The organism is Buchnera aphidicola (Macrosiphoniella sanborni) (genome assembly GCF_005080885.1).
GTDB classification, from domain to species: Bacteria; Pseudomonadota; Gammaproteobacteria; order Enterobacterales; family Enterobacteriaceae; genus Buchnera; species Buchnera aphidicola_AU.
The window spans coordinates 1-115,343 of sequence record NZ_CP034864.1; the positions used below are offsets into that span (position 1 = coordinate 1).

100 protein-coding genes, 9 tRNA genes and 1 other RNA gene (1 of these 110 running past the window's edge) are annotated in these 115,343 nt (G+C 24.8%); 63 read left to right on the forward strand and 47 right to left on the reverse strand.

Translation table 11 applies throughout. From position 1 onward, the window contains the following. Positions 1-207 precede the first annotated feature (207 nt). The 9 genes from mnmG (at position 208) to atpC (ending at position 8,909) form a co-directional block, all read left to right on the forward strand. Positions 208-2,088, forward strand: a complete 1,881-nt coding sequence (gene mnmG / locus D9V74_RS00005; RefSeq protein WP_158362101.1) for a tRNA uridine-5-carboxymethylaminomethyl(34) synthesis enzyme MnmG — start codon at positions 208-210, stop codon at positions 2,086-2,088. Between the two features lie 200 nt (positions 2,089-2,288). Continuing rightward, positions 2,289-3,113: a F0F1 ATP synthase subunit A gene (gene atpB, locus D9V74_RS00010; protein WP_158362103.1), complete on the forward strand. Its 825-nt coding sequence runs from the start codon at positions 2,289-2,291 to the stop codon at positions 3,111-3,113. A gap of 42 nt (positions 3,114-3,155) precedes the next feature. Then, entirely contained in the window at positions 3,156-3,395 is a 240-nt protein-coding gene (gene atpE, locus D9V74_RS00015) for a F0F1 ATP synthase subunit C (protein WP_158363100.1), read from the forward strand. 176 nt (positions 3,396-3,571) lie between these two features. Then, entirely contained in the window at positions 3,572-4,057 is a 486-nt protein-coding gene (locus tag D9V74_RS00020) for a F0F1 ATP synthase subunit B (RefSeq protein ID WP_158362105.1), read from the forward strand. Next, positions 4,057-4,590: a F0F1 ATP synthase subunit delta gene (locus D9V74_RS00025; protein ID WP_158362106.1), complete on the forward strand. Its 534-nt coding sequence runs from the start codon at positions 4,057-4,059 to the stop codon at positions 4,588-4,590. The genes D9V74_RS00020 and D9V74_RS00025 overlap by 1 nt, the downstream gene beginning before the upstream one ends. 11 nt (positions 4,591-4,601) lie before the next feature. Beyond that, entirely contained in the window at positions 4,602-6,143 is a 1,542-nt protein-coding gene (atpA, locus tag D9V74_RS00030) for a F0F1 ATP synthase subunit alpha (protein WP_158362107.1), read from the forward strand. A gap of 23 nt (positions 6,144-6,166) precedes the next feature. Beyond that, the gene (gene atpG / locus D9V74_RS00035; RefSeq protein ID WP_158362108.1) at positions 6,167-7,045 is read left to right on the forward strand and encodes a F0F1 ATP synthase subunit gamma; all 879 of its coding nucleotides are present in this window, start codon (positions 6,167-6,169) and stop codon (positions 7,043-7,045) included. Between the two features lie 24 nt (positions 7,046-7,069). Continuing rightward, positions 7,070-8,467 (forward strand): F0F1 ATP synthase subunit beta, encoded by a 1,398-nt coding sequence (gene atpD / locus D9V74_RS00040; protein ID WP_158362109.1) that lies wholly within the window; start codon positions 7,070-7,072, stop codon positions 8,465-8,467. Between the two features lie 19 nt (positions 8,468-8,486). Continuing rightward, positions 8,487-8,909, forward strand: a complete 423-nt coding sequence (atpC, locus tag D9V74_RS00045; RefSeq protein ID WP_187308549.1) for an ATP synthase F1 subunit epsilon — start codon at positions 8,487-8,489, stop codon at positions 8,907-8,909. Between the two features lie 49 nt (positions 8,910-8,958). Here the strand turns inward: atpC and gyrB are convergent, their stop codons facing one another. From gyrB to dnaA, 3 genes are all read right to left on the reverse strand, one after another. After that, positions 8,959-11,370 (reverse strand): DNA topoisomerase (ATP-hydrolyzing) subunit B, encoded by a 2,412-nt coding sequence (gene gyrB / locus D9V74_RS00050; protein ID WP_158362113.1) that lies wholly within the window; start codon positions 11,368-11,370, stop codon positions 8,959-8,961. Between the two features lie 81 nt (positions 11,371-11,451). Beyond that, positions 11,452-12,555 (reverse strand): DNA polymerase III subunit beta, encoded by a 1,104-nt coding sequence (dnaN, locus tag D9V74_RS00055; RefSeq protein WP_158362116.1) that lies wholly within the window; start codon positions 12,553-12,555, stop codon positions 11,452-11,454. 4 nt (positions 12,556-12,559) lie between these two features. Beyond that, entirely contained in the window at positions 12,560-13,924 is a 1,365-nt protein-coding gene (gene dnaA / locus D9V74_RS00060) for a chromosomal replication initiator protein DnaA (protein ID WP_158362118.1), read from the reverse strand. A gap of 464 nt (positions 13,925-14,388) precedes the next feature. Between dnaA and rpmH the strand changes: the two genes are divergently transcribed. The 4 genes from rpmH (at position 14,389) to mnmE (ending at position 18,109) form a co-directional block, all read left to right on the forward strand. Then, positions 14,389-14,532: a 50S ribosomal protein L34 gene (gene rpmH, locus D9V74_RS00065; protein ID WP_158362120.1), complete on the forward strand. Its 144-nt coding sequence runs from the start codon at positions 14,389-14,391 to the stop codon at positions 14,530-14,532. A 12-nt stretch (positions 14,533-14,544) separates the two neighbouring features. Next, complete coding sequence (gene rnpA, locus D9V74_RS00070; protein ID WP_158362122.1) at positions 14,545-14,892, forward strand: ribonuclease P protein component; 348 nt, start codon at positions 14,545-14,547, stop codon at positions 14,890-14,892. A 177-nt stretch (positions 14,893-15,069) separates the two neighbouring features. Then, a complete protein-coding gene (yidC, locus tag D9V74_RS00075; RefSeq protein WP_158362124.1) occupies positions 15,070-16,665 on the forward strand; it encodes a membrane protein insertase YidC in 1,596 nt (531 codons plus the stop codon). Positions 16,666-16,744: 79 nt separating this feature from the next. Continuing rightward, on the forward strand, positions 16,745-18,109 hold the full coding sequence (gene mnmE, locus D9V74_RS00080) for a tRNA uridine-5-carboxymethylaminomethyl(34) synthesis GTPase MnmE (protein ID WP_158362126.1): 1,365 nt from the start codon (positions 16,745-16,747) through the stop codon (positions 18,107-18,109). Positions 18,110-18,152: 43 nt separating this feature from the next. On the opposite strand, the gene D9V74_RS00085 is transcribed toward mnmE, so the two are convergent. Next, positions 18,153-18,225, reverse strand: a tRNA-Phe gene (locus tag D9V74_RS00085). Positions 18,226-18,482: 257 nt separating this feature from the next. On the opposite strand from D9V74_RS00085, the gene D9V74_RS00090 reads away from it, so the two are divergent. From D9V74_RS00090 to efp, 3 genes are all read left to right on the forward strand, one after another. Continuing rightward, entirely contained in the window at positions 18,483-18,776 is a 294-nt protein-coding gene (locus D9V74_RS00090; protein WP_158362128.1) for a co-chaperone GroES, read from the forward strand. Between the two features lie 53 nt (positions 18,777-18,829). Then, complete coding sequence (gene groL / locus D9V74_RS00095; protein WP_158362131.1) at positions 18,830-20,476, forward strand: chaperonin GroEL; 1,647 nt, start codon at positions 18,830-18,832, stop codon at positions 20,474-20,476. 154 nt (positions 20,477-20,630) lie between these two features. Beyond that, a complete protein-coding gene (efp, locus tag D9V74_RS00100; protein WP_158362133.1) occupies positions 20,631-21,197 on the forward strand; it encodes an elongation factor P in 567 nt (188 codons plus the stop codon). An 11-nt stretch (positions 21,198-21,208) separates the two neighbouring features. Here efp and dnaC read toward each other — a convergent pair whose 3' ends face one another. The 3 genes from dnaC to rsmD all read right to left on the reverse strand — a co-directional run bounded on the left by dnaC (position 21,209) and on the right by rsmD (position 23,109). After that, positions 21,209-21,949 carry a DNA replication protein DnaC gene (gene dnaC / locus D9V74_RS00105; protein WP_158362135.1) on the reverse strand — a complete coding sequence of 247 codons (741 nt, stop codon included), beginning with the start codon at positions 21,947-21,949 and terminating at the stop codon, positions 21,209-21,211. Beyond that, on the reverse strand, positions 21,949-22,446 hold the full coding sequence (gene dnaT / locus D9V74_RS00110) for a primosomal protein DnaT (RefSeq protein WP_158362137.1): 498 nt from the start codon (positions 22,444-22,446) through the stop codon (positions 21,949-21,951). The genes dnaC and dnaT overlap by 1 nt, the downstream gene beginning before the upstream one ends. 90 nt (positions 22,447-22,536) lie before the next feature. Further along, complete coding sequence (gene rsmD / locus D9V74_RS00115; RefSeq protein ID WP_158362139.1) at positions 22,537-23,109, reverse strand: 16S rRNA (guanine(966)-N(2))-methyltransferase RsmD; 573 nt, start codon at positions 23,107-23,109, stop codon at positions 22,537-22,539. A 134-nt stretch (positions 23,110-23,243) separates the two neighbouring features. Here rsmD and ftsY point away from each other — a divergent pair, with 134 nt between their 5' ends. Together ftsY and rpoH are read left to right on the forward strand one after the other, a co-directional pair. Then, entirely contained in the window at positions 23,244-24,422 is a 1,179-nt protein-coding gene (gene ftsY, locus D9V74_RS00120) for a signal recognition particle-docking protein FtsY (protein ID WP_158362141.1), read from the forward strand. Positions 24,423-24,554: 132 nt separating this feature from the next. Further along, on the forward strand, positions 24,555-25,409 hold the full coding sequence (gene rpoH / locus D9V74_RS00125; RefSeq protein WP_158362144.1) for an RNA polymerase sigma factor RpoH: 855 nt from the start codon (positions 24,555-24,557) through the stop codon (positions 25,407-25,409). Positions 25,410-25,549: 140 nt separating this feature from the next. On the opposite strand, the gene glmS is transcribed toward rpoH, so the two are convergent. Beyond that, entirely contained in the window at positions 25,550-27,379 is a 1,830-nt protein-coding gene (glmS, locus tag D9V74_RS00130) for a glutamine--fructose-6-phosphate transaminase (isomerizing) (RefSeq protein WP_158362146.1), read from the reverse strand. 73 nt (positions 27,380-27,452) lie between these two features. Then, positions 27,453-28,826 (reverse strand): bifunctional UDP-N-acetylglucosamine diphosphorylase/glucosamine-1-phosphate N-acetyltransferase GlmU, encoded by a 1,374-nt coding sequence (glmU, locus tag D9V74_RS00135; protein ID WP_158362149.1) that lies wholly within the window; start codon positions 28,824-28,826, stop codon positions 27,453-27,455. A 195-nt stretch (positions 28,827-29,021) separates the two neighbouring features. On the opposite strand from glmU, the gene D9V74_RS00140 reads away from it, so the two are divergent. Both D9V74_RS00140 and metE read left to right on the forward strand, forming a co-directional pair. After that, positions 29,022-29,822 carry a Cof-type HAD-IIB family hydrolase gene (locus tag D9V74_RS00140; protein WP_158362151.1) on the forward strand — a complete coding sequence of 267 codons (801 nt, stop codon included), beginning with the start codon at positions 29,022-29,024 and terminating at the stop codon, positions 29,820-29,822. A 933-nt stretch (positions 29,823-30,755) separates the two neighbouring features. After that, positions 30,756-33,047 carry a 5-methyltetrahydropteroyltriglutamate--homocysteine S-methyltransferase gene (gene metE, locus D9V74_RS00145; RefSeq protein WP_158362154.1) on the forward strand — a complete coding sequence of 764 codons (2,292 nt, stop codon included), beginning with the start codon at positions 30,756-30,758 and terminating at the stop codon, positions 33,045-33,047. Between the two features lie 175 nt (positions 33,048-33,222). On the opposite strand, the gene purH is transcribed toward metE, so the two are convergent. From purH to murB, 15 genes are all read right to left on the reverse strand, one after another. Then, a complete protein-coding gene (gene purH / locus D9V74_RS00150) occupies positions 33,223-34,791 on the reverse strand; it encodes a bifunctional phosphoribosylaminoimidazolecarboxamide formyltransferase/IMP cyclohydrolase (protein ID WP_158362156.1) in 1,569 nt (522 codons plus the stop codon). 186 nt (positions 34,792-34,977) lie between these two features. After that, the gene (locus D9V74_RS00155; protein WP_261979378.1) at positions 34,978-35,268 is read right to left on the reverse strand and encodes an HU family DNA-binding protein; all 291 of its coding nucleotides are present in this window, start codon (positions 35,266-35,268) and stop codon (positions 34,978-34,980) included. Positions 35,269-35,824: 556 nt separating this feature from the next. Continuing rightward, complete coding sequence (gene rpoC, locus D9V74_RS00160; RefSeq protein ID WP_158362161.1) at positions 35,825-40,048, reverse strand: DNA-directed RNA polymerase subunit beta'; 4,224 nt, start codon at positions 40,046-40,048, stop codon at positions 35,825-35,827. Positions 40,049-40,128: 80 nt separating this feature from the next. Beyond that, positions 40,129-44,157: a DNA-directed RNA polymerase subunit beta gene (rpoB, locus tag D9V74_RS00165; RefSeq protein ID WP_158362163.1), complete on the reverse strand. Its 4,029-nt coding sequence runs from the start codon at positions 44,155-44,157 to the stop codon at positions 40,129-40,131. A 196-nt stretch (positions 44,158-44,353) separates the two neighbouring features. Continuing rightward, positions 44,354-44,722, reverse strand: a complete 369-nt coding sequence (gene rplL, locus D9V74_RS00170) for a 50S ribosomal protein L7/L12 (RefSeq protein WP_158362165.1) — start codon at positions 44,720-44,722, stop codon at positions 44,354-44,356. Between the two features lie 65 nt (positions 44,723-44,787). Next, positions 44,788-45,285 (reverse strand): 50S ribosomal protein L10, encoded by a 498-nt coding sequence (gene rplJ, locus D9V74_RS00175; RefSeq protein ID WP_158362168.1) that lies wholly within the window; start codon positions 45,283-45,285, stop codon positions 44,788-44,790. Positions 45,286-45,491: 206 nt separating this feature from the next. Further along, positions 45,492-46,187: a 50S ribosomal protein L1 gene (gene rplA, locus D9V74_RS00180; RefSeq protein WP_158362170.1), complete on the reverse strand. Its 696-nt coding sequence runs from the start codon at positions 46,185-46,187 to the stop codon at positions 45,492-45,494. Beyond that, positions 46,187-46,618: a 50S ribosomal protein L11 gene (gene rplK / locus D9V74_RS00185; protein ID WP_158362172.1), complete on the reverse strand. Its 432-nt coding sequence runs from the start codon at positions 46,616-46,618 to the stop codon at positions 46,187-46,189. Before rplK ends, rplA begins: the two co-directional genes overlap by 1 nt. 23 nt (positions 46,619-46,641) lie before the next feature. Then, the gene (gene nusG / locus D9V74_RS00190) at positions 46,642-47,187 is read right to left on the reverse strand and encodes a transcription termination/antitermination protein NusG (protein ID WP_158362175.1); all 546 of its coding nucleotides are present in this window, start codon (positions 47,185-47,187) and stop codon (positions 46,642-46,644) included. A gap of 2 nt (positions 47,188-47,189) precedes the next feature. After that, positions 47,190-47,573 (reverse strand): preprotein translocase subunit SecE, encoded by a 384-nt coding sequence (secE, locus tag D9V74_RS00195; RefSeq protein ID WP_158362177.1) that lies wholly within the window; start codon positions 47,571-47,573, stop codon positions 47,190-47,192. A gap of 231 nt (positions 47,574-47,804) precedes the next feature. After that, positions 47,805-47,877, reverse strand: a tRNA-Thr gene (locus D9V74_RS00200). Between the two features lie 41 nt (positions 47,878-47,918). Further along, positions 47,919-47,990 (reverse strand) — tRNA-Gly (locus D9V74_RS00205). 23 nt (positions 47,991-48,013) lie between these two features. Beyond that, positions 48,014-48,095: transfer RNA gene (locus D9V74_RS00210), tRNA-Tyr, on the reverse strand. A gap of 27 nt (positions 48,096-48,122) precedes the next feature. Then, positions 48,123-48,195, reverse strand: a tRNA-Thr gene (locus tag D9V74_RS00215). Between the two features lie 119 nt (positions 48,196-48,314). Next, a complete protein-coding gene (gene murB, locus D9V74_RS00220) occupies positions 48,315-49,373 on the reverse strand; it encodes a UDP-N-acetylmuramate dehydrogenase (protein WP_158362179.1) in 1,059 nt (352 codons plus the stop codon). 98 nt (positions 49,374-49,471) lie between these two features. On the opposite strand from murB, the gene metF reads away from it, so the two are divergent. The 7 genes from metF (at position 49,472) to cysE (ending at position 56,943) form a co-directional block, all read left to right on the forward strand. Next, on the forward strand, positions 49,472-50,374 hold the full coding sequence (metF, locus tag D9V74_RS00225) for a methylenetetrahydrofolate reductase (RefSeq protein ID WP_158362181.1): 903 nt from the start codon (positions 49,472-49,474) through the stop codon (positions 50,372-50,374). A gap of 1,505 nt (positions 50,375-51,879) precedes the next feature. Further along, a complete protein-coding gene (locus tag D9V74_RS02955) occupies positions 51,880-52,023 on the forward strand; it encodes a hypothetical protein (RefSeq protein ID WP_187308545.1) in 144 nt (47 codons plus the stop codon). Positions 52,024-52,248: 225 nt separating this feature from the next. After that, complete coding sequence (locus D9V74_RS00230; RefSeq protein WP_158362183.1) at positions 52,249-53,475, forward strand: argininosuccinate synthase; 1,227 nt, start codon at positions 52,249-52,251, stop codon at positions 53,473-53,475. 69 nt (positions 53,476-53,544) lie between these two features. Continuing rightward, positions 53,545-54,930, forward strand: coding sequence for an argininosuccinate lyase (argH, locus tag D9V74_RS00235; RefSeq protein WP_158362185.1), 1,386 nt, complete (start codon positions 53,545-53,547; stop codon positions 54,928-54,930). 116 nt (positions 54,931-55,046) lie between these two features. Next, on the forward strand, positions 55,047-55,475 hold the full coding sequence (locus D9V74_RS00240; RefSeq protein ID WP_158362188.1) for a rhodanese-like domain-containing protein: 429 nt from the start codon (positions 55,047-55,049) through the stop codon (positions 55,473-55,475). A 100-nt stretch (positions 55,476-55,575) separates the two neighbouring features. Then, positions 55,576-56,016 (forward strand): protein-export chaperone SecB, encoded by a 441-nt coding sequence (secB, locus tag D9V74_RS00245; RefSeq protein ID WP_158362190.1) that lies wholly within the window; start codon positions 55,576-55,578, stop codon positions 56,014-56,016. A 102-nt stretch (positions 56,017-56,118) separates the two neighbouring features. Next, positions 56,119-56,943 (forward strand): serine O-acetyltransferase, encoded by an 825-nt coding sequence (cysE, locus tag D9V74_RS00250; protein ID WP_158362192.1) that lies wholly within the window; start codon positions 56,119-56,121, stop codon positions 56,941-56,943. Between the two features lie 107 nt (positions 56,944-57,050). Here cysE and rpoD read toward each other — a convergent pair whose 3' ends face one another. From rpoD to rpsU, 3 genes are all read right to left on the reverse strand, one after another. Then, entirely contained in the window at positions 57,051-58,880 is a 1,830-nt protein-coding gene (gene rpoD, locus D9V74_RS00255) for an RNA polymerase sigma factor RpoD (protein WP_158362194.1), read from the reverse strand. A 173-nt stretch (positions 58,881-59,053) separates the two neighbouring features. Then, complete coding sequence (dnaG, locus tag D9V74_RS00260; RefSeq protein ID WP_158362196.1) at positions 59,054-60,787, reverse strand: DNA primase; 1,734 nt, start codon at positions 60,785-60,787, stop codon at positions 59,054-59,056. A 72-nt stretch (positions 60,788-60,859) separates the two neighbouring features. Continuing rightward, the gene (rpsU, locus tag D9V74_RS00265) at positions 60,860-61,075 is read right to left on the reverse strand and encodes a 30S ribosomal protein S21 (protein ID WP_158362198.1); all 216 of its coding nucleotides are present in this window, start codon (positions 61,073-61,075) and stop codon (positions 60,860-60,862) included. A 180-nt stretch (positions 61,076-61,255) separates the two neighbouring features. Between rpsU and tsaD the strand changes: the two genes are divergently transcribed. Further along, a complete protein-coding gene (tsaD, locus tag D9V74_RS00270) occupies positions 61,256-62,275 on the forward strand; it encodes a tRNA (adenosine(37)-N6)-threonylcarbamoyltransferase complex transferase subunit TsaD (protein ID WP_158362200.1) in 1,020 nt (339 codons plus the stop codon). Here the strand turns inward: tsaD and ribB are convergent. Together ribB and rfaE1 are read right to left on the reverse strand one after the other, a co-directional pair. After that, on the reverse strand, positions 62,244-62,891 hold the full coding sequence (ribB, locus tag D9V74_RS00275; protein ID WP_158362203.1) for a 3,4-dihydroxy-2-butanone-4-phosphate synthase: 648 nt from the start codon (positions 62,889-62,891) through the stop codon (positions 62,244-62,246). The genes tsaD and ribB overlap by 32 nt on opposite strands. Positions 62,892-63,195: 304 nt before the next feature. Then, the gene (gene rfaE1, locus D9V74_RS00280; RefSeq protein ID WP_158362205.1) at positions 63,196-64,143 is read right to left on the reverse strand and encodes a D-glycero-beta-D-manno-heptose-7-phosphate kinase; all 948 of its coding nucleotides are present in this window, start codon (positions 64,141-64,143) and stop codon (positions 63,196-63,198) included. A gap of 239 nt (positions 64,144-64,382) precedes the next feature. On the opposite strand from rfaE1, the gene D9V74_RS00285 reads away from it, so the two are divergent. Further along, entirely contained in the window at positions 64,383-65,633 is a 1,251-nt protein-coding gene (locus tag D9V74_RS00285; RefSeq protein ID WP_158362207.1) for a tRNA CCA-pyrophosphorylase, read from the forward strand. 15 nt (positions 65,634-65,648) lie between these two features. Here D9V74_RS00285 and D9V74_RS00290 read toward each other — a convergent pair whose 3' ends face one another. From D9V74_RS00290 to cysK, 5 genes are all read right to left on the reverse strand, one after another. Then, positions 65,649-66,455 (reverse strand): undecaprenyl-diphosphate phosphatase, encoded by an 807-nt coding sequence (locus D9V74_RS00290; protein WP_158362209.1) that lies wholly within the window; start codon positions 66,453-66,455, stop codon positions 65,649-65,651. Between the two features lie 91 nt (positions 66,456-66,546). Continuing rightward, positions 66,547-67,050 (reverse strand): PTS glucose transporter subunit IIA, encoded by a 504-nt coding sequence (gene crr / locus D9V74_RS00295; RefSeq protein ID WP_158362211.1) that lies wholly within the window; start codon positions 67,048-67,050, stop codon positions 66,547-66,549. 53 nt (positions 67,051-67,103) lie between these two features. Continuing rightward, positions 67,104-68,819, reverse strand: coding sequence for a phosphoenolpyruvate-protein phosphotransferase PtsI (ptsI, locus tag D9V74_RS00300; RefSeq protein WP_158362213.1), 1,716 nt, complete (start codon positions 68,817-68,819; stop codon positions 67,104-67,106). Positions 68,820-68,968: 149 nt separating this feature from the next. Continuing rightward, entirely contained in the window at positions 68,969-69,226 is a 258-nt protein-coding gene (locus tag D9V74_RS00305) for an HPr family phosphocarrier protein (protein WP_158362215.1), read from the reverse strand. Positions 69,227-69,374: 148 nt separating this feature from the next. Next, the gene (gene cysK, locus D9V74_RS00310) at positions 69,375-70,331 is read right to left on the reverse strand and encodes a cysteine synthase A (RefSeq protein ID WP_158362217.1); all 957 of its coding nucleotides are present in this window, start codon (positions 70,329-70,331) and stop codon (positions 69,375-69,377) included. 183 nt (positions 70,332-70,514) lie between these two features. On the opposite strand from cysK, the gene ligA reads away from it, so the two are divergent. Next, positions 70,515-72,557, forward strand: coding sequence for an NAD-dependent DNA ligase LigA (gene ligA, locus D9V74_RS00315; protein ID WP_158362219.1), 2,043 nt, complete (start codon positions 70,515-70,517; stop codon positions 72,555-72,557). 12 nt (positions 72,558-72,569) lie between these two features. On the opposite strand, the gene D9V74_RS00320 is transcribed toward ligA, so the two are convergent. After that, positions 72,570-72,642, reverse strand: a tRNA-Lys gene (locus D9V74_RS00320). A 105-nt stretch (positions 72,643-72,747) separates the two neighbouring features. Further along, positions 72,748-72,823 (reverse strand) — tRNA-Val (locus D9V74_RS00325). 206 nt (positions 72,824-73,029) lie between these two features. On the opposite strand from D9V74_RS00325, the gene gltX reads away from it, so the two are divergent. Further along, a complete protein-coding gene (gene gltX / locus D9V74_RS00330) occupies positions 73,030-74,433 on the forward strand; it encodes a glutamate--tRNA ligase (protein ID WP_158362221.1) in 1,404 nt (467 codons plus the stop codon). Between the two features lie 273 nt (positions 74,434-74,706). Then, a tRNA-Ala gene (locus D9V74_RS00335) sits at positions 74,707-74,779 on the forward strand. Between the two features lie 123 nt (positions 74,780-74,902). On the opposite strand, the gene fliE is transcribed toward D9V74_RS00335, so the two are convergent. Then, positions 74,903-75,211 (reverse strand): flagellar hook-basal body complex protein FliE, encoded by a 309-nt coding sequence (gene fliE, locus D9V74_RS00340; RefSeq protein ID WP_158362223.1) that lies wholly within the window; start codon positions 75,209-75,211, stop codon positions 74,903-74,905. Positions 75,212-75,482: 271 nt separating this feature from the next. Here fliE and fliF point away from each other — a divergent pair, with 271 nt between their 5' ends. From fliF to fliR, 12 genes are all read left to right on the forward strand, one after another. Then, a complete protein-coding gene (fliF, locus tag D9V74_RS00345; protein ID WP_158362225.1) occupies positions 75,483-77,156 on the forward strand; it encodes a flagellar basal-body MS-ring/collar protein FliF in 1,674 nt (557 codons plus the stop codon). Then, entirely contained in the window at positions 77,153-78,148 is a 996-nt protein-coding gene (fliG, locus tag D9V74_RS00350) for a flagellar motor switch protein FliG (protein WP_158362227.1), read from the forward strand. Before fliF ends, fliG begins: the two co-directional genes overlap by 4 nt. Further along, the gene (locus D9V74_RS00355; RefSeq protein WP_158362229.1) at positions 78,141-78,824 is read left to right on the forward strand and encodes a flagellar assembly protein FliH; all 684 of its coding nucleotides are present in this window, start codon (positions 78,141-78,143) and stop codon (positions 78,822-78,824) included. Before fliG ends, D9V74_RS00355 begins: the two co-directional genes overlap by 8 nt. Further along, positions 78,782-80,194: a FliI/YscN family ATPase gene (locus D9V74_RS00360; protein ID WP_187308546.1), complete on the forward strand. Its 1,413-nt coding sequence runs from the start codon at positions 78,782-78,784 to the stop codon at positions 80,192-80,194. The genes D9V74_RS00355 and D9V74_RS00360 overlap by 43 nt, the downstream gene beginning before the upstream one ends. A gap of 35 nt (positions 80,195-80,229) precedes the next feature. Beyond that, positions 80,230-80,703 carry a flagellar export protein FliJ gene (locus D9V74_RS00365; protein ID WP_158362233.1) on the forward strand — a complete coding sequence of 158 codons (474 nt, stop codon included), beginning with the start codon at positions 80,230-80,232 and terminating at the stop codon, positions 80,701-80,703. Then, a complete protein-coding gene (locus tag D9V74_RS00370; RefSeq protein WP_158362235.1) occupies positions 80,684-80,965 on the forward strand; it encodes a hypothetical protein in 282 nt (93 codons plus the stop codon). The genes D9V74_RS00365 and D9V74_RS00370 overlap by 20 nt, the downstream gene beginning before the upstream one ends. 91 nt (positions 80,966-81,056) lie before the next feature. Next, a complete protein-coding gene (locus tag D9V74_RS00375; RefSeq protein WP_158362237.1) occupies positions 81,057-81,788 on the forward strand; it encodes a flagellar hook-length control protein FliK in 732 nt (243 codons plus the stop codon). A gap of 102 nt (positions 81,789-81,890) precedes the next feature. Further along, a complete protein-coding gene (locus tag D9V74_RS00380) occupies positions 81,891-82,841 on the forward strand; it encodes a FliM/FliN family flagellar motor switch protein (protein ID WP_158362239.1) in 951 nt (316 codons plus the stop codon). Next, on the forward strand, positions 82,834-83,226 hold the full coding sequence (fliN, locus tag D9V74_RS00385) for a flagellar motor switch protein FliN (RefSeq protein WP_158362241.1): 393 nt from the start codon (positions 82,834-82,836) through the stop codon (positions 83,224-83,226). Before D9V74_RS00380 ends, fliN begins: the two co-directional genes overlap by 8 nt. Positions 83,227-83,238: 12 nt before the next feature. Next, on the forward strand, positions 83,239-84,393 hold the full coding sequence (gene fliP / locus D9V74_RS03010) for a flagellar type III secretion system pore protein FliP (RefSeq protein ID WP_158362243.1): 1,155 nt from the start codon (positions 83,239-83,241) through the stop codon (positions 84,391-84,393). Positions 84,394-84,470: 77 nt separating this feature from the next. Then, positions 84,471-84,740, forward strand: a complete 270-nt coding sequence (gene fliQ / locus D9V74_RS00395; protein WP_158362245.1) for a flagellar biosynthesis protein FliQ — start codon at positions 84,471-84,473, stop codon at positions 84,738-84,740. After that, positions 84,740-85,516: a flagellar biosynthetic protein FliR gene (fliR, locus tag D9V74_RS00400; RefSeq protein ID WP_158362247.1), complete on the forward strand. Its 777-nt coding sequence runs from the start codon at positions 84,740-84,742 to the stop codon at positions 85,514-85,516. The genes fliQ and fliR overlap by 1 nt, the downstream gene beginning before the upstream one ends. Before the next feature lie 73 nt (positions 85,517-85,589). Here fliR and rpmG read toward each other — a convergent pair whose 3' ends face one another. Next, positions 85,590-85,757 carry a 50S ribosomal protein L33 gene (rpmG, locus tag D9V74_RS00405; protein WP_158362249.1) on the reverse strand — a complete coding sequence of 56 codons (168 nt, stop codon included), beginning with the start codon at positions 85,755-85,757 and terminating at the stop codon, positions 85,590-85,592. A gap of 8 nt (positions 85,758-85,765) precedes the next feature. After that, entirely contained in the window at positions 85,766-85,993 is a 228-nt protein-coding gene (gene rpmB / locus D9V74_RS00410; protein ID WP_158362251.1) for a 50S ribosomal protein L28, read from the reverse strand. Between the two features lie 293 nt (positions 85,994-86,286). Between rpmB and D9V74_RS00415 the strand changes: the two genes are divergently transcribed. Continuing rightward, complete coding sequence (locus D9V74_RS00415) at positions 86,287-89,211, forward strand: translocation/assembly module TamB (protein WP_158362253.1); 2,925 nt, start codon at positions 86,287-86,289, stop codon at positions 89,209-89,211. A 20-nt stretch (positions 89,212-89,231) separates the two neighbouring features. Here D9V74_RS00415 and ppa read toward each other — a convergent pair whose 3' ends face one another. Next, the gene (ppa, locus tag D9V74_RS00420) at positions 89,232-89,768 is read right to left on the reverse strand and encodes an inorganic diphosphatase (protein ID WP_158362255.1); all 537 of its coding nucleotides are present in this window, start codon (positions 89,766-89,768) and stop codon (positions 89,232-89,234) included. Positions 89,769-89,954: 186 nt separating this feature from the next. Between ppa and pmbA the strand changes: the two genes are divergently transcribed. Further along, complete coding sequence (pmbA, locus tag D9V74_RS00425) at positions 89,955-91,295, forward strand: metalloprotease PmbA (RefSeq protein WP_158362257.1); 1,341 nt, start codon at positions 89,955-89,957, stop codon at positions 91,293-91,295. 91 nt (positions 91,296-91,386) lie between these two features. Here the strand turns inward: pmbA and rnpB are convergent. Beyond that, positions 91,387-91,783, reverse strand: an RNA gene (gene rnpB, locus D9V74_RS00430) — RNase P RNA component class A. Between the two features lie 20 nt (positions 91,784-91,803). Beyond that, entirely contained in the window at positions 91,804-92,664 is an 861-nt protein-coding gene (gene rsmI, locus D9V74_RS00435; RefSeq protein WP_158362259.1) for a 16S rRNA (cytidine(1402)-2'-O)-methyltransferase, read from the reverse strand. 134 nt (positions 92,665-92,798) lie between these two features. On the opposite strand from rsmI, the gene D9V74_RS00440 reads away from it, so the two are divergent. From D9V74_RS00440 to dapE, 4 genes are all read left to right on the forward strand, one after another. Further along, positions 92,799-94,019, forward strand: coding sequence for a beta-ketoacyl synthase N-terminal-like domain-containing protein (locus tag D9V74_RS00440; RefSeq protein WP_158362261.1), 1,221 nt, complete (start codon positions 92,799-92,801; stop codon positions 94,017-94,019). 184 nt (positions 94,020-94,203) lie between these two features. Then, complete coding sequence (gene tal / locus D9V74_RS00445) at positions 94,204-95,154, forward strand: transaldolase (RefSeq protein WP_158362263.1); 951 nt, start codon at positions 94,204-94,206, stop codon at positions 95,152-95,154. Positions 95,155-95,195: 41 nt separating this feature from the next. After that, on the forward strand, positions 95,196-97,193 hold the full coding sequence (tkt, locus tag D9V74_RS00450) for a transketolase (protein WP_158362266.1): 1,998 nt from the start codon (positions 95,196-95,198) through the stop codon (positions 97,191-97,193). 92 nt (positions 97,194-97,285) lie between these two features. Then, positions 97,286-98,413 (forward strand): succinyl-diaminopimelate desuccinylase, encoded by a 1,128-nt coding sequence (dapE, locus tag D9V74_RS00455; protein WP_158362268.1) that lies wholly within the window; start codon positions 97,286-97,288, stop codon positions 98,411-98,413. Between the two features lie 141 nt (positions 98,414-98,554). Here the strand turns inward: dapE and D9V74_RS00460 are convergent, their stop codons facing one another. From D9V74_RS00460 to aroC, 3 genes are all read right to left on the reverse strand, one after another. After that, complete coding sequence (locus D9V74_RS00460; protein WP_158362270.1) at positions 98,555-98,815, reverse strand: hypothetical protein; 261 nt, start codon at positions 98,813-98,815, stop codon at positions 98,555-98,557. Beyond that, positions 98,802-99,677: a 4-hydroxy-tetrahydrodipicolinate synthase gene (dapA, locus tag D9V74_RS00465; protein WP_158362272.1), complete on the reverse strand. Its 876-nt coding sequence runs from the start codon at positions 99,675-99,677 to the stop codon at positions 98,802-98,804. The genes D9V74_RS00460 and dapA overlap by 14 nt, the downstream gene beginning before the upstream one ends. A 448-nt stretch (positions 99,678-100,125) precedes the next feature. Continuing rightward, complete coding sequence (gene aroC / locus D9V74_RS00470) at positions 100,126-101,190, reverse strand: chorismate synthase (protein ID WP_158362274.1); 1,065 nt, start codon at positions 101,188-101,190, stop codon at positions 100,126-100,128. A 274-nt stretch (positions 101,191-101,464) separates the two neighbouring features. On the opposite strand from aroC, the gene smrB reads away from it, so the two are divergent. The 12 genes from smrB to metG all read left to right on the forward strand — a co-directional run bounded on the left by smrB (position 101,465) and on the right by metG (position 113,555). Next, positions 101,465-101,998 (forward strand): endonuclease SmrB, encoded by a 534-nt coding sequence (smrB, locus tag D9V74_RS00475; RefSeq protein ID WP_158362276.1) that lies wholly within the window; start codon positions 101,465-101,467, stop codon positions 101,996-101,998. A gap of 385 nt (positions 101,999-102,383) precedes the next feature. Further along, positions 102,384-103,283, forward strand: a complete 900-nt coding sequence (hisG, locus tag D9V74_RS00480) for an ATP phosphoribosyltransferase (protein WP_158362278.1) — start codon at positions 102,384-102,386, stop codon at positions 103,281-103,283. A gap of 7 nt (positions 103,284-103,290) precedes the next feature. Beyond that, complete coding sequence (gene hisD, locus D9V74_RS00485; protein WP_158362280.1) at positions 103,291-104,604, forward strand: histidinol dehydrogenase; 1,314 nt, start codon at positions 103,291-103,293, stop codon at positions 104,602-104,604. Next, positions 104,594-105,700: a histidinol-phosphate transaminase gene (gene hisC / locus D9V74_RS00490; RefSeq protein ID WP_158362282.1), complete on the forward strand. Its 1,107-nt coding sequence runs from the start codon at positions 104,594-104,596 to the stop codon at positions 105,698-105,700. Before hisD ends, hisC begins: the two co-directional genes overlap by 11 nt. Then, a complete protein-coding gene (gene hisB, locus D9V74_RS00495; RefSeq protein ID WP_158362284.1) occupies positions 105,690-106,751 on the forward strand; it encodes a bifunctional histidinol-phosphatase/imidazoleglycerol-phosphate dehydratase HisB in 1,062 nt (353 codons plus the stop codon). The genes hisC and hisB overlap by 11 nt, the downstream gene beginning before the upstream one ends. Then, positions 106,751-107,341 carry an imidazole glycerol phosphate synthase subunit HisH gene (gene hisH / locus D9V74_RS00500; RefSeq protein ID WP_158362286.1) on the forward strand — a complete coding sequence of 197 codons (591 nt, stop codon included), beginning with the start codon at positions 106,751-106,753 and terminating at the stop codon, positions 107,339-107,341. The genes hisB and hisH overlap by 1 nt, the downstream gene beginning before the upstream one ends. Before the next feature lie 4 nt (positions 107,342-107,345). Continuing rightward, on the forward strand, positions 107,346-108,086 hold the full coding sequence (gene hisA / locus D9V74_RS00505) for a 1-(5-phosphoribosyl)-5-[(5-phosphoribosylamino)methylideneamino]imidazole-4-carboxamide isomerase (RefSeq protein ID WP_158362288.1): 741 nt from the start codon (positions 107,346-107,348) through the stop codon (positions 108,084-108,086). After that, positions 108,065-108,841 (forward strand): imidazole glycerol phosphate synthase subunit HisF, encoded by a 777-nt coding sequence (gene hisF / locus D9V74_RS00510; protein WP_158362290.1) that lies wholly within the window; start codon positions 108,065-108,067, stop codon positions 108,839-108,841. Before hisA ends, hisF begins: the two co-directional genes overlap by 22 nt. Continuing rightward, positions 108,835-109,452, forward strand: coding sequence for a bifunctional phosphoribosyl-AMP cyclohydrolase/phosphoribosyl-ATP diphosphatase HisIE (gene hisIE / locus D9V74_RS00515; RefSeq protein WP_158362292.1), 618 nt, complete (start codon positions 108,835-108,837; stop codon positions 109,450-109,452). Before hisF ends, hisIE begins: the two co-directional genes overlap by 7 nt. A 152-nt stretch (positions 109,453-109,604) precedes the next feature. Then, complete coding sequence (gndA, locus tag D9V74_RS00520; RefSeq protein ID WP_158362294.1) at positions 109,605-111,023, forward strand: NADP-dependent phosphogluconate dehydrogenase; 1,419 nt, start codon at positions 109,605-109,607, stop codon at positions 111,021-111,023. A 195-nt stretch (positions 111,024-111,218) separates the two neighbouring features. Then, entirely contained in the window at positions 111,219-111,800 is a 582-nt protein-coding gene (dcd, locus tag D9V74_RS00525) for a dCTP deaminase (RefSeq protein ID WP_158362296.1), read from the forward strand. A gap of 111 nt (positions 111,801-111,911) precedes the next feature. Further along, positions 111,912-113,555: a methionine--tRNA ligase gene (gene metG / locus D9V74_RS00530; RefSeq protein ID WP_158362298.1), complete on the forward strand. Its 1,644-nt coding sequence runs from the start codon at positions 111,912-111,914 to the stop codon at positions 113,553-113,555. Positions 113,556-113,627: 72 nt separating this feature from the next. Here metG and tilS read toward each other — a convergent pair whose 3' ends face one another. Both tilS and D9V74_RS00540 read right to left on the reverse strand, forming a co-directional pair. After that, positions 113,628-114,890: a tRNA lysidine(34) synthetase TilS gene (tilS, locus tag D9V74_RS00535; protein WP_315984292.1), complete on the reverse strand. Its 1,263-nt coding sequence runs from the start codon at positions 114,888-114,890 to the stop codon at positions 113,628-113,630. A gap of 92 nt (positions 114,891-114,982) precedes the next feature. Continuing rightward, a tRNA-Val gene (locus tag D9V74_RS00540) sits at positions 114,983-115,056 on the reverse strand. 117 nt (positions 115,057-115,173) lie between these two features. Between D9V74_RS00540 and D9V74_RS00545 the strand changes: the two genes are divergently transcribed. Continuing rightward, a protein-coding gene (locus D9V74_RS00545) for a riboflavin synthase subunit alpha (RefSeq protein WP_158362300.1) crosses the window boundary here: on the forward strand, positions 115,174-115,343 show its 5' end (the start). It continues 457 nt past the right edge of the window; 170 of the gene's 627 nt are visible here — the first part of the coding sequence; the start codon lies at positions 115,174-115,176; its stop codon lies beyond the right edge, outside the window.

The window sequence follows — 115,343 nt, forward strand, 5'->3', positions numbered from 1 at the left end:
TTTTACTTTTACTAATAATAATAAATAATATTATTATTATTTTTTTTTATTTTTTTTAAAACATAAACATAAAAGAATAAAAGATATAAAAAGAATCTAAAAGAAAAAAATATCTTTCTTTTAAAACTTTATATTTAATATTAACATGTGTTATCTTGAATTAAATATTATTATATTTAGTATCAATGTTTTTAAAGGTTTTTGTATATGGTGTATTTAAGAAATTTTGATGTTATTGTTATTGGTGCAGGACATGCTGGGACTGAAGCAGCTATGGCTTCGTCTAGAATGGGATGTCAAACATTACTATTAACTCAAAAAATTACAGATTTAGGAGTTCTTTCGTGTAATCCTGCTATTGGAGGTATCGGGAAAAGTCATTTAGTAAAAGAAATAGATGCATTAGGTGGTATCATGGCAACAGTGATTGATTATTCAGGAATTCAATTTAGAATTTTAAATTCTAAAAAAGGTCCTGCTGTAAGATCTACTAGGGCTCAAGCAGATAGATTGCTTTATCATCAGACTCTAAAAACTATTTTAGAAAAACAAGATAATTTATTAATTTTAGAAGCGGAAGTAAAAGATTTAATTATTAAAAATTATACAGTTCTTGGTGTTTTATTAGAAAATGGGATGAATATTTATTCAAGATCAGTTATATTAGCAGCAGGTACTTTTTTAGGTGGAAAAATACATATAGGATTAAATAGTTATTCAGCTGGGAGAATAGGTGGTAAAGCTTCTGTTGATTTATCTTTGCGTTTAAGAGAATTGTCTTTGAGAGTTAATAGATTGAAAACAGGAACACCACCTCGTATTGATATTAATACTATTAATTTTCATGGTTTATTTATTCAAAATAGTGATGTTCCTATTCCTGTTTTTTCATTTATAGGAGATGTTTCGAATCATCCTAAACAAATCCCATGTTATTTAACGCATACTAATGAAAAGACGCATGAAATAATACGTCAAAATTTGTGTTATAGTCCAATTTATAAGGGTATAATCAAAGGTATAGGACCAAGATATTGTCCTTCTATTGAAGATAAAATTATACGTTTTCCTGAAAAAAAATCTCATCAAATATTTTTAGAACCTGAAGGGTTATCGAGTATTAAAATATATCCTAACGGTATTTCAACAAGTCTTCCGTTAGAAGTGCAAGAAAAAATATTACGTTCAATAAAAGGTTTGGAAAAATCTAAAATTATTGCTCCTGGATATGCTGTTGAATATGATTTTTTTGATCCTAAAGATTTAAAATTGACTTTAGAAAGTAAATTAATTAAAAGATTATTTTTTGCAGGTCAAATTAATGGAACTACAGGTTATGAAGAAGCAGCAGCACAAGGATTGTTAGCAGGATTAAATGCAGGTTTACATGCAAAAAATCTTGAAAATTGGTTTCCTAAACGTCATGAAGCATATTTAGGTGTTTTAATAGATGATCTGACTACACAGGGAACAAAAGAACCATATCGAATGTTTACTTCACGTGCAGAATATCGCTTGATATTGAGAGAAGATAATGCAGATTTACGTTTAACTGAAATTGGTCGTAAATTTGGTTTAGTAAATGATTTAAGATGGATACGTTATCATGAAAAGTTATCAAATATTCAACAAGAAATGAATCGTTTAAAGAAAATTAAAATCCATCCTATGTCATCTAATGCAAATACTTTAAATAAAGTATATAATATTAATATAATTCAAAAGAAAAGCATAATTGATTTGCTAAAACGACCAGATATTCAGTATAAAAAATTACAGTTTTTGGGTATTTTAAAAAATGGAATTGTTGATTTACAAGCAATTGAACAAATAGAAAATGAAATTAAATATCATGGTTATATTAAAAGACAATTAGAAGAAATTAATAGACAAAAAAAAAATGAAAATACTTTTTTATCACCTAATTGTGATTATTATAAAATAAAAGGTTTATCTTCTGAAGTAGCTCAAAAATTAAATGATTATAAACCTATTTCTATTGGTCAAGCATCACGTATTTCTGGTATTACACCAGCTGCTATTTCAATTTTATTAATACATTTAAAAAAACAGTCGTATTTACAATAATTATCAAATGTTATGTTCAATTTAATTGTATGAAATAATTATTATATCTATCAAAATAGTTTTGAATATTTACTCAATGTTAAATATTTACTGAATTTTTTTTGTTGTATAATCATTTAAAAATTATATTATATGTTTAAAAAGATATATATTTAAAAAGAGAAGAATATGATCTTAGAAAAATTTAAAAAGAGAAGAATATGATCTTAGAAAAAATATCTGATCCTCAAAAATATATTATTCATCATTTAAATCATTTGCAAATAGACTTACGTCATTTTAATATTGTTGAACCAGGAAAAGTCTCTTCTTATTTTTGGATTATAAATATTGATTCAATAATTTTTTCTTTGATACTTGGTTGTTTTTTTTTAAGTTTTTTTTATATTGTTGCAAAAAAAATTAATACTGGTGTACCTAATAAGTTACAAGCTGCAATTGAGCTAGTTTGTGAATTTATAGACTTAAATGTAAAAAATATGTATATAGGTACAAATTTTTTAATTGCACCTCTATCATTAACAGTTTTTGTTTGGGTTTTTTTAATGAATCTCATGGATTTGGTTCCAATTGATTTTATTCCATTTATTTTTGAAAAAATTTTTAAATTGCCAGCTATGCGTGTTGTACCTTCTGCAGATATTAATATTACTTTATCTATGTCACTGGGTGTGTTTATTTTAATTATTTTTTACACTATAAAAATGAAAGGATATATAGGTTTTTTAAAAGAACTTACTTTACAACCTTTTAACCATCCTGTATTTTTTGTATTTAATTTAGTATTAGAAGTGGTTTCATTGATTTCTAAACCAATATCTTTAGGATTACGATTATTTGGTAATATGTATGCAGGTGAGATGATTTTTATTTTAATTTCAGGTTTTCTTCCATGGTGGTCACAGTTTTTTTTAAATGTACCATGGGCTATTTTTCATATTTTAATAATTTCACTACAAGCTTTTATTTTTATGGTATTAACAATTGTTTATTTATCAATGGCTTCTCAATCTCATAAAGATTAAAATTGATTATGATTATGATTTTGTTAAAAATTGGAGTTGATGATGGGAAATTTAAATGTTGACATACTTTATATAGCAGTAGCTATAATGGTAGGATTGGCATCAATTGGAGCAGCAATTGGTATTGGAATTTTAGGTGGTAAGTTTTTAGAAGGAGCTGCTAGACAACCCGATTTAGTTCCGTTATTAAGAACACAGTTTTTCGTTGTTATGGGCTTAGTTGATGCGATTCCAATGATTGCTGTTGGTTTAGGTTTATATATGCTTTTTGCTATATCGTAATTTTATTATTTTTTATAGAAATTAATGTATAATTATTTTTTTTTTTTTTGTATTTTTAGAATACTATTTTTTTTAGAATACTAACTATAAGATCTTTACGTTTTTTTAGATAACGTAAAGATTAATTTTTACTTATTATTATTATTTTAAATTTATATTTTTTAAGGTGTATTACTGTGAATCTTAATGCGACAATTATTGGACAAGCAATTTCATTTTTTATTTTTGTTTGGTTTTGTATGAAATATGTTTGGCCGCCTATTATTTTAGCAATTGAGACTAGACAAAAAGAAGTTAAAGAATCTTTAATAAATGCTCAAAAAGCTAAAGATGAATTATATGTTGTTCAAAAAAAAATAGAACAAAATATTTTAGAATCTAAAAAGAAAGCATCGAATATTTTAAATGAAGCTAATAAGCAAAAAGTATTAATTTTAGATGAAGCACGTAAAAATGCTTTATTAGAGAGTAAAAAAGTTATTCTTAATACGCAATCAGAAATAGATGTATGTATTATGGAAGTACGCAAAAATTTACATAAAGAGATAATAGATTTGTCAATTTTAATTGCAGAAAAAATTATTAAAAAAAATATTTCTAAAAACGATAATCAAGATTTTTTAGCTGAATTAGTTACTTCTTTAACTAAGGTAAAAAATTAATGTCAGTGTTTGATACTATTGCAAGACCTTATGCTCAAGCTATTTTTGAAATAGCTATGGAACAGAATAATATTGAAGAATGGAAGAAGATTTTAATTTTTATTAATAAAATTGCTTCTTGTAAAAAAATTAAAAATTTTTTATCAGGTGCTCTTGCTCCAAAGTATTTATCATTAATATTTATTACAATTAGTGAAGATATTGTTCATGAAAATGCAAAAAATTTTATTAAGTTATTAGCTGAAAATCAACGTTTTCAAATATTAAATAATATATTAGAAAAATTTTCAAGGTTAGAAACACAATATAAAAATATTTTAATAATTGAAGTGAGTACAGCATGTTCCTTACAAGAACAAGATGTTATAAAAATTAAAAAAATATTAGAACAGTACTTTTCAAAAAAGGTTAAGCTAGTGTGTAGAGTTGATCCTCGTATACTTGGTGGTATAATTATTAAAAAAGATGATATTATTTTTGATTTTTCTATTGTAAATCATCTTAAGCAATTATCTTCAGATTTATATTCGTAAGAGAATGATATATGAGATTAAATTCTATAGAAATTAGTAAATTGATTAAAGAAAGAATAGCGCAATTTGAAGTTTTTAATCAATCATATAATGAAGGTACTATTATTTCTGTAAGTGATGGTATTATAAGAATCAATGGTCTTTCTAATGTAATGTTAGGGGAAATGATTTTATTACCTAATAATGAATATGCAATTGCTTTAAATATAGAACGAGATACTGTTGGAGCAGTAGTGATGGGTTCTTATATTCATATTACGGAAGGAATGCAAGTTCAGTGTACAGGTAAAATTTTAGAAATTCCAGTTGGAACGAATTTCTTAGGGCGAGTTGTAAACGCATTAGGTGCTCCTATTGATGGAAAAAGTTCCGTTAAAAATGATGGTTATTTTCCAGTAGAAAGAGATGCACCTGGAGTAATTGATCGACAATCTATTGATCAACCAATACAGACAGGTTATAAAGTAATTGATTCTATGATTCCTATTGGACGAGGACAACGTGAATTAATTATTGGAGATAGACAAACAGGGAAAACATCACTTGCAATAGACACAATTATTAATCAGAAAAAATCTGGTATTAAATGTATTTATGTTGCTATTGGACAAAAACTATCCACAACTATAGATGTTGTTAAAAAATTAGAAGAAAATAATGCTTTATTTAATACTATTGTAGTCGTTGCTTCAGCATCAGAAGCTGCATCTTTGCAATATTTATCACCATATTCTGGTTGTGCAATGGCAGAATATTTTAGAGATCAAGGACAAGATGTTTTAATTGTTTATGATGATCTCTCAAAACACGCCATTGCATATCGTCAAATTTCTTTGTTATTACGCAGACCACCTGGTAGAGAAGCATTTCCTGGAGATATATTCTATTTGCATTCTCGTTTATTAGAAAGAGCATCTCGTGTCTCTTTAAAATATATAGAAAATCTTAATAAAAATAAAGTTTTAAAAAATACTACAGGTTCGATTACAGCTTTACCAATTATTGAAACACAATCTGGAGATGTTTCTGCATTTGTTCCTACAAATGTTATTTCTATTACAGATGGTCAGATCTTTTTAGAAGCTAGTTTATTTAATTCTGGTATTCGTCCTGCTGTAAATCCTGGTATATCTGTATCCCGAGTAGGTAGTGCTGCACAAAGTATAATAGTTAAAAAATTATCTTCTGGTATTCGTACAGCATTAGCTCAATATCATGAATTAGCAGCATTTTCTCAATTTGCTTCTGATTTAGACGAAACAACAAGAAAACAATTACATCATGGAGAGAAGATTACTGAATTATTAAAGCAAAAACAATATTCACCTTTATCTATTTCTGAACAAAGTTTGATACTTTTTATGATTGAAAATCATTTTTTAGATGATGTTCCATTAGCTGAAATAATAAGATTTGAAAAAGAAATTTTAGTTTATGCCAATCATTATTTTTTTAAATTTATGGAAAAAATAAATATAGAGGGTACTTTTGATCTTTCTATAGCAGAGCAGTTTAGAAAAATAATTACTGATTTTAAAAAAAATCAATTTTAAAAATAAGTAACGAAGAGAAAATAGTGGCCAGCAAAAAAGATATACACAATCAGATTACTAGTGTTATTAATACTAAAAAAATTACAAAAGCTATGGAAATGGTTGCAGTTTCAAAAATGAGAAAAACTGAAGAAAGAATGAAATTTGGTCGACCATATTCTGATACTATAAAAAAAGTGATTAATCATGTCTTAGAAGGAAATTTAGAATACAAACATATTTATTTAAAAGAGCGAGCAGTGAAACGTATTGGTGTAATTATTATATCCTCTGATAGAGGATTATGTGGTAGTTTAAATACCAATCTTTTTAAACAAGTACTATTTACGATTCAGAAATTTGCTAAAATTAATGTTCCATGTAGTTTAATATTATTTGGTTTAAAAAGTTTATCAGTATTTAAATTATTCGGAAGCAATATTTTGGCAAAAATCACTAATTTAGGAGAAAATCCTGATTTAAATGAAGTGTTTAATTCTGTCAAGATAATCTTGACAGAATATCAATCGGAACGAATTGATAAAATTTTTATTGCGTATAATCAATTTCATAATAAACTGCTTCAATATCCAAAAGTTGTTCAATTACTTCCTGTTTCTAATATAAAAAAAAGCAAAAATATAAGTTATAAAAAAAATTGGGACTATTTATATGAACCAGAATCTAAAATTATTTTAGATACTTTATTTAATCGATATATCGAATCTCAAGTATATCAAAGTATTTTAGAAAATATCGCGAGTGAACAAGCTGCACGTATGATTGCAATGAAAAAAGCTTCAGATAATAGTACTAATCGTATTAAAGAATTACAGTTAATTTATAATAAAGTACGTCAAGCTAATATTACTCAAGAATTAACTGAAATTATTTCGGGTGCGTCTGCAATTGCAATTGATTAAATATTTGTTAGAGGTATAAACAGAATGGCTACTGGAAAAATTATCCAAATTATTGGAGCTGTAGTCGATGTAGAATTTAATCAAGATTCAGTTCCAAAAATATATCATGCTTTAGAAGTTCTAAATGAGGGATATAAGCTTATATTAGAAGTACAGCAACAGTTAGGTGCGGGAATAGTTCGCACTATTGCTATGGGTTCATCTGATGGCTTAAAACGAGGTTTAATTGCAAGGAATCTTGGTCATTATATAAAAGTACCAGTAGGAGAAGTGACATTAGGACGTATTATAAATGTTTTAGGTGAAACAATAGATAATAAAGGTGATTTAAAAAATCACAATACATCAGAAATTGAATATTGGGAAATTCATCGATCTCCTCCAAGTTATAAAGATCAAGCTAGTTCTAGAGAAATATTAGAAACAGGTATAAAAGTTATTGATTTGATTTGTCCTTTTTCTAAAGGTGGAAAAGTTGGTTTATTCGGAGGGGCGGGTGTAGGAAAAACAGTTAATATGATGGAATTAATTCGTAATATAGCTTTAGAACATTCTGGTTATTCAGTATTTACTGGAGTAGGAGAACGAACTCGAGAAGGTAATGATTTTTATCACGAAATGAAAATGTCGAAAGTATTAGATAAAGTTTCGTTAGTATATGGTCAAATGAATGAACCACCAGGAAATAGATTGCGAGTTGCTTTTACGGGTTTAACTATTGCAGAAAAATTCCGTGATGAAGGAAAAAATGTATTATTATTTATTGATAATATATATCGTTACACATTAGCAGGAACTGAAGTGTCTTCTTTACTTGGGCGTATACCATCAGCAGTAGGTTATCAACCAACTTTAGCAGAAGAGATGGGTACATTACAAGAAAGAATTACATCAACTAAAAAAGGTTCTATAACTTCTATTCAAGCAGTATATGTTCCTGCTGATGATTTAACTGATCCTTCACCTGCAACAACATTTGCACATTTAGATTCGACTGTTACATTAAGTCGTCAAATAGCATCACTGGGTATTTATCCCGCTATTGATCCTTTAAATTCAAGCAGTCGTCAATTAGATCCTTATATTGTAGGTGAAGAACATTATCGAACAGCTTTAAGTGTTCAATCAATATTACAAAGATATGAAGAATTAAAAGACATTATTGCAATTTTGGGTATGGATGAGTTATCTGAACAAGATAAATTATTAGTATCTAGAGCACGAAAAATACAAAGATTTTTTTCTCAACCATTTTTTGTAGCAGAAGTTTTTACTGGTATTCCAGGTAAATATGTTAGATTAAAAGATAATATTCGTGCTTTTAAAGGTATAATAGAAGGAGAGTTTGATACTTTACCTGAACAAGCATTTTACATGGTTGGTTCTATTGATGATGTTATAGAAAAAGCAAAAAAAATATAATTTTTAAAATAACTAGGATATATATATGAGTTTTTATTTAGATGTTGTTAGTTTGAAAAAACGTATATTTTCTGGTTTTGTAAAAAAGATACGAGTGACTGGTAGTGAAGGAGAACTAGGTATTTATCCAGGACATACACAATTATTAAGTATTATTAAACCTGGAATGATATATATTTTTCATCAAGAAGAAAAAAAAGAAGAATGTATTTATCTTTCAGGTGGAATACTAGAAATACAACCTTCTGTTGTATCTATTTTAGCTAATGTAGCTATTCGTGCTATTGATTTAGATCGCAATCGTATTTTAAAGACCAAAAAAAATGCTGAAGAAAATATAAAAAATGAAAGTATTAAAACGAAAAAGGATGAAATTTTATTAAAAATTTCTCAAGAAATTGCAAAATTACGTGTACTTGAAATGATGGATAAATGCAGATGAAAATTAATTTTCGCGGCTGGTAATTTCCTGCCGCAAGTATTAGAAAAAATTAAACATCAATATTTTCTGCTTTCAAAGCATTTTCTTGTATAAATTTTCGTCTTGGTTCTACTGCATCTCCCATTAATGTATTAAATAAATTGTTAGCTGAACTGGCATCTTCAATTGTTACTTGTAACATATTTCTAGTTTCAGGATTCATTGTTGTATTCCATAATTGTTCTGGGTTCATTTCTCCTAAACCTTTATATCTTTGTATAAATAAACCATGTTTGTATTGTTCAATTAACCATTCTAATGTGTTTTTTATATTATCTATTCTATATGTTAGTCCTGATTTTTCGATTACAATATTATCAGGAAAATATTTTTTAAAGTTTTTACCTAAATTGCTAATTAATAAATACTCTTTACTTTTAAAAAATGATTCTTTGAATTCATATGTTTTATAGTATGCATATCGAGACATTTTTATATTAGGTTCATAGATATTATTATCAAGATTGTTTTTTATTTCAGCAGAATATATACAATTATTTTGATTTTTTTCATTGAGTTTTTGTGCTAATTTTTCAATCCAATTTTTTACTATTTTTCTGTTGTTTAAGTTATTTAAACAGTCATGATAAATTAATTCGTTTAAAATAATATTAGGAAAATAATATTTACTATTTTCCATAATTTTTTGAATATGATTATAATCATAAATAATTTTTTTAAATTTTTTAAGATCAATATTAACATTAGGATATGAAATGTTTTTTAAAGTTAGATCTTTTAATGAATTTTTTATTTGATATTGATTCATTTCTTCATCGTTTTTAATATATTTTTCTTTAGTTCCTTTTTTCAGTTTATATAATGGCGGTTGTGCAATATAAATATATCCTTTTTCAATGAGTTGAGGTAATTGACGATAGAAAAAAGTCAAAAGAAGAGTTCGAATATGTGCTCCATCAATATCAGCATCAGTCATTATAATAATATAATGATATCTTAGTTTATCTATATTAAATTCATTTTTTCCGATTCCACATCCCAAAGCAGTAATAAGAGAAGCAACTTCTTGAGAAAGAATCATTTTATCAAATTTTGATTTTTCAACATTTAATATTTTTCCTTTTAAAGGTAAAATAGCTTGATTTTTTCGATTTCTACCTTGTTTGGCTGATCCACCTGCTGAATCACCTTCTACTAAATAAATTTCTGAAAATTTTGGATCATTTTCTTGACAATCAGATAATTTACCAGGTAAAGTTCCTAAATCTAATATATTTTTTCTTTTATTAATTTCTCTAGCACGTTTTGCTGCTTCTCTTACTTTTGCGGCATTAATAATTTTTTGAATGATAACTTTTGCATCAGTAGGATTTTCTAAAAGATATTCAATTAGGTTTTCGTTAATTAATGATTCGATTACTGATCTTGCTTCAGAAGAAACTAGTTTGTCTTTAGTTTGAGATGAAAATTTTGGGTCAGGAATTTTTATTGATATAATAGCTGTTAATCCTTCACGTGTATCTTCTCCTATAATAGTAACTTTATTTTTTTTGTTATATCCTTCTCGTTCGATATGCAAATTTAATGTACGTGTCATGCCTGCACGAAAACCTGCTAAATGTGTTCCTCCGTCTTTTTGTGGGATATTGTTAGTAAAACATAGTATGTTTTCTTGATGTGAATCACTCCATTGCATAGCTACTTCTAGTTCTATTTTTTCTTTTTTAGATTTAAAATAAAATATTTTTGGATGAATTGGTATTTTTTTTATATTTAGAAATTTAATAAAAGCTTTAATTCCACCTTTATAATGATAGCAATTTTTAATATTAGATCTATGGTCTTCTAAATAAATCGTAATATTTGAATTAAGAAATGATAATTCACGTAAACGTTTAGATAAAATATCATATTGAAATTTTACATTATTAGTGAAAGTTTTATAACTCGGCCAAAATCTTATGTATGTACCTGATAAATTAGTTGAACTAACAATAGAGAGGGAATTTTGTGGTTTGCCATTGTAATATATTTGTTGATATTTTTTTTTATTTTTATAAATTATTAATTCCAACTTTTCTGATAAAGCATTGACTACTGATATTCCAACACCGTGTAATCCTCCTGATATTTTATATGAAGAATTATCAAATTTTCCCCCAGAATGTAATACTGTCATAATAACTTCGGCAGCTGAAATGTTTTCTTCGGGATGAATATCAGTTGGAATACCTCGACCATCATCTTGAACAGATACAGAATTGTCTGCATGAATGACAACCTGAATTTCTTTACAGTAACCTGATAATGCTTCATCTATAGCATTATCAACTATTTCAAAAACCATGTGATGCAATCCACTACCATCATCTGTATCACCAATATACATGCCTGGTCTTTTACGAACAGCGTCTAATCCTCTTAAAATTTTTATATGAGAAGAGTTATATGTATAATTCATAATTTTCCTGTGTTTTTATAAAAAAGAAGAAATATTGAAATTATTTTTAATATTATATTAATAAAAATTTTAAAAAAATATTTAGCGTTTTAATAACATTACAACATATTTAGTTGAAGTATCATTTTCCGCTTCAATTTGTATAGAATTATTAGAATGATTTAAGAATAAGAGAATATTTTCACTATTAATAGAATTTAATATATCTAATATATAATAAACATTAATTGATATTTCTATTTCAGGGCCTATATAATTTATATTAAACATATCTTCTGCTGTTTCTTCTTCTTGATTATCAGATAATACTTTAAATTGACCGTTTCTAATATGAATTTCTACTCCACAAAATTTTTCATGTGATAGAATAGCAACACGTAATAATGATTGTTTTAATAATTTACAATTAAAAATAATACTATTATTTTTTTTTTGGAATAACACACTTTCATAATTAGGAAATGTTCCTTCAATCAGTTGAGCAGTAAAAATAAATTGTTCTATATATATTCTAATATGATTTTGACCAATTAAAATTTTTATTTCTTTTTGAGGAGTATTTAATAATTTATATAATTCAGCAATTCCCTTTCTTGCAATTATAATTGAAAAAGAATTTATTTTTTTTTCTTTTAAAATAGTTTTTGAAATTCCCAAACGATATCCATCTGTAGCGACCATATTAAGTGCACAGTCTATTTTTTCTAATAACATACCATTTAAATAATATCTTACATCTTGCTTGCCCATAGAAAAATGAGTTTTTTCTATCATATTTTTTAAAATGTTTGAATTTATAAAAAATTCTGAAATATAATGAAAATTATTATGATTGGGAAAATGTTCAGATGATAGTGTTGTTAATATGTAGTTACTCTTACCAGAAATTATATGCATTTTGTTTCCCTTTAATTGCATCTTAATATCTGAAAGATTTAATGAATTACGACAAATATCTAAAAGTTTACGTCCAGAAATAGTAGTACTACCTGGAATATGGTCCGTCGATAATTCAATATTTGAAATTAATTCAATTTCTAAATTTGTTGCTGTTAATGACAAAATTTTATTTTTTATAGAAATTAATATATTTTCTAATATAGGGAAAGAAGTATTTTTTGTGACAAATCTGTTTATTTTTTGTAAATTTTGAATTAAAATATTGTTTTTTATATTAAATTTCATATGATCACATTGAGAGAGTTTTAATTAAATTTAAAAAATCTTTTTTAATTTCATTATTTTCTTCTTGCAATTGTTTAATTTTACGACATGCATGTAATACTGTAGTATGATCTCTGCCACTAAAAGCGTCTCCAATTTCAGGTAAACTATGTTTTGTGAATTTTTTAGCCATTGCCATAGCCATTTGTCTTGGACGTACAATTGATCGTGAACGTTTTCTAGATAACAAATCACTTACTTTAATTTTATAATATTCTGCAACTTTTTTTTGAATATTATCAATAGTAACAAGTTTTTTTTGGAGAGCAAGTATATCTTGTAGTGCCTCTCTGACAAAATCTACAGTAATAGTTTGATGAGTAAAACGAGAATTAATAATTACTCGATTTAGAGCACCTTCTAATTCACGTACATTAGAACTTAAATTTTGAGCAATAAAAAAAGCAACTTCATGAGATAAAATGATATTTTTTTCATCAGCTTTTTTGATGAGAATAGCTATTCTAGTATCTAATTCTGGTGGATCTATTGCAACAGTAAGACCCCAACTAAACCTTGATTTAAGACGATCTTCAACACCATTAATTTCTTTAGGATAACGATCAGAGGTTAAAATAATTTGTTGATTACCTTCTAGTAAAGCATTAAATGTATGAAAAAATTCTTCTTGTGAATGTTCTTTATGTGCAAAAAACTGAATATCATCAATTAGTAAGACGTCAACAGAACGATAGTATAATTTAAATTTTTCAATAGAATTATTTTTTAATGCTTTAACCATATCTTGCACAAAACGTTCAGAATTCATATAAATGATTTTAATATTATATTTATATGTTAAGATTTCATTTCCTATAGCATGAAGCAAGTGAGTTTTACCTAATCCTGTTGCACCATATAAAAATAATGGATTATAAGAATAACTCAGTTTTTTTGCTACTTGAAATGCTGCAGATCGTGCAAGTTGATTAGATTTACCTTCTATAAAATTTTCAAAATTATGTTTTTTATTAATATTAGAATAATAAGAAATATTTTTAAATAATGGTATTTTATTGTAGATAAGTTTTGTATTCTTATTATAAGAATTGTTTGAAACATTTTTTGTTAGATTTTTCTCTTTATAAATTTGATATATTTTAAATTTAATTAATGGAGAATTAGTACCACAAAAATCTTGTAGTATTTTTTTTAAATGCATTAAATATTTATCTTGTACCCAGTCTAAAACAAATTCATTCGGAGCATATATTTCTAAAATATTATTGTTTATTTTGGCTTTCAGAGAGCGTATCCACATACTAAACTCTGTGGTGGGAAGCTCATCTTGCAACCGGTCAAGACACTGTTTCCAAAGACAAAGTGACACGGTAGACTCCCAGCGAACAAAATTAATAAAAATAAAATTTACAAAATGATTTTTTATATATATTTATTTTGATTTATATAATTTTATACAAAGTGTTAATATAAAATTATATTGTTTTATATTAAAAGTTATACAGTTTAAGATTGGTGAGTATAACGAAAAGGATATAATATATTTTTGAGATATTTTATTTATCTAAAGAAGTGATTTTAGATCTACTATTATTCTTATTAATAAAATTTTTGTTAATAAAAATACAGTCATCATAACAGAATATAAAATTAAAAATATTTTTTTAGATCGGTTTTTTCTAAATAGATTATTATTATGAAATATTTTTATGAATATTTTTTATATTTTTGATTTATAAATAAAGTTCATTGACTATATTATATAGAATAATTAATCTTAGTAAGATGCAATCTCATACATGATTTTTTATAAAATAGTTAGGTACAATTAAAATGAAACGAACTTTTCAACCTTCAATATTAAAACGTAATCGTTCACACGGTTTTAGAATGCGTATGGCAACTAAAAATGGCCGTTATATTTTATCACGAAGACGTGCTAAGTTAAGAACACGTTTAACTGTTTCAAGTAAGTAACAGGTTGATATTATGTTTAATTATTTTTTTCAAAAGAATAAACGATTATTGAGATCTATAAATTTTAAAGATGTTTTTAATAAGCCTTCTCACAAACAAAATACTTTAGAGGCAAGTATTTTAGGACGTTTTAATACTTTAGGATACCCCAGATTAGGTCTTAGTATACCGAGAAAAAACATTAAATATGCTCATACACGAAATTCAATTAAGCGTTTAATTCGTGAAACTTTTCGTTTATTACAACATCAATTACTATCAATGGATTTTGTAGTTATTGCAAAAAAAAATATTATTTATTTAAATAATAAATGCATTATAGATATGTTAAATAATTTATGGTCACATTATTATAATTAATTTTATTATTCATTTAATTTAAATTATCTGAAAATAATATAAATTTTTATTTTATTCTATGTTTATATATATTTTATAAATTTTTTAATCATGCAAAATTTATTAAAGTAATATTCTTTAAATCTAGGTAAAAAAATAATGTATCTTAAAAATTAAAGATAAAAGTGAATATTAATCATGGAAGTACAACGTAATTTTTTTATTTTTGCTTTTTTATTTTGTTCTTTTTTAATTTGGCAAGCTTGGCAAAATCAATCTTTTTTAAATAGTAAAAAAAATAGAAAAATAGATCCTATATTTCATATTGCTAATACAAAAACGAATGCTAAACAGATCATCATTAGAAATAATGTAGTGAGTTTGGTAGTTAATATGTATGGAGGAGATATTGAAAAAGCCTCTTTACTTATATATAAAGATCAACTACATTCATCTCAACCTTTGAAGTTACTTGATACCACATCTGATTTTGTTTATCAGGCTCAAAGTGGCTTAATTGGGAAAGATGGTCCGGATGATACTATAAATAATAGTAGACCATTGTATTTTTCTAATAAAAATTTTTTTGAATTAAAAAATAATGAAAAAGAATTACGTGTTCCTATAACATGGGTAAGTGATGAAGGTGTAATTTATAAAAAAACTTTTATTCTAAAATCAAATAGATATGATATTGAAGTTGAATATGATATTTATAACTCAACTCATCATATTTTGCAAATGAATATGTTTGGTCAAATAAAACAAACTAATATTTTACCTGAAGAACGTAATATTTATAGTAAAAATTTTGCGCTTCAAACTTTTCGCGGAGCGGCTTATTCAAGCATTGATAAAAAATATGAAAAATACAAATTTGATACTATTGCTAATAATCAAAATTTAAATATTATTACTGAAAATGGATGGGTTGCAATGTTACAGCAATATTTTGCAGTAGCATGGATTCCTCAAAATCTAGGTCAAAATATATTATATACATCTAATTTAGAAAATGGAATTGTTGCAATTGGCTATAAGTCTCCTACAATTAATATTAAACCTAATTCTCGATCGATTATAAAATCAAAATTATGGATTGGTCCTGAAATACAAAAGGAAATGAAATCAGTTGCACCATATTTAGATTTGACAGTAGATTATGGTTGGCTTTGGTTTTTATCTCAACCATTATTTAAGTTATTGACTATTTTATATAATATGTCAGGTAATTGGGGTTTTTCGATTATTCTTATTACTTTTATCATGAAAGGTATTACTTATCCCTTAACAAAAGCACAATATATTTCTATGTCAAAAATACGTTCATTACAACCTAAAATTCAAGATATTAAAGAAAAATATCAAAATGATAAACAACGAATTAGTAAGGAAATGATCGCTTTATATAAAAAAGAAAAAATTAATCCTCTCGGTGGATTTTTTCCTATTTTTGTTCAGATGCCAATTTTTTTATCTCTTTATTATATGTTAATAAGTTCTGTTGAACTGCGTCATGCACCTTTTATACTATGGATTCATGATTTATCTAGTCAAGATCCATATTATATATTACCGATTATGATGGGTTTAACAATGTTTTTTGTTCAACAAACATCTTCTAATAATAATATTACAGATCCACTGCAAAAAAATATTATGAATTTTATGCCTGTAATTTTCACAGTATTTTTTCTATGGTTTCCTTCAGGTCTGGTTTTATATTATATCATAAGTAATTTAGTTACTATTATACAACAAAAGTTTTTTTTATCTCATTCATATAAAATATAATAAAAATCATTATCAAATATAATTTTCAAATAGATAAGACAAATTTTTTAACATCCAATCTACATAAAGAAAATATTTTATGATTTATAATGAAACTATTGTTTCTCAAATAACTTGTCCAGGTAAAAGTGCAGTTGGAATATTAAGAATATCTGGTATACAAGCGAAAACAGTTGCTGTGGCACTTTTAGGACAGATTCCTGTAGCCAGATTTGCTACTTATTCAAGATTTTTAGATAAAAATAATCAAATATTAGATACAGGAATTGCTTTATGGTTTCCTACGCCCCATTCTTTTACAGGTGAAGATGTATTAGAGTTGCAAGGTCATGGTAGTCCATTAATTATAGATTTATTAATTAAAAGAATTTTATCTATTAGTAAAGATGTTCGAATAGCTAAACCAGGAGAATTCTCTGAGCGTGCGTTTTTGAATGGTAAGATGGATTTAATTCAAGCTGAATCAATTGATGATTTGATTAACGCAGAAACAGAGTCGTCTCTACGTGCGTCATTACATTCATTACAAGGTAATTTTTCTTTTTTTATTAAAGAATTAATAAATTTAATTATAGAATTTCGTGTGTATATAGAATCTAACATAGATTTTTCAGAAGAAGATATTGATATTAATATTGAAGATATAGTGAATATAAAATTTGAAGAATTAGATGAAAAATTTTTCAAAATACAAAAAACAGCAGAAGAAGGAAATTTGTTAAGAGAAGGGAAGAAAATAATAATTGTAGGTGCTCCTAATGCAGGAAAATCAAGTTTATTAAATATTTTATCATCTTCTAACAGAGCTATAGTTACTAATATTCCTGGTACTACCAGAGATTTATTATATGAGCATATTAATATTAATGGTATTACCTGTGAATTAATTGACACTGCTGGTCTACGTCATACGAAGAATAAAGTAGAAAATATTGGAATTGTTCGTGCTTTGAAAGAAATAAAAAAATCTGATCATATTATATTCGTAATTGATAAAACAATGAATATACCTGAACAAAAAAAAATATATCATGAATTTATTTTTAATCTCTTGCATTATAAGGTTCCAATAACCTTTGCTTTAAATAAAAACGATTTAGTGCAGAGTCAGTGTTATGTTGAAACAATAAAAGATGCATCATGCATTCATATATCAGCAAAAACAGGTGAAGGTATTGATATATTACGTGCACATATTATGAAAGTTGAAAAAAATATAAGTGTAAAAAGTATTTTTCTTGCTCGTCGTCGTCATATTAATCAAATTAATTTAGCATATAAAGAATTTTTATCAGCAAGAAAAGAATGGAAATTATTTAAGAATGTTGAATGTTTAGCTGAATCTTTGAATATTATTCAAAGATTTTTAGATGAAATTACAGGAAAATATACTTCTTCTGATTTACTAAATAATATTTTTTCTAATTTTTGTATAGGTAAGTAAATATAAAATATAAGCAAAAAAAATAGTTTTATTTTACATAATTTGCCCGGAGGCGGAATTGAACCACCGACACGGGGATTTTCAGTCCCCTGCTCTACCAACTGAGCTATCCGGGCTTATTTTATATTAAATCATTAAATATAAAACTTTGTCAATATTTTTCATTCTTAAAACTTCACTAATAACATTATTTATGTAATTTTTAATAAAAAATTGTTAAAAATATAAAAAATATATATTTATACTAAAAAAGTAATTTTTACCCTTGAAAGTTTTAAGAAAGATCCTTATATTTAAAATTAGGAACATACATTAAATTTACATTTTATATTAAAAAAATATTTATCAGGATTATTCACAGGAGCATTATCATATGAAAATTCGTCCATTGCATGATCGTGTGCTCATTAAACGTCAAGAAGTTGAATCAAAATCTGCAGGTGGCATTGTATTAACAGGTTCTGCTGCGGGAAAATCAACTCGTGGAACAGTTACAGCTATAGGTAAAGGACGTGTATTAGATAATGGAGAAATTAAACCATTAGATGTTAAAATTGGTGATGTTGTTATTTTTAATGAAGGTTATGGTGCAAAAACAGAAAAAATTGATAATGAAGAAGTGTTAATTTTAACTGAAAGTGACATTTTAGCAATTGTTGAAGAGTAATAAATAAACTATATGCTATATCCATTGAAAAATTTATTTAAGGGAATGTCAAAATGGCCGCTAAAGATGTAAAATTTGGAAATGAAGCTCGAATTAAAATGCTTCGTGGAGTAAATGTATTAGCAGATGCAGTAAAAGTAACTTTAGGTCCAAAAGGTAGAAATGTTGTGTTAGATAAATCTTTTGGAGCTCCTAGTATTACAAAAGATGGTGTATCTGTAGCTCGTGAAATTGAACTAGAAGATAAATTTGAAAATATGGGTGCTCAAATGGTAAAAGAAGTTGCATCAAAAGCAAATGATGCAGCAGGTGATGGTACCACAACAGCAACATTATTAGCACAATCTATAGTGAATGAAGGTTTAAAAGCAGTAGCAGCAGGTATGAATCCAATGGATCTTAAACGTGGAATTGATAAAGCTGTTATTAGTGCTGTAGAAGAATTAAAAAATCTATCCGTTCCATGTTCTGATTCTAAAGCTATTACACAAGTAGGAACTATTTCTGCTAATGCGGATGAAAAAGTTGGTTCTTTAATTGCAGAAGCAATGGAGAAAGTAGGTAATGATGGAGTTATTACGGTAGAAGAAGGCACTGGTCTTCAAGACGAGCTTGAAGTTGTAAAAGGAATGCAGTTTGATCGAGGTTATTTATCTCCGTATTTTATTAATAAGCCAGAAACTGGTATTGTGGAATTAGAAAATCCATATATTTTAATGGCTGATAAAAAAATATCTAATGTTCGTGAAATGTTACCAATATTAGAATCTGTTGCAAAATCAGGAAAACCGTTATTAATTATTTCAGAAGATTTAGAAGGTGAAGCGTTAGCAACTTTAGTTGTTAATTCTATGAGAGGTATTGTAAAAGTTGCAGCAGTTAAAGCTCCTGGATTTGGTGATCGTCGTAAAGCAATGTTACAAGATATTTCAATTCTTACTGGTGGTTCTGTTATTTCCGAAGAATTAGCTATGGAATTAGAAAAATCTACTTTAGAAGATTTAGGTCAAGCGAAACGTGTTGTTATTAATAAAGATACTACAACTATTATTGGTGGTTCAGGAGAAAAACACGCAATTCATAGTCGTATTAGTCAAATTCGACAAGAAGTTCAAGAAGCTACTTCTGATTATGATAAAGAAAAGCTAAATGAACGTTTAGCAAAATTATCAGGAGGAGTTGCAGTACTTAAAGTTGGAGCAGCTACAGAAGTAGAAATGAAAGAGAAAAAAGCTCGTGTTGAAGACGCATTGCATGCGACTCGTGCAGCTGTAGAAGAAGGTGTTGTTGCTGGTGGTGGTGTTGCGTTAGTACGTGTAGCAGGTAAAATATCTAATTTACGTGGTCAAAATGAAGATCAAAATGTAGGTATTCGAGTTGCTTTACGTGCGATGGAAGCACCATTACGTCAAATTGTTTCAAATTCAGGTGAAGAACCTTCTGTAGTTACTAATAATGTTAAAGATGGACACGGTAATTATGGTTATAATGCCGCTAGTGATCAATATGGTGACATGATAGAGTTTGGAATATTAGATCCTACTAAAGTTACACGTTCTGCTTTACAATACGCAGCTTCTGTCGCAGGTCTAATGATTACAACAGAATGTATGGTAACTGATTTACCAAAAGAAGATAAATCTTCTGATGCTAACACTGCTCCTGCGGGAGGAATGGGTGGTATGGGTGGAATGATGTAAGAAGAGATTAATTTTTTTCATAATTTTTAATTAATTTTCCAATATCTTTCCTCAGGTTTATTTTTCTGAGGAAAGTTTTAAAATTTATGAAAAAATTATATTTATTACTTTTTGTTTATTACAATGTACATTTTAAATATATATTAAGGTTAATATGGGATTTAGTAATCATTTTCGTTCAGGTTGTAAAATTATATTTGAACAAGAACCATGTGTAATAGAATCTAGTGAATTTGTAAAACCAGGTAAAGGTCAAGCATTTTTTCGAGTAAAAATGAGAAAATTATTAACAAAACAATTAATAGAAAAAACATTTAAATCTACAGCTTATTTAGAAATAGCAAATATTCAAGAATGTACTTTATCTTATTTATATAATAATGGTCGTTTTTGGTACTTTATGAAAAATAATACTTTTGAAGAATTATCAATAGAGAAAAGGATTATTGGAACTTATAGAAAATGGTTATTACCACAAGATATCTGTACTGTAACTTTTTGGAATAACAAACCTATTTCTATTTTACCTAAAAATTTTGTTAATCTTAAAGTAATAGATGTACAACCTGTAGCAAAAGGTAATACAGTAAATACTTCTGGCAGCACAAAATTAGCTAAATTAATTACCGGTGCTATTGTAAAAGTACCATTATTTATTCAGATCGGCTATATAATTAAAATAGATACAAGATCTGGTCAATATGTATCTCGACTTAAATAAAGAATGTTTTATTAATATTCATTTCCTTTAACATATTTTCTATAGCTATCCCATTCAAAAGTAAGCCATAAGCTATTACCCAAACGCATTCTATCAATAACTCTTTCACCTAATAAATTTTTCATCCCTTTATGATCTAAATTAGATAACATACCAGTAGAACGTTTAGATGATGATCTTCTATCGACTATTTGATTAATAATAACTTTTTCATAACGAGATTCAGTTTGCATGCCAATTTCATCAATCATTAACAAATCAACACTGCTAAGATTATGTAATAAATTCTCTTCAGTCATATTACTTGTTCCACTAAATGTACCTTTCATATTTGACATTAAATCAGCGACTGTAACAAGTAAAATGCTTTTACCATGTAGAATTAAATAATTTCCTATCGCTGATGCCAAGTGATTTTTTCCAGTACCAGGTTTACCTGAAAAAATAAAACTTGCAATATTTTCATTAAATTTTTCAGCATATTTTTTTGATGCTTTCAGTACTTTCCTTTGTCCATCGTGTTCAATTTTATAATTGTCAAATGAGCAATTCATATATAATTCTCGAATACCTGATCTTCCTAAAATACGTTGCATTTTCATCGCTTTATTTTCACGTAATATTGATTCAGAAGACAATCTCCCCTGTTCTTGATTCCAAGCTAACAAATCTTCATCATTATCAAATTTAGGTTTTATATTCTTAGGCATAAGACGTTGAAGACGTTTCAAGAATTCAGTAGAAAATGTCATTATTTACCTCGAAATCCATCTGGTATCGTTTGATCTGGTTTTGGTATATATGTTATGTCTCGTTTTTTATTTGGTGTATATTTAATAGATCGGCTTTTTTGTAAACTTCTAGCTAATTTTTGTTGCCATTGTATGTGATAAAAAAAACATCCTTCTGCTTGCCAGTAAGAGATAAAACAAGCAAGTTCAAATTCTGATACTGCTTCAGTTAATGTAATACCCCATAATGCTGCTTGACGTATAAAGTCTTTATCCGGAGTCCATTTTGGATGCATAGAAAATTTTTTATTTATATTATTTTTTTTTATATTCTCATAACCTATTGTTTTATATTTTAAATTAAATATTTTATTAAACATAATAGGAGTAATAACATAACAAATAGTTGAATTATTTTTTAAGATTTCTACAATTCCTGTATGTGAGTTATCTATTATTTTTTTAGGACTATGACAAAATGTATCAAGAGTTATTTTATTAGAAACTAGAATTTTCATAAATATTTTACCCGATATAATTTTAAATAATTTTACATTATTTTAGTTTATTAATTGTTTAATATACAACATACTAATATGAGTATTTTTTTATGAATCGACAATGTAAAGATAATATTGTATCTGATTTGTAGTTTTATATTTATATAAATTCCAATTTTTTGGTGTGGTAAGAGGTTCTTTTTTTTCTTGTTCAATATAAATTAACGAGTTTTTTTTTATCCACTTTTTATTTATTAATAAATTAATCGTTTTGTTTACTAATCCTTGATAATAGGGAGGATCAATAAAGATTATATCATATGGTTTTCCAGTTTTTTTTAACCAATAAAAAGTATTAGTATGTATGATTTTTATATTAGATATTTTTAATTGTTTGATATTTTTTTTAAGATTTAAAAATGTTTTTTTTTCTATTTCTAATAAAGTGGAAGATTCTGCATAATGAGATACGGCTTCGATACCTAGTGCTCCACTACCTGCAAAACAATCAAGACATTTTGCATTTTTAATATATTTAGATAGCCATGAAAATAATGTTTCTCTTATTCTATTAATAGTAGGACGCAAATGATCACAATTATTAAAAGATATTTTTCTACCTTTAAATTTTCCCGAACTAATATAAACTTTATTATTTTTTTTTAAAAAAGAATTATTCATATTATTAGATGATTTTTATTAATGACAGAATTTATTATGTTTTCAATCATAATGCTAATAAATATATTTTTTAATATTTTAAAAATACAATTTTTTATTTTTAAAATATTTTTTTAACTATGAAGGTACAGAATATGATTAATAGTAAAAAAGGTAGTTTTTTTTCTTGGTTAAGTTCTAAAATTAAAAAACAGAAAACAAAAAATATTATACAAGATAACAATGAAAAAAAAAATAATGATGATTATGATAATACAAAAATATATATTTCAGAAAATACTTTAATGCAAAATGGTAATATAATAAAAGAAGATAAATTAGAAGTATTGAATAATTGTAATAAAAAAATTATAAATGATATAAATCATAATAATATTATAAAAAAAAGTTTTTTTTCGCGTTTGAAAAGGGGGTTAAAAAAAACAAAACAATTTTTCAATGATAGTATTAATAATATTTTTTTATCAAAAACTATAGATGATGTTCTTTTTGAAGAATTAGAAGAAAAAATGTTACTTGCTGATATTGGAATTAATACTACTCATCGAATTATTAATAATTTAATTGCAGATGTTAATCGTCAAGATTTAAAAAGTTCTGAAAAACTTTATTTTTTATTAAAGCAAAATATGTATAATATTTTAAAAACAGTAGAAGTTCCCTTAAAAATTTCTAGATATCAGCCTTTTGTAATTTTAGTAGTAGGAGTTAATGGTGCTGGAAAAACGACTACTGTAAGCAAGTTAGCAAAAAAATATAAATCTGAAGGAAAGTCTGTTATGTTAGCTGCTGCGGATACATTTAGAGCTGCAGGGATAGAACAATTACAAATATTAGGTAAATTAAATAGCATACCAGTAATAGCGCAACATTCTGGTTCTGATCCGGCGGCAGTAATATTTGATGCAATAAAATCAGCAAAATCAAAAAAAATAGATGTATTAATTATTGATACGGCTGGAAGGTTACATAATAAATTACATTTAATTGAAGAATTAAAAAAGATAGTTCGAGTTATTAAAAAAATAGATATATCTGCACCACATGAAAAAATGTTAATTGTTGATTCTTGCAATGGACAAAATACTATACAACAAACAGAAATATTTCATCGTGCGTTAAATTTAACTGGTATTGTAATTACTAAATTAGATGGAACTGCAAAAGGAGGAGTTATTTTTTCTTTAGCAGATCAATTTAAAATTCCAATTCGTTATATTGGCATCGGTGAAGATTCAAAAGATTTAGGTGTATTTAACAGTCAAGATTTTATTCAATCTTTGTTTACAAAAAAAGAAAATATAATTAAATAATATTATTTTATAATAAAAATTGTATTAATCATCTAATATAAATTTTTGATTTATATTTTTAATTACAGTATTATATATGCGTCCCACATGTTAATAATTCAGTATGTATAATTCATTGATGCGGGAATTAAAATGATTGAAAAAGTACAGATTTTGTCTGTAACACCACCAAGTAATTTAGATGCTTATATTAGAATAGCTAATTTATGGCCAATGCTTTCAATTGAAGAGGAAAAAAAATTAACTAAACGATTACGTTATGATAGTGATTTAGATGCTGCAAAAACTTTAATTTTATCTCATCTCCGTTTTGTCATTCATATTTCACGTAATTATTCAGGCTATGGTCTACTTCAATCTGATCTTATACAAGAAGGTAATATAGGATTAATGAAAGCAGTACGTAGATTTAATCCAGAAATAGGAGTTCGTCTTGTTTCTTTTGCTGTTCATTGGATTAAATCTGAGATACATGAATATGTTTTACGAAATTGGCGCATTGTAAAAATTGCAACTACAAAATCTCAAAGAAAGTTATTTTTTAATCTTAGAAAAACAAAAAAAAGATTAGGTTGGTTTAATGAAGAAGAAATTAAAATTGTTGCCAAAGAATTAGGAGTCAGTAGTAAAGATGTAAGAGAAATGGAATCACGTATGTCTGCTCAAGATATTACTCTCAATCCATTACCAGATGAAGAATTAGATGGAAAAACAAATGTTTCTATTCAGTATCTGGAAGATAAAAAATCAAATTTTGCTAATGGTGTTGAACAAGATAATTGGGCAAAACATGCTACTAATAAATTAAGTAATGCTTTATCGAGATTAGATGAACGCAGTCGTAATATAATTTATGCACGTTGGTTAGATGAAAGTAAAAAAAATACTTTACAGACTATAGCTAATGATTATGGAATTTCAGCAGAACGAGTACGACAATTAGAAAAGAATGCAATGAAAAAATTAAAAATAGCTATAGAAAATTAGATGTAAATAATTATTGTATAATAATGTTATTATTTTAAATTAAAATTGAAAGTTATACGGAGTATGAGATTAAGTTTTATTCAATTGAAAACTCATACTCTTTAAGAAAGTTAAATAAATATTATATAACATAAAAAAAATTATTCTACAGTTACTGATTTAGCAAGATGTCTTGGTTGATCAATATTTTTTCCTTTTATTAACGCAATATAATAAGCAAGTAATTGTAAGGGAATTACATAACAAATTGGAGCTATTAATTCTTCTATATATGGTAATTTTATAATATTTATATTATCTTCATGTTCAAAATCTTGATCAGAAAAAATATAAATTATACCGCCTCTACAAGAAATTTCTTTTATATTTTGTTTATTTTTGTCTAATAAAGAATTTTTAGGAGCAATAATAACAACTGGCATATTTTTATCAATTAATGCGAGAGGACCATGTTTTAATTCTCCAGATGGATAAGCTTCAGCATGAATATAAGAAATTTCTTTTAATTTTAGAGCTCCTTCTATAGCAATAGGATATTGATCTCCCCTACCAAGAAATAGTATATTTTTTTTATCTGCTAAAATTTTAGCTATTTTTTTTATAATGTGTTGTTTTTTTAAAATTTTTTCAAATGTATACGGTAATTTTTTTATAGTTTGTATAATTTTTTTTGAAAAAGTATTATTATTATTTTTTAAGGATATAATTTTAGAAATAAGCATGAGTAGAACAGTTAACTGAGCAGTAAAAGATTTAGTAGAAGCTACTCCGATTTCTAAACCTGCTTGCGTTAATATATAACAGTCTGATTCTTTTACTAATGATGATCCTTCCATATTACAAATAGTTAAATTACCTAAATAACCAAGTTTTTTAGAATATCTTAATGCTGATAATGTATCAGCAGTTTCACCAGATTGAGATAAGGTGATTAATAAACTATTTTTTCTGACTACTAATTTTCTAGATAAAAATTCTGATGCTATTTCAACATCACACGGAATATTTGCAAGTGATTCAAACCAATATTTAGCAACCATACCGGCGTTATATGAAGTACCACAAGCGATGATATGAATATGTTCTGTATGAATAAATAAATGATCTTTTTTACATCCTAATTCAGAAAAATATACTTTTTCATTTTTTTTTAAACGATTTTTTAAAGTATTTTGAATAGATTGAGGTTGTTCATATATTTCTTTTTCCATGTAAAAATTATATTTTCCCTTTTTAATAGATTTATATTCTATATTAGAAATAATTTCTTCTCTTCTTATTTTAAGATTATATTTATTAAAAATATTAATTTTATTGTTTTGAACAATAGCAACATCCCCTTCTTCTAAATATATAAAACGTTTTGTTATATGTAGTAATGCAATTTGATCTGAAGCTATAAAATTTTCTTCTTTTCCTAATCCTATTACTAGTGGACTTCCAGATCGTATTGCTATCAATTTTGAGGGGTTATATTGATCCATAACAACCATACTATAATTTCCACATAATTTTTTTATACTATTTTGTATTATTTTTTCAAGAGATTCTTTTTTTCTTGTCTGTTCCCAATTAAAAAAATGTGCAATTACTTCTGTATCAGTATCAGAAGAAAATATATATCCTTGTTTTTTTAAGAACTGGCGTAATATGGCACTATTTTCAATAATACCATTATGAACAATAATAATATTTGAAGAAATATGTGGATGAGCATTTTCTGTTGATACTTTTCCATGAGTTGCCCATCGGGTATGTGCAACACCAATATTTCCTAATATTTTTTTTTTATTTACTTTTTCTATGAGTCTATTTACTTTTCCAATACAACGAATTCTAATAATATTATTGTTATTATTGATTACTGCTAAACCGGAAGAATCATATCCTCGGTATTCTAATTTCTTAATACCATCAATAAGAATATCAGTAATATTACGTTTTGTTACCGCAGCAATGATGCCACACATATTGATACCTTTTATTTTTTAATACATCATATAATGTTAAAAATAAATATATTAATTAAATAGATTTTCATAATTATTTTTTATGAATTTTTTTAGGACGTGTCCAATTTTTTTTATGAATTTGTTTTTTTTTGTTATATACTAAACATGATACATTTACATCTTTTAGTAAAGTTGTTCCTGCTGCAATTGTAGTATTTTTTTTAATTTTTATAGGAGCTATTAATTCTGTATTAGAGCCAATAAATACATTATTACCAATAATAGTTTTTAGTTTATTTGCACTATCGTAATTACATGTAATACTACCAGCTCCAAAATTTACTTTAGAACCGACTTCAGCATCACCTATATAACTTAAATGTTTTGCTTTAGATTTGGTTTTGATAATACTATTTTTAATTTCAACAAAATTTCCTATTTCAACACCTTCATTTAATGAAGTATTAGATTTTATATGAGAAAAAGGACCTATTATACAATTTTTTCCTATTATACAATTTTCTATAATCGTATATGCCTTAATATTAGTATAACTATTAATAGTACTATTATTAATAATGCATCCTGGACCAATTTTAACATCATCACCTAAAAAAACATTATTTTCAATAATAACAGCTGTATCTATTTCAACATTTTTTCCATGTTTTAACATTCCCCGTAAAATAAAATGAGAAGAATCTTTTAATATAACACCATCAGTAAGCAATTTTTTAATTTGTTTTTTTTGAAAAATATTTTCTACAATAGACAATTGCAGTTTATTATTAACACCTAATATTTCTTCTTGAGATAATGGTTCTGTTGTTTTAATACATTTGTTTTCAAGATAAGCTAAAGAAATAATATCTGTTGCATAAAATTCTCGCTTTTTATTATTATTATTAATTTTTTTTAACCATCTTTTTAAATCTTGACTTTTTGCAATAAATATTCCAGAATATATCTCTTTTATTTTTTTTTGTCTATCAGTTGCATTATTTTCTTCTATTATACCTCTGACTTTTCCTTTTGTTCGTAAAATTCTTCCATATCCATAAGGATTATTAATTGTCATTGTTAATAAACTAATATGAGATTTTTTTTTTGTACATTGTAATTTTTTTATTGATTCAATTGATATTAATGGTACATCTCCATATAGTACTAAGATATTTTCATTATTTATAATTTTTTTTATAGCTAATAGTATTGCATGACCAGTACCCTGAGGTTTTTTTTGAATGATCCATTCAATAGGGATGTTATTATTAGATATTGTCATTTTTTTTTTATCGTTACAAACTAATATAATTTTTTTAGGTTGAATAGATTGCGCGGTATGAATAACATGTTCTAATATTGTTTTTCCTCCTAAAAAATGTAATACTTTAGGATAATTAGATTTCATTCTAGTACCTTTTCCAGCAGCAAGTATAACTACAATAATATTTTGTCGAAACATAAATATCCTTATTTTGTATTTTTTTTATAATATAATTTTAAATAAAAACTTTAATAAATTAGATCTAATTCATACTGTATTTATTCTATATTGTATAATTTTTTTTTTAAAAGATAAAAAATTTAAATTAATAATATTAAATAGGAATCTATTCATTTTTGATAATCAAATATGTTTTTTCTTTTAGGTTATTTTATGTATAAAGTGATTGTAGTAGATCTAGATGGCACTCTTCTTTCCTCAGAAAATAAAATTACCAAATATACTAAGAAAATTATAAACATTTTAATAAAAGATAATTTTTATTTTGTTTTAGCTTCAGGACGTCATGATATAGATGTTATGAAAGTAAAAAATATTTTAAATATTAAAGCTTTTATGATTACTTCTAATGGTGCTAAAATTTATAATTTAGATAATGAACTAATATTTAGTGATAATTTAAATGAAACAATTGCTGCAATACTTTGTCAAATAGTATATACAGATCAAGATATTATTACTCAAATATATCAAGATAATAAATGGTATATAAACAATAACAAAGCAGATAATGGATTTTTGCCTGATCTTTCATTATTAAAATATCAATATTTTCATCCAGATTATTTCAATTATCAAAATATTACTAAAATTTTTTTTACTAGTAAAAATTACGAAAAATTATGTATGCTTAAAAAAAAAATTATTCAATTATTGAATAATAAAATTTATATTAGTTTTTCTAATAAATTATGTCTAGAAGTTATTTCAGGTCAAAGTTCTAAAGGTCATGGATTAAAATTGATATCAAATTTATTAAAAATCTCTTTAGATGAGTTTATTGCTTTTGGAGATGGAATGAATGATAAAGATATGTTAACTATTGTTGGAAAAGCGTATATTATGAAAAATGCAGATGTACTTTTAAAATATACATGTCCGCATATAGAAATTATCGATAGTAATGACGATGATGGTGTTGCAAAATGTTTGTACAATATGTTTATAAAATAGTAACAATAAAATATAATATTTATTATATACAATAAAATAATTGAAGATGAGTAAAAACGTTAATAAGTATAGCTAAATATATATATAGTTATCTCCAAATTTCATATCCTGTTTTTTATAAAATTAAATCTTTAAGTTAAAAATTATTAACTACCTAATGAAGGATAATGTAGTAATCTTTGTGATTTTATCATTATATAAATAAAAGTGATATATTATTTATATTTTTAAATATAATTATAATATTAGATAGTTTAGTTATAAGAAATATTTTTTATATTCCGTTTATTTTATTAAATAAGAGCAATCATAAATATTTTAAACGTATGATTTTTTAGAAAACATTATTTTTAAGTAAGTAAACAATATAAAAATAAAACTGATATTATTTTATAATTCAAAAAATTCAAGTATAAAATGAATTGTTTCTTTATAATACTTAACAGAGTAATAAATAATCAATTATCTTATTTTAGATTTTTTTAATAAATTTTAATGCGAGTATTAGATTTTGAATGCGGGTATGAAGTTTTTTTATTTATCATATTATGATATAACAAAAAATTTATAGATACTTAAATAAATTTTTTTTAAGTAGTATTTTTTGTAATTATTACAGTAATATATTTCTATAAATAAATAATTAAATAGAATTGTTTTAAATAAATAATTTCAATCCTAATTTTTTTGATTTATGAAATTAACATAATATAAGTTGTATTTTATGAATATGTGTTGCAGTTGCACTTCATGTATTATAATTTTTTATACTTCTAGTATTTAAAAATATTTAATTATAATTTACAAGATTTCTTGTATAGCTATAATTAATCTTTTAATTTTAATAATTTTTTAAATACTAGAAAATATATATTTTCTATCAATCTTATTTTTTCAGGAATACTTTGATTATTAATAATAGGATATTTAAATATGACAATTTTAAATCATACTCTCGGATTTCCAAGAATAGGTTTAAATCGTGAGTTAAAGAAAGCTCAAGAAAAATATTGGTCAGGTCAGATTTCACTTGATAAACTTTTAATAGAAGGTCATACAGTCAGAAAAAAAAATTGGGAAATACAGAAAGTCTCTGGAATCGATTATATACCAGTGGGAGATTTTGCTTGGTATGATCATGTATTAACAACTACTATGATGTTAGGTAATATTCCTGATAGACATCATTGCATAAATAATACTAATAATCATAATATTATTGATTTAGACTGTTTGTTTCGTATTGCAAGAGGTTGTGCTCCAGACGTTTCTGCTTCAGAAATGACTAAATGGTTCAATACTAATTATCATTATATTGTCCCTGAATTTTATAAAAATAAAACTTTAAAGTTTTCTTGGAAGCAAATTTTAGATGAAGTAGATGAAGCACTATCATTAGGATATAAAGTTAAACCAATAATTCTAGGTCCAATTACATATCTTTGGTTAGGAAAAGTAAAGGGAGAAGATTTTGATCGTTTAAACTTATTAGAAGAAATTATTCCAATATATCAATATCTTTTAAAAGAATTTTCAAATCGGAATATTGATCTTGTTCAAATTGATGAACCTGCTTTAGTTTTAGAACTTCCTAAAAAATGGCAAAAGGCTTATTATAATGTTTATAAACAATTAAGTGGAAATATTAAATTATTATTAACAACATATTTTGATAGTGTTGTACATAATATAAGTTTTATTCGTGATTTACCAGTAGAAGGTATTCATATTGATTTAGTATCTGGAAAATACGATTTAATGAATTTTATTAATAAAATACCGTCAACATGGATTTTATCTTTAGGAGTAGTTAATGGTCGAAATATTTGGAGAGCAGATCTTATAAAATGGTTTCGATCTATTGTACCCATATTAAAATGTCATAAAAAAATATTAATTGGTTCATCTTGTTCTTTATTACATACTCCTATTGATTTAGAAACAGAACATAATTTAGATCCAGAAGTAAAAAGTTGGTTTTCTTTTGCCGTTCAAAAATGTACAGAATTGTTTTTATTATCAAATGCTTTGAATCATAATAATATAGATTTAATTGAAAAATGGAGTTTACCTATTCATAAGCGTATTTTTTCTAAAAAAGTACATAAAATTACAGTAGAAGAGCGTTTATCAAACGTTTTAAATTATAAGTATGAACGTTCTGATGCCTATAATATTCGTTCTATAGAACAGAAAAAAAAATTTAATTTACCTATATTACCAACAACAACTATCGGATCTTTTCCTCAAACTATTGATATAAGACAATTGAGACGCGATTTTAAATTAGGATTAATTAGTGAGAAAGAATATTCAAATAGAATTAAAAAACATATTAAAAAAGTGATAAAAATACAAGAAGAATTAGATATAGATATTTTAGTACATGGTGAAGCTGAACGAAATGATATGGTAGAATATTTTGGTGAACATTTGGATGGATTTGTATTTACAGAAAATGGATGGGTACAAAGTTATGGTTCACGTTGTGTAAAACCTCCTATTATTATTGGAGATATTAGTCGTATTAAGCCTATCACAATAGAATGGTCAAAATATGCTCAATCTTTAACAAAAAAACCTGTTAAAGGTATGTTAACCGGACCAGTTACGATTTTATTTTGGTCTTTCCCTAGAGAAGATATTTCATTAAAAAAAATTGCAACACAAATAGCATTTGCATTACATGATGAAGTCTTAGATTTAGAAAAAGAAAAAATAGAGATTATCCAAATTGATGAACCAGCATTGCGAGAAGGTTTGCCTTTGCATAGAAGTTCTTGGCCTGAATACTTATCATGGGCAGTAGATGTATTTCGATTAAGTGCTTCTGGGGTAAAGAATACTACACAAATTCATACACATATGTGTTATTGTGAATTTAATGATATTATGTCTGCTATTGCTTTATTAGATGCTGATGTAATTACTATTGAGACAGCTCGATCAGATATGGAATTATTAAAATCATTTCAAAATTTTAAATATCCTAATGAAGTGGGTCCTGGGATATATGATATTCATTCTGCTAATATACCAAGTATCGATTCAATAAATAAACTACTTAAACAAGCAATGAAATATATTCCCCTAAAACGTCTTTGGGTAAATCCAGATTGCGGTTTAAAAACAAGAGATTGGAATGAAACTGTATTATCTTTAAAAAATATGGTTGAAGCTGCTAAAAAAATTAGAGATAAAATTAAAAAAAATCAAATAAATTAATATTTTATTAAATATGATATTAAATCATCTTTTAGAATATTTTAAATCTAAATGATGATTTAATACTTATAATTTTTTTCTTATAAAAATAATTACAATTATCATTGATATATAATTAATATCATTAGTCACAATATATTATACTATTTAAAAGAATTTTTTTAATTATATAACATTAATGTTTAAAATGACGTTTGTTAGTAAAAATCATGGTGATATTATGTTGATTTGATGCTTCAATGATTTCTTTATCTCGTATTGAACCACCAGGTTGAATAATACAACTGATACCAATAGAAGCGGCACTATCAACACCATCTCTAAAAGGGAAAAAAGCATCAGAGGCCATAGTAGCTCCAATAATATTACAACCTTTTTCTTGCACTTTTATATTAGCTAATTTTGTTGAATAAATTCTACTCATTTGACCGGCTCCGATACCAATAGTTACTTGATTATGTCCATATACAATTGCGTTTGATTTGACAAATTTTGCTATTTTCCAGCAAAAAATAGCATCTTTAAATTCCCTTTTTGTTGGCATACGTTGAGTTACAAACATCCATGATTTATAATCAATTTTATATGAATCATATTCTTGGACGAGCAATCCATTAGTAACTCTTTTAAAATCTAATCCTGTTGTATTATTTCGATATTTTCCAGTAATCAGTACTCTTATATTATTTTTGTTATATAATATTTTTTTGGCTAACATATCAATATCAGGAACAATAATTACTTCAACAAATTGTTTTTCAATAATAATTTGAGCAGTTTTTTCATCTAATATAGAGTTAAAAGCGATAATACCACCAAAGGCTGAAATAGGATCAGAATCATATGCTAATAAATACGCATCTAGAATACAATTACTTACTGCAACACCACATGGATTACCATGTTTAACAATAACACATGCGGGTTTATCAAATTCTTTTACGCATTCTAATGCTATGTCAGAATCTGCTATATTATTATATGATAAATTTTTTCCTTGTATTTGTTTTGCAGTGCTAATTGTTCCAGATGAGAGATTTTTTTCTATATAAAAAGAAGCTTTTTGATGATGATTTTCACCATATCTTAAGTTTTGTTTTTTTATAAAAGAAAAATAGATTTTATTTGGAAATAATTTATTTTTATTTTTTTTAATAAAATATTGTGAGATTGCTTGTTCGTAAGATGATGTATACTCAAAGGCTTTAGATGCTAAATCCAATCTTTTTTCTATATTCATAGAATTGTTTTTAAGAGATTCAAAAATATTATCAAAATCATTAATATCTACAATAACTATAACATTTTTATAGTTTTTTGCAGCTGCTCGTACAAGAGTTGGTCCGCCTATATCAATATAATTTATAATATTATCTATATTATTTTCTTTGTTTTCTTGAATATTTTCTATTATTTTTTCAAATGGATAAAAATTTACAATGACCATATCTATTGGAGAAATATGATACAGTTTCATAATTTCTTCATCTTTATCTTTTCGTCTTAAAATTCCAGCCATAATTTTAGGATGAAGTGTTTTTATTCTTCCATCCATCATTTCTGGAAATTTTGTATAATCTGATATTTCTATTACAGGTATGTTGTTCTTTTTTAAAAATTTTGAAGTACCGTTTGTTGAAAATAAGCTAACTTTATTTTGAGTTAATATTTGTGCTATTTTTACAATATTTTTTTTATCTGAAACACTAATTAAAGCATTTTTTATAAATTTTATGGATAACATAATATATTTTCTTTTTAAAATAAAAAATTGAATAATTCATTATATAATATGAAGATATTGTTTTTATATTCGTTCTTTTAAAGAATTATGAAATGTTCTGAAATAGTATTATAACTAATAGAAAATATATTTTATGAGGGGCAGTGTGCCCCTATAAATATTGTATTATTAAAATAATATTTCAAATTATTTAATTGCATTTTTTAATGTTTTACCAGATGTAAAACTAGGAACTTTAGTAGCAGGTATCTGTATTTCTTTTCCTGTTTGAGGGTTTCGTCCTATACGAGATGATCTTAGATTCACTTTAAAAGTACCAAAACCAACTATTTGTACAGATTCACCTTTTTTTAAAGAATCAATAATAGTTGATAATGTTGTTTCTAAAGTTAGTTTTGCTTGTGTTTTAGATAAATTAGATTTTTTAGAAATTACATTAATTAGTTGAGTTTTATTCATTATTTTTCCTTTTTTTATTTTAAAATTAATACTGGATTGATTTAATTTTCTATAAATTTTAATAAAAAAATTATCTACAAGTTATATTTTTTATGTTTAAATGTTTTACAAATATTTGATATAAAAAGAAAAAATATATTTTTTATGAATTTAAAATTTTTATATTTATAACAAATTAATATAAAAAAGAAGAAGTATTTGATAATTTATTAAATTAATAATACATAATAAAATTATTAGAAAATATTTTGTAAAAATATTAATTTTTTCTAATGAAACACAGTTATGTTTAAAAAAATTATTATATAAAATAAAATAAAAAATATTTACTTTACAAGATGAATAATGTATTAAATATTCTAAAAATATAATTTTTTTTTGTGATCTTTTTAAATATTATAGTATAAAATAAATCTATTTTAGAATATCAGATATGATGATTAGTTTTTATATTACAGTTTATAATTTAATATTTTTTATTATAAAAATTATTATATTCTTGTTCTGGCTGCTTTTAAGAGCAGCCATAATATGCATATTAATAAAAATATTAAAAATAATAAAAATACTTTTTTTATTTTTCTATAAGAGTAGAATTTAATAATTCTGATAGACTGGCAGAAGCTTCTTCAGCACTAATTTGAGAACTACTAATAGTTGGATTATTATATTTTTTTTGTCGACGATTAGAACGTTCTTGATGATATGCATATCCTGTTCCTGCAGGAATTAAGCGTCCTACAATAACATTTTCTTTTAAACCTCTTAATTCGTCTTTTTTTCCTGCAACCGCAGACTCAGTTAATACTCTTGTTGTTTCTTGAAAGGAAGCGGCAGATATAAAGGATTCTGTTGCAAGTGACGCTTTAGTAATTCCCAATAAATCTCTTAAAAAAGTAGCTGGTATTTTCTTTTTCTTATTTAAAATACGATTAGCAATTTTTATACGAGAAAACTCAACTTGTTCACCCTCTAAAAAATCTGAATTACCTGATTTTAATATAGTAGCTTTACGTAACATTTGTCGGATAATTACTTCGATATGTTTATCATTAATTTTTACACCTTGAAGTCGATATACTTCTTGTACTTCATTAACAATATATCTAGTAACAGCTTGAACTCCTCTTAATCTCAAAATATCATGTGGGGATTCTGGTCCATCAGAAATTACATCACCTTTTTCAACTCTTTCTCCTTCAAAAACATTTAATTGTCTCCATTTTGGAATCATTTCTTCATAAGCATCATTACCATTAACTGGAGTAATAATTAAGCGTCTTTTTCCTTTTGTTTCTTTTCCAAAAGATATAATACCACTAATTTCTGCTAAAATTGCTGATTCTTTTGGACGTCTAGCTTCAAATAAATCTGCTACTCTTGGTAATCCACCTGTAATATCTTTAGTTCCTCCTGATTCTTGTGGTACTCTTGCTAATGTATCACCAGAACTAATTTTAACTCCATCTTCAAGTTGCACAATAGCTTTTCCCGGTAAAAAATATTGTGCAGGCATTTCTGTTCCTGAAATTAATACATCATTTCCATTAGAATCGATAATTTTTAATGCTGGTCTTAAATCTTTTCCAATAGACATTCTTTCAGCTGTATCGAGTATTACTATAGAAGATAAACCTGTTAATTCATCAGCTTGTCTTGTGATACTTTGACCATCTATCATATCTATAAAACGTACAAAACCATTAACTTCAGTAATTACTGGAATAGTATGTGGATCCCATTTTGCAATAGTTTCTCCAGAATACACTTTTTCCCTATTTCCTTTAGCCATAATAGCTCCATAAGGTACTTTATAGCTTTCTTGAGTGCGTCCAAAATTATCAATAATATTGAGTTCTACATTTCTGGAAGTGATAACTATTTTTCCACTAGAATTTTTTACAGATTTAGCATTATTGAGATTAATAATTCCTTGATTTCTAACTTGAATACTAGATTCTGCTGCTGCTCTTGACGCTGCTCCTCCAATATGAAAAGTTCTCATAGTTAACTGCGTTCCAGGTTCTCCTATGGATTGAGCAGCAATCACTCCAATTGCTTCACCTTTATTAACTAAATGTCCCCGAGCTAAATCACGACCATAACAATACGCACATACACCAAAGTTAGTATCACAATTTACAACTGATCTTACTTTAACATTATCTATAGAATTTTTTTCTAGAAGATTACACCATTGTTCATTTAATAATGTATTTCTTTTTATTAAGATATTTTTAGTATTAGGAAAATGTATATTTTCTGCAGTAACACGTCCTAATACTCTTTCACGTAAGGGTTCTTTTACATCTCCTCCTTCAATTAATGAAGTCATTAAAATACCTTCATATGTTTGACAATCATCTTGTGTAACAACTAAATCTTGTGCGACATCTACTAAACGACGTGTTAAATATCCAGAATTGGCAGTTTTTAAAGCAGTATCTGCTAATCCTTTACGTGCTCCATGAGTAGAAATAAAATACTGTAATACATTTAAACCTTCTCGAAAATTAGCTGTAATAGGTGTTTCAATAATCGAACCATCAGGTTTAGCCATTAAACCTCTCATTCCAGCTAATTGGCGAATTTGTGCAGCAGAGCCACGTGCTCCTGAATCTGCCATCATAAAGATACTATTAAAAGATGTTTGTTTTTGTTTTAAACCTATTTTATTTACAACAGATTCTGTAGATAAATTTTTCATCATTGCTTTTGCTACGCGTTCATTAGCTGCTGCCCAAATATCAATTACTTTATTATATCTTTCACCTGCTGTAACTAATCCTGATTGAAATTGTTCTTGTATTTCAGCAACTTCAATTTCTGCTTCATTAATAATATTTGCTTTTTTCCCAGGTATGACCATATCATCAATACCAACAGAAGATCCTGATCGTGCTGCATAAGCAAATCCAGTATACATAATTTGATCAGCAAAAAATACAGTGGGTTTCAGACCTAAAATGCGATAGCAAGTATTAAGCATTTTAGAAATATCTTTTTTACCTAAAGTATGATTAATAATACTAAAAGGAAGACCTTTAGGAATAATTATCCATAAAATTGCTCTTCCGATCGTAGTAGAAATTATTTTTTTTGTTTTCGTAAAACTATTATCTTCGTTTTTTTTATATTCTGTGATTCTCACCTTAACTGAAGCATGTAGTTCAGCAATTCCTAAATGATAGACTTTTTCTGCTTCATGAGAACTATTTAAAAACATTCCTTCACCTTTCCCATTGATTTTTTCACGAGTCATGTAATATAAACCTAATACAACATCTTGAGAAGGCACAATAATTGGTTCGCCATTTGCTGGAGATAGAATGTTATTAGTTGACATCATTAAAGCACGAGCTTCTAGTTGTGACTCTAAAGTAAGCGGAACATGTACAGCCATTTGATCACCATCAAAATCAGCATTATAAGCTGCACATACTAAAGGATGTAGTTGAATCGCTTTTCCTTCTATAAGAACTGGCTCAAATGCTTGTATACCTAATCTGTGTAAAGTTGGTGCTCGATTTAACAGTACTGGATGTTCACGAATCACTTCATCTAAAATATCCCATACTACTGATTCTTCTCTTTCTACCATTTTTTTTGCTGCTTTGATAGTAGTAGCCAAACTACGTACTTCTAATTTACCATATATAAATGGTTTAAATAATTCTAATGCCATTTTTTTAGGTAAACCACATTGATGTAAACGTAAATAAGGACCTACAGTAATTACTGAACGACCCGAATAATCTACACGTTTACCAAGAAGATTTTGTCGAAATCTTCCCTGTTTTCCTTTAATCATATCAGCTAGTGATTTCAGAGGTCTTTTATTTGATCCAGTAATAGCTCTTCCTCTTCTTCCATTATCTAATAAAGCATCTACCGCTTCTTGTAGCATTCTTTTTTCATTTCTTACGATAATATCAGGTGCAGCTAAATCTAATAAACGTTTTAGACGATTATTTCGATTAATTACTCGTCGATATAAATCATTTAAATCTGATGTTGCAAACCTTCCTCCATCTAATGGGACTAATGGTCTAAGATCAGGTGGTAATACTGGTAATACATTAAGAATCATCCATTCTGGTTTATTATGTGATTGAATAAAAGATTCTAATAATTTTATTCTTTTTGTTAATTTTTTTCTTTTTGTTTCAGAGTTAGTTTCATTTAATTCTAATCTTAATGTGTTACATTCTTGCACTAAATTTATATCTTTTAGTAAAAACTGAATTGCTTCTGCTCCCATAGTTGCATGAAATTCATCTCCAAATTCTTCTAGTGAATCTAGATATTGCTCTTCAGTGAGAATTTGACGTTTTTCAAGATTAGTCATTCCTGTTTCTATTACTACATAAGATTCAAAGTATAATACTCTTTCAATATCTCTTAGAGGCATATCTAATAATAAACCGATTCTTGATGGTAAGGATTTTAAAAACCAAATATGAGCTGTAGGTGATGAAAGTTCTATATGACCCATTCGTTCACGTCTTACTTTACTTTGTGTTACTTCGACACCACATTTTTCACAAATAACACCTCTATGTTTTAATCTTTTATATTTACCGCATAAACATTCATAATCTTTAACTGGACCAAAAATACGAGCACAAAAAAGTCCATCTCGCTCAGGTTTAAAAGTACGATAATTAATAGTTTCAGGTTTTTTGACTTCACCAAATGACCAAGATCGAATTACGTCTGGTGAAGCTAACGAAATTTTAATAGCATCAAAATCTTCGTTTTTAGTTTGAGATTTAAGAAATTTTAGTAAATCTTTCACATATTAGCTCTCGTTGGAGTAAAACTTTTTTTAAGATAGTAAATTTATAAAATATTTTTTTGTTATATTACTTTTAATAGTTATTCACTTTCTAATTCAATATTAATACCTAGAGATCGAATTTCTTTTAATAATACGTTAAAAGATTCTGGCATCCCAGGTTCCATTTGATGATTTCCATCTACAATATTTTTATACATTTTAGTTCTGCCATTTACATCGTCAGATTTTACCGTTAACATTTCTTGTAATGTATAAGAAGCTCCATATGCTTCTAAGGCCCAAACTTCCATTTCACCGAAACGTTGTCCACCAAATTGAGCTTTTCCACCTAGAGGTTGTTGAGTTACTAAACTATAAGAACCAGTAGATCGGGCATGCATTTTGTCATCTACTAAATGATTTAATTTCAACATATACATATAACCAACTGTTACAGGTCTCTCAAATTTTTCTCCTGTTCTTCCGTCAAAAAGTGTAATTTGTCCAGAAGTCGGTAAATCTGCAAATTCTAATAGTTTTTTAATTTCATTTTCTTGTGCTCCATCAAATACTGGAGTTGCAAGAGGAATTCCGTTTTTAAAATTATTTGCTAAACACAATATTTCTTCATTAGAAAATGTATCTAAATTTACTTTTTGCCGAAGATTATCTCCTAAATTAAAAGCTTTTTGTATAAATTTACGTAAATTAGATATACTTTCTTGATTTTTTAACATGTTATTTATTTTATCACCAATACCTTTTGCTGCCATACCTAAATGAGTTTCTAATATTTGTCCAATATTCATACGAGAAGGAACACCTAACGGATTTAAAACGATATCTACTGGAATACCATTTTCATCGTAAGGCATATCTTCAACAGGATTGATTTTAGAAATGACCCCTTTATTACCGTGTCTTCCTGCCATTTTATCTCCAGGTTGGATTTGACGTTTAACAGCTAAATATACTTTAACTATTTTTAAAACGCCTGGAGCAAGATCATCTCCTTGTGTGATTTTACGACGTTTTATTTCAATATTTTTTTCAAAAACTAATTTTAATTGATTATGTTGTTTTATTAGTCTTTCTATTTCTTTTTTTTGGTCTTTTTCTTTAATTTCGATAGATAACCATTGTTCAAATGGTATTTTATTTAGTGTATCAATATTAATGTTAAAAGATATAAGAGTTTTTTTAATATGATTAAATAAACTAGATTCAAATATTTTAAATTCTTCAGTAAGATCTTTTTTGATTTGTTTAAGTTGCATTTCTTCAATTTCTAAAGTTCTTTTATCTTTTTTTACACCATCTCTTGTAAATATTTGAACATCTATTACAGTACCAGATACTCCATTAGGAACTCGCAATGAAGAATCTTTTACATCTGATGCTTTTTCACCAAAAATAGCGCGTAATAATTTTTCTTCAGGTGTAAGTTGTGTTTCTCCTTTTGGAGTGACTTTTCCAACTAGTATATCTCCTCCAGTTACTTCGGCTCCAATATAAACAATACCAGATTCATCTAATTTTGATAATGCAGCTTCTCCTACATTAGGTATATCAGAACTAATTTCTTCTGCTCCTAATTTAGTATCTCGAGATATGCATGATAGTTCTTGAATATGAATAGTAGTAAAACGATCTTCTTCTACCACTCTTTCGGATACAAGAATTGAATCTTCAAAATTGTATCCATTCCATGGCATAAATGCTACACGCATATTTTGTCCTAAAGCAAGTTCTCCCAAATCAGTAGACGGTCCATCTGCTAAAACATCACCTTTTTTAATTTTTTCATTTAATTGAACACAGGGTTGTTGATTAATACAAGTATTTTGATTAGATCGAGTATATTTAGTTAAATTATAAATATCTATTCCAGCTTCTCCCGTATGCATTTCTTGTTCATTGACTTTAATAACTATACGAGAAGCATCTACATATTGAACGAAACCATTTCTTTTAGATACAATTGTTACACCTGAATCAACTGCTACTGCTCGTTCCATTCCAGTTCCAACTAAAGGTTTATCTGTTTTTAAAGTAGGAACTGCTTGACGTTGCATATTTGCACCCATTAATGCTCTATTAGCATCGTCATGTTCAAGAAAAGGAATTAAAGATGCACCGACAGATACAATTTGTTGAGTAGAAACATCCATGTAATCAATTTGATTAGGATGAAATAAACTAGATTCACCTTTATGTCTACATGTTACTAAATCGTCAATAAAATAACCATTTTTATCAATATTAGTATTTGCTTGTGCAATAATATATTTACCTTCTTCTATAGCTGATAAATAATTAATTTCTTCAGTAACTACACTATTTTTAACTTTACGATAAGGAGTTTCTAAAAATCCATATATATTTGTTCGAGCATAAACAGACAAAGAATTAATTAATCCAATATTTGGACCTTCTGGTGTCTCAATAGGACAAACACGTCCATAATGAGTAGGATGAACATCTCGGACTTCAAATCCTGCTCGTTCTCTAGTTAAACCACCTAATCCTAATGCTGAAATTCGTCTTTTATGCGTAATTTCAGATAAAGGATTATTTTGATCCATAAATTGAGACAATTGACTAGAACCAAAAAATTCTTTAATAGCAGCTGATATTGGTTTAGCATTTATTATATCTTGTGGCATTAAAGTATCTAAATCACCAATAGATAATCTTTCTTTAACAGCTCTTTCTACTCTTACGAGACCAATTCTAAATTGATTTTCTACCATTTCACCCACTGATCTAACACGTCTATTACCTAAATGATCAATATCATCTACTTCTCCTTTTCCATTGCGAATATCAACAATTTTCTTTATTACATCAACAATATCTTCTTTATTTAATGTTCCTGAACCTTCAATTTCTTGACGTAAAAGTGATCGATTAAATTTCATTCTTCCAACAGCAGAAAGATCATATCTATCTTCAGAAAAAAATAAATTTTCAAATAAATTTTCTGTAGCTTCTTTAGTAGGAGGTTCTCCAGGTCTCATGACTCGATAAATTTCTATTAAAGCAGTCATGCGATCATACGATGAATCTATACGTAATGTTTCTGATATATATGGACCATGATCTAAATCATTAGTAAATAGTGTTTCAATAGATTGACATCCAGATTTTTTTAATTTTTCTAATATTTCTAAAGATAATTCTGCATTAGCAGAAATAATTTTTTCACCTGTTTTTTCGTTTTTATAATCTTTAGATACGATACGTCCTAAAATATATTCAATAGGAACTATAATATTTTTTATATTATCATTTTTTAATTCTTGAATATGTCTAGCAGTAATACGACGTCCTTTTTTAACATAAATTTTTTCATTTTTTTTAATATCAAAAGATGCTGTTTCTCCTCTTAATCTTTCAGGAAATAATTCTAGTTCAATATTATTATCACTGATATTAAAAATATTTTTTTTAAAAAAGATATTTAATATTTCTTCTGTATTATAATTAAGTGCACGTAAAATAATACTTACTGGTAATTTTCTACGTCGATCAATTCTAACGAATAAATTATCTTTTGGATCAAATTCAAAATCTAACCATGAGCCCCGATAGGGAATAATTCGAGCATTATAGAGTACTTTTCCTGAAGAGTGTGTTTTTCCTTTATCACTATCAAAAAAAACTCCAGGACTACGATGCAATTGAGATACTACTACTCTTTCTGTACCATTTATTATAAAAGTTCCATTATTTGTCATTAATGGAATTTCGCCCATATAAACTTCTTGTTCTTTAATGTCTTTTACAGTTGCTTCTAACATTTCACGTTCATAAATAACAAGACGCAATTTTACTCTTAATGGAGCTGAATAAGTTGCTCCTCTTATTTGACATTCTTTTACATCAAATATATTTTCTCCTAAACGATAACTAACATATTGAAGTTCAGAATTACTGTTATAACCATGAATAGGAAATACAGAACGAAATGCTGCTTCTAAACCGTGTTGACCATCGAAATCTGGTTTAATAAATTTTTTAAAAGAATCTAATTGAATTGAAAGAAGATATGGTATATCTAAAACTTTAGGACGTTTGCCAAAATCTTTACGAATACGTTTTTTTTCAGTATAAGAGTAAACCATGGGATTCCTAATCTTGTTGACAGATAAGTTAAAACATTAATTTATCTTTGTGTCTGAAGGGGAGACAGTTTTAATGTTCTTTTTAAAGAATGTGAATTTTTTTAGCAAATTATTTGAACTTTTTGATCAAAAAGGCTGGTGAATTGAAAACACCAGCCATACTTATAATTTAATTAAACTATAACATTGAACATTTTTATTTAATTTCGATTTCGGCACCAACATCTTCTAATGTCTTTTTAAGTGATTCTGCGTCTTCTTTATTAAGATTTTCTTTTAAAATAATTGGAGCTGATTCAACTAAATCTTTTGCTTCTTTTAGTCCTAAACCAGTAGCACTACGTACAGTTTTAATAACTGAGACTTTATTTGGACCAATAGATTTCAAGAAAATATCAAATTCTGTTTTTTCTTCATTTTTATCATGTTCATTATGATTGTTACTATTCATCGGCATACTAGCAGAAACGCCAAACTTTTCTTCCATTGCTGTAATAAGATCTACAACATTCATAACTGACATTTTAGATATCGCTTCTAAAATTTGTTCTTTAGTAATAGACATGAAAATAATTCCTAATGACAAGAGGATGTATTTTAGATGTTGTTAATACATATAAAATAATAACCTTACGAGGTTTCTTTTTTCTGTTTTATAGCAGATAATGTATAAATAAGTTTGCCAGCAATTAATATCTTCATTGTTAATAGAAGTTTAATTATTGCTTCTTTATAAGTAGGCATCTCTGCAAGTTGATTAATTTCTAAATCAGAGAGTAATTTTCCTTCAAAAACTGCTCCTGTAATTTTAAATTGTTTATTTTTTTTTGAAAATTCTTTAAATAATCTCGCACAACTACCAGGATGTGTCATAGAATAACCAATAAAAGTAGAACCTTTGATTTTTTCTTGTAAACATTCAAAATTAGTATTTTTAATTGCCAAAGAAAGTAGAGTATTTTGAACAATACTCATTTTTACTCCGATTTTACGTCCAGATTTTCTTAATTGGTTGATTTTATTAACAGAAATATTTTGAGAATCTGCAATAATTACTGATAATGCTGTATTAGATATTTTATTAATTTTAGAAACAATTATTTTTTTTTGATCAAGATTTAATGCCATTTATTAGATTCTCCTTATTCATCTTTAGAGAAATAATTTTTTGCATTATTTTGTATAAAAAATTTTATATTTAAATAACGATATTTAGTTAGATTTAGTTAGATTATTTTATTCGGTAAATACAAATAAAAAATTTAGATAATAATTAAAAAAAAGGATATTATTATAATTAATTTTTTTTATAGCGTAAAGTAAAAATCATTTTGTTATATTGAGATAGTAGATTGATCAACGGTTAATCCAACACCCATAGTAGTTGATAATACTATTTTTTTTATATATATTCCTTTTGATTGAGGAGGTTTTGATTTATTAATAGATTCTAAGAATGTATGAAAATTTTCTTTTATATATTTTTCAATAAAATTAATTCTACCGATTGTAGCATGGATAATTCCATTTTTATCATTTCGATATTGGACCTGACCTGTTTTTGCATTTTTAATTGCTTGAGCTATATTTGTAGTAACAGTTCCTAATTTAGGATTAGGCATTAAACCTCTTGGTCCAAGTATTGAACCTAACTGTGTTACTATTTTAATAGCATCAGGAGACGCAATAACAGCATCAAAATTGACTCCTTCTTTTTTAATATTATCAGATAAATCTTCCATTCCTATAAATTCTGCACCTGCTTTTTTAGCAACTTCAACATTTTTTCCTTGTGTAAAAACAGCTACTCGAACAAAACGTCCAATACCATGTGGTAATATAGTCACGCCTCTTATATTTTGATCTGATTTTTTTGGATTAATACCTAAATTAATTGCAATGTCAAGACTTTCATTAAATTTTACTTTAGATGTTTTTTTTAATATATTGATAATATCATCAATATGATATAATTTATTGCAATTAATATTTTCTTTAATTTTTTTCATACGTTTAGTTATTTTTTTCATTATTGCTCCTCAATAATTAATCCCATAGATTTAGCAGTTCCTTTAATAGATCGCATCATGCTTTCGATATTAGCCCCGCTCATATCATTTTTTTTTATTTCTGCTATTTCTCTAATTTGTGATAGATTAATTTTTCCTACTTTTTCAGATTTATTTTTACTGGATCCTGTTTTAATGCCAGATAATTTTTTTAATAAAATAGAAGCAGGAGGAGTTTTAATAATAAATGTAAATGAACGATCAGAATATACTGTGATAATTACAGGTATTGGAAGTCCTTTTTCCATATTTTCTGTTTGTTTATTAAATAATTTGCAAAATTCCATAATATTTATACCTTTTTGTCCTAAAGCAGGTCCAATAGGGGGACTAGGATTAGCGGTACCAGCTGAAACTTGCAGTTTAATGTATGATTGTATTTTTTTTGCCATATTTTTCTCTTTTTAAAATTTTTTTAATGTTTTTCTACTTGTCTAAAATCAAGTTCTACAGGAGTAGATCTTCCAAAAATAGAAACAGATACTTTTAGTCTACTTTTTTCATAGTCCACTTCTTCTACTACACCATTAAAATCTGAAAATGGACCATCATTTACGCGAATCATTTCTCCTGGTTCAAATAAAGTTTTAGGTCTTGGTTTATCACCAATTTGACGCAGTCTATTAATAATAATTTCTACTTCTTTATCACTGATAGGAGACGGCTTATCCGATTTTCCTCCAATAAATCCTAAGACTTTAGGAATATTTCTAATTAAATGCCAAGTGGAATCTGTCATAATCATTTGAATTAACACATATCCTGGGAAGAACTTATATTCGCTTTTTCTGCGTTGTCCACCGCGAATTTCAACTACTTCTTGAGATGGAACCATCACATCTCCAAATAAATTATTCATATCGTTGAGTTTGACATGTTCTCTTATTGATTGTGCGACACGACTTTCAAATCCAGAAAAAGCTTGTAATACATACCACTTTTTATTTTTTTTTTTATACATATTTAGAACCTTATACTAATAATAAATGCTATGACATGGAATATTATACTATCTATAAACCATAATAGAAGAGATATTAGAACAGTTACAGAAATTATAATTAAAGTAGTATATAAAGTTTCTTTATATCCAGGCCATATTATTTTATTCATCTCTTGTTTTGACATAATTATAGATGATAGTATATATTTTCCTGTTTTTGTATATAGAAAAGTTCCTATTGCACAGAATATTAAAAAAGATATAATAAATATACGAATAAATAATTTTATGTCATAAAAATAGTATTTTATCAAAAACGATAAAATAAAAAAAAATAATATAGATAACCATCTTATTTTTTCTAATATTTTAGATTTATTTTGCTTATAGTTATTTTTATTCATACACACTCCTTAAAACTCTCAAAGAATAGTACAAAAAATATTTTAATATAGTAAATATTTATTTTTAAAGATTATATACTTAAAAAAATAAACTATTTTTTAAATAAAAATAGGTTGATTGATCATGAAGTAAATTGAGAATATTGCAAAATAAAGTATTAGGTGAGATTTATGATAAATGATTTGAAAATAATTTTTAATTAACTAAAACGATATCAAATAGTTTTATCATGCTGATACCCAGAATTGAACTGGGGACCTCACCCTTACCAAGGGTGTGCTCTACCTACTGAGCCATATCAGCAATTGTACTTTTTATTTCGTCTTATTGTATTGATTTATATTAGCGGATAGCGGGAATTGAACCCGCATCATCAGCTTGGAAGGCTGAGGTAATAGCCATTATACGATATCCGCATTTTTAATTTTTAATAATTTTATGGTGGGAGAAGGATTCGAACCTTCGAAGTCTATGACGGCAGATTTACAGTCTGCTCCCTTTAGCCACTCGGGAATCCCACCTAAAAAAATAATGTTTTATTATAATTTTGCCGGCTACCGGAATTGAACTGGTGACCTACTGATTACAAGTCAGTTGCTCTGCCTGCTGAGCTAAGCCGGCTTTTTTTTTAGATTTTAAAGTAGATTTAAAAGAATTATCTTTTTTAGTAAATTATATTATATAATTTTTCATTTTTATTGCAAGTTTTTTTATCTTAAATAGTTATGTTATATAAAATATTATGTTTTTAAATTGAAAAATTTTGATGAATATATTTTTCCGAAAGATCCGATAAAATCTATTTCTGGTTCTAAAGATATATGAAATTTTTTTAAAATACATGAATGTATAATTCTTGCTAATGTTATAATATCTTGAGAAGTAGCATTTTTTTTATTAATTAATATAAGTTTTTGTTTTTGATAAATACTCGCATCTCCAATTTGAATATTATGAAATTGATAATTTTCAATTAACCAACCAGCAGAAATTTTTACTAAACCATTTTTTTGAGGACAGTTCGGTATATTTTTGTATAAAGAGAGAAGTTGTTGTGATTTTTTTTTGGTAACAATAGGATTTTTAAAGAAACTACCAGCATTACCAGTTTTTTTGGGATCTGGTAATTTATTTTTGCGTATTTGACATATTATATTAAAAATTTGATATGCAGTTATGTTTTTTTTTTTAATATAATTATTTAGTGAAGAAAATATTATTGGTTTCCAATTTTTTGATATTTTTATTCCCACTTTAATTACAGCATACTTATGATTATATTTAGATTTAAAAATACTATTTCGATAAGAAAATTGACAAAATTTTTTCTGTATTTTGATGGTTTTATAGTTTTTTAAAGATAATATTTCAACATATTCACAGATATCTTTAAATTCTAAACCGTATGCGCCAATATTTTGAATAGCTGCAGATCCTATACGACCAGGAATTAATGCTAAATTTTCTAATCCAAAAATACCTAAATTTAAAGTTAATTTTACTAAATTATGCCATTTTTCTCCTGAAAAAACATGAATTAACCAAGAGTTTTTTTGTTCTGTTATTTGAATTCCTTTAATACGATTAAAAATCACGACTCCTATATAATTTTTTAAAAATAATATGTTACTTGCTTCTCCTAAAATTATATAAGGAATATTATATAATTTACATTTTTTTGATATTTTTATTAGATTATTAATTGTTTTTACGAAAACGATTTGTTTTGCTTTAACATCTATTGCAAAAGTATTGAGATTTTTTAATGATTGATTATAAAAACATTTTTTTTTGTACATAGTATACTAGAATAGTAATATATTAAATAAATATAGATATCTTTTACTTATTTTCATTAATATTAAATAATTATTATAAAAATCTATGGAGTGTAAAAATGAATGAATTTTTTCAATATCATCAGGACATAATAAAACAAAAAATTAAAAATATAAACAATAGTATACATTGTTCTTTTGAATTTTTTCCGCCTAAAAATACTTCTTTAGAAACAAAGTTATGGTTGACTATTGATAAACTTTCTATATTAAAACCAAAATTTTTTTCTGTTACTTATGGAGCAAATAGTGGTGAACGTAAAAAAACATATGATATTGTAAAACAAATAAATAAAAAAACAGGAATTATTACAGCAGCTCATTTAACATGTATTAATTCTACACCTAGTAAATTAAAAGAAATAGCAAAACATTATTGGAATAATGGAATTAAAAACATTATCGCACTTAGAGGGGATACAAAAGAAAAAAATTATAAACATACTATGTATGCTGTAGATTTAGTTAGATTATTAAAAAGAATAGCTAATTTTGATATTTCTGTAGCTGCTTATCCTGAATTACATCCAGAGTCAAAGAATATTAAATTAGATATGATAAATTTAAAAAAGAAAATTGATGCAGGTGCAAATAGAGCTATTACTCAATTTTTTTTTAATGTAGATCATTATTTATATTTTCGTGAAAATTGTATTAAATATGGAATTACAGCAGAAATTATTCCTGGTATTTTGCCAATTAGTGATTTTAAACAGTTAAAACGTTTTTTAAGTATGACTAATGTTCAAATACCTAAATGGATGTTTGAAATATTTTCTGGTTTAGATGATAACGATCGATTTACACAAAAAGTTATAGGTTGTACTATAGCAATAGATATGATACAGAAATTGTCTTCTGAAGGAGTAAAAAATTTTCATTTTTATACTTTAAATCAATCAGATATAAGTTATTCTGTCTGTCATATTCTTGGTTTATCATGTGGTTTGTCATGTTTTTAATAAACAAATTTTTATGATTTTTTCTATAAACATTTATCTAAAATATAATTATTTCATATATATATGAACATATTCAAATAAATCATTTTGTTGTGAAAATTTATATTTTTTTAGAAACAAGATTTATATAAATTATACATTATATTAATTTAAAAAAGATAAGTATATTCTACATACGATTATACTAGATTTGATAGTTATGGATTTTTAAAATCTTTAGATTGAGGTGTATTTATTTTTTTTTTTTTAATAATAAGAATATCATATTATTTTTGTTAAATAAGATAATTTTATAAAAAAATCAGGATTATCTTAATAGTATTTAAAATTTTATTCAAAAACTACATTTTAAAATAGTGAGTAGATGTTTGGTTGAGCATGAGTAAATTTTATCAGGTTTTATAAGATTGAATATGAAAAATATTAATTTTCTAAAATTATAAAGAAAAATAATTTTTTTAAAAAATTTATAAATAATTTAAAAAATAATAGATTTTAAATGCATAATTTAAACTAAAAAATTGTATTTTCATTTTATTCATTAATATAAAATTTGATACCAAGAAATATTCAAAAATATTATATAGAAATTTATAAAGAAAAACGAATAAAAAAATTAATTATGAATAGTATTTAATTACTAATTTAATTAATATTAAATAATAGTATTTAATACTAATAGTGTTCTACAAAACATGTTTTTAAATCTTATTTATTATTCTGCTTTTGAAAGAATAAAATATTTAGCAAGTTTAATTATTTTGAGTGTATAATTTAGATTTTTTTTTTGTGTTATAATTATTATTCATAGGTAGTTATTATTAGTTATTATTATTATAAAGCTAATAAAAGCTTATTAATAAAAGATAATATTATATAAAGGATAATATAATATAAAATTTATGAAAAATACTGTTGTTATGGATTAAAATTATTAATTAAAAATATTTCTACTTAATACTATGATATTTATTTTATATTATTTGAATACAAAACGTCATTTATAGTGAGGTATTGTATGACAAATATTTTAATTAAATTAGATAAGTTTCTGTTAGTAAACAAGTATAATATTCTTTTTTAAATAAAGCATCATTTAATTGTAAAAAATATTAAAAAATTATATATAAATGATTGATAAAAAAAATTATTTAGTAATCTTAAAATTTAACGCGCTACTGATACAAAAAAATATTTTCTACATTGTAATAATTATAAATGTATATCTAATATTGTTATAGTACTGTTAACAAAAATCTACTTACTATTGCTAATAAAATATAATATTAATACTAAATATTATCTTATTAAATATTAGTGAGAGTATATCTATCATATGCAATTGTGTCAAAATCTAAGATTAGATAAACATTCAAGTTTTTTTAGATCACTGAAGATGAAGAGATCGCATATTATTTAACATCCTATATTATTCAAGATCCTGTATAAAAAAAGATGTTTTTCTGATCATTCGTTCTATACGAATTATTCAAGATATTGTATTAATGCATATCCGTTTTCATTTCTTAGAATTAGAAATAGATTTAGTTACTACTTTAAAAAAAAACTTAATTTTTTTACCTAATAGACAGAAAATAGATAGAAAAATAAAAGAGTTACAGATAGATATTAATACAGATATTAAATAGTATTCAAGAAATAATCAATTGAATCAGATACTATTACAGATAGTATAATCAGTAGTATAATTATTCAAGTTAATGTAGTTTTACAAGATATTCAGATTTTAAATTCTTCCTTAGATAGATACAGTAAGTTAAAGACATTCCAATATTAAAATGATTATTTAATACTATCATCAACAATTCGATTTAAGTGTTTCTGTCGACTTATCATAAAAAATGAGTATAAATATGATGCAAAAAATAAATAAAAAAGTTGTTTTAGCATATTCTGGAGGTTTAGATACTTCAGCAATTATCCCTTGGCTTAAAGAAAATTATAATTTTGAAGTAATTGCTTTTGTAGCTGATATAGGACAATCTAAAAAAGATTTAGATGGAATTAATAAAAAAGCAATAGATTCAGGTGCATCTAGTTGTTATATTGTTGATTTAAAAGAAGAATTTATAGAAGATTATGTTTATCCTATTTTAAAAACTGGTGCTTTATATGAAGGCAATTATTTATTGGGAACAGCATTAGCTCGACCTATTATTGCAAAAAAACAAGTTGAATTAGCATTAAATATTAAAGCAGATTCATTATGTCATGGCGCTACTGGAAAAGGAAATGATCAAGTTCGTTTTGAAATAGCTTATTCAGCTCTTGCTCCACATTTGAATATTATTGCTCCGTGGAGAAAATGGAATCTTAATTCTAGAGAAGAATTATTACAATATTTATATAAAAAAAATATTCCAACTACTGCAACAGTAGAAAAAATTTATAGTAAAGATGAAAATGCTTGGCATATTTCCACAGAAGGAGGATTACTTGAAAATCCTTGGAATATATCTAATAAAGATTGTTGGAGTTGGACATGCGATCCTGAAGAGGCGCCAAATCAAGCTGAATATGTTTCATTATTATTAAAGTCTGGTTGTGTAGTATCAGTGAATAATATTAATTTAAAACCTTTACAATGTGTTCATGTTCTAAATCAATTAGGTTCTAAACATGGTATTGGTAGAATCGATATTGTTGAAAATAGATTAGTTGGCATGAAATCTAGAGGCTGTTATGAAACACCAGGAGGAACAATTATGATGACAGCTATAAAAGCGATTGAACAATTAGTATTAGATCGTGAAAGTTTTCAATGGAGAGAAAAAATTGCTCTAGAAATGTCTTCTGTAGTTTATGATGGACGTTGGTTTTCTCCAATACGTAAATCTTTACAAGCGGCAGCTGACTCATTGGCAGAAAAAATAACAGGAGAAGTTATATTAAAATTATATAAAGGTAATGTAATAGCTGTACAAAAAAAATCTCCTAATTCATTATATTCTGAAGAATATGCTACATTTGGAAAAGATCAAGTATATAAACAATCTGATGCAGATGGTTTTATTCGTCTTTTTTCTCTATCTTCAAGAATACGTGCACAAAATGAATTAAAATCATTTATAAAAAAATAAATTTTTTGTTAAAAAATTTTTATTAAATATTATATGCTATTTTATTTTTAATTTTTATAGAGACAATATATGGCACTATGGGGTGGACGATTCATTAATGAATCTGATGAATTATTTAAAAAATTTAATACTTCTTTAGCATTTGATTATATTTTAGTAAAAGAAGATATAACAGCTTCTATATCTTGGTCTAAAACTTTAATGAAGAGTAATATTATTACTAAAAAAGAGCAAATTAAAATTGAGCAAGCACTTTTTGAGTTATTAGAAGAGATTAAAACAAAAGATAAAAAAAACAATATTCTCTTCAGTAATTGTGAAGATATCCATAGTTGGACAGAAGAAAAACTAATTGATAAGATTGGAGAATTAGGTAAAAAATTGCATACTGGTCGTAGTCGAAATGATCAAATTACTACTGATTTAAAGTTGTGGTGTAGAAAAAAAATTTATATTTTGTTAGATAATTTAATAGAATTACAAAAAAGTTTTATTTGTCTTTCTGAAACTAATGAATCTGTTATTATGCCAGGATATACACATTTACAAAGAGCTCAGCCTATTACTTTTTCTTATTGGTGTTTAGCTTATATAGAAATGTTCAGACGAGATGTTAGTCGCTTAAAAGATGCTCTTAAACGATTAAATATAAGTCCTCTCGGTTCTGGTGCTCTTGCTGGAACTGCATGGGCGATAGATCGTGAAGAATTAGCTTTATCTATGGGATTTAATAGATCAACAAATAATGCATTAGATAGTGTATCTGATCGTGACTATGTAGTAGAACTATTGTCCTCTGCTTCTATTAGCATGATGCATTTATCTAGGTTTTCTGAAGATGTCATTTTTTTTAATTCAGGTGAAGCTAGTTTTATTGAATTATCTGATTCAATTACATCTGGTTCATCTTTAATGCCTCAAAAAAAAAATCCAGATGCATTAGAATTGATACGTTCTAAATGTGGCCGTGTTTATGGTTCTTTAATTTCTATTTTAGTTGTATTAAAATCTTTACCATTATCTTATAATAAAGATATGCAAGAAGATAAAGAAGGTCTATTTGATACAATTAAAACATGGAATGATTGTTTATGTATGGCAACATTAGTTTTAAAAAATATTAAAATAAATAGTGATATATGTCGTCGAGCTGCAGAAGAAGGATATTCTAATGCAACAGAAATTGCAGATTATTTAGTAAAAAAAGGATTAACTTTTCGTGAAGCTCATAAAATATCTGGTCAAATAGTACTACATGCAATTCATCAAAAAAAACCTTTACATTCGTTAAAATTATCTACATTTCATATTTATAGTACTCTTATTGACAATGATATATATAAACATATTACTTTAGAATCTTGTCTTAAAAAAAGAATATCAAAAGGTGGTGTAGCACCACATCAAGTTCATGAAGAAATAAGAAAAGCAAAAAAAAGATTAAATATTTTTTAATATATTTTTATTTCTATTAAAATACTATTTTATTTATATTAATTAACTAGCATTTAAATTTTTTAAATGCTCAGTTAATAAATTGATCAAACATAAAATATTAGGAAATATAATTTATGAAAGATTTATTTTTTTTTGCTAGTGAACATATTATATTAATAAGTATATGGTTTTTTTGTTTAATGATATTAATTTTTTTTTCTATTAAAAATATGTTTTTAACATCTAATATCATTAATAATATTCAAGCAATAAAATTAATTAATCAAGATAAAGCAATTATTATTGACACACGTACTGCTGAAATTTTTCAAACAGGACATATTCTTAATTCTATTAATATTCCATTAGAAAATATTTTTTTAGATGATATTAATGAAATACGAAAATATAAAATGTTTTCTATAATTCTTATTTTAAAAAATACATACGAATATAATCAGTGTATTAAAATATTTTTAAAAAATGGATTTAAGAATGTTTATATTTTAAAAAATGGTTTAGATGATTGGAATTTAAATCATCTACCATTAGTTGTTAAATAATTTTTAAAGAGATTCATAATAAGTAATTATTATACTAAATTTTTTTTAAAAATAAAAATAAATATTATTTCTTATAAATTAATTTTTTTTTGGATATATTATGTCAGATGAAAAAAGTAAAAAAGAATTTTTTGCAATTCAACGTATTTATATAAAAGATGCTTCTTTTGAAGCTCCTAATACACCACATATTTTTCATTTAAAATGGAAACCAAATGTTAATTTTAATATAGATCATAGTGTACAAGAAATAGAAAAAGACATTTTTGAAATAGTTTTAAAAATAAAAATAATAGTAAAAATTAAAGAGACATTAGTATTTTTATGTGATTTAGATCAAGCTGGTATTTTTTTAATTACGAACATATGTGAAAAAAAATTAAAGCATTGTTTGCATTCTTATTGTCCAAATATTTTATTTCCTTATGCTCGTACATGTATTTCAAATTTAATATCACATGGTAGTTTTCCTCAAATGCATCTAGCACCTATTAATTTTGATGCTTTATATGATAATTATATGAAATCAAAAAAAATATAAATAATAATTATTAATTAATTATATATAGTCATACATATTTTATAAATAATATAAAAATATTTTTAAAATTTTTTATAATATGAATTACATAAGGCGAAAATAATGTATCTTGAAAAGATATCCAAAATATGGAAAATAATACTTTATAAAACTGATTTATTAATAAAAAAAGAACCAATATTATCAGATTTTTTTAAAAAAACTATACTACAACATAATAGTTTGTGTAATGCTTTAAGTTATATATTATCTAATAAATTATCTACATCTATTTTTCCTACAGAAAAGATGTTCAACATGTTTAAAAATATATATTTAAATAATCATGTTCTTTTAAAATGTATAGTACGAGATATTGAAGCTATTATAGACAGAGATCCAGCAGTAAATGATTATTTAACTCCTTTTCTTTATTTTAAAGGTTTTCATGCTTTAGAAACTTATAGAATTAGTCATTATCTTTGGAATGTAGACAAAAAATCATTATCTCAATATTTACAAAGTAGAATATCTTCTGAATTTTCAGTGGATATTCATCCAGCTTCTCGGATTGGGTCTGGTGTAATTCTGGATCATGCTAATGGGATTGTTATTGGTGAAGGTGTACATATAGAAGATGATGTTTCAATTTTTCATTCAGTTACTTTAGGTGGTACGGGTAAAAATTTAGGAAAAAATAGACACCCTACTATTCGAAAAGGAGTTATTATTGGTACAGGAGCAAAAGTTTTAGGTAATATTGAGATCGGTTTAAAAGCAAAAATAGGTGCTGGTGCAATAGTTTTAAAAAATGTTCCTGCATATGTTACAGTTGTTGGCAAAGAGGCTAAAATTATTAATCATTTAGATAATAAAACACATTATTCTGAAGAAAAAAGAAGTAATATATCTTATTTGAATAGTTTTCAAAATGGCGATGGAATTTAGTTATTTTTTTTATATAAAATAAAAACTTCTGTTTTATTTAACAATACTTTTATAGAAATACTAATATTAGTACAGAAGTTTTATTTTATTCTTGATTTTTTTAATATTTACTCATCTAAAAAACTACGTAATACCTCTGATCTGCTTGGATGACGTAGTTTTCTTAAAGCCTTAGCTTCTATTTGTCGTATTCTTTCTCTAGTCACATCAAATTGTTTTCCGACTTCTTCTAACGTATGATCAGTATTCATATCAATTCCAAAACGCATACGTAGTACCTTAGCTTCACGAGCTGTTAAACCTGATAAAACATCATGTGTTGCTGATCGTAAACTTTCAGATGTAGCGGAATCTAATGGTAATTCTAAAGTAGTATCTTCTATAAAATCACCTAAATGTGAATCTTCATCATCACCAATTGGTGTTTCCATAGAGATAGGTTCTTTCGCTATTTTTAATACCTTTCTAATTTTATCTTCAGGAATAAGCATTTTTTCAGATAATTCTTCTGGAGTTGGTTCTCGACCTGTTTCTTGCAAAATTTGTCTAGAAATTCGATTAAGTTTGTTGATTGTTTCAATCATGTGTACAGGAATACGAATTGTACGAGCTTGATCTGCAATAGATCGAGTAATAGCTTGACGAATCCACCAAGTAGCATAAGTAGAAAATTTATAACCTCGGCGATATTCAAATTTATCTACAGCTTTCATTAAACCAATATTCCCTTCTTGTATTAAGTCTAAAAATTGTAAACCTCTATTTGTGTATTTTTTTGCAATAGAGATAACTAATCGTAAATTAGCTTCGACCATTTCTTTTTTTGCTCTTTTAGCTTTTAGTTCTCCAATAGACATTCTTTTATTAATATCTTTAACTTGTTCAATTGTTAAACCAGTTTCTTTTTCTATTTCAATGAGTTTTTTTACGCTGATAAACACATCTTCTTGAACCTTTTTTAAATTTTCAGACCATGGTTGATTTTTCTTTTGTTCTTTTATAAACCATGTATGATCGATTTTTTTAATTGGAAAAATTTGAATGAATTTTTTTTTTGGCATTTTACAAATTTCAACACATAATTTTATAATAATTCTTTCTTGTTTTCTGACTCTTTCCATCATATTGCGCATGCTATTAACTAAATGATCGAATTGTTTTGGAACTAGCCGAAATTGTTTAAAAATTTCTGATAAGTTATAAATTTCTAGTAATGAATCTTTATGTGTTCTATTTTTATTTTTAATTGTTTGATTAGTATTATTATATTGTCTGCGTAATGCAGAAAATTTTTCATTTGCTAGTTCTGGATCAATAGAATGATCATCTTCGTGATCTTCTTGATCTGATTCATTATTTTGTTCTTCTTCTAATAACTCTGAATTCATATTATGAAGAGTTGTAGGAGAAAAAATTTCTTCTGCATTTGGATCAACAAAACCTGTTATTATATCTGATAGTCGTATTTGACCAGTTTGAACACGATCATATTGATCTAAAAGATATGTAATTGCTTCTGGATATTCTGATACTGAGCATTGAACTTGATTAATACCTTCTTCAATACGTTTAGCGATATCAATTTCACCTTCTCTTGTGAGCAACTCAACAGTTCCCATCTCTCTCATATACATTCGTACTGGATCTGTAGTACGTCCTAATTCTGATTCGACACTAGATAATACTTGTGTTGCGGCTTCAACTGCATCTTCATCCGTATCTGTATTAATTTCATTTAAGATTAGATCATCAGCGTCAGGTGCTTCTTCAACTACTGGGATGCCCATGTCATTAATCATTTGAATAATATCATTGATTTGTTCAGAATCAATAATGTCTTCTGGTAAATGATCGTTAACTTCAGAATAGGTTAAATATCCTTGCTCTTTGCCGTGTGTGACAAGTAGTTTAAGTTGCGACTGTGGGTTTTGATCCATAATACGGTATCCAGATTGTATTAATTTGATGAATGTTAATTGACTATCATGTCAATAATGAATACTAAAATTATCTTAAAATTTTAAAGAGATCAATAAATACTTAATATCTAAATATCTATCTATATAATTAAAAAGTTTAGTTGATGTTATATTTTTATAAAATTTAAATATTATTTTTTAGATAATGCCTGATTAATAGACCAAATTTCTTTTTTTTCATTAATTGTTAATCCTTTTATTCTTTCTTGAGTAATAAGATATTCTTGTCTTTTTTCTAAAACTTTATCATATATATTCATTAATAAATCTAAAAACATATTTTGAATTTCTTCCTGAATAATCATATGGTCCCATGTAGATAAGATTTTTAAAATATTAATAATTTTTTTATTTCTATATAATTCTAATAATTGACCTGTATTTATATTAGGATGTTCAAGACATGTTTTTAATATTTCAAGAAAAATAGGAAGCCCTTTTAATTTTAAATTTTGAAATTTTATTATTGAAGGTACTATTTTAGATAAATTTGGATTTTGTACAAGTAAACCTATTAGTATACGCATTGGAGTTCGTTTAATTTGAAAATATGATCGATTTTGTTTTTGCATCTCTTTTTCATATAAAAATTTTTTAAATTGATTATCATCTAAAATTCCTATCATTCTTGCTAATATTTGACGTAAATAAATACGAATTGTATCACTAGAAATAGTATTAATTAAAGGTAAAGCATAAGTGCTTAAATAAAATTTATCATCATTAGATGATAAATTAATGTTTTTTAATATATTTTTAAAAAAAAATTGTGACATAGTTATTGCATGATTAATTCGGATTTGAAATTTTTCGCTACCTTCTTTTCTAATAATACTATCAGGATCTTCATTATTTGGTAATAAAATAAATTTTAATGTTTTTTTTTCTGATATATACGGTAAAGCTTTTTTTAAAGTTTGCCAGGCTGCATTTTTTCCGGCTTGGTCACCGTCATAACAGTATATAATTATATCTGTATTTTGAAAGAGCAGTTGAATATGTTCACTAGTTGTTGCAGTACCTAATGAAGACACGACATAATTGATATTATATTGTGTTAACGTAATAACATCAATAAATCCTTCGACAACTAATAAGTATCTAGGTTTAGAAAATTTTTTTTTAACTTGATATAATCCATAAATTTCTTTTCTTTTATGAAAAATATATGTTTCAGGTGAATTGAGGTATTTTGGTGGAATATTATTTAATGTACGACCGCCAAAACCTATAATTCTACCATGATGATCTTGAATAGGAAATATTATACGTCCTTGTAATCTATCATATTTATATCCTTTTTTATTAATAGCGATTATATTATGTATCAGTAATTCTTCTTCAAATTTTTTGGTAATATTAAGTTTTTTATGAAAATCGTTCCAATATACACTAGAAACTCCAATTAAAAAATCATCAATCATTTTTTGATTAATACCTCTATCAGACAAATATTTTTTTGCTGAATTAGTAAAGAGAATATTTTTTTGATATAATTTACACATTTTATTCATTAATAAATATAATTTTTGTTTTTGAAAATATAAATTATTTTGAGTTGTATGTTCAAATGGAATTTTGACACCATGTATAAAAGAAAGTTCTTCAATGCTTTCTAGAAAACTTAACTGTTCATATTGCATTAAAAAATCAATAGCATTTCCATGTGCATGACATCCAAAACAGTAGTAAAATTGTTTTTCATTACTAACAGTAAATGATGGATTTCGATCGTCATGAAAAGGGCAATTTGTTTTATAATTTTGTCCATATTTTTTTAATATTACGCGTCTATTAATTAATTCTACAATATTTGTTCGAAATAGAAGGTCAGTAATGAAATGTTTTGGTATTTTTCCAGACATAATATATTTTATGATTAAATTAATTTCCGTTCTTAAAAAAGAACGGTGTTAGTTATGAGTTTTTGAAATTATTTAGTACATACGAATTCGTCTTGCATTTTCTCGTGTAAGTTTTTTAGCGAGTCTTTTAACGGCAGAAGCTTTTGCACGTTTACGTTCAGTTGTTGGTTTTTCATAAAATTCTCTACGACGAATTTCAGCTAAAATTCCAGCTTTTTCACAAGATCTTTTAAATCGACGAAGTGCTACATCAAATGGTTCATTGTCACGAACTTTTATTATTGGCATGTAAGATTGACCTCAATTATAAAAAAAACAAAATATATTTAAGATAATAGATCCTATATTAATTGATATTATATTGCAAAATATCATTTTTTATAAAATTAATTTATTTAGAAAATATTAATTAAATATTATTATGTAATATATTCTTATTTTCACATTTTTAAATTTAGGTATGACTTAATGAAAATATTAGGTATTGAAACATCTTGCGATGACACTGGAATAGCAATTTATGATAGTAATAAAGGATTGTTAATTAATGAAATATTGAATCAAAAAAAAATGAATAATATTTATGGCGGTATCGTACCAGAATTAGCATCTCGTGAACATATGAAATCAATAATTTTGTTATTAAAAAAAGTTTTTAAAAAATATAATATTTCTAAAGAAATTAATTTAATTGCATATACTGCAGGTCCAGGTTTAGTTGGGTCTTTGTTAGTTGGAGCAACATTTGCATGTTCATTAGGTTTATCTTTAAATATTCCAGTTCTTCCTGTACATCATATGGAAGCTCACCTTTTATCGCCTATGTTAAATTGTAAATCAATTCAATTTCCATTTATTGGATTATTGGTTTCAGGAAAACATACAGAAATTATTGCGGCGTATAAATTAGGTAAATATGAAATATTGGGAAATTGTTTAGATGATGCAGTTGGTGAAGCTTTTGATAAAACTGCAAAATTATTAGGATTAAAATATCCAGGTGGTCCAGAATTATCGAATTTAGCACGTCAAGGAATTAAAAATAAATTGTGTTTTCCCAGACCTATGATATATCATTCAAGTTTAAATTTTAGTTTTTCTGGTTTAAAGACTTTTTCTGCTGAAGTTATTAAAAAATGTAATAAAAGTATACAAGAAAAAGCAAATATTGCAAGAGCATTTGAAGATGCAGTAATTGAAACATTGTTAATTAAGACTAAAAAAGCATTAAAAAAGAAAAAATGGAATCGTTTAATTATAGCTGGTGGTGTTAGTTCCAATTTACGTTTACGTTATGAAGCTAAAAAGATGATAAAAAAACATTTTAATGGAACAGTTTTTTTTTCTGATTTACAGTATTGTACAGATAATGCTGCTATGATTGCATATCTCGGATTTATGCGTGCAAAAGAAGCAAATATTTCTCCATTAGAAATATTAGTAAAACCAAAATGGTCTATGAATGATTTATATTTTTCATGTAAATAATTAAATCTTTTATAGTTAATATTTGCATATTTTTATTTTCAGCAAATGAAATTATATCAGACGTACGTGCCATAGTCCCATCTTTATTAGTGAGTTCGCAAATAACTCCAAACGGTTTAAAGCCTGCTAAAGAAACAATTTCTATAGCAGCTTCTGTATGACCTGCTCTTGATAAAATACCCCCATTGTCAGCTCTCAATGGAAAGACATGTCCTGGTCTATTTAAATCGCTAGGTTTAGCATGATCAGAAATCGCAGTTTTTATAGTTGTTAATCTATCTTTAGCTGATACTCCAGTAGTAATTCCCTTAGAAGCTTCTATTGTGACAGTAAAACCTGTACGATACGTACTAGTATTTTTTTTTACCATCATAGGTAAATTCAATTGTTTGCGTGTTGATTCAGTGATGCATAGACATACTATACCGCTACCATATCGAATAGTTAATGCCATTTGTTCTACTGTCATATTTTCACACGCAAAAACAAGATCTCCTTCATTTTCACGTTTTTCATCATCTAATATAATAATTCCTTCACCAGATTGCAAAGCAAATATTGCTTTTTGAATTCGTTCTATAGGTGTTCCAAATTTAGACGGTAGTATTCGACTCATTATAATAATCTTAATAAGATAAGGTTGAACTAGTAGGAAATGAAACTTTATTTAATAAACTTTTATTAATTTAATATTTTATTATTTTAATAATTGAAACTAATTTATTGTATATTGAATTCAATTTAAGAGCAATCTAGAAATTTTAAGTTAAAAGAAGATTTTTAGTATTTTTTTCTGGTATTAAAATGATTTTTATTTAAAAAATATTACTGAATATTTAGTATTTACTATAAATATTGATTATTTAATAAGTTTTTTTAATATAAAATTTTTTAAAAAAATGATAAAATCATTCTTTATTTTATGAACAATTTAATGCTGTATTTAATTCATGAATTGTTAGTGTTTCAGTACCAATTTTTTTTATGACTATACCAGCTCCAATATTAGCATAAAAACATGATTCTTCTAAAGAATATCCTTTAGCTAAAGAAGCGGCGATAATAGCAATCACTGTATCTCCAGCACCAGTAACATCGTAAGCTTTATGAGAGCTTGCAGGAAAATGTATTGGTTTTTTTTGGTATTGAAATAATGTCATTCCATCTTTAGATCGAGTAATGAGTAATGCTGATAATTTAAGTTTATATAATAATTTCATTCCTCTATCTAAAATTTCATCTTCTTGATAACATTTTCCAACTATTTTTTCAAATTCAGAAAGATTTGGGGTCAATAAACTAGCTCCAGAATATTTTTCAAAGTTTATACCTTTAGGATCTATAAGTATCGGAATAGACATTTTTTTAGTAAAATGAATTATATTTGGTATATTCATTAAAGTTCCTTTTGCATAATCCGATAATACTAAAATTTTATGTTGTGATAATGAATTAATAATTTTTTGATATAATAAATTTTCATTATTAAAAAGATATTTTTCTTGCAAATCTATACGAATTAATTGTTTGTTATCTGATAAAATTCTAATTTTTGTAATAGTTTTATGATTTTTAATAGCAATTAAATCCTGATTAATTCTAATATGATTTAGTAATTTTTTTACTTTCATTCCTTCATTATCCATCCCAATATATCCAATAATTTTACAATCACCTCCAATTTTTGCAATATTTTTAGCTACATTAGCAGCTCCTCCTGGTTGTTCTTGAATCTCTTGAATTGGTACAATAGGAATGAATTTTTCAAATAGCTTATAATGATTTTTACTATACCAGTAAGAGTCTAGTATAATATCTCCAACAACTAGAACGAGCGCATTATTCAAATTAATTAATTTTTTTTTCATAGTTTAATCTCTACAATATGAATATTATCTTAAATAATAACATTTAATATGTTTTCATAAAATAAAAGTTTATCAACATTTATATAGATAAGATAATTTTTTATATATTTATATTTATTGTATTTTTTTATATATTATTTATTTATTATATTAGTATAAAGTTGAATTATTTAAAATAAAAAAATAATTCAGGTAATTAGATAGTATTAATTATAGAACAACTAGTATGAGAAATTAATATGAAAATATATCTAGTAGGAGGAGCAATTCGTGATGCATTACTTAATTTACCTGTTAAAGATAAAGATTGGGTTGTAGTGGGTGGTACAAAAAAAATATTATTAGAAAAAAAATTTCAACAAGTTGGTAAAGATTTTCCAGTATTTTTGCATCCAGAAACACATGAAGAATATGCTTTAGCAAGAAAAGAACGAAAATCTGGTAGAGGATATACTGGTTTTGATACTGAATATCATTCTAATGTTACTTTAGAAGAAGATTTAGTAAGACGTGATTTAACAATGAATGCAATTGCACAAGATGAATATGGTAATTATATTGATCCTTTTCACGGGCAAAAAGATATAAAATGTCGTTTAATACGACATGTTTCTGAATCTTTTATAGAAGATCCATTGCGAGTGTTACGTACAGCGAGATTTGCTGCAACATTAGTTCATTTAGGATTTACAATCGCAGAAGAAACTATGATTTTAATGAAAACTATAGTGAAAAAAAAAGAATTATCATATCTGACTACTAATAGAATATGGAATGAAACAGAGAAAGCTTTTAAAACACATAATCCGCATGTATATTTTCAAGTATTATATCAATGTAGTGCATTACATTTTTTTTTCCCGAAGATGTTTTTTTTATACGAAAAAAATTTTTTTTTCGATTATAGACTTTTAAAAAAATTTTATGATCATAATATAATATTCATGAAATTAGCTAAAATATCGATACAATATAAGGATATTGACATTCGTTTTTCTTATTTATGTCAATGTATTTTAGTTAATAATATTTATAAAAATTTTTCTAAAATATTTTTTGATATATCTTCTTCTTCTATTATAAATAATTTATGTAAAAATTTTCAGATTCCTTCATATATTAGAGAGATAGCGGTTTTAAATGTAGGATTTTATTACTTTTTAAATACTATTTATTATCAATCATCTGAAAATATTATAAAATTATTATTAAAAGTTGACGCTTGGAGAAAACCAGAACGTATTGAAAAAATAGCTATTTTAATTAATTTTGATTTTTTAAATAAATTAGAAATACAATATTTTGATATTCTACCTGGAAATTTTTTAAAAAAATGTTTTTCTATTGTTAGTAATATTTCTGTTCAATCTATTTTAAAAAAGGGTTTTCAAGGCTATCAAATTAAAAAAGAATTAATGCGTTTAAGAATTGAAAAATTAGAATTATGGCGTCATAAAAATATAAACTTTATTTTATTTAAAAAAAAATAATTTTTAATTAAATAATTAATTATTTAATGAAAAAAAATAAATTAATCCAGATATTGTAAAACGATATATTCCAAAAAATATTAATGATGTGTTATTTAATATTTTTAATAAAATACGAACAAATATTAAAGAAACTAAAAAAGATATGGTGAATCCTATAAAAAATATTGGAATATCTAATATTTTAATATTTGTTAAATGTTTTGATAAATCAAAAAAAGATACTCCAATTAATAATGGAACAGATATTATAAAAGAAAATTCTATTGCAACTGATTTTTTTATACCTAATAGAATAGCAGTTGCTATAGTGACGCCAGATCTTGAAAAACCAGGATATAAAGAAAGAATTTGAAATATTCCAATGATAGTAGATTGTAAAATACTGATATTATAAATATTATATATTTTATACTTTTTAGGTTTAAAGATTTCAGAAAAAAATAGTAATAATCCACCAGATATCAAACCAATAATAACGTTTTGAATATTAAATAATTTTTTAATTTTTTTATAAAACATCAATCCCAAAAATATTGTTGGCGCAATAGCACAAAGAATATGAATATTATTTATTTTTTTTTTAAGAATATTAGATTTTATTATTTTTAAAATTTTTTTTCGGAAGAAGTATAAAATAGATAAACTAGAACCTAGTTGAGTAAGTATTTCTAATATTTTTATATTGTTATTTTCTATGTTTAAATTTAAATAATAAGAGGCAATAATCATATGTCCTGTAGATGAGATAGGAAGAAATTCTGTTATTCCTTCTATGATGCCAATAATAATAGAAGTAATAATTTGATATAAATCAATCATATTTACTCCTTTAAATAACATAAATTATCATTAATTATAATAATAATTGAAAACGGTACTAAATAACAGCACCGTTTTTTTATATTAAAAATTAATTATATAAAGTTATAATAACTGTTTCCCCAGCAATAATGGCGCCAGATGATTTTTCAATTTTTTTAAAATTATCTATATTAGATATTACTACAGGAGTCAAAACAGATTTCGCATTATTTTTTAAAAAATCTAAATCAAATAAAATAATTTTATCTCCTATTTGAACTTTTTGTTTATCTTTAGCTATTGTGGTAAATCCTTGTCCTTTTAATTTTACTGTATCAATTCCGAAATGAACGAATAATTCAACATCGTCCTCTGAAATAATTGAAAATGCATGTTTGCTTTCAAATATTTTTCCAATAGTTCCATTCACTGGTGCGAGTATTTGATTTCCTATTGGTTTAATAGCAATCCCATCCCCGACAATTTTTTTAGAAAAAACAGGATCTGGAATATCTTCTATGTTTAGAATATCACCAGATATAGGTGCAATAATTTTTATTTTTTTAGAAAAATTGGTTTTTTTACTATTAAACAAGTTAGAAAAGAAACTCATTTTTTTCTCCTAATTACTTTTTTATATTATTTTTTTTCATAATTTTCTACCTTTTAATAATTAACAAATGTTTCTATTAAATGAATTATTTCTTTGATTGTTGGTAATGTTAATGCTACTTTTGCTAATTTTTGAGCATCTGAAAAATATGTTTGTCGAATGATTTTTTTAATTTTAGGAATATTTATAGAGCTCATACTAAATTCATCTAATCCCATACCTAATAAAAGAATTGCAGCACGTTCATCTCCTGCAAATTCTCCACACATGCCAGTCCATTTACCATGTTCATGTGAAATGTTTATTACTTTTTGAATTAATTTTAAAACAGCTGGATGCATGGGATTATAAAGATGTGAAATTAATTTATTTCCTCTATCAACAGCTAAAGTATATTGTGTTAAATCATTAGTACCAATACTGAAAAAATCTACTTCTTTAATTAAATATTTTGCAATGATAGCTGAAGATGGAGTTTCAATCATAATTCCAATTTTAATATTTTTATCAAATAATATATTTTTTTTATTTAATATATCTTTTAGTATATTTATCTCTGATTTTAATAATCTGATTTCTTCTACAGATATTATCATAGGAAATAGAATACATATTTTACCAAAAGCAGAAGCTCTAAGAATGGCTTTTAATTGTGCATGTAATATTTCTTTACGATCTATTGAAATACGTATAGCTCGCCATCCTAAAAAAGGATTTTCTTCTTTTGGCAAGTTCATATAAGGAAGATCTTTATCGCCTCCAATATCCATTGTTCTAATGATAACAGCTTTATTTTGCATTGATTCTGCAATTTCTTTATATGCTTGAAATTGTTCATTTTCAGTAGGTAAAGAATTTCTACCCATAAATAAAAATTCAGTACGATAGAGACCAATACATTCTGCACCATTATTTTTTGCAGAATTAATTTCTTGTAGATTCCCAATATTAGAACCTATTTTAATACTATGACCATCTAGAGTAGTCGCAGGTAAATTTTTTAAAATAATTAATTTATTTTTATTGAAGAAATATTTTCTTTGTATTATTTTTTTTTGATTAATTAATTCATCTGATGGATTAATAAAAATTTGATTATTAATAGAATCTAAAATAATATTATCATTATTGTTTACTATTTTTGTAATATTACCTGTTCCTACAATAGCAGGAATTTCTAAGGATCGTGCCATAATAGACGTATGTGATGTTTTACCTCCCAAGTCAGTAATAAATCCTAAAATATATTTTAGATTAATTTGAGCTGTTTCAGATGGAGTTAAATCTTTTGCAATTAAAATTACTTTTTTATTTATATTATTTAAATCTATAATATTGAGATTAAGTATATTTTTTAATAAACGATTTCCAATATCTCTTACATCAATTGCTCTATTTTTTAAATATTCATCTTCTAGATTTTCTAATGTTTTAGCTTGTCCTTCAATAATGATCTCAGTAGCTGCAGCGGCAGATATGTTTTTTTTTTGTATAAGAGATATTATTTCTTGTTCTAATTCTTCATCTTCGAGGAGCATGATATGACCTTCAAAGATACTTTCTTTATTTTCTCCTAAATTTTTTTTTGTCTTAATTTTAATTTCTGTTAATTGTTTTATTGATTTTTTTCTACCTTCAAAAAATTTTTCTATTTCGTTTTTAATATCTTTAATATTAATTAAATTCCGGTTAATAACAATTTTTTCTTCTTTTAGTAAAAGAGCTTGTCCAAAGGCTATACCCGGTGATGCTAAAATGCCTGAAATCATAACATGACCTTTAATAATAAATTGTGTCTATTTAGAGATAAAAATGACGTGTCAGGCGAATATATATTTGTATAAATTCATTAGAATTAATGTTTTTATTACATCTAATTGTTTTAGAAAATTTATAAAAATTTTTCTTTAATTAGAAACTATTCTAGTTCTGTCATTATTGCGGATAAATGTTTAATAGCTTTTTCTTCATCTTCACCTTCAGCTGAAAGTGTAATCAGACTTCCTTGAATTAAACCTAATGTTTGAATTTTAAATAAACTTTTTGCGTTGACTGATTTACCATTATAAATAATAGAGATATCAGAAATAAATTTTTTTGCTTCTTTTACAAATTGTGCAGCTGGACGAGTATGTAGCCCATGTGGTGCAGTTATTGTGATTTGGTTTGTAACCATTTTTTTTCCTTTAAAAATATTTTTTTAAATAATATTTCTATATATGGTTTTAATAATTTTTCTATTTTAAAAATATAAAAATATTATTTCTATAATTAAAATAAGATTTTTTATTTTTTTATTGAAAATAATATGATAGTACATTTATTTATTTTGTAATTAAATTGGAAAATAGTTCTGTACTCAAATAACGTTCTCCTGAAGAAGGCAAAATAACAACTATTTTCTTGTTTGAAAATATTTTTTTTTGTTGTATTTTGAGAGCAGCACATAAAGCAGCACCAGAAGAAATTCCTGCTAATATTCCTTCTTGTTTCATTAGCTTTCTAGCCATTTTAATTGATTCTTCACTAGAAACAGTAATTACTTTATCAATTAAGGTTAAATCTAAATTTTTAGGAATAAAGCCAGCACCAATACCTTGAATTTTATGTGGTCCAGGTGTTATATCTTTTCCTGTTAAAAATTGTGTAATAACAGGAGATTCAGAAGGTTCAACAGCGACACTAATAAAATTTTTCTTACCTTGAGTGATTTTTATATATTTTGTTATTCCTGTAATAGTTCCTCCTGTTCCTACAGCAGAAATTAAAATATCTATATTTCCTTGGGTATCATTCCAAATTTCTGGACCAGTAGTTTCTTCATGAATTTTAGGATTAGCAGGATTTTCAAATTGTTTTAATAAAAGATATTTTTCTTTATTGTCTAATACAATATTATTAGCTTTAGAAACAGCTCCTTGCATACCATATTGTCCATCGGTTAGTATTAATTTAGCACCTAAAACTTGCAGTAATTTTCTTCTTTCAATAGACATTGTATCAGGCATAACAAGAGTTAATTTATAGTTTCTTGAAGCAGCGACATAAGCTAATGCTATTCCTGTATTACCACTAGTGGCTTCTATTAATTCTACATTTTTATTTAAATTTCCATTTTTTTCTGCAGTCCATATCATATTAGCACCAATTCGGCATTTTACACTAAAACTTGGATTTCTTGATTCTATTTTTACTAAAATTTTTCCTTTTCCTATAGTGTTTAAACGTACTAAAGGTGTATTTCCAATAGTTAAAGAATTATCTTTATATATTTTACTCATTTTTTTCCTTATTTTTAATAGTAATTAGTAATTTCATTATACTTTTTTTTTATAATTTTTAAAAAATTCTACTTTTTATTATGAGTAAAAATTATATAATAAAAATATTTTAAAATACCAATGTTATTCATTCATAAATTTTGAGATAATCTATTACTTTATAAGTATTTAAATAATAAATCTATGACATCCGTAAAAAAGAAAATTGATCAACTCAAAAAAAATATCTTAAAGTATGAATATTTTTATCATACATTAAATCGACCAATTGTTTCTGATGCAGAATACGATTATTTGTTAGAAAAATTATATAATTTAGAATCGAATAATAAAGAATTGATTACTTTAGATTCACCTACTCAGAAAATAGGAGCGCAATTATTAGAACGATTTAAAAAAACTAAACATTTTTCTCCTATGTTATCTTTAGAAAATACATTTGATTTTAATGGATATTTAAATTTTAAAAAAAGAATTAAAAAAAATGTTGTTTTGAATAAGAAACTTGTTTTTTGTTGTGAACTTAAAATTGATGGTATAGCTATTAGTATAATTTATGAAAAAGGAATACTTATACGTGCCGTAACTCGAGGTGATGGTTTAACAGGCGAGAATGTTACTCATAATGTTAAAATGATCAAATCAGTGCCTTTAATTTTGAAAGGTATAAATATACCTGAAAGAGTAGAAATTCGAGGTGAAATATTTATGTTAAAATCTGATTTTATAGATTTTAATAAAAAATATATAAAAAATAAAAATCAATTTTTTTCTAATCCTCGCAATGCTGCTGCAGGTGCATTACGTAATATTAATCCTAAAATAACATTAAAAAGAAAATTAATATTTTCATGTTATACATGTATTTTATTTCCAGATACTTCTCATATATTTAATACTCATTATGAACGACTTATGCAATGCTTAAATTGGGGGATACCTGTTAATAAAGAAATAATGCTTTGTGTAAATGATGAAGATATTTTATATTTTTATAAAAAATTTTCGGAAAAAAGAAAGAATCTTGATTTTGATGTAGATGGAATTGTGATTAAAGTTAATTCCATAGAATTACAAAGAAAATTAGGATGTAATAAGAAATTTCCTAAGTGGGCTATCGCTTTTAAATTTTTGTCTATAGAAAAAATTACATTATTGAAAGATGTAAAATTTCAAGTTGGTAGAACAGGTGCGATTACACCTGTAGCGTATTTTGATCCTATATGTATATCTGGAGTAATGATTAGAAAAGCTTCATTATATAATAAATATGAAATAGAAAAATTGGATTTACATACAAATGATTCTATTGTAGTTTGCCGATCCGGTGATGTAATACCGAAAATATTGAATGTTGTAGAAACATTACGTTACGATCATGAAAAAAAAATTGTTTTTCCTGAATATTGTCCTGTATGTAAAACAAAACTATTAGAAAATAAAGAAGAAAAAATAATTCGATGTGATTCTGGATGGACATGTGATGCTCAAAAAAAAAGGGCATTCGAACATTTTTTTTCAAAAAAATCTTTAAATGCAATTGGTTTTGGTCCTAAAATTATTAATGAATTAATTGATAAAAAGTATGTTAAAGATCTTATAGATGTTTTTTATCTTAAAGAAATTGATTTAATGAAATTAAATAATATAGGACATCGAAAAAGTGTAAATATTATTAATGCAATTCATCAATGTAAAAATACTACTTTTAAATCTTTTATTTTTGCTTTAGGTATCTTTAATGTAGGTGAAAGCATTTCTGAAAAAATAGCAGATTATTTTGTGAATTTGGAACGATTAATGAATGCTGATATTGCAGAATTAAATTCAATACCTGGAGTCGGTAAATCTATAGCAAAAAATATATATAACTATTTTTCTCTCATATCGAATCGTCATATGATTGACAAATTAATAAATGAAATAGGTATTTTTTGGAAAAATTCAGGAATATCTCAGAAAATAATCAAATATGATTTCTTTTTTAATAAAAGAATTGTGATCACTGGTATTTTAAAAGATATATCTAGGTCTGAATTAAAAAAATTATTAATAGAATCAAATGCTCAAGTATTAAATAATGTTTCTAAGAATATAGATTTTTTAATTTGTGGAAAGAATTTTGGTGTAAAATTATTTCAAGCACAAAAATTAAATATTATAATTATTAATGAAGAAGAGTTATACAATTTAATTAATTTACATGATTTGAAAAAAAATAATTAAAGATTATTTTTTTGGGTCGTGCAGGATTTGAACCTGCGACCAATTGATTAAAAGTCAACTGCTCTACCAACTGAGCTAACGACCCTTTTGAAACTGTTTTATTTTTAATAAAATTTTTATGACGAATATTCTTATAAAAATTAAATTATAAAGATCATAAAAAGTAAGAGTATAAATATAAATATTTTTTTGGTAGGTGATGACGGACTCGAACCGCCGACTTCCTCCGTGTAAAGGAGGAGCTCTACCAACTGAGCTAATCACCTAATTTATGTTACTTATATTATTATTGTAAAGCGTGAAGTATAAGAGTCAATCTTTTTTTTTTAAAATGATATTTGTTTGTTGTAAATTTAGTCATAATGATTAAATTATACTCTATTTTGATAGATAAACATACAAGAAATGTATTTATTATTGTTATATTAAGTTAGTACGATATTGAAATAAATATTAAAGCTATAAGGAATTTATGAAAATAAAAACTCGTTTTGCACCTAGTCCTACTGGAAATTTACATATTGGTAGTATTCGTACTGCTTTATACTCTTGGTTGTTTGCAAGACATCATAATGGAAAATTTATACTTCGTATAGAAGATACTGATCTAAAACGTTCAGATATATTATCTTTGAATTCTATTTTGAATGGATTAAAATGGTTAGGTCTTGATTGGGATGAAGGTCCTTATTTTCAAAGTAATCGATTATGTAGGTATAAAGAAGTAATAAAACTAATGTTAAATAAGGGAGACGCATATGTATGTATTTGTTCATCTGAAAGTTTATTAAAATTAAGGAATAAGCAAATAAAAGAAGGTATTAAACCTCGTTATCCAGGAATTTGTAGAAATTTAAAAATTAATCATTTATTAAATAAAAATTATGTCATAAGATTTAAAAATCCACTTTATGGAAAAGTAATCTTTGACGATAATATTAGAGGGAAAATTATTTTTGATAATACTGAATTAGATGATTTTATTATTCAACGTTCAAATGGTATGCCTACTTATAATTTTTGTGTTGTAATAGATGACGCAGATATGAATATTACTCATGTTATTCGTGGTGAAGATCATATTAATAATACACCTCGTCAAATTAATATTTTGCAATCTTTAGGTTTGAAAATACCTATTTATGCTCATTTATCAATGATTTTAGATGAAGAACGACAAAAGATTTCTAAAAGAAAAAATGCTATAAATATACTTGAGTATCGTAAAAATGGTTTTTTGCCTGAAGCATTATTAAATTATATTATACGATTAGGTTGGTCTCATGGTAATCAAGAAATTTTTAATAAAGAAGAAATGATAAAATTATTTAATTTAAAATCTATTAGTAAATCATCTAGTATTATAAATACTAAAAAGCTTTTATGGATGAACAAATATTATATTAATCATTTATCATTGAATTATATTTCCGATACTCTTTGTGAATATATGAAAAAAGAAAATATTAATATAAAAAATGGTCCTGATTTAATATCTGTAATAAAATTATTTTCAGGTCGTTATTATACTTTAAAGGATATGACTAAATCGTTTCAATATTTTTATGAAGAATTCAGTACCTTTGATAAAAGAATAAGAGAAGAGTATTTTATAACAGATAATTGTTTGATTTTAGAAAAATTTCACAAAAAAATTGCAAGTTTATTTTGTTGGAATTGTGAAAATATATCGATTGTTATTAACAATATTATAATAGAAATGAAAGTTCAAAAAAAAATAGTGAATACGTTACTACGTATTGCTATGACAGGTAGTACGTCTTCTCCGTGTATTAGTTCTGTAATTTATTTAATAGGACAAAAAAAAACATTATCTAGAATTCAAAGAGTAATAAGTTATATCAATAATTTATAAAAATCACAAAAAACTGTCAATGTAATAAAAAATAATTATAAAATAACACCAATTTGAAAATAATTTATAAAGAATTTAATTCTTATCATTATTTTTAGTAAAATGATTGCATTAGTTAAAAACGATAATGATAAAATATAAAATATTTTTGCAAGATTTTTAATTTATACATTCTTAAAAATAATTATAGAATAAAGTATAAAATGAAAATAAACTATTATTATATAAAAATAATATTGACAGAATTCACCTGTTTTTATATTGTAATATTTTGGGGCTATAGCTCATTTGGTAGAGTACTTGCATGGCATGCAAGATGTAAGCGGTTCGAATCCGCTTAGCTCCAGTAATTTTGTATATTATTATCATTATTAAAAAAATAAAAAAATAAGTATGAAAGTATAGCTGATACTGTGCTAGTTAGCACAGTAGAAAAATTATACATCTTAATAAAATATATCTATATCTATTAAATTTGTTGATTCATTATCTCTTCATAAGCAGATACGATTTTATTTCTTATCTGAATAGCCATTTGTATAGAAATAGAAGATTTTTCTAAATTTATCATGACATCATTTAGAGAGATTCCAGGTTGATTTAATATGAATTTTTCAGCATCAGCTTTTGCGTGATTTTGAATATTACTTATTTTCCCTAAACCTGTTTTTATACAATCTATAAAAATTTCATTAAATTCTTTTTTTTTTGTATTTGGATGTGTTTCGAATTGTGTTTTTAACATTGTTTCTGGATAATTTATATTATTAATAAACATAATCTTCCTATACCTTTATGTGTTTTTATACTTTATTTTTTGAAATATTATCATAATATATCTTTTAAGATAAATATTTCAATAATTATATTAAAAATAATATTTTTTTTTGATATATTATTACGCAATAATTTAACTAAAATTAATTTCATAAAAATACTTTTATTCTAAACAAAAACAAGTATATTACAAGTATATTTTAATAAATTAGTGAATTATTTTATTGTCATTAAATTGTACTTAGAACTAACTATTCAGATAGGAAGATTTCATGAATTTCAGCGCTATAGAAAATTCAGTATTACATGAGAAGAAAAAATTAAGTGATTTTTTATCTCGTTTTTTTAAAAATTCTCGTATTTTGATTATTTTGTTAATAGCTGCAGTTATTACTGCTGTTTCTGTTTCAATATGGATTAAATCTCCCGATTATCAAATTTTATATAATAATTTATCTGATGAAGATAGCGGAACTATTATTAATGAATTAAATCAAATGAAAATTCCCTATCAATTAACTGATATTTCTGGTCAAATATCAGTACCTAAAAATAAAGTTTATGAAATTCGTTTACATCTAGCAGAAAACAATCTTCCTAAAAGTGGAGGTATTGGTTTTGAATTACTAGATAAAGCAAAATTTGGAGTTAGTCAATTTAACGAAAAAATAAATTATCAACGTGCTTTAGAAGGAGAATTAGCTAGAACTATTAAAAGAATTAATATTGTAAAAAATGCTAGAATACATATAGCTTTTCCTGAATCGTCATTATTTTTACATAATAAAAAACCATCATCAGCTTCAGTAGTTTTAGAATTACAAAGTGGATACCAATTAGATTCAGGACAAATTAATGCAATATTACATTTAGTTTCAAGTAGTATATCAAATTTACCTATAGATAATATTACTATAGTAGATCAATTAGGAACATTATTAAATCAAACTTCTCTAGAAAAAAATCAAGTAAATAACTTTAAATTAAAATATTCTGAAGATATTGAATCTCGTTATAGCAATAGAATAAAAAATATTTTAGAACCATTAGTAGGAATTGGTAATGTTTATGCTCAAGTAACAGCACAAGTAGATTTTAATTCACAGGAAAAAACACAAGAACAATATTCACCAAATACAAATCATCAAAATCAAGCAATTAGATCTCATCAAATAAGTATTCATGATCAAAGAAAACAAGATATAAAAGAAAATATTCCTAATTCTTTTTCTAATTCTAATCAGGATTTATATTCTAATAAAAATAAAACATATAATAAAAAAGAACTAGATTTAAAAAAACAAATTAATCATTCAAATAATAATAAATATACTCCTGTTAATACAAACATTAATCACGATCATACAATAAATTATGAATTAAACCATAGTGTATTACATACTAAAATGAATGTAGGAGAAATTAAGAGATTATCAGCAGCAGTAATTATTAATTTCATTAAAGATAGAAATGGTAAAATTATCCCCTTAAATAAAGAAAAAATAAAAAATATTGAAAAATTAACATGTGAAGCGATAGGATATTCAAAATCTAGAGGAGATAGTGTACATATTGTTAACGCATCATTTTTTAAAAATAATAAAATATTACCAATAAAGATTAATCATGATGAAAGAAACTTTGAATTATCAAATTTTTTATTTAATGTTACGCCATGGTTTTTATCTTTTATGTTTCTTTTTTCGTTATTAAAAAAATACATTTTTCCTATTTCTAAAAAAAATAATTTTAAAAATATAGATATTACTGAGAAAAAGAAAAAAGATATAAAAAACGAAAATAATTTAGAAAATGATACTTTTCAATTACATATGCAAAAAAATAAAAATTTAGATAAGTTAATTCATCAAATTTGTAATATATCTAATCAAAATCCACGTACTATAGCGTTGATTATTCGTGAATGGATGAGTGACAAAATATGATTTTAAATGGTACTGAAAAGAGTGCGTTATTATTAATGGCAATAGGAGCTGAACAAGCAGGAGAAGTATTAAAAAATTTAACTCCATTTGAAATTCAAGAGTTAATTACTTCTATGGTTAATATTAAAAGGATTTCAACTAAAAAATTACATGAAATTCTTTTAGAATGTTATGATATTGCTATAAAAAATAACACTTTTAATGATAATAATAGTGACGAGTATCTTCTTAAAATGTTAACTGAAGCATTAGGAGAAAAAAAAGGCAGTGCTCTTTTGCAGGAAGCATTAGAAGTACGTAATGCTAAAATATCTATTCAAGCATTAAATTATATGGATCCAAAAAAGATAGCTTTTTTATTAAAAAATGAACATCTTCAGATTATTACTACAATATTAGTATTTTTAAATAATAATCAATCAGCTCAAATTCTTTCGTTTTTTAATAATGAAAAACGTGCTGAAATTATATTGCGAATTACAGAGTTTCATGGGATTGAAGAAAATATTTTAATAGAATTAAATAAAGTAATAAAAAATTTGCTTAGCAATAAAAAACTAATTTTATCAGAAAAAGGTGGAGTTAAAACTGCTGCTAAAATTTTAAATTCTATGCAAATAAAAGAAGAAAAAGATATTTTAAAAAAACTTAGTATATTTAGCAAAAAAATTGCAAAATCAATTATCAATGAAATATTTTTATTTGAAAATATAGTAGATATAGATGATAAATATATTAAAATTGTTATTTCTAATTTAGAAAAAGAAAAATTATGTATTGCATTGAGAAATACTACTCAGGCTATTAAGGAAAAATTTTTCAAGAATATGCCAGAGCAAGAATCAAAAAATCTTGCTTTGAAATTAGACGAATCATCTTATATTTCTGATGTTTCTATTCAAAATGAACAAAAATTAATTTTAATTATGATTCAAAATATTATAAAAAATGGAGATATTTCATTAGAAAATTTGAGAGAGTATTATGTCTGATTCAAATTTGCAATATGATTTAAATTTACAAGAAAATTGGATGAAATGGTATCCACAAGAAATATTCTTAAAGAATTCTCAGAATAAAAAAAACATACTTTTTCATTTGGATAAAATGAATAAAAAAGATTTTTGTGTAAATATTAAAAATCAAGATTTTAGTTATGATGATAAGCAAGTAAAAATAAAAATAGATGATATTTTACAAAAAAAATATGAAGAAGGTTTTAAAAAAGGATTTTTAAAAGGTCAAGAAGAACAAGACAAATTAAAAGAAAAGTTAAATAATTTATTTTTTTCTTTTGAGAATGATCTTTCAAAGTTTGAAAATAAATTATATTCTGAGTTATTAAAAATAATCTTGAAAATATCATCTTATGTTATTGGAAAAAATCTTAATGTAGATAAATCTATTTTAATAAATTATATAAAAAAAATGATTAATGAAAATAGTTTTTTATTAAAAACTCCAAAGCTCATAGTTCATCCTGATAATAAAGTATTAATAGAAAATACATTTAACAAATTTTTACATGATCATAAATGGAGATTAGAATATGACGATAGTATTGATTTGAATGGTTGTAAAATTATATCGGAAGATAGTTGTTTAGATGCTACTGTTAATGCTAGATGGCAAGAACTATATCGTCTTATTTTTTCAGAGGAGTATTAATGAATTTAAAAATTTCTAAATTTTTTAAAAAACTTTCTTCTCTTGGAAATAAGATTGATGAATTATCTAATATTATTTGCTATGGTAAAATTATTAGTATTAATGGATTTGTTATACAAGCTTCAGGATTAAAAAATAGTTCTATAGGTTCAGAATGTTTTATAGAACGTATTATTGAAGAAAGTAAAAGATATTATATTATAGCCGAAATTATAGGTTTTTCAGGTAAAATAACTTTTTTATTACCATATGAAGAAATAAATGGTATATTACCTGGTGCTTATGTATTTTTAAAACCAGGAAATAAAAAGAATTATCTTGTAAAAAAAATTCCACTTAGTACTCAATTATTAGGTAGAGTATTAGATTCTAGAGGTGAACCTCTCGATCAATTACCGAAGATAGATTATAAATATTATACTCAAATCATAGCAAGAAACAGTATTAATCCTTTGCATAGAGTACCTATTACTAAAGTTTTAGATACTGGAATACGTGCTATTAATGGTCTTTTAACTATTGGAAAAGGTCAGAAAATAGGAATTTTTTCTAATTCTGGTATTGGGAAGAGTGTTTTATTAGGAATGATGGCAAAATATACAAAAGCTGATGTTATTATTATTGCATTAATTGGAGAGCGAGGTCGAGAAGTAAAAGATTTTATAGAAAATATATTAGATGCTAATAGTTTATCTCGCTCGGTTATTATCGCTGCTCCTGCAGATGTTTCACCAGTTTTAAAAATACAGTCTGTATCTTATGCAGTAAATGTTGCAGAATATTTTTTTCGACATAATAAAGATGTTTTATTGATTATGGATTCTTTAACTCGTTATGCTATGGCTGAAAGAGAAATTTCACTATCATTAGGTGAATTACCAGTTTCTAAAGGTTATTCAGCTTCTTTATTTTCAAAAATTCCAAATATAATTGAACGTACGGGTATTGTAAATAATACAAAAGGTTCGATTACTTCTTTTTATACAATTCTTACAGAAGGTGAAGATGAACAAGATCCCGTTGCATATCTTGCGCGTGCCGCATTAGACGGACATATTGTATTATCTCGTCATTATTCTGATTCTGGTCATTATCCTGCTATTGATATTGAATCTTCGATTAGTCGTATAATGCCTAATATTATTAATTCAAAGCAATATTATCAAGCATCTTATTTTAAAAAATTAGTTTCTGTATATCAAAAAAATAGAGATTTAATTAATATTGGGGCTTATGTTCATGGTACTGATTCTCTTGTAGATCAAGCTATTACAATGTGGCCAAAATTAGAAAAATATTTAAAACAAAAAATGTCAGAACAATGTGATTACAATTCTTCTTGTCAAGATTTAAATAAAATATTTCTTTAAATGTTTCCTAATATTTTTTTTGGATATATTAAAACATGGAATATAAAAAAAAAATTTTTTCTATTTTAGAAAAAATAGAACAAAAAAAAATAGAACAAAATTTAGTAAATATTAAAAGACTCTTTTTAAGAGAAAAAGAGCATGTTGATCAATTAAATATATTAATTGATTTTCAAAAAGAATATTTAAAAAAAATGAATGAAAAAATGAAATTAGGCATGAGTATCCATTCTTGGAAAAACTATAATAATTTTATTCTTCTCTTGGACAAAGCTATTCAGGAAAATTTATATTTTATTGAGAATAATAAAAAAAATATTCAAGATAATATAAAGATTTGGTCTAAACATCAAGTAAAATTAAATACTTGGACAAGTTTTAATAGAATTTATAAAAAAAAGATATCAAAAAAAATCCAAAAAATACAAGAGCAGATAATGAGTGATAATTTTATCCAATTAAAATATTTTAAAAAGGATGATCATCTTAATGTTAGAAACAGTAAATAAAATAATATATGAAGAAATAATTATTAATAAAGATAATAATTTTTTATATCCTTTGCATAACAATGTATTAAATAAATATTTTAATGAAAGCAGTGATGATATATCACTACAAAAAAAAAAATATGATGATAAAAATATTATTTATTCTCATTTTTATTTTTTATTAGATAATTTATTAAATATTTTCAGTAAAAAAGATGTAACATTAACTATTCAGAATATTAATTTTGTAAAAGATAAAAATATAAAAAAAAAAAAATAACGGTTGTAATAATTCTTTAGTATTAAATAGTTTTTTAAAAAAAATAAAAAATTTTAATATAAAAAACAATCACAAGATATTACCAAAACACATGTTTTCATATGAAATTAAACAAAATAAATATATACATTATAAAAAGAATAATTTAAATAATTTAAAAAAAATAAATCACATAAGTTCTTTAAGAATAAAAAAAGAATCTATTCAAAATAGAATTAATTTTTTTAAAGATAATATTATAAAAAATAATAATAATAAAAAAATAATTTTTCTATTAGACTTTCAAAACATTTTGTCTTTGTCTGAAAGAACAAATAAAATATACAGTATTTTTAATAATAAAAATACATCATATATTCTTAATAAAGATGATTCAGAAGCGTTAAGAATGCAAAAAGTGATATTAAAAGATTCTGAAAATTTTATTCGATGGAAAAATTTTATTAATGATAGAATACTTCTATTAATTGGAAATAAAAATAGTGAAGCAAAAATAAATTTTAGATCTAATCGACTTGGATATATAAATATTTTAATTCATATACAAGATAACGCAATAATATTAAACTTTATTTCTAAATATAATACAGTAAGAACTTTTTTAGATAATTGCATGCCATTTTTATGTAATTCATTAAAAAAAAAAGGAATAAAATTAGAAAAATATAACATCTTCAGTTCTTTACAACATCAAGAAATAAATAATTATACAAATTTTTCTGATAAAAATAATTATTTTTCTCATAAATATCCAAGAAAAACAAATATGTATGAAAAGAAAAATAATTTCCGAAAATATCCAATCATTGATTGTTATGTGTGACAATTAATATAATTTTTTAAAAAATAATTAAAATATTTTAATAGTTCACACTAATCAATGTTTTATTTTATATTTTAACAACTTTTACCTGTGAGGTTATAAATGGGGAAAAGTAACAATCTTAATTACAAAATTAGTGAATGTTATGTAAGTGAAAAAAATTTAAAGAATTTTTTACAAGAAGATGAAGTTGAAATATTAAACAAAATTAATCATTGTTTTATTAATGATTTTATAAGTTTTTTGTCTAATTTAATTCAGAAAAATATTGAACTAGTTTCATGTAATTTTAAAATAGGAACATATGATTTTAATGGTAGAATGATAAATAATCTTCAATGTTTTAATTTATTAGAAATATCTCCTTATGGAGAAAAATCATTTATTTTTTTTTATAATAATTTTTTATCAGTGATAGTAGATTTACTATTTGGAGGTATTGGAGATTTAAAAAATAAAAATAAAAAAACAACACATATTACAAATACTGATTTAATTTTTAATAAAAAAATCATAAAGTTTATTGCATCTTTTTTTTCTAATATTTATCAGAAATATTTTAGTACTGAAGTAAATTTTATTAATAAAAAAATATTTTTTACTAATGATATAGTTAATTTTAATAGAAATACTATTTTTTTAATTAAAAACTTTAATTTAAAAATTAAGAATATAGATATTTTTTTTGATATATTAATTCCGAAATTAATTATTCAAAAAATTAATATAAACAACCATGTTCAAAAAAATGATTATAATAATTCTATAGAAATAAATAAAAATAATATTTCTTTTCAAGATATATACGATGTAGAGTTGGATATTATTACAAAAATAGAATCTTTTTCTATATCGAAAGATCAATTATATAATTTGTCAAAAGGTGATATTTTACCAATTAAAAAACCTGATAAAATTATCGGATATATAGAAAATCAACCTGTATTTTTTGCTGATTATAAAAGATTTAATAAACAATATATTATTTTTATAGAAGAATTTATTAATAATAATTTGGAGTTAAATCAAGAAAAGGCAAGCTTTAATGAATAATAAAAACAAATATACTCAAAATGAAACAATGATTAGTTCTAAAAATAGAATATCTGAAACTGAATTTGTTAATGAAACTGATTCGCATAATCATGAAGAAAAATTAAATTCTTCTGAAAAACATATAAACAATAAAGAAATTATACTCAATACATCAGCTAAAATTACTGTAGAATTAGGTAGGTCTAAAATAAAAATTAAAGATTTTCTTCGGTTTTCTAAGGGAAGCATGTTAATTTTAGATAAAACTGTAAAAGAACCATTAGATATATTTATTAATGGTCATTTAATTGCGTCTGGAGAGATTGTAGTAGCAGAAAAAAAATATGGTATTCGTATTACTCATATAAAAAGTTCTTTAAAAAAAACAGATTTTTTATCTTAAAATTAAACATTTATGAAAAATAATTTATCTTTTGAATCATCATTAAATGTTTTTCAGGAAATATTTAATAATGAAAAATTTTTTCAAATATTTAGTTCTTTATCTGAAATAATATTATTAATATTAATTTTCAGTTGGTTGTTGAAGAAGATGTCTGCTTTTAAAATTAATAATATAATGTCTTGTATGAAAATTTTAGATAGATTATCTGTTGGACCTCATGAATCTATTATTTTAGTTGAAATTCAAGATATAAAATTAATTTTAGGTGTAACAACAAAACAGATTACTCATTTACATACATTTTCATCTATTTTAAAAAACCAGTCTATACAAGATGTACCAATAAAAAAAATGGATAATATTCTATTAAAAAAAAAGACTTTTAATGATTTTATAAAAAATTTTTCTAAAAAATTCTGGAAAAAAACAATGTTTTATCGAATTATTTCAATTTTATTTTTATTTTTATTATGTCCTACTGTACAAGCGGAAATACCTGGTATTACAAGTCATGCTTTAGAAGATGGAGGGCAAACTTGGTCTGTTCCTGTGCAAACATTAGTTTTTTTAACGTCTTTAACTTTTCTTCCAGCATTTCTTATAATGATGACAAGTTTTACGCGAATTATTATTGTTTTTAGTTTATTACGAAATGCATTAGGGACTCCATATATTCCATCGAATCAAATATTGCTTGGTCTAGCACTTTTTTTGACTTTTTTTATTATGTCCCCTACATTTGATAAAATTTATAAGGAAGCTTATATACCATTTAGTGAAGAAAAATTAAATATGGAAGATGCTATTGTAAAAGGGGCGGGGCCATTGAAAAATTTTATGTTGAATCAAACACGAACAACAGATTTAGAATTATTTTCAAAATTAGCACATATTTCTTCTTATAAAGATAAATATGATATACCCCTAAGAATTTTATTACCATCATTTATTACTAGTGAATTAAAAACAGCTTTTCAAATTGGTTTTACTATTTTTATACCTTTTTTAATTATTGATTTAGTAGTTGCCAGTGTATTAATGGCTTTAGGTATGATGATGGTACCACCTTCAACTATTTCTTTACCTTTTAAATTAATGTTATTTGTATTAGTTGATGGATGGCAATTATTAATTACTTCATTAGCGCAAAGCTTTAATACATAAAAATTTTTATTTTTTTGTTATATGTAATTTGTATGTAATTTAGTTTGTTGAGGTAGAGATATGAGAGGTATGAATTTATGACATCTGAATATGTAATGGAATTATTTCATAATGCGATGAAAGTATCTTTGATTATTGCATCGCCATTATTATTAGCAGCTTTAATTAGTGGTTTAATTATTAGTATATTGCAAGCTGCTACACAAGTTAATGAACAAACTTTATCTTTTATTCCAAAGATTATTGCTATTTTAGGTACAATAGTAATACTAGGACCTTGGATGTTAGGTGTTATGCTAGATTATATGCATAATTTATTTAATAATATACCATTAACTATAAAATAATGTTAACATTTAATACTTTAGAATTTATAACATTAATTAGTCACATTTTTTGGCCTATGGTACGTATTTTATCTTTTTTTTCTGTTACTCCTATTTTTCATAATAAATCTTTTAATAAAAAAAATAAAATTCTTCTTTCTGGCATTATTAGTTGGTTAGTATATCCTTTTTTACCTGAAGTACATGTAATACTATTTTCATTTTTTGGTTTATTATTATTTTTACAACAAATATTAATTGGTATTATTTTAGGTTTTGTTGTGCAATTTTTATTTGTTGCAATTAATTTATCAGGTGAAGTAATAAGTTTACAAATGGGTTTATCATTTGCAGCTATTTTTAATAGTAATATGCATATTGGTAATTCTATAATATCACGTTTATTAAATATTTTAACTTTATTGTTTTTTCTTATTCTCAATGCTCATTTACATTTTCTTGCTATATTAATTAATAGTTTTTATACTTTTCCTATTGATAGTTATTTATTAAATACCGAAATTTTTCTTGTTTTACTAAAATTTTCCAGTTATTTTTTTTTAAGTGGTATGATTTTTGTTTTACCGGTGTTAATCATTTTATTAATGATAAGTTTTATTATGAGTTTTTTAAATCGTTTTTCTCCTCAAATATCTATTTTTTCAATTGGTTTTCCATTAAATTTATTAGTCGGAATATTAATGTTGTATTTTTTAATTCCTAATATATTACCATTTTTTGAAAATCTGCTTCATGATTTAATTTTATTTATAACTGATACGTTATTAATGATGTGATCTTTTAAAAAAGTATAATTTTTTTTTAGGAAAATTATACTTTAATTTTTAATATTAATACAATTATTTTGTTTTATTTAATTTTTCCTTCATTATATAATACATGTTTTTGAATAATAGGATCATATTTTTTAAACATTAATTTATCTGGTGTATTTCTTTTGTTTTTAGTTGTGGTATAATAATGACCAGTTCCAGCGGATGAAATCATTTTTATTTTTTCACGAGTTTTTTTAGACATAAATTACCTTATTTTTTCAGATTGATTTTTTTTATTATTGTTTCAATACCATTTTTATCAATACAACGCATACCGTTAGTTGAAACACGTAATTTAATAAATTTTTTTTTATCAGCAATCCAAAATCGATGATATTGAATATTTATTAAAAATTTTCTTTTAGTAGCATTCATAGCATGAGATCGATTATTTCCAATCATTCTTTTTTTTCCAGTAACTTGACAAATACGTGACATAATTTACTCTCTTTTTTTTTAATTTTAATTTAATTAAAAGATAATTTATTGAAATATAATTTATTGATCATTTTTACATTCTAAAAAAGAAAGAGATAAGTTTAACATATTATAAAAAACTATAATAGTTGTTTAATTTTCAGTATATTTATAAAATTGTTTTGTAAAAGATAATATTGTAAATAAATTTTAATATGAATTTTTATATTTTATTAATTATTATTGATTAGTATTGTATTTTGTATTGAAAATATTTTATATTTTTAAACTTATATTAAATCAGGATAATTTTTATGAAAATATATCAGAGATTTTTATCCAAATCTTTGATTTTTTTTTCTATATTATTTATTGTTTTTTTATTATTTATAGAAAGTAATATTGGTTTTAAATGGATTTTCAAATTTACTAATCGTTTTTTTGTGGAATTAAAGGTAGAAAAAATATCAGGAAATTGGCGTGATTTTTTATTAGAAAATATAAAATATGATGTTTTAGGCATTTCAATTAGAGCCGATAGTGTACACGTAAAATTAGATGCTACATCTTTATTTAAAAAATCAACAATTTTTAAAGAAATTCAAACAAAAAATTTAATTATTTTATTAAAAAAAAATATTTCTACTCATATTTCTCACAATCACACATTAGTTAATATCTTAAAAAATAAATTTTTTATTAAGTATCCCATAATTTTTAAAAAAATTGATATAGATCAGTGTTTTGTGCAATCATCAAAAATAAATATATTTTTTCAAAAAATTTTTACTGGTATAAAATTAGTTAAAAATAATATGATTATATCACCTACTTATATCAATAATGTCAATATTGTACTGTCTGATTTTAAATCGTCTCAAATAATAGTTAACAAAAAAAATATAAAAAAAACATCAGATTTAATTCAAGAGTTTATTAATACTAAAAAAGTATATAATATTTTACATATTCTTTCTAGTCCATTAAAAGTATTTATCCCGTTTAATTTGAATGTAAAATATGTAAATTGTAAAAAAGTAAAATTAATGAATTATAAAGATTTTAATTTATTTCAGATAGAATTAAAAGCACAAATAAAAGATAATATTTTCAAAATTAATAGAATTAACATTAATTCTTCTTTCTTTAAAATGAAATCTTTTGGAAAAATTATTTTTCATCATAATTCATCTATCTCATCTGTAATAAATAATAAAATCATCATACCTGAATTACATAACAAAATTATAAACATTTCTTTTAAGTCTCTTTTAAATAAAAAATTTATATTTATATTAAAATCTAAAGAATTATATAAGTTAAAAATTAATGGATCTATGTTATTAAATAATTTAGATTATCCATTTTATATTCAATTACATAGTAATTATTTATTTTCTCCTATTAGGCAAAAATATATATTCAATTATTATAGTTTTCATGGTTTTATAAAAGGAAAAATAAACAACTATCTTATATCTTTAAAAAATATTTTCCATATAACAGGATTACCTCTAATTTTTTTTCATATTCAAGGAAAAGGTGATTTAAAAAATATATTTTTTGAAAAAATAAAATTGTTTCCTCTAAAGAGAGATACAAAATTTTATAATGACAAAAAATTTATACAAGATCATATGCGATATAATAAATATATATTAAAATTGATAGGAAAAATGAATATATTTAGTAATTATAATAATAATATAAAAAATTTATCTATTCCTAATTTAAATTTATCAGCTAGTTTTATGAAAAAAAAAATATCTATATTAGGTTCTTTATACTATCAAAGTAATAATATATTAAATATCCCTCGAATAAATATGTTTATAGGAAGTAATAAGTTATCTTTACAAGGTTGTATAGGAAAAGAATACGATATTAATTCATCTCTTGATGCATATAATTTAGATTATGTTATTCCAAATTTAAAAGGAATAGTTAAAGCTCACGTAAATTTTCATAGTCATGATATGTTTCCTGTTTTATCAGGTAATATTCTCGCTAGAAATGTGTATAATAATAATACATATGTAAAAAATATTAAGATGTCTGCAAAAATGAATATACATAGTATTTTTTCAGGAAAAATTTTATTAGATGCAAAAAAAATTCGAGTTCATAATTTTTATATTGAGAATTTGAAAATAAAAACCTATTTAGATAATTATAAGCAAAAATTTTATTTTTTATTAAAGAAAAAAAATTTTTCTATAAGTTTAATAGTTAATGGAATATTTAATCAAGAAAAAGGGATGTGGTATGGTTTATTTGAAAATATTAATATTAAAACGTTATTAAGTACATTCGGAACTAAAAAATCTATTTTTATTAATTATCATAGTCACAAATACCATTTTAATCATTTTTATACAAAAAATATACAAAAAAAAGAAGTTGTATCACTGTCTTTTTTATACAATAAAATATCATCTGTTTTAAATTTTTTTAAGACATCTTTAGTAAAATTTAATAGTGAATTATTTATCAAGGCAAAAGTGCAAGGTTCATTAGAAAAAAATATTACTAATGGAGAAATATTTTTAAAATTTTATAATATAAAATTAGAAAAAAATCAAAATAAAAAAATTTTCGTCGAAAAAATAGATTATTTAAAAGTCTCTGTTCATTTAATGAAGAATAATATAAATACTCAATGGATAGTAAGAAAATCTAAAAATTCTAAAACAAATAATAAGATTTATGGATATTTGAATATTATTGATTTTTATAATAAAAAAAATATGAAAGGCAAATGTGTTGTTATTAATTTTCCTTTTTCTATGTTGAATTTTTTTTCTACTACTTTTAATGAAAGTAATGGTGTATTGACAAGTACGGTAAAAATTTTTGGTACTTTAGATCAGCCTAAAATTTTAGCTAATGTTAATTTTCAAGATATTTTTATTAGAAGCAATAATCTATTAAAATATATAACTTTATTTTTTCCTTATTTTCCGAAAGCAATAAATAGCATAAAAATTAATCAAGAAATTGTAATGAAGGAAGGTAATGTGTTATTCAAATTATATTCATGTGTAAATAATTATAATACCACTGAGTGGTATCTTATTTTTAATAGCAAAAAAATATCAGTATTAATTTTCCCGAAAATTAAGGTAAAATTTTTTTCTCAATTAAATTTACATTATTCTTTTTTGAAATATGATTTAATAGGATTTATAAAATCACCCTTTTTTTTATTTAAAATTAATGAAAAAAATTTTGTTTTCTAACAAGAATTTTGATGTAATATTTAAATTGATTTATTTTTAGCACGATTATATGAATTATGAATTTCTAGTTTAGCCTCTTGACAATTTCCCCAACCAATAATTTTTACCCATTTTTCTGTTTCTAATTTTTTATAATGTTGAAAAAAATGACTGATTTGTTTTTTTAATAGTTCTGATATATCTGATATATCATTTATATTTTTGTATTCTTGACAAATTTTACTTTTTGGAACAGCTATAATTTTAGCATCATTTCCTGATTCGTCATGCATTTTTAATATACCAATAGGTTTACAATGAATGACAGAATTAGATTGTATTGGATAATATGAAGGTACTAAAACATCGGTAGGATCACCATCTAAGGATAAAGTTTGATTGATATATCCATAGTTACAAGGATAGAACATAGGAGTAGATATAAAACGATCTACAAAAAGCATACCTGATTTTTTATCCATTTCATATTTTATAGGAGATGAATTTGATGAGATTTCTATAATTACATATATATCATGAGGTATATTCTCACCTGCTTTAATTATTTTAAAACTCATGTTTATTTTTCCTTAAAAACAATTTTTTATTAATTCAATCAAAAAAATAAATAAAGATATAATAGTAAATTTTAACATTGAAAAATAATTATATCTATACTTTATAAAAAGTAATTAATTTTAATTTAAAGTATTTTTTAATATAATATTTTTATACAAAAATATTATTTATAAGGATTTCTGTATATGCAAATAATTCAAGAGATAGAAAGTGAAGAATTATCTTTATTAAACATAGTAAAAACGACGTTACAATTATCTGAAAAACAAAATATTTCTATTGAAGTATATATAAAAAAAACTATAGGAATTAGTGTAAATACAAGAAATAGTATTGTTGAAAATGTCGAATTTAATAGTGATGGTACATTATTTATTACAGTATATAATAAATTTTCTAAAGGATGTGTTTCATCAAAAGATTTTAGTATTAATGGTATTAAAAATATGTTAGAAGCAGCTATTAATATTTCAAAATATTCTTCTTCTGATTTTTTTTCTGGATTACCAGATATAAATAATTTATGTTTTAATGCAATAGATCTTGATTTGTTTCATCCATGGTCATTTAATGTAGAACATGCAATTAAATTGTCTATATTATCAGAACAAGCCGGTTTTAAATTTGATAAAAGAATTGTTAATAGTGAAGGTAGTTTTTTTAATGGTCATATTACTATAAATGTATTTGGAAATAGTTTAGGTATGTTGGAAAAATATAAATCTACTCGTTATTCAAGTTATAATTGTATGATTGCAAAAGATCAACATTCTATGCAAAGAGATTTTGATTATTCTATTTCAAGAAAAATAGATAATTTATTAAAACCAGAAATATTAGGGGAAAATAGTGCTAAATATGCTATATCTAGATTAGGTTCTAGAAAGATACGTACTATGAAATCTCCAATTATTTTTTCATCATCAATATCTTATATGTTCTTTTCACATCTGATTTATGCTATTCACGGTGATCATGTTTATCAAAAATCTACTTTTTTAATCAATGATTTAAAAAAGAAAATTTTTCCTGATTGGTTAAATATATTAGAAAATCCTCATTTAAAACAAGGTTTAGGAAGTAAACCATTTGATAGTGAAGGTGTTTCTACACAAATTCAATATATTATTCATAATGGAATATTAGAAACTTGGTTATTAAATAGTTATAATTCCCGTAAACTTAATTTAAAAAGCACAGGAAATTGTGGTGGTGCTTATAATTGGATAGTTTCACACAGTAATATATCTTTTGAAAAACTTTTAAAAGATATGAATCAAGGAATATTAGTTACAGAATTAATGGGACAAGGTGTAGATATTATCAGTGGAAATTATTCACGAGGAGCAGTAGGCTTTTGGGTTGAACAAGGGAAAATTTCTTATCCTGTTAATGAAATTACTATATCTGGAAATCTAAGGAGTATGTGGTATAATATTATAGGTATTAGTAATGATGTTGATATGCGTAATAATATTCAATGTGGTTCAGTTTTTTTACCTGAGATACAAGTTTCTGGAAATTAGATAATATTATCTATTGTTTATAAAATTAAAGGTAATAAATTTATTACCTTTAAAAATTATCTAAAAATATTTTTAAATATAATTTGAAATATAATGAAGTTGACCTATAAGCCGGGTTCTGTCTTAACAGTCATTCATCTAGATTAGTAATTACTTACTAATTCAAGCAGCCTACCCAGGTTAAAATAGTACGAGCAATACATGTAAATATATATAATAATATACTTAAACCTATATTTGGCTTTGCTCCAGGTGGAGTTTACCTAGCCATAATTGTTACCAATTATGCGGTGTGCTCTTACCACACCTTTTCACCCTGGCCATATTTGTTTTATTATAAAACTAATAGGTGGTTTTTTTTCTGTTGCACTAGTCATAAGCTTGCGCTTTCCAGGTGTTATCTGGCACCTTGCTCTATGGAGCCCGGACTTTCCTCTTTTTAGTTTTTTTAAAAAAATTAACTAAACAGCGACTGTTTGGTCAACTTCAAAAATTAATAATATAATATTTAATTAATTTTGTCACTTTTATTTTTTATAAGATATTGATATAAATTATTCTTATTAACTTTATGTATTTGAGAGGTAATTAATACAGATGTTTTGAAAGAACAAAATTTTTTTAAAATTAAAAAAGTATGTAATATTTTTTGGTCTATATTTTTATTTTTTATTTGCTTAAAACCATCTATAATAATTACTATTTCTCCTTTATAACGATATTTCTCTTCTTTTAACCATTGAAGTAATGAAGTAGCTTTATCTCCATAAATAGACTCCCATTTTTTTGTGATTTCTCTAGCAATTACTATATGTCTATTTTCATCTATTTGTTCTATGATATCTTGTATACTTTCAAGTATTCTATATTTTGATTCATAAAAAATCATAGTTCGTGTTTCTTCTCTGAGAGAATATAACAAATCACATCTATTTTTTTTTTTAGATGGTAAAAACCCTTCGTAGCAAAAACGATTTTTCATTAGACCAGAAGCGCTTAAAGCTGTAATAGCCGCACAAGGTCCAGGAAGAGGAATGACTTGAATATTAAAAAAATGGCACTTTTTAATCAAGAGATTACCCGGATCATTTATTACTGGAGTACCAGCATTAGATACTAAAGCGATGGTTTGACCTTCTTTTAACTTGTCAATTAAATGATCACTTTGTTTTTTTTCATTATCTTTATTCATTAATATTAAAGAGTTTTTAATATTAAAATGTTGTAATAAAATATTAGTATGATAAATATTTTCAGCAACAATTATATTTACATTTTTTAATATTATTAATGCTCTAGAAGTAATATCTGATAAATTACCAATAGGAGTTGGAACAATGTAAAGAATACCAATATAAGATTCATTCATTTTTTTTCCATAAAATATTGTTATATGTGTAATAATAAAATTTTTCTTAAATATTTTTATCAAAATATAATATATTTTTTTTTTAATATAGTGCAATGATATATGTGATTTTTTATAGGTATAAGGATTAAAATATGAAACGAGTAGTTATTACGGGTATGGGTATTATTTCTAGTATTGGTAATAATAAAGAAGAAGTATTGAATTCATTATATCATGGTCTTTCCGGAATAGTTTATTCAGAAGAAATGAAGAAAATAAATATGCGCAGTAATATTTGGGGTAATATTAAGTTAAATGATATTTGTATGCTTACAAAAAAAATAGATCGATTTATGAATAATGCTGCTAGATATTCATTTTTAACCATGCTTGAAGCCATTAAAGATGCAAATATAAGTGATCAACGTTATCAAAAAAATCCTCGTGTTGGAATTATTACAGGATCAGGATGCAGTTGTTTAAGTTATTTTCTCTGTGATAATAAAAGTAATATTAAGAATGAATATATTTCTAAAATTACTAGTCCTTATTTTACTATTCAAACTATGCCTTCTGTAATATCTGCTTGTTTATCGGTCTTATTTAAAATTTATGGAGTTAATTATTCTATAAGTTCAGCTTGTGCTACTTCTGCACATTGTATTGGAAATGCATTTGAATTAATTCAATTTGGTAAACAAGATCTTATTTTTGCAGGCGGTGCAGAAGAAGTAAGTTTAGAATTAGCTCGTCACTTTGATACTATGCGAGTTTTATCTACTCATTTTAATAAATTTCCACAAAAAGCTTCACGTGTTTATGATATAAACCGTGATGGTTTTGTTATTTCAGGTGGGGCTGGAATTGTAGTTATGGAAGAATTGACTTATGCTTTATCTCGTGGAGCACATATTTATGCAGAAATTATTGGATATGCAGCAACATCAGATGGTTCAAATATGGTTGTTCCTTCGGGAGATGGGGCTTTTCGTTGCATGAACTTAGCAAGAAATAAGAAAAAAATATCTGTTGATTATATTAATGTACATGGAACTTCTACTAAAATCGGGGATATAATAGAATTAAAGGCTATCAAAAAAATATTTTTCAATGAAAAAAAACCAATGATATCAGCAACAAAATCAATGACAGGACACGCTTTAGGAGCTTCGGGAGTACATGAAATAATTTATACACTATTAATGATGCAAAATAATTTTATAGCTCCGACTATTAACATTGAAAGATTAGATCCTAATGCAGAAAATATGAATATTATTCAGAAAACTAAAAATATAAAAATTACTACGGCTATGTCTAATAGTTTTGGTTTTGGTGGAACAAACACTTCATTAATAATAAAAAAATATTAATGTTATATATTATATTTTATAAAGTGCAGAATATGAAATCTTTTGATAGATGTTTATTTTTTTAACAAAAAATCATTTTAATATTAAAAAATATTAAAATGATTTTTTGTTGTTAAAATATATAATTTAATTATAAACATAAAAGCTATATTTATTTATTTTATATTAAAGAAGAGAAATTGATATGAATCAATTAAATGTATTAAAAAAATTTTCTACTATTGTCGCAGATACTAGTGATATCGAATCTATTTGCAAATATAAACCAGAAGATGCAACGACTAATCCATCTTTAATACTGCAAGCAGTCAAGTCAGATAAAAATCAAATATTTATTGAAAAAGCTATACAATATGCAAAAAAAAAAGGAGGTTCATATAAAGATCAAATAATTAATGCAAGTGATAAAATATTAGTTGATTTAGGGATAGCTATTTTAAAAAAAATACCAGGTTATATTTCTAGTGAAGTTGATGCTCGTTTTTCTTTTAATACAGAAAAATGTATTTTAAAAGCACATAAATTAATTAATTTATATGAAGAATCAGGTATTTCTAGAAATAGAGTATTAATTAAGCTCGCTTCAACTTGGGAATGTATTAAAGCTGCAGAAATATTAATGCAAGATAATATTTTATGTAATTTAACTCTTTTATTTTCATTTGCACAAGCTCGAGCCTGTGCGGAATCTAATGTTTTTTTGATATCACCTTTTGTTGGAAGAATTTATGATTGGTATATTTCTCAAAATTTGCTATCTAAATCTTTTACAGGAAAAGATCCCGGTGTTTTATCAGTTTGTAAAATATATGAATATTACAAAAAATACAATTATAAAACTATTATTATGGCTGCAAGTTTTCGTAACATTCAACAAATATTATACTTATCTGGTTGTGATAAATTAACTATTTCTCCTATTTTATTACAAGAATTAGAATCTTATCCCGGTATCATAGATAAGCAACTTACACTTCCTGATCTTGTATTATCACCTCCTGTTTCTCTTTCTGAGGATGAGTTTAGATGGGAACATAACCAAGATGCTATGGCTGTGCATAAATTATCCGAAGGTATACGTAATTTTAGCAAAGACCAAATAGATTTAGAAAGAATACTTTCTAAAAGAATATAATTTTTTTAAAAATAATTTATTAATTATATAATAGGAAACCTATGTGTTTACGAAAAGAATTAGCTAATGCGATTCGTATTTTAAGTATAGATGCTGTTCAAAATGCTAAATCAGGTCATCCCGGTATGCCCATGGGAATGGCGGATATTGCTGAAGTATTATGGAGAGATTTTTTAAAACATAGTCCTAGAAATCCTAATTGGTACAATCGTGATCGCTTTGTATTATCTAATGGACATGGTTCTATGTTGTTATATAGTTTATTACATCTTACAGGATATGATTTATCAATAGATGAATTAAAAAATTTTCGACAACTTAATTCAAAAACTCCTGGACATCCTGAAATAGGTGAAACTCCTGGAGTTGAAACAACTACTGGTCCATTGGGACAAGGATTAGCTAATGCTGTTGGTATGGCGATTGCTGAAAGAACTTTAGGTGCCTATTTTAACAGGCCAGGATATAATATTATTGATCATTATACTTGGGTATTTGTAGGTGATGGTTGTTTAATGGAAGGAATTTCTCATGAAGTATGTTCTTTAGCTGGTACTTTAAATCTCGGTAAATTAGTTGTTTTTTATGATAAAAATAATATTTCAATAGATGGAAAAGTCTCTAATTGGTTTACAGATGATACAGCAAAACGTTTCGAATCTTATAATTGGCATGTTATAGATAATATAAATGGTCATGATTCAAATATGATTCATAAAAGTATAAAAATAGCACAATCAGTAACAAATAAACCTTCACTTATTATTTGCAATACTATTATTGGATTTGGTTCTCCTAATAAATCAGGAACTTCAGAATCACATGGAGCTCCTCTTGGAGAAAAAGAAATCTCTTTAACTCGAAAAAAATTAAATTGGAATTATACTTCTTTCCAGATTCCTGACAACGTTTATAAACAATGGAATTGTGTAGAAAAAGGATTACAGTTTGAAAAAGAGTGGAATGAATTATTTTCTTTATATCAATTTCAATACCCTGATCTATCTGTTGAATATTTAAGACGGGTCAATACACAATTGCCTTTGAATTGGGATCAAGAAACTGAAAATTATATCAGTTTTTTACAAAATAATACACAGAATATTGCTAGTCGACAAGCATCTCAAAACACATTAGAAAAATATGCAAAAATTTTACCTGAATTAATAGGTGGTTCAGCAGATTTATCACCTAGCAATTTAACTATTTGGTCTGGTTGCAAATCTATAAAAGATAACTTATCTGGAAATTATATACATTATGGAGTCCGTGAGTTTGGAATGACAGCAATTGCTAATGGTATATCTCATCATGGAGGATTTATCCCTTATACTGCTACATTTTTAATGTTTGTAGAATATGCTCGAAATGCAGTTCGTATGGCTGCTTTAATGAATACAAAACATATTTTTGTATATACTCATGATTCTATTGGATTAGGTGAAGATGGTCCTACACATCAACCTGTTGAGCAAATAGCTAGTTTACGCATGACTCCTAATATAGATGTATGGAGACCTAGTGATCAAGTTGAAACAGCAGTAGCTTGGAAACAAGCAATCGAAAGAAAATCAGGACCAACTGCATTAATTTTATCTCGTCAAAATTTACCTCAATTTTTTAGGAATACGAAACAATTAAGTCATATTTCATATGGAGCTTATGTATTATATGACTCTCAAAAACCACTTGATATAATTTTTATATCTACTGGTTCAGAACTTTATATTACTTTGATGTCTGCAAAAAAACTTACATCTTTAGGATATTCTACGCGTGTAGTGTCCATGCCTTCTACTAATGTTTTTGATAGACAAAATTCTTCTTATAAAGAATACATATTACCTTCTTATGTTACTAAAAGAGTTGCAATTGAAGCAAGTATAGAAGATTTTTGGTATAAATATACAGGTATTAATGGTTTAATTATTGGGATGAAAACATTTGGAGCATCAGCTCCAGCAGAAGATTTATTTAAAAAATTTGGTTTTACTATAGATCATATAGTTAAACAAGCAATAGTTTTATTGAAATCATAATTTTTTACAATCATGATGGGGCTAAATAATAGCCCCATTTTTTTATAGAAAAGTAATAATATTATTTATTAAAAATTTTTTTAGGATTAAATATGATTTGTCCAATTACTGATTTAGCAAAACAGTTAATTTCTATTCCATCTATTAGCCCGAAAGATTTAGGTTGTCAAAACATTATTATAAAACGTTTATATAATATTGGATTTAAAATTAAAAAAATTAATATTAATGATACAGAAAATTTTTGGGCTTTTAGAGGTATTGGAAAAACATTAACATTTTTAGGGCATACAGATGTAGTTTCACCAGGAGAAAAACAAGATTGGAATACAGATCCGTTTACTCCAGTGATTCATAATGGATTTTTATTTGGTCGAGGTGCGTCAGATATGAAAGGTGCTTTAGCATCTATGATTGTAGCTGCTGAAAATTTTATAAAAAAATTTCCATATCATAAAGACCGATTGTCGTTCCTTATTACCTCAGATGAAGAATCAAGTGCACTAAATGGTACTATTAAAGTAGTACAATATTTACAGTCGAAAAATAATATTATTAATTATTGCATAGTGGGAGAGCCAACTAGTACTAAAAAAATTGGAGATGTTATAAAAAATGGAAGACGAGGTTCTATTACAGTTAATTTAATAGTTAATGGAATTCAAGGACATATTGCGTATCCTCATTTAGCAGATAACCCAATACATAAAGCATTACCTATTATTTTGAAAATATTATCTATAAAATTAGATAATGGAAACAAATTTTTTTCACCTAGTAGTATAAATATTGCAAACATTCATTCTGGAGAAGGAGCGAGTAATATCATTCCTAAATCTTTATTTGTACAATTTAATATTCGTTTCAATACAGAAGTTTCAGAGAGCGAAATTAAATCTCAGATAATAAATATATTAGATGAAAGCAATGTTAATTATTCTGTAAAATGGATACTGTCAGGAATGCCTTTTCTTACGAAGAAAGGTGTATTAACAGATACCGTAATAAAATCTATTGAATATTTTAATAATAAAAAACCTATTTTATCGACTTCCGGTGGTACATCTGATGGAAGGTTTGTTTCTTTAATGGGTGCTGAAGTGATTGAACTTGGTTTAACTAATCCTACAATTCATAAAGTTAACGAATGTGTAAGAATATCTGATTTACAATTGTTAAGTGCTATATATGAAGATATTATGAAAAGATTGCTGCTTTAATTTACAAAAATAATATATGCAATGATAATTTAAATTCATACAAGATGCAGAATATCATTGAGATAAACTGCATCGATTAATATTAATTATAATATATTATAAAAATACATTTATCATTTTAAATTTTTTAAAAAAATATATTTAAACAGGAGGTGATATATCATAATTTTTCTTTTCTAAATCTTGATCTTGATAAGGAATAGTATATTCTTCATTTTTCATAGGAAGATTAACGTCTTTAGGAATAATTAATTCTTTTAATTGATTTTTTGCTTGCATAAAATTAATATCGTCATATTTATGAAAATTTTTTAATGCACAAGAAGAAGTTAGAAATATACTAATTATTTGTAATATAAATATAATTTTAAAAAACTTTCGATTATTTTTAAAGATTGGCATATTGAATTGCTTTCTCCAGTTGTAAACATGTAGAATTTAAAATTGGAGTCATGGGCAAACGAAGTGTATCATTTTTTATTAATCCTATTTTTTTAGCTAACCATTTTACAGGAATAGGATTAGTTTCTATAAATAATGCTTCATGTAATAACATTAAACGTTTATTGATAGATCTTGCATTAATAAAATCTCCTTGTAATGCATAAGAACAAATTTGCGCCATCTCTCTAGCAGCGATATTGGCTGTGACTGATATGACACCTTGACCACCTAATTGCATAAAATCTAATGATGTAGCATCATCCCCACTAATCAATAAAAAATCATTTTTTACTATTTCTTTTATTTTGTTTATTCTTGATAAATCTCCAGTTGCTTCTTTAATTCCTATGATATTTTTAAATTTAGCTAATCTAGCAACTGTTTCAGGTAATAAATCACATCCAGTACGACTGGGAACATTATATAAAATTTGTGGTAATTCAGTATTTTCTGAAATAGCTTTAAAATGTTCGTATAATCCTTCTTGAGTAGGTTTATTGTAATAGGGTGTAACAGTTAAACATCCAGAAATACCAGATTTTTCAAATCTTTTTGTTAAAGAAATAGCTTCTGTTGTTGCGTTGGCCCCTGTTCCTGCAATGACTGGAATGCGTTTATCTGCTAATTCTAATGTAAGCATGACAACATTAATATGTTCTTCTTGACTTAATGTAGCTGATTCTCCTGTTGTTCCAACAGAAACAATAGCTGTAGTTTTATTTAATACATGATAATTAATTAATTTTTTTAAACTAGAATGACAAATCTGACCTTTTTCATCCATGGGTGTAATTAGTGCAACAATACTTCCTTTGAACATTAGTTGTTCTCCTCCATAAAAAATATCTTATGGGATGCTTGACATATTTAAAAAAAATAGTATATAAGAATTATAGATATATTATTTAGAATAATATCATGTTATAGTTTTAATAGTATTAGAATAATTTATACTATAAAATATTAACAATACTATAACCACAAGAATTATTAATATAATTAAAACATGTTAGTTTAAAACTATTTTTGTTTTTTAATGTTATTTATTAATAAAATATTAAAATGATTAATGTTATATAATAATATTTTTTTATAATATAAAATTGGAAATAAAAAATATATAAAATGTATAATATAAGATTTTAATATATGACACAATTAAGAATTATTTTAAAAAATATATAGAAATTTTAATATTCAGTTTTATATAAATAAAAAACTATTTCATGGATATATGTTCTGAAATAAGAATTTATTTCATGATTTTTTTATTTTTTACCGCATTGTGCACGAAATCTTAATAAATGATCCATTAAAACAATAGCTACCATTGCTTCAGTAATTGGTACTGCACGTAAACCTACGCATGGATCATGCCTGCCTTTCGTAACAATATGAACTTTTTCATGGTTTTTATTGATTGTATTTCCTTGTTTCCGAATGCTTGATGTTGGTTTAAAAGCTACTTTTAATATAATATTTTCACCGTTGCTAATTCCTCCTAAAATACCTCCAGCATGATTTGTACTAAATCCCTCTGGTGTAATTTCATCACGATGTATACTACCCTTTTGATTAATTACTGAAAATCCATCTCCAATTTCTAAACCTTTAACTGCATTGATACTTATTAATGCATGAGCTAGATCTGCATCAAGACGATCAAAAACAGGTTCTCCAAGACCTATAGGTATATTTTCAGCAATAATTGTTATTTCGGCTCCAATTGAATCTCCATCTTTTTTTAAGCTTTTAATTAAATTTTTAATTTCAATAATGTTTTCATTATTAGGACAAAAAAAAGGATTATTTTCTCTTTCTTTCCATGATTGAAAAGGGCAATGTATATCTCCTATTTGAGATAAATATGCACGTATATTTATCCCATATTCATTGTTAAGATATTTTTTTGCAATACCTCCAGCTGCAACTCGCATAGCTGTTTCCCGAGCAGAAGATCTTCCTCCACCACGATAATCTCTTATTCCATATTTTTTTTCATAAGTATAATCAGCATGTCCTGGTCGAAATATATTTTTTATATTTTCATAGTCTTTTGATCGTTGATCATCATTATAAATAATCAACCCAATACTAGTCCCAGTTGTATAACCATTAAATATACCGGAAAGTATATGAACTTTATCCATTTCTTGACGTGGGGTAGTATAACGAGATGTACCAGGTTTTCTACGATTTAAATCATGTTGTAAATCTTCACAAGATAATTTAAGATTCGGTGGTGTTCCATCAACTACACATCCTAATGCTTCTCCGTGTGATTCGCCAAAAGTAGTTACACAAAATATTTTACCAATTGTATTGCCAGACATTTTTTTTCTCTAATATAAAAGTGAATAATATAACTATACAGAACAAATATAAAAAAAATAATGTTTATTTTTGAAAAAATAAAAAATATATTTTATTTTTTTTATGAATATAAAAATATTTTTTTAAATAATTTATTTATTAATAATCATATTTTATTTATTGTTTTTATCAAAACTATTAGTTAAAATAAATACATATATTACAAAAATTTTAATAAATTATATTAATGTTAATTTTTTTTAAATTCATTCATTTTTATTGGTAATTAAAGTTATGAATAAAAAAAATCGAGATACTATTAATTCGAATATTTTATTTCGTCAATGGTTAAATGGTACTCGTGAAATAGTACAAGATACTATTTTTCATTCTCGAGTTCATAAAAAAAATAATGCTAATATTATATCTAAACGTTATATTCTTGAACAGAATGCTCACAGTCATTATTTTTCTTATAGAAATAAAACAAATTTATTTAAAGATAATCCTGTTTCTTATATTCGTCATAATAGTTCATATAATATCTTAAAAAATTTACAAAAAGGAAAATATAATCCAGATATTTTTCTTGATTTGCATGGATTAACACAATATCAAGCACAACAAGCATTAGGTGAGTTAATAACAACATGTCAAAAAGAAAAATATTTTTGTGCACATATTATGCACGGATATGGTAAAAATATATTAAAAAAACAAACCCCTTTTTGGTTGTCTCAACATCCAGATATTATAGCTTTTCATCAAGCACCTAAATTTTTTGGTAGCGATGCTGCAATTATAGTTATAATTGAAATCCATTCTTAAAAAAAGTATAAATATATTTTATTATAGTATAGATAAATGAAATACTTTTATATCAAACTTCTTAAAATAGATCTTTAATTTTTTAATATTGATCTTAACTATTATATATTTCATTAAATAATGTTTTATAAAATAATTTTTTATAAAATTACTTATATAAAGTTAAAATCTTTGCAAAATAATATTTATTATTAGTCGTTATTATTTATATCTTAAAAAAAAACAATAAAAATATTCATACAATCAAGATTATTCAAAAAATATATTTTTAGCGTATAATAGAAAATATTTTCTAAAAACCCTTATTTTGGGTTTTTTTATTTTTTAATAAAATAAAAATATAAATTTATTTTTTATATAATAAAATCTTTAAGGAATTTAAAATATGTTAGATAACAATCGTGTGCGTGTAGCAATGCAAAAAAATGGTCGTTTAAGTAATGATTCTGTAAAGCTATTAACATGTTGTGGTATTAAAATCAATTTAAAACAAAAAAAATTGATAGCTTTTGCTGAAAATATGCCTATTGATGTCATGTTAGTACGTGATGATGATATTCCTGGACTAATAATGGATGGTATAGTAGATTTAGGAATAGTTGGAGAAAATGTACTAGAAGAAGAATTATTAAAACGAAAATCACATAAATTAGAATGTTCTTATATTACTTTAAGACGTCTTGATTTTGGAATTTGTAGGTTATCTTTAGCTTTACCTGTAAATAAAACTTATTCTAATATTACATCTTTAAAAAATATTAGAATAGCTACTTCATATCCTCATTTATTAAAACAATATCTTGATTCAAAAAATATTATATTTAAATCTTGTATGTTAAATGGATCAGTAGAAGTAGCTCCTAGAGCTGGTTTAGCTGATGCTATTTGTGATTTAGTTTCTACAGGAGCAACATTAGAAGCTAATGGTTTACGTGAGGTAGAAGTAGTGTATCATTCACATGCTTGTCTAATTTGTAAAACAGGAGATATTAATTCTAAAAAAAAAGAAGTAATCAATAAATTAATGACTCGTATTACAGGTGTAATTAAAGCACGTGAATCTAAATATATTATGTTACATGCGCCTATAAATAAATTAGAAGAAGTAATATCTTTATTACATGGCGCAGAAAGACCTACTATTTTAAAATTAGCAGGTGATAAAAATCGAGTAGCTATGCATATGGTAAGCAGTGAAACATTATTTTGGGAAACTATGGAAAAATTGAAAATATTAGGTGCTAGTTCAATTTTAGTATTACCAATTGAAAAAATGATGGAATAAAATTAAGATGAAAAATTTTAAAAAAATCATTTTCTGGAATCAATTAAATTCATATGAACAAGATAAAATACTATCTAGACCTCATTTAAAAAATAGCAGTGATTTCAGAAAAACTGTTAAAAAAATTATAAATAATGTCAAAAATTTAGGTGATCAAGCATTAAAAGATTATTCTTATTTATTTGATAAGTATGATTGTAAAAAACTACAAATTTCTAATAAACAAATTATTGCTTCGTCATCATATTTAAGTTCAGAATTAAAAAATTCTATTAATATTGCAAAAAATAATATTACATCTTTTCATAAAGCACAACAATCATCTTCAATAGATATTGAAACACAAATTGGAGTACGTTGTCAGCAAATTCATGTACCTTTAAATAAAATTGGTATTTATATCCCAGGTGGAACAGCTCCTTTGTTCTCTACAGTATTAATGTTAGCAATACCAGCTAAAATTTCTGGTTGTAATAAAATTGTTCTTTGTTCTCCTCCTCCAATTAGTAATGAAATACTTTATTCAGCTCATATTTGTGGTGTTGATACTATTTTTCAAGTTGGAGGAGCTCAAGCTATAGCAGCTCTTGCATTTGGTACTAAAACGATTCCTAAAGTAGATAAAATTTTTGGTCCAGGTAATAATTATGTAACAGAAGCTAAATTGCAAGTTAGTTCAATGTTTAATGGAACATCTATAGATATGTTAGCAGGACCTTCAGAATTATTAATTATTGCTGATAATACTGCTAATCCAAATTTTATTGCTGCTGATTTATTATCTCAAGCTGAGCATGGTATATCTTCTCAAGTGATTTTATTAACACCATTCTATGAATTAGCAAAAGAAGTATTAGATGCGATTAATAAACAATTAAAAAATCTGTCTAGAATATCAGAAATTTTAGTTGCTTTGCAAAATAGTGCAATTATTATTACTAAAAATCTATTAGAATGTGTGAAAATATCCAATATTTATTCTCCTGAACACTTAATTATTCAAACCAGAGCACCTAGAGAAACACTCTATCATATCTCTAATGCCAGTTCTATTTTTTTAGGTTCATGGTCTCCTGAATCTGTAGGTGATTATGCATCAGGAACAAATCATGTTCTACCAACATATGGAAAGTCTGTTACTGATTCAGCTTTAGGTTTAGATGATTTTCAAAAACGTATACTAATTCAAGAATTAACACCTCAAGGATTCAAAAATTTATCTAATACTGTTGAAATTTTATCTTCTGCAGAAAGATTAGAGGCACATAAAAATGCTGTAAAAATTCGAGTAGAATATTTAGAGGGAAAATATGGAAAATAAAATTTTAAAATTATTTAGAACTAATATACAAAATCTAAAACCGTATCAATCAGCTAGAAATATTGGGGGAATGCACGGAGAAGTATTATTAAATGCTAATGAATCACCTATATCTGTTCTTTTTAAATCAAAAAAAAAAATATTGAATCGTTATCCTGAAAATCAACCGAGTGATTTAATATCTGCATATGCTAATTATGTTCAATTATCTAATGAAAAAATATTAGTTACGAGAGGTGCTGATGAAGGAATTGAATTATTAATAAAATCTTTTTGTGAACCTGAAAAAGATGCAGTGATTTATTGTCCTCCGACTTATGATATGTATAGAGTCAGTGCCAAAATAGCAGGTGTAAAAATAAAAGAGATTCCTACTATAAAAAATACTTGGCAATTAGATATATCAAGTATCAGAGAAAATTTAATTGGAGTAAAATTAATATATATTTGTAATCCTAATAATCCTACAGGTAATCTTATATTTAAGAAAGATCTTCTGAATTTATTGAAAATTACCTCTCATCGATGTTTAGTAGTAATTGATGAAGCTTATATTGAATTCTCTCCTACAGATACTATGGTAAATTATTTAAAAGAATATTCAAATTTAGTGATTTTACGTACACTATCTAAAGCTTTTGCATTGGCTGGCATAAGATGTGGTTTTATTCTCGGTAATAAAGATGTTATTAGCATTTTGAAAAAAGTTATTAGTCCTTATCCGATACCTATACCTGTTACTGATATTGCTCTACAATCTTTAAGAGAAGATTATATTGAATTAATGAAGCATAGAGTATTACATTTAAATAATAATCGTATTTGGTTAATAAAAAAATTAAAATCTCTTAGATGTGTAGAAGAAATATTTACAAGCACAGCAAATTATGTGTTAGTAAAGTTTTTTATGTTTAACAAAATTTTTAAGACGTTATGGGAAAAAGGAATAATCTTAAGAAATCAACATGAAAAAATTAACTTACAAAGATGTATCAGAATTTCAATAGGAACACATTTAGAAAATGTACATTTAATTAAAGAATTAAAAAATTTTTCTGAAAAAGATATGCTTGAAGGTGATATAAGTGAAAAATAAAATATTATTTATTGATCGAGATGGCACATTAATTGATGAACCAAGAGATACTCATCAAGTAGATTCAATAGATAAATTAAGATTTAAGAAAAATGTTATTTTATCTTTATCTCAATTTATAACATTAAAATACAAATTAATTATAATTACAAATCAAGATGGATTAGGAAGTAAAAGTTTTTTATTAGAAGATTTTAATAAACCTCATAGATTCATGTTAGATGTTTTTAGTTCACAAGGAATAAATTTTGATGATATATTAATTTGTCCTCATTTTTCTAATGATAATTGTTTATGTCGTAAACCTAAAACTGATATGCTAAAACCGTGGTTAAATAAAATAGATAGAAATAATAGTTATGTTATTGGTGATCGAGATACAGATATGGAATTAGCAAGAAATATTAATATATCAGGAATTCAATATCAAGAAGAATCTTATAATTGGATAAATATTACTAAACATATTATCAAATATAATAGATATGCAGAAATAATTAGAAATACAACAGAAACTCAATCGCATGTTCAATTATGGTTAGATTCAGATGATAAAAGTACAATTCATACCGGGATAAATTTTTTTGATCATATGTTAGAACAATTATCAGTACACAGTGGAATTTGTATGAAAATTAATATAAAAGGAGATCTTGACGTTGATGATCACCATACAATAGAAGATACTGGTATTGTTTTAGGAGAAGCATTATTAAAAGCTTTAGGAAATAAAATAGGTTTATGCAGATTTGGTTTTTATTTACCTATGGATGAAAGTAAATCTAATTGTATTATAGATGTATCAAATCGTCCATATTTTATTTTTCAAGCGAATTTTAATTATAAAATGGTTGGAGATCTTAGCACTAATATGATTGAACATTTTTTTTATTCTCTATGTTGTTCTATGAAAATTACACTTCATTTATATGCAGAAGGAAAAAATGATCATCATTGTGCTGAAAGTCTATTTAAAGTTTTTGGACGTGCATTACGTCAAGCCATTAAACTAGAAGGAAATACATTGCCTACTTCAAAAGGAATTTTATAATGGATATAGTAATAATAAATACAGGTTGTGCAAATTTAACTTCAATACAAGTTGCAATTCAACAATTAGGTTATAATCCTATCGTTACTTCTGATCCTTCTCTTATTATGCAATCTAAAAAAATTTTTTTACCTGGAGTAGGGACAGCTTTATCTGTTATGAATTTTTTATATAAAAAAAATATAATTGATCTTATTCCAAAACTTAAACAAAATATATTAGGTATATGTCTTGGAATGCAATTGTTTTGTAATTTTAGTGAAGAATCTAATGGGATTGATACTCTTGGTATTATTCAATCTTCTGTATTGCGTTTAAAAAGTAATAATTTACCATTACCCCATATTGGATGGAATAGAATTTTTTTTAATAAAGAGCATACTTTATTTAAAAATATACCAAATTATTCAAGATTCTATTTTGTTCATAGTTATGCAATCCCAGTGAATAAATATACATTATCTACAACTAATTATGGTATTAATTTTAGTTCAGTCATTCAAAAAGATAATTTTTTTGGTGTTCAATTTCATCCAGAAAAATCTGGAAAGATAGGGTCTCAATTTTTAAAAAATTTTTTGGAGATGTAATATAATGATTATTCCAGCATTTGATATTATTAATGGTCAAATAGTGCGATTATATCAAGGAAATTATCTTAATCAAAAAAAATATGATATTGATTTAATAAATGTTCTAAAAGAATATTATTTTAAAGGAGTTCAAATTGTACATTTAGTAGATTTAGATGGTGCTAAAAATATTAAAAATAGACAAATAGAATTATTGAGTAAAATTTTACATTCTAATAATATTCCTATTCAAATAGGCGGAGGAATTAGAACTAAAAAAGATATAAATGAACTGTTTGATGCAGGAGCTAAAAGAATAGTAATTGGTTCTTCTATTATAAATAATAAAAATCAAATAAAAGAATGGTTAGAAATATATGGTTCAGATGCGATTGTTTTAGCATTAGACATATGTATAGATAGCAAAAATAATAAAAAGATATATATCAATGGCTGGAAAAAAAAGACTGATGTTATTTTAGAAGAAATTATTGAATATTTTTTACCGAGTGGTTTAAAGCACGTATTATGTACAGATATTTCTAAAGATGGAACATTATTGGGTCCAAATATTCAATTATATAAAGATATTGTAAATTCTTTTAAAACAATCGAATTTCAAGCATCTGGAGGAGTAGGAACATTAAAAGATATTATTTCTCTAAAAAAAATTGGCATTAAGAGTGTGATTATTGGTCGAAGTTTATTAGAAAAGAAATTTACAATAGAAGAGGCTTTAAAATGTTGGCAAAACGAATCATAGCGTGTCTTGATGTCAGCAATGGTGTAGTGGTAAAAGGAATTCAATTTAAAAATCATAAAATTATAGGTGATATTATACCGTTAGCTAAACGTTATGCGGAAGAAGGTATAGATGAACTTGTGTTTTACGATATAACTGCATCTACTAAAAATCAATTAGTTGATCGTAATTGGATAAAAAAAGTTGCTCAAGTAATCAATATTCCATTTTGTGTTGCTGGTGGTATCAAAAGTATAAAAGATGCTCAAGATATTTTATCTAGTGGAGCAGATAAAATATCTCTAAATTCTTCTGCGTTAATAAATCCTAATTTAATAACAAAAATTTCAAATCAATTTGGAGTACAGTGTACAGTTGTGGGAATTGATTCTTGGTTTGATAAAAAGAAAAATTGTTATATGGTACAACAATATACAGGAGATATTAATAAAACTTATCAAACTAGTTGGAAAACTATTGATTGGGTAAAAAAAATACAAGAACAAGGTGCGGGAGAAATAGTTTTGAATATGATGAATCAAGATGGATTAAAAAAAGGTTATGATTTGATACATTTAAAACAAATTAGAAAAATATGTAAAGTTCCCTTAATTGCATCAGGAGGAGCAGGAAATATAGAACATTTTTATGATGCTTTATATTATGCTAATGTAGATGGGGTTTTAGCAGCTTCTGTATTTCATGAAAATGTAATAGATATTAAAAATTTAAAAGATTTTTTAATTAAAAAAGATATAGAGATTAGAGAATGTTAAAAACACATGATTTACCAAATCTTGATTGGATAAAAACTAATGGAATGATGCCTGTAATTATACAAAATTATTCTTCAGACGAAGTTTTAATGCATGGCTATATGAATAAAGAAGCTTTATTAAAAACTCAAAAAGAAGGATTAGTTACATTTTATTCGCGTACTAAAAATGCTTTATGGACTAAAGGTGAAACTTCTGGGAATTATCTCAAAGTAATTGAAATGAGTACAGATTGTGATTATGATTCATTGTTAATTTTAGTAAAACCTATCGGAAAAACATGTCATTTAGGTAATAATAGTTGTTTTTCTTTAGATAAATGTAATATAGATTTTTTATTTCAGCTAGAAAATGTAATAGAACATAAAAAAAATAATTATACTTGTGATTCATATACCGCTAATCTATATAAATCTGGTACATATCGTATAGCCCAAAAAGTAGGTGAAGAAGCTGTAGAAACTATATTATCTGCTGTAAAAAAAGATAGAAATGAATTCATTAATGAATCTTCAGATTTAATTTATCACTTAATTGTATTATTGCATGATCAAGATTTAGATTTAAAAACGATTATAAAAAATTTAAAAAAAAGAAGTAGGAATAATTAACTTATTAACAAGAGAACAATAAGTTCAAAAGAATAATTATAAAAATAAATTTAAAATATTCTCGTTTCTAATAAAAAAATTTTTTTTATATATAAAAAATATTTATTTTAAGCCATAATTATTTTTAATTTTTATTTTATCTGGGGAAAATCATGTCAAAAAAACAAATTGGTGTTATAGGTATGGCAGTAATGGGAAGAAATTTGGCTTTAAATATTGAAAATAAAAATTATACTGTATCTATATTTAATAGAACAAGAACAGTAACAGAAGAGGTAGTAAAAAAAAATAAAACAAAAAATCTTTTTCCCTACTATTCTATTAAAGATTTTGTAAATTCACTTCTTAAACCTAGGTGTATTTTACTGATGGTACAATCTGGACCAGCAACTGATGAAACGATTAAACTAGTTATGCCTTATCTAGAAAAAGAAGATGTATTAATTGATGCAGGAAATACCTTTTATAAAGACACTATAAGAAGAAATGATGCATTATCTAAATATGGTATTAATTTTATTGGTATGGGAGTATCTGGAGGAGAATTAGGAGCATTAAACGGTCCATCTATTATGCCTGGAGGTCAAAAAAAAGCTTATGATATTGTTTTCCCTATGTTAAAAAAGATATCAGCAACATTTGAGGGTGAACCTTGTGTAAGCTATATAGGTCCAAATGGATCAGGTCACTATGTAAAAATGGTACATAATGGTATTGAATATGGCGATATGCAATTAATTGCAGAATCATATGCTTTATTAAAAAATTTGCTGAATATGAATAATAAAGAATTATCAAAAATATTTGATGAATGGAATAAAAGTGAATTAAATAGTTATTTAATTGAAATAACAAAAGACATTTTTCTTAAAAAAGATGAAAATAATAAATATTTAATTGATTTAATTTTAGATAAAGCAGAAGATAAAGGAACAGGCAAATGGATTAGTAAAAATGCTCTAGAATTACGAGAACCTCTCTCATTAATTACTGAATCTGTTTTTTCACGTTATTTATCTTCTTTAAAAGAGCAACGTATTCTTGCGTCTAAAATACTTAAAGGACCAAGTATTAAAGATATTATTCAAGATAAAAATAGTTTTATTGAAGAAATTAGACGAGCTTTGTATTTAGGAAAAATAATTTCTTATGCTCAAGGTTTTTCTCAATTACAACAAGCTTCAAATAAATATGATTGGAATTTAAAATGTGCAGAGATAGCTAAAATTTTTAGATCTGGATGCATTATTCGAGCAAAATTTTTAAAAAAAATAACTGAGGAATATTCTCATAATCAAAATATTATAAACTTATTATTAACACCTTATTTTTCAAAAATAGCTAATAAGTATGAAAGTTCATTACGTCACGTAGTGATCTATGCAACAAAATATGGTATTTCTATTCCAACTTTTTCTGCTGCAATATCTTATTATGATAGTTATAGAACCTTAGAATCACCTGCTAATTTAATTCAAGCTCAAAGAGACTACTTTGGATCACATACTTATCAAAGAATTGATAAACCAGGTTATTTCCATACAAATTGGGCAACATCACAAGAAAATTAGAATAGTTATACTTTTTATATATTATACTGCTACTATGATTATAAAAATATTGTTGATTTTATAATGAAAAATTTATTATTAAAAATAAAAACAGCAGAAGATATTAAAAGATTATCTCTGCTGTTAGAATTTTTTTATTTCTTATTTTATAATATTTTCATATAAAAATATATTATTTAGAAAAAAAGGTTAAAGATGCGTTTATGTGACAAAGATATTGAGGAATGGTTAAAAAGAAAAGAATTAATTATTGAACCATATCCAACAAAAGAACTTATTAATGGTATTACTGTTGATATTCATTTGGGAAATACATTTCGTTTTTTTCATGAACATAAAAGATCTTTTTTTGATTTAAGCGATTCAAAAAAAAATAAAGAATCTGCATTAATGGAAATAATGAGTAATGAAATGATTTTTTCTAGAGAAAATCCTTTTTTTTTGCAACCAGGATCTTTAGTATTATGTTCGACTTTTGAAAATATTATTATTCCAAATAATTTAGTAGGTTGGTTAGATGGTCGGTCTTCTTTAGCTCGTCTTGGATTAATGATTCATGCTACTGCTCATCGTATTGATCCGGGATGGAAAGGAAATATTGTTTTAGAAATTTTTAATGCAGGAAAATTAACTTTAGTTTTACGACCACAAATCAAAATTGCAGCATTAAGTTTTGAAGTTTTATCTCAATCAGTTTTGCGTCCTTATAATTTAAGACAAGAAGCGAAATATAAAAATCAAAATGGTGTAATACCAAGTCGGATTCATAAAGAATAATTTTTTAAAATCTTTTTATTATTCTAATATGAAACTATTTATTAAGTATTAAGAATAAGAATAGTTGATTGTTAGTTCAATGTTATACTTTTTATTTAAAAAAATAATATTATGTCAAATATATTAAGAAAAATTTTAGTTACTTGTGCATTACCGTATGCTAATGGTTCTATTCACATTGGTCACATGTTAGAACATATTCAAGCAGATATTTGGGTGCGTTATCAGAGAATGCATGGACATGAAGTCTGGTTTATTTCAGCTGATGATGCACATGGTACTGCTATCATGTTAAAAGCTCAAAATTTAGGAATATCTACAAATGAATTAATTAAAAATATAAGACGAGAACATAAAATAGATTTTTTAAAATTTAATATTTCACATGATAATTATTATTCTACACATAGTTTAGAAAATTTATGTTTATTAAGAAAAATATTTAAAATTTTAAATAGTAAAGGTTTAATTGAAGAAAAAAATATTTCTCAATTTTATGATAACGTAAAAAAAATTTTTTTGCCAGATAGGTTTATAAAAGGTACTTGTCCTATATGCGATGCAAAAAATCAATATGGAGATAATTGTGAAATATGCAGTGCTACATATGAACCTATAGATTTAATTAATCCTATATCTGCAATTTCGGGAGTAAAACCAATTTTAAAAAATACAAAACATTTATATTTTAATCTCCCGTTTTTTAGTAATATGCTGAAAAATTGGATTAATTCTGGAGTTTTAGATCGTGTAGTAATTAAAAAAACAGAAGAATGGTTTAAAAAAGGTTTAAAATCGTGGTGTATTTCACGTGATGCGCCTTATTTTGGATTTAAAATACCTAAATATAAAAATAAATATTTTTATGTTTGGTTAGATGCTCCTATTGGTTATATGAGTTCTTTCAAAAATTTGTGTTTTAAAAATAAGAATGTGAATTTCAATGATTTTTGGAATAAAAAATCTAATTATGAATTATATCATTTTATTGGAAAAGATATTATTTATTTTCATACTTTATTTTGGCCAGCAATATTAGATGCTTCTTCTTTTAGGAAACCGAATAAAATTTTTGTTCATGGTTATCTTACTATGAATGGTTTAAAATTATCAAAATCACGCGGTGCTTTAATTAAAGCTAGTGATTGGATTCAGTGTTTTGATTCGGATAGTTTACGTTATTATTATGCAAGTAAATTATCTAATAAAATTGATGATATTGAAATAAATTTAGAAGACTTTGTTCATAAAATTAATAGTGATATTGTTAATAAATTAGTAAATTTAGCATCAAGAAATTCTAGTTTTATTGACAAGTATTTTAGTGGATATTTATCTAATGAATTAGATGATACACAAATATACGACTATTTTATTAGTTCTAGTGGCATCATTAAGCAATTTTTTGAAAATCGTCAATTTAATTTAGTAGTAAGAGAATGCATGAGATTATTAGATATAGCAAATCAATATATTAATGAAAAAAAACCATGGATAATTAAAATAAATAAAATTAATCTTATTAAATTACAAAAAATTTGTACAATAGGTATTAATTTTTTTAGAATTGTCATGATTTTTTTAAAGCCTATTATACCTGATTTAGCATCTAAAACTGAATCTTTTTTGCTTATAGAATTAAATTGGAAAACTATTCAAAAGCCACTTTTATCACATAAAATAAATAAGTTTTCATCATTATATGAAAGAATTAGTTCTGAAAAAATTAGAAAATTAATTAAATTATGTGAATAAAAATATTAGAGATAATATTGTTATATAATAATTTTTTTTTGAAATATATATGAATATTTTTAATTAATATTTTTAATAAAAAGAAAACTTATAATCTTGTGGGATTTCTAAATTATTAAACCATGAAACAATCCAATTATTTCGATTAGTATTTTTTACTTTAACAATAAATACTCCTAAAGCAGCAATAAAAGTATGATTATAAAATAAAAGCGGAATTTGATTTCTCAACCAAGGTGGAATATTTTTTTCTTGCCAAATTTTTTTTATTTTTCTGGTGTGATTTCTTCCTAAAATTGAAATTCTTCCTTCATGTTGAAAACGAATATTAATTAATTCATTTGTATGAGGCGCAGGAAGTATTATACCATTTTTGTTTTGTATTAAATATCCTAAATTATTAGGCAATTTTAATTTTTTGTTTTTATTATGCCAAAATAGTAACATATTTTGAATATTTGGTTTAATTTTTATAAAATATAGCACTTTTTTATAACGTTTTATTGCATGATTTTTTATAATTATCTTAGGATTGGCATCATTTCGACAAAAAATCATTTGGTAATAAATATTTTGAATATTTTTATATGAAGGTATTTTGATTTTTTTTAATGTAAGCCAATATCTTATTAATGCTGTACACATGTCTTTTTTCATGTGTTGAAAGTTTGAAATATCTAACGATTCATCATATTTTATAAAATTAACAATTTTTTTATGAAGAAAATAATTTAGTAATTTAGTTTCTTTTTGACATATCATTGTAGTACGAAAACAGTTTTTTACAAAAAAAGGCCATCTTTTTTCTAATATTGGAAGCATTTTATTTCTTATAAAATTACGATCATAATCAATTTGATGATTGCTAAAATCTTCAATCCATTTTAATTTTTTACTTTTAGCCCATAATTCTAATTTTTTTTTTGTGATATTTAAAAAAGGACGAATAATATTTTTATTTCCAAATTGAGTATCAAAAGACATACTAGAAAGTCCTGTAGGACCGCTTCCTCTTTTTAAAAATAATATAAATGTTTCACATTGATCATTGATATGATGACCAGTAAGTAAAATTTCGTTATCATATAAATTTTTATAAATAATATTATATCTTTGTATTCGTAACTGTTCTTCAATATTATTGTTAATATTACAATTAAGATTAATATTTTCAATAATTAATGGGATTTGATTTTGAATACAAATAGTTTTGCAATGTTCTGTCCATTCTTTTGAACGCAAATTAATATTATGATTTATATGAATAGCACGTATTTGAATATGATTTTTTTTTTTATTTTTAGCAATTGATAAAGTAGAACTGTAGAATCTAATCCACCACTATAGGCTATTAAAAATGATTTTTTTTTGTATTTTTTAATAAAATTTTCAATCAAATTATAAATTTTTCCTATTAAATAATTTAATACGTTCGAGTGGACTTGAACCACCAACTTCTACCATGTCATGGTAGTGCTCTAACCAATTGAGCTACGAACGTTTTGATGTATTATTTCAATTATATATTATTTTTATAAAAATATACAAATATTTTTTTATAGTTTAAAATTTTAACATATAATAATATTTATAAAAATATCTTTTTAAAGGAAAGGTTATGTTTACAGGTATTGTAAATGGAATTGCTACGATTGTGTTAATCAAAAAGAAAAAAAATATTTATACTTTTACTGTAGAAATATCATTGAATTTATTTAAAAATCTTAAAGTAGGTGATTCAGTAGCATATAATGGCTGTTGTGTAACTATTAAATCAATTCATTGTCC

Bases quoted from the DNA above. Each gene is read 5' to 3' on its own strand.
- rpmH (WP_158362120.1), top strand. From the start codon at position 14,389: ATGAAACGAACTTTTCAACCTTCAATATTAAAACGTAATCGTTCACAC.
- tkt (WP_158362266.1), top strand. From the start codon at position 95,196: ATGTGTTTACGAAAAGAATTAGCTAATGCGATTCGTATTTTAAGTATA.
- hisG (WP_158362278.1), top strand. From the start codon at position 102,384: ATGTTAGATAACAATCGTGTGCGTGTAGCAATGCAAAAAAATGGTCGT.
- rplA (WP_158362170.1), bottom strand. From the start codon at position 46,187: ATGAAAAAAATAACTAAACGTATGAAAAAAATTAAAGAAAATATTAAT.
- metF (WP_158362181.1), top strand. From the start codon at position 49,472: ATGAATGAATTTTTTCAATATCATCAGGACATAATAAAACAAAAAATT.
- metE (WP_158362154.1), top strand. From the start codon at position 30,756: ATGACAATTTTAAATCATACTCTCGGATTTCCAAGAATAGGTTTAAAT.
- efp (WP_158362133.1), top strand. From the start codon at position 20,631: ATGGGATTTAGTAATCATTTTCGTTCAGGTTGTAAAATTATATTTGAA.
- dapA (WP_158362272.1), bottom strand. From the start codon at position 99,677: ATGTTCAAAGGAAGTATTGTTGCACTAATTACACCCATGGATGAAAAA.
- rsmD (WP_158362139.1), bottom strand. From the start codon at position 23,109: ATGAATAATTCTTTTTTAAAAAAAAATAATAAAGTTTATATTAGTTCG.
- rpsU (WP_158362198.1), bottom strand. From the start codon at position 61,075: ATGCCAATAATAAAAGTTCGTGACAATGAACCATTTGATGTAGCACTT.
- dnaN (WP_158362116.1), bottom strand. From the start codon at position 12,555: ATGAAATTTAATATAAAAAACAATATTTTAATTCAAAATTTACAAAAA.
- murB (WP_158362179.1), bottom strand. From the start codon at position 49,373: ATGTACAAAAAAAAATGTTTTTATAATCAATCATTAAAAAATCTCAAT.
- hisD (WP_158362280.1), top strand. From the start codon at position 103,291: ATGAAAAATTTTAAAAAAATCATTTTCTGGAATCAATTAAATTCATAT.
- gndA (WP_158362294.1), top strand. From the start codon at position 109,605: ATGTCAAAAAAACAAATTGGTGTTATAGGTATGGCAGTAATGGGAAGA.
- D9V74_RS00025 (WP_158362106.1), top strand. From the start codon at position 4,057: ATGTCAGTGTTTGATACTATTGCAAGACCTTATGCTCAAGCTATTTTT.
- D9V74_RS00380 (WP_158362239.1), top strand. From the start codon at position 81,891: ATGGGGAAAAGTAACAATCTTAATTACAAAATTAGTGAATGTTATGTA.
- fliN (WP_158362241.1), top strand. From the start codon at position 82,834: ATGAATAATAAAAACAAATATACTCAAAATGAAACAATGATTAGTTCT.
- cysE (WP_158362192.1), top strand. From the start codon at position 56,119: ATGTATCTTGAAAAGATATCCAAAATATGGAAAATAATACTTTATAAA.
- hisF (WP_158362290.1), top strand. From the start codon at position 108,065: ATGTTGGCAAAACGAATCATAGCGTGTCTTGATGTCAGCAATGGTGTA.
- fliF (WP_158362225.1), top strand. From the start codon at position 75,483: ATGAATTTCAGCGCTATAGAAAATTCAGTATTACATGAGAAGAAAAAA.
- D9V74_RS00240 (WP_158362188.1), top strand. From the start codon at position 55,047: ATGAAAGATTTATTTTTTTTTGCTAGTGAACATATTATATTAATAAGT.
- rpoH (WP_158362144.1), top strand. From the start codon at position 24,555: ATGATTGAAAAAGTACAGATTTTGTCTGTAACACCACCAAGTAATTTA.
- tal (WP_158362263.1), top strand. From the start codon at position 94,204: ATGAATCAATTAAATGTATTAAAAAAATTTTCTACTATTGTCGCAGAT.
- glmU (WP_158362149.1), bottom strand. From the start codon at position 28,826: ATGTTTCGACAAAATATTATTGTAGTTATACTTGCTGCTGGAAAAGGT.
- rsmI (WP_158362259.1), bottom strand. From the start codon at position 92,664: ATGAATGAATCTTATATTGGTATTCTTTACATTGTTCCAACTCCTATT.
- crr (WP_158362211.1), bottom strand. From the start codon at position 67,050: ATGAGTTTCTTTTCTAACTTGTTTAATAGTAAAAAAACCAATTTTTCT.
- dcd (WP_158362296.1), top strand. From the start codon at position 111,219: ATGCGTTTATGTGACAAAGATATTGAGGAATGGTTAAAAAGAAAAGAA.
- rnpA (WP_158362122.1), top strand. From the start codon at position 14,545: ATGTTTAATTATTTTTTTCAAAAGAATAAACGATTATTGAGATCTATA.
- dapE (WP_158362268.1), top strand. From the start codon at position 97,286: ATGATTTGTCCAATTACTGATTTAGCAAAACAGTTAATTTCTATTCCA.
- rpoD (WP_158362194.1), bottom strand. From the start codon at position 58,880: ATGGATCAAAACCCACAGTCGCAACTTAAACTACTTGTCACACACGGC.
- rplK (WP_158362172.1), bottom strand. From the start codon at position 46,618: ATGGCAAAAAAAATACAATCATACATTAAACTGCAAGTTTCAGCTGGT.
- D9V74_RS00415 (WP_158362253.1), top strand. From the start codon at position 86,287: ATGAAAATATATCAGAGATTTTTATCCAAATCTTTGATTTTTTTTTCT.
- groL (WP_158362131.1), top strand. From the start codon at position 18,830: ATGGCCGCTAAAGATGTAAAATTTGGAAATGAAGCTCGAATTAAAATG.
- cysK (WP_158362217.1), bottom strand. From the start codon at position 70,331: ATGAGTAAAATATATAAAGATAATTCTTTAACTATTGGAAATACACCT.
- D9V74_RS00440 (WP_158362261.1), top strand. From the start codon at position 92,799: ATGAAACGAGTAGTTATTACGGGTATGGGTATTATTTCTAGTATTGGT.
- fliG (WP_158362227.1), top strand. From the start codon at position 77,153: ATGATTTTAAATGGTACTGAAAAGAGTGCGTTATTATTAATGGCAATA.
- secB (WP_158362190.1), top strand. From the start codon at position 55,576: ATGTCAGATGAAAAAAGTAAAAAAGAATTTTTTGCAATTCAACGTATT.
- dnaT (WP_158362137.1), bottom strand. From the start codon at position 22,446: ATGAAAATTCTAGTTTCTAATAAAATAACTCTTGATACATTTTGTCAT.
- D9V74_RS00305 (WP_158362215.1), bottom strand. From the start codon at position 69,226: ATGGTTACAAACCAAATCACAATAACTGCACCACATGGGCTACATACT.
- rpmG (WP_158362249.1), bottom strand. From the start codon at position 85,757: ATGTCTAAAAAAACTCGTGAAAAAATAAAAATGATTTCATCCGCTGGA.
- D9V74_RS00230 (WP_158362183.1), top strand. From the start codon at position 52,249: ATGATGCAAAAAATAAATAAAAAAGTTGTTTTAGCATATTCTGGAGGT.
- rfaE1 (WP_158362205.1), bottom strand. From the start codon at position 64,143: ATGAAAAAAAAATTAATTAATTTGAATAATGCGCTCGTTCTAGTTGTT.
- ligA (WP_158362219.1), top strand. From the start codon at position 70,515: ATGACATCCGTAAAAAAGAAAATTGATCAACTCAAAAAAAATATCTTA.
- ptsI (WP_158362213.1), bottom strand. From the start codon at position 68,819: ATGATTTCAGGCATTTTAGCATCACCGGGTATAGCCTTTGGACAAGCT.
- secE (WP_158362177.1), bottom strand. From the start codon at position 47,573: ATGAATAAAAATAACTATAAGCAAAATAAATCTAAAATATTAGAAAAA.
- fliE (WP_158362223.1), bottom strand. From the start codon at position 75,211: ATGTTTATTAATAATATAAATTATCCAGAAACAATGTTAAAAACACAA.
- D9V74_RS00360 (WP_187308546.1), top strand. From the start codon at position 78,782: ATGGCAAGAACTATATCGTCTTATTTTTTCAGAGGAGTATTAATGAAT.
- rplJ (WP_158362168.1), bottom strand. From the start codon at position 45,285: ATGGCATTAAATCTTGATCAAAAAAAAATAATTGTTTCTAAAATTAAT.
- yidC (WP_158362124.1), top strand. From the start codon at position 15,070: ATGGAAGTACAACGTAATTTTTTTATTTTTGCTTTTTTATTTTGTTCT.
- fliR (WP_158362247.1), top strand. From the start codon at position 84,740: ATGTTAACATTTAATACTTTAGAATTTATAACATTAATTAGTCACATT.
- D9V74_RS00140 (WP_158362151.1), top strand. From the start codon at position 29,022: ATGTATAAAGTGATTGTAGTAGATCTAGATGGCACTCTTCTTTCCTCA.
- D9V74_RS00375 (WP_158362237.1), top strand. From the start codon at position 81,057: ATGTTTTCATATGAAATTAAACAAAATAAATATATACATTATAAAAAG.
- hisC (WP_158362282.1), top strand. From the start codon at position 104,594: ATGGAAAATAAAATTTTAAAATTATTTAGAACTAATATACAAAATCTA.
- dnaG (WP_158362196.1), bottom strand. From the start codon at position 60,787: ATGTCTGGAAAAATACCAAAACATTTCATTACTGACCTTCTATTTCGA.
- gyrB (WP_158362113.1), bottom strand. From the start codon at position 11,370: ATGAATTATACATATAACTCTTCTCATATAAAAATTTTAAGAGGATTA.
- nusG (WP_158362175.1), bottom strand. From the start codon at position 47,187: ATGTATAAAAAAAAAAATAAAAAGTGGTATGTATTACAAGCTTTTTCT.
- mnmG (WP_158362101.1), top strand. From the start codon at position 208: ATGGTGTATTTAAGAAATTTTGATGTTATTGTTATTGGTGCAGGACAT.
- D9V74_RS00365 (WP_158362233.1), top strand. From the start codon at position 80,230: ATGGAATATAAAAAAAAAATTTTTTCTATTTTAGAAAAAATAGAACAA.
- mnmE (WP_158362126.1), top strand. From the start codon at position 16,745: ATGATTTATAATGAAACTATTGTTTCTCAAATAACTTGTCCAGGTAAA.
- smrB (WP_158362276.1), top strand. From the start codon at position 101,465: ATGAATAAAAAAAATCGAGATACTATTAATTCGAATATTTTATTTCGT.
- glmS (WP_158362146.1), bottom strand. From the start codon at position 27,379: ATGTGTGGCATCATTGCTGCGGTAACAAAACGTAATATTACTGATATT.
- hisH (WP_158362286.1), top strand. From the start codon at position 106,751: ATGGATATAGTAATAATAAATACAGGTTGTGCAAATTTAACTTCAATA.
- D9V74_RS00370 (WP_158362235.1), top strand. From the start codon at position 80,684: ATGTTAGAAACAGTAAATAAAATAATATATGAAGAAATAATTATTAAT.
- atpA (WP_158362107.1), top strand. From the start codon at position 4,602: ATGAGATTAAATTCTATAGAAATTAGTAAATTGATTAAAGAAAGAATA.
- ppa (WP_158362255.1), bottom strand. From the start codon at position 89,768: ATGAGTTTTAAAATAATTAAAGCAGGTGAGAATATACCTCATGATATA.
- D9V74_RS00285 (WP_158362207.1), top strand. From the start codon at position 64,383: ATGAAAATATATCTAGTAGGAGGAGCAATTCGTGATGCATTACTTAAT.
- rpmB (WP_158362251.1), bottom strand. From the start codon at position 85,993: ATGTCACGTATTTGTCAAGTTACTGGAAAAAAAAGAATGATTGGAAAT.
- D9V74_RS00090 (WP_158362128.1), top strand. From the start codon at position 18,483: ATGAAAATTCGTCCATTGCATGATCGTGTGCTCATTAAACGTCAAGAA.
- gltX (WP_158362221.1), top strand. From the start codon at position 73,030: ATGAAAATAAAAACTCGTTTTGCACCTAGTCCTACTGGAAATTTACAT.
- tsaD (WP_158362200.1), top strand. From the start codon at position 61,256: ATGAAAATATTAGGTATTGAAACATCTTGCGATGACACTGGAATAGCA.
- rpoB (WP_158362163.1), bottom strand. From the start codon at position 44,157: ATGGTTTACTCTTATACTGAAAAAAAACGTATTCGTAAAGATTTTGGC.
- atpE (WP_158363100.1), top strand. From the start codon at position 3,156: ATGGGAAATTTAAATGTTGACATACTTTATATAGCAGTAGCTATAATG.
- atpD (WP_158362109.1), top strand. From the start codon at position 7,070: ATGGCTACTGGAAAAATTATCCAAATTATTGGAGCTGTAGTCGATGTA.
- D9V74_RS00290 (WP_158362209.1), bottom strand. From the start codon at position 66,455: ATGATTGATTTATATCAAATTATTACTTCTATTATTATTGGCATCATA.
- fliQ (WP_158362245.1), top strand. From the start codon at position 84,471: ATGACATCTGAATATGTAATGGAATTATTTCATAATGCGATGAAAGTA.
- rplL (WP_158362165.1), bottom strand. From the start codon at position 44,722: ATGTCTATTACTAAAGAACAAATTTTAGAAGCGATATCTAAAATGTCA.
- pmbA (WP_158362257.1), top strand. From the start codon at position 89,955: ATGCAAATAATTCAAGAGATAGAAAGTGAAGAATTATCTTTATTAAAC.
- dnaC (WP_158362135.1), bottom strand. From the start codon at position 21,949: ATGACATTTTCTACTGAATTCTTGAAACGTCTTCAACGTCTTATGCCT.
- atpB (WP_158362103.1), top strand. From the start codon at position 2,289: ATGATCTTAGAAAAAATATCTGATCCTCAAAAATATATTATTCATCAT.
- D9V74_RS00460 (WP_158362270.1), bottom strand. From the start codon at position 98,815: ATGCCAATCTTTAAAAATAATCGAAAGTTTTTTAAAATTATATTTATA.
- argH (WP_158362185.1), top strand. From the start codon at position 53,545: ATGGCACTATGGGGTGGACGATTCATTAATGAATCTGATGAATTATTT.
- ftsY (WP_158362141.1), top strand. From the start codon at position 23,244: ATGATTAATAGTAAAAAAGGTAGTTTTTTTTCTTGGTTAAGTTCTAAA.
- aroC (WP_158362274.1), bottom strand. From the start codon at position 101,190: ATGTCTGGCAATACAATTGGTAAAATATTTTGTGTAACTACTTTTGGC.
- D9V74_RS00355 (WP_158362229.1), top strand. From the start codon at position 78,141: ATGTCTGATTCAAATTTGCAATATGATTTAAATTTACAAGAAAATTGG.
- hisA (WP_158362288.1), top strand. From the start codon at position 107,346: ATGATTATTCCAGCATTTGATATTATTAATGGTCAAATAGTGCGATTA.
- D9V74_RS02955 (WP_187308545.1), top strand. From the start codon at position 51,880: ATGCATATCCGTTTTCATTTCTTAGAATTAGAAATAGATTTAGTTACT.
- purH (WP_158362156.1), bottom strand. From the start codon at position 34,791: ATGTTATCCATAAAATTTATAAAAAATGCTTTAATTAGTGTTTCAGAT.
- metG (WP_158362298.1), top strand. From the start codon at position 111,912: ATGTCAAATATATTAAGAAAAATTTTAGTTACTTGTGCATTACCGTAT.
- hisIE (WP_158362292.1), top strand. From the start codon at position 108,835: ATGTTAAAAACACATGATTTACCAAATCTTGATTGGATAAAAACTAAT.
- fliP (WP_158362243.1), top strand. From the start codon at position 83,239: ATGAAAAATAATTTATCTTTTGAATCATCATTAAATGTTTTTCAGGAA.
- ribB (WP_158362203.1), bottom strand. From the start codon at position 62,891: ATGAGTCGAATACTACCGTCTAAATTTGGAACACCTATAGAACGAATT.